This is a genomic window from Streptomyces diastatochromogenes, from assembly GCF_002242805.1.
GTDB lineage: Bacteria > Actinomycetota > Actinomycetes > Streptomycetales > Streptomycetaceae > Streptomyces > Streptomyces diastatochromogenes.
The window spans coordinates 248,069-363,411 of sequence record NZ_MCGQ01000010.1 but is presented as its reverse complement, the minus strand read 5'-3'; the positions used below and the strand labels follow the sequence as shown (position 1 = coordinate 363,411).

Annotated in this window: 89 protein-coding genes and 1 pseudogene (2 of these 90 running past the window's edge); 58 read left to right on the top strand and 32 right to left on the bottom strand. The window is 71.1% G+C overall.

Annotation, left to right across the window (positions count from 1 at the left end; translation table 11 throughout):
- Window positions 1–415: the 5' portion of a hypothetical protein gene (locus BEK98_RS12325; RefSeq protein WP_094216493.1), read on the bottom strand. The gene continues 329 nt to the left of window position 1, outside the view; 415 of the gene's 744 nt are visible here — the first part of the coding sequence; it begins with the start codon at window positions 413–415; the stop codon falls past the left edge of the window.
- 314 nt (window positions 416–729) lie between these two features.
- On the opposite strand from BEK98_RS12325, the gene recA reads away from it, so the two are divergent.
- The 3 genes from recA (at window position 730) to BEK98_RS12310 (ending at window position 5,314) form a co-directional block, all read left to right on the top strand.
- A complete protein-coding gene (gene recA, locus BEK98_RS12320; protein WP_094216492.1) occupies window positions 730–1,845 on the top strand; it encodes a recombinase RecA in 1,116 nt (371 codons plus the stop codon).
- Between the two features lie 3 nt (window positions 1,846–1,848).
- A complete protein-coding gene (recX, locus tag BEK98_RS12315; protein ID WP_094216491.1) occupies window positions 1,849–2,613 on the top strand; it encodes a recombination regulator RecX in 765 nt (254 codons plus the stop codon).
- 172 nt (window positions 2,614–2,785) lie between these two features.
- Window positions 2,786–5,314 (top strand): ABC transporter permease, encoded by a 2,529-nt coding sequence (locus BEK98_RS12310; protein ID WP_094216490.1) that lies wholly within the window; start codon window positions 2,786–2,788, stop codon window positions 5,312–5,314.
- Between the two features lie 41 nt (window positions 5,315–5,355).
- Here BEK98_RS12310 and BEK98_RS12305 read toward each other — a convergent pair whose 3' ends face one another.
- The 8 genes from BEK98_RS12305 to BEK98_RS12275 form a co-directional block, all read right to left on the bottom strand.
- Window positions 5,356–5,775, bottom strand: a complete 420-nt coding sequence (locus BEK98_RS12305) for a rhodanese-like domain-containing protein (protein WP_094216489.1) — start codon at window positions 5,773–5,775, stop codon at window positions 5,356–5,358.
- Window positions 5,766–6,311, bottom strand: coding sequence for a cupin domain-containing protein (locus BEK98_RS12300; protein ID WP_094216488.1), 546 nt, complete (start codon window positions 6,309–6,311; stop codon window positions 5,766–5,768). Before BEK98_RS12300 ends, BEK98_RS12305 begins: the two co-directional genes overlap by 10 nt.
- Before the next feature lie 72 nt (window positions 6,312–6,383).
- Window positions 6,384–6,455: a putative leader peptide gene (locus BEK98_RS51100; RefSeq protein WP_309544753.1), complete on the bottom strand. Its 72-nt coding sequence runs from the start codon at window positions 6,453–6,455 to the stop codon at window positions 6,384–6,386.
- Window positions 6,456–6,547: 92 nt separating this feature from the next.
- Window positions 6,548–8,173: an FAD-dependent monooxygenase gene (locus tag BEK98_RS12295; RefSeq protein WP_094216487.1), complete on the bottom strand. Its 1,626-nt coding sequence runs from the start codon at window positions 8,171–8,173 to the stop codon at window positions 6,548–6,550.
- Between the two features lie 177 nt (window positions 8,174–8,350).
- Window positions 8,351–9,244, bottom strand: coding sequence for an amino acid ABC transporter permease (locus tag BEK98_RS12290; RefSeq protein ID WP_094216486.1), 894 nt, complete (start codon window positions 9,242–9,244; stop codon window positions 8,351–8,353).
- On the bottom strand, window positions 9,241–9,906 hold the full coding sequence (locus BEK98_RS12285) for an amino acid ABC transporter permease (protein ID WP_094216485.1): 666 nt from the start codon (window positions 9,904–9,906) through the stop codon (window positions 9,241–9,243). The genes BEK98_RS12290 and BEK98_RS12285 overlap by 4 nt, the downstream gene beginning before the upstream one ends.
- A gap of 75 nt (window positions 9,907–9,981) precedes the next feature.
- Window positions 9,982–10,818, bottom strand: a complete 837-nt coding sequence (locus BEK98_RS12280) for a glutamate ABC transporter substrate-binding protein (protein ID WP_094216484.1) — start codon at window positions 10,816–10,818, stop codon at window positions 9,982–9,984.
- 82 nt (window positions 10,819–10,900) lie between these two features.
- Window positions 10,901–11,677, bottom strand: coding sequence for an amino acid ABC transporter ATP-binding protein (locus BEK98_RS12275; protein WP_094216483.1), 777 nt, complete (start codon window positions 11,675–11,677; stop codon window positions 10,901–10,903).
- Between the two features lie 295 nt (window positions 11,678–11,972).
- On the opposite strand from BEK98_RS12275, the gene BEK98_RS12270 reads away from it, so the two are divergent.
- Both BEK98_RS12270 and BEK98_RS12265 read left to right on the top strand, forming a co-directional pair.
- Entirely contained in the window at window positions 11,973–12,659 is a 687-nt protein-coding gene (locus tag BEK98_RS12270) for a response regulator transcription factor (protein ID WP_094216536.1), read from the top strand.
- Between the two features lie 9 nt (window positions 12,660–12,668).
- The gene (locus BEK98_RS12265) at window positions 12,669–14,078 is read left to right on the top strand and encodes a sensor histidine kinase (RefSeq protein WP_094216482.1); all 1,410 of its coding nucleotides are present in this window, start codon (window positions 12,669–12,671) and stop codon (window positions 14,076–14,078) included.
- 33 nt (window positions 14,079–14,111) lie between these two features.
- On the opposite strand, the gene BEK98_RS12260 is transcribed toward BEK98_RS12265, so the two are convergent.
- Complete coding sequence (locus BEK98_RS12260; protein WP_094216481.1) at window positions 14,112–15,110, bottom strand: TAXI family TRAP transporter solute-binding subunit; 999 nt, start codon at window positions 15,108–15,110, stop codon at window positions 14,112–14,114.
- A gap of 107 nt (window positions 15,111–15,217) precedes the next feature.
- On the opposite strand from BEK98_RS12260, the gene BEK98_RS12255 reads away from it, so the two are divergent.
- On the top strand, window positions 15,218–15,625 hold the full coding sequence (locus BEK98_RS12255; protein ID WP_094216480.1) for a pyrophosphohydrolase domain-containing protein: 408 nt from the start codon (window positions 15,218–15,220) through the stop codon (window positions 15,623–15,625).
- 3 nt (window positions 15,626–15,628) lie between these two features.
- Here BEK98_RS12255 and BEK98_RS12250 read toward each other — a convergent pair whose 3' ends face one another.
- The 3 genes from BEK98_RS12250 to BEK98_RS12240 all read right to left on the bottom strand — a co-directional run bounded on the left by BEK98_RS12250 (window position 15,629) and on the right by BEK98_RS12240 (window position 18,164).
- Entirely contained in the window at window positions 15,629–17,047 is a 1,419-nt protein-coding gene (locus tag BEK98_RS12250; protein ID WP_167444144.1) for a hypothetical protein, read from the bottom strand.
- Window positions 17,048–17,317: 270 nt separating this feature from the next.
- Window positions 17,318–17,758, bottom strand: coding sequence for a MarR family winged helix-turn-helix transcriptional regulator (locus tag BEK98_RS12245; protein ID WP_094216479.1), 441 nt, complete (start codon window positions 17,756–17,758; stop codon window positions 17,318–17,320).
- Between the two features lie 46 nt (window positions 17,759–17,804).
- Complete coding sequence (locus BEK98_RS12240; RefSeq protein WP_094216478.1) at window positions 17,805–18,164, bottom strand: DUF6204 family protein; 360 nt, start codon at window positions 18,162–18,164, stop codon at window positions 17,805–17,807.
- Between the two features lie 86 nt (window positions 18,165–18,250).
- Between BEK98_RS12240 and BEK98_RS12235 the strand changes: the two genes are divergently transcribed.
- From BEK98_RS12235 to BEK98_RS12210, 6 genes are all read left to right on the top strand, one after another.
- Window positions 18,251–19,000, top strand: a complete 750-nt coding sequence (locus BEK98_RS12235; protein WP_094216477.1) for a PP2C family protein-serine/threonine phosphatase — start codon at window positions 18,251–18,253, stop codon at window positions 18,998–19,000.
- Between the two features lie 141 nt (window positions 19,001–19,141).
- On the top strand, window positions 19,142–19,684 hold the full coding sequence (locus BEK98_RS12230) for a hypothetical protein (RefSeq protein ID WP_094216476.1): 543 nt from the start codon (window positions 19,142–19,144) through the stop codon (window positions 19,682–19,684).
- Window positions 19,685–19,782: 98 nt separating this feature from the next.
- Window positions 19,783–23,316, top strand: coding sequence for a CHAT domain-containing protein (locus BEK98_RS12225; protein WP_094216475.1), 3,534 nt, complete (start codon window positions 19,783–19,785; stop codon window positions 23,314–23,316).
- Complete coding sequence (locus BEK98_RS12220; protein ID WP_208643086.1) at window positions 23,313–24,086, top strand: hypothetical protein; 774 nt, start codon at window positions 23,313–23,315, stop codon at window positions 24,084–24,086. Before BEK98_RS12225 ends, BEK98_RS12220 begins: the two co-directional genes overlap by 4 nt.
- Complete coding sequence (locus BEK98_RS12215; RefSeq protein ID WP_094216474.1) at window positions 24,086–24,757, top strand: RES family NAD+ phosphorylase; 672 nt, start codon at window positions 24,086–24,088, stop codon at window positions 24,755–24,757. The genes BEK98_RS12220 and BEK98_RS12215 overlap by 1 nt, the downstream gene beginning before the upstream one ends.
- A gap of 58 nt (window positions 24,758–24,815) precedes the next feature.
- On the top strand, window positions 24,816–25,958 hold the full coding sequence (locus BEK98_RS12210; RefSeq protein ID WP_094216473.1) for a macro domain-containing protein: 1,143 nt from the start codon (window positions 24,816–24,818) through the stop codon (window positions 25,956–25,958).
- 81 nt (window positions 25,959–26,039) lie between these two features.
- On the opposite strand, the gene BEK98_RS12205 is transcribed toward BEK98_RS12210, so the two are convergent.
- Entirely contained in the window at window positions 26,040–26,666 is a 627-nt protein-coding gene (locus BEK98_RS12205; protein WP_094216472.1) for a TetR/AcrR family transcriptional regulator, read from the bottom strand.
- Between the two features lie 43 nt (window positions 26,667–26,709).
- Window positions 26,710–27,360 (bottom strand): TetR/AcrR family transcriptional regulator, encoded by a 651-nt coding sequence (locus BEK98_RS12200; RefSeq protein ID WP_094216471.1) that lies wholly within the window; start codon window positions 27,358–27,360, stop codon window positions 26,710–26,712.
- Between the two features lie 137 nt (window positions 27,361–27,497).
- Here BEK98_RS12200 and BEK98_RS12195 point away from each other — a divergent pair, with 137 nt between their 5' ends.
- Genes BEK98_RS12195 through BEK98_RS12180 form a run of 4 tightly spaced genes read left to right on the top strand, consistent with a single transcriptional unit; the run spans window position 27,498 to window position 33,154 of the window.
- Window positions 27,498–28,625, top strand: a complete 1,128-nt coding sequence (locus tag BEK98_RS12195; RefSeq protein ID WP_208643090.1) for a VOC family protein — start codon at window positions 27,498–27,500, stop codon at window positions 28,623–28,625.
- Complete coding sequence (locus tag BEK98_RS12190) at window positions 28,622–29,599, top strand: fumarylacetoacetate hydrolase family protein (protein ID WP_094216470.1); 978 nt, start codon at window positions 28,622–28,624, stop codon at window positions 29,597–29,599. Before BEK98_RS12195 ends, BEK98_RS12190 begins: the two co-directional genes overlap by 4 nt.
- The gene (locus BEK98_RS12185) at window positions 29,596–31,428 is read left to right on the top strand and encodes an acyl-CoA synthetase (protein WP_094216469.1); all 1,833 of its coding nucleotides are present in this window, start codon (window positions 29,596–29,598) and stop codon (window positions 31,426–31,428) included. The genes BEK98_RS12190 and BEK98_RS12185 overlap by 4 nt, the downstream gene beginning before the upstream one ends.
- Before the next feature lies 1 nt (window position 31,429).
- A complete protein-coding gene (locus tag BEK98_RS12180; protein ID WP_167444143.1) occupies window positions 31,430–33,154 on the top strand; it encodes an FAD-dependent monooxygenase in 1,725 nt (574 codons plus the stop codon).
- Window positions 33,155–33,220: 66 nt separating this feature from the next.
- On the opposite strand, the gene BEK98_RS48960 is transcribed toward BEK98_RS12180, so the two are convergent.
- On the bottom strand, window positions 33,221–39,379 hold the full coding sequence (locus BEK98_RS48960) for a LamG-like jellyroll fold domain-containing protein (protein WP_167444132.1): 6,159 nt from the start codon (window positions 39,377–39,379) through the stop codon (window positions 33,221–33,223).
- A 395-nt stretch (window positions 39,380–39,774) separates the two neighbouring features.
- On the opposite strand from BEK98_RS48960, the gene BEK98_RS12170 reads away from it, so the two are divergent.
- The gene (locus BEK98_RS12170) at window positions 39,775–46,392 is read left to right on the top strand and encodes an RHS repeat domain-containing protein (RefSeq protein ID WP_107428268.1); all 6,618 of its coding nucleotides are present in this window, start codon (window positions 39,775–39,777) and stop codon (window positions 46,390–46,392) included.
- 81 nt (window positions 46,393–46,473) lie between these two features.
- On the opposite strand, the gene BEK98_RS12165 is transcribed toward BEK98_RS12170, so the two are convergent.
- Window positions 46,474–47,010 carry a hypothetical protein gene (locus tag BEK98_RS12165; protein ID WP_094216466.1) on the bottom strand — a complete coding sequence of 179 codons (537 nt, stop codon included), beginning with the start codon at window positions 47,008–47,010 and terminating at the stop codon, window positions 46,474–46,476.
- A 501-nt stretch (window positions 47,011–47,511) separates the two neighbouring features.
- Between BEK98_RS12165 and BEK98_RS12160 the strand changes: the two genes are divergently transcribed.
- From BEK98_RS12160 to BEK98_RS12150, 5 genes and pseudogenes are all read left to right on the top strand, one after another.
- The gene (locus BEK98_RS12160) at window positions 47,512–48,366 is read left to right on the top strand and encodes a cytochrome P450 (RefSeq protein ID WP_244201842.1); all 855 of its coding nucleotides are present in this window, start codon (window positions 47,512–47,514) and stop codon (window positions 48,364–48,366) included.
- Window positions 48,321–48,542, top strand: a pseudogene (locus tag BEK98_RS51265) (hypothetical protein); the annotation flags it as partial. The gene BEK98_RS12160 and the pseudogene BEK98_RS51265, both read left to right, overlap by 46 nt.
- On the top strand, window positions 48,533–48,802 hold the full coding sequence (locus tag BEK98_RS51095) for a cytochrome P450 (RefSeq protein WP_341868964.1): 270 nt from the start codon (window positions 48,533–48,535) through the stop codon (window positions 48,800–48,802). The pseudogene BEK98_RS51265 and the gene BEK98_RS51095, both read left to right, overlap by 10 nt.
- 281 nt (window positions 48,803–49,083) lie before the next feature.
- A complete protein-coding gene (gene miaB, locus BEK98_RS12155) occupies window positions 49,084–50,610 on the top strand; it encodes a tRNA (N6-isopentenyl adenosine(37)-C2)-methylthiotransferase MiaB (protein WP_094216465.1) in 1,527 nt (508 codons plus the stop codon).
- A 36-nt stretch (window positions 50,611–50,646) separates the two neighbouring features.
- Window positions 50,647–51,360 (top strand): class III extradiol dioxygenase subunit B-like domain-containing protein, encoded by a 714-nt coding sequence (locus BEK98_RS12150; RefSeq protein WP_094216464.1) that lies wholly within the window; start codon window positions 50,647–50,649, stop codon window positions 51,358–51,360.
- An 81-nt stretch (window positions 51,361–51,441) separates the two neighbouring features.
- Here BEK98_RS12150 and BEK98_RS12145 read toward each other — a convergent pair whose 3' ends face one another.
- A complete protein-coding gene (locus BEK98_RS12145) occupies window positions 51,442–51,714 on the bottom strand; it encodes an antitoxin (protein WP_094216463.1) in 273 nt (90 codons plus the stop codon).
- A 25-nt stretch (window positions 51,715–51,739) separates the two neighbouring features.
- On the bottom strand, window positions 51,740–52,012 hold the full coding sequence (locus BEK98_RS48955) for a hypothetical protein (protein WP_167444142.1): 273 nt from the start codon (window positions 52,010–52,012) through the stop codon (window positions 51,740–51,742).
- Between the two features lie 178 nt (window positions 52,013–52,190).
- Here BEK98_RS48955 and miaA point away from each other — a divergent pair, with 178 nt between their 5' ends.
- From miaA to hflX, 6 genes are all read left to right on the top strand, one after another.
- On the top strand, window positions 52,191–53,129 hold the full coding sequence (gene miaA / locus BEK98_RS12135) for a tRNA (adenosine(37)-N6)-dimethylallyltransferase MiaA (protein ID WP_094216461.1): 939 nt from the start codon (window positions 52,191–52,193) through the stop codon (window positions 53,127–53,129).
- Between the two features lie 108 nt (window positions 53,130–53,237).
- The gene (locus tag BEK98_RS12130) at window positions 53,238–53,759 is read left to right on the top strand and encodes a hypothetical protein (RefSeq protein ID WP_094216460.1); all 522 of its coding nucleotides are present in this window, start codon (window positions 53,238–53,240) and stop codon (window positions 53,757–53,759) included.
- A gap of 113 nt (window positions 53,760–53,872) precedes the next feature.
- Window positions 53,873–54,772 carry a diaminopimelate epimerase gene (gene dapF, locus BEK98_RS12125; RefSeq protein WP_094216459.1) on the top strand — a complete coding sequence of 300 codons (900 nt, stop codon included), beginning with the start codon at window positions 53,873–53,875 and terminating at the stop codon, window positions 54,770–54,772.
- A 282-nt stretch (window positions 54,773–55,054) separates the two neighbouring features.
- The gene (locus BEK98_RS12120) at window positions 55,055–57,286 is read left to right on the top strand and encodes a RelA/SpoT family protein (RefSeq protein ID WP_094216458.1); all 2,232 of its coding nucleotides are present in this window, start codon (window positions 55,055–55,057) and stop codon (window positions 57,284–57,286) included.
- 104 nt (window positions 57,287–57,390) lie between these two features.
- The gene (locus tag BEK98_RS12115; protein WP_094216457.1) at window positions 57,391–58,938 is read left to right on the top strand and encodes a M1 family metallopeptidase; all 1,548 of its coding nucleotides are present in this window, start codon (window positions 57,391–57,393) and stop codon (window positions 58,936–58,938) included.
- A gap of 144 nt (window positions 58,939–59,082) precedes the next feature.
- Window positions 59,083–60,573: a GTPase HflX gene (gene hflX / locus BEK98_RS12110; protein ID WP_094216456.1), complete on the top strand. Its 1,491-nt coding sequence runs from the start codon at window positions 59,083–59,085 to the stop codon at window positions 60,571–60,573.
- A gap of 64 nt (window positions 60,574–60,637) precedes the next feature.
- Here the strand turns inward: hflX and BEK98_RS12105 are convergent, their stop codons facing one another.
- Together BEK98_RS12105 and BEK98_RS12100 are read right to left on the bottom strand one after the other, a co-directional pair.
- Window positions 60,638–61,837 carry a trypsin-like serine peptidase gene (locus tag BEK98_RS12105; protein WP_094216455.1) on the bottom strand — a complete coding sequence of 400 codons (1,200 nt, stop codon included), beginning with the start codon at window positions 61,835–61,837 and terminating at the stop codon, window positions 60,638–60,640.
- Window positions 61,838–61,972: 135 nt separating this feature from the next.
- The gene (locus tag BEK98_RS12100; RefSeq protein WP_094216454.1) at window positions 61,973–63,205 is read right to left on the bottom strand and encodes a trypsin-like serine peptidase; all 1,233 of its coding nucleotides are present in this window, start codon (window positions 63,203–63,205) and stop codon (window positions 61,973–61,975) included.
- A 290-nt stretch (window positions 63,206–63,495) separates the two neighbouring features.
- On the opposite strand from BEK98_RS12100, the gene BEK98_RS12095 reads away from it, so the two are divergent.
- From BEK98_RS12095 to BEK98_RS12080, 4 genes are all read left to right on the top strand, one after another.
- Window positions 63,496–64,968 carry a diaminobutyrate--2-oxoglutarate transaminase family protein gene (locus BEK98_RS12095; protein ID WP_208643084.1) on the top strand — a complete coding sequence of 491 codons (1,473 nt, stop codon included), beginning with the start codon at window positions 63,496–63,498 and terminating at the stop codon, window positions 64,966–64,968.
- Window positions 64,969–65,244: 276 nt separating this feature from the next.
- Window positions 65,245–67,191, top strand: a complete 1,947-nt coding sequence (locus tag BEK98_RS12090) for an IucA/IucC family protein (protein ID WP_094216452.1) — start codon at window positions 65,245–65,247, stop codon at window positions 67,189–67,191.
- 69 nt (window positions 67,192–67,260) lie between these two features.
- Window positions 67,261–67,953 (top strand): GNAT family N-acetyltransferase, encoded by a 693-nt coding sequence (locus tag BEK98_RS12085; RefSeq protein WP_094216451.1) that lies wholly within the window; start codon window positions 67,261–67,263, stop codon window positions 67,951–67,953.
- Between the two features lie 199 nt (window positions 67,954–68,152).
- Window positions 68,153–70,126 carry an ATP-dependent DNA helicase gene (locus BEK98_RS12080; RefSeq protein ID WP_094216450.1) on the top strand — a complete coding sequence of 658 codons (1,974 nt, stop codon included), beginning with the start codon at window positions 68,153–68,155 and terminating at the stop codon, window positions 70,124–70,126.
- A gap of 140 nt (window positions 70,127–70,266) precedes the next feature.
- On the opposite strand, the gene lexA is transcribed toward BEK98_RS12080, so the two are convergent.
- Window positions 70,267–71,046 carry a transcriptional repressor LexA gene (gene lexA, locus BEK98_RS12075; RefSeq protein WP_094216449.1) on the bottom strand — a complete coding sequence of 260 codons (780 nt, stop codon included), beginning with the start codon at window positions 71,044–71,046 and terminating at the stop codon, window positions 70,267–70,269.
- A gap of 564 nt (window positions 71,047–71,610) precedes the next feature.
- On the opposite strand from lexA, the gene nrdR reads away from it, so the two are divergent.
- From nrdR to BEK98_RS12060, 3 genes are all read left to right on the top strand, one after another.
- On the top strand, window positions 71,611–72,162 hold the full coding sequence (nrdR, locus tag BEK98_RS12070; protein WP_094216532.1) for a transcriptional regulator NrdR: 552 nt from the start codon (window positions 71,611–71,613) through the stop codon (window positions 72,160–72,162).
- A gap of 163 nt (window positions 72,163–72,325) precedes the next feature.
- Window positions 72,326–75,220 carry a vitamin B12-dependent ribonucleotide reductase gene (locus BEK98_RS12065; RefSeq protein ID WP_094216448.1) on the top strand — a complete coding sequence of 965 codons (2,895 nt, stop codon included), beginning with the start codon at window positions 72,326–72,328 and terminating at the stop codon, window positions 75,218–75,220.
- Window positions 75,221–75,366: 146 nt separating this feature from the next.
- Complete coding sequence (locus tag BEK98_RS12060; RefSeq protein ID WP_094216447.1) at window positions 75,367–76,155, top strand: DUF2785 domain-containing protein; 789 nt, start codon at window positions 75,367–75,369, stop codon at window positions 76,153–76,155.
- A gap of 3 nt (window positions 76,156–76,158) precedes the next feature.
- Here the strand turns inward: BEK98_RS12060 and BEK98_RS12055 are convergent, their stop codons facing one another.
- Complete coding sequence (locus BEK98_RS12055) at window positions 76,159–76,731, bottom strand: TerD family protein (protein WP_094216446.1); 573 nt, start codon at window positions 76,729–76,731, stop codon at window positions 76,159–76,161.
- A 114-nt stretch (window positions 76,732–76,845) separates the two neighbouring features.
- Here BEK98_RS12055 and BEK98_RS12050 point away from each other — a divergent pair, with 114 nt between their 5' ends.
- The 3 genes from BEK98_RS12050 (at window position 76,846) to BEK98_RS12040 (ending at window position 79,211) form a co-directional block, all read left to right on the top strand.
- A complete protein-coding gene (locus tag BEK98_RS12050; RefSeq protein ID WP_094216445.1) occupies window positions 76,846–77,451 on the top strand; it encodes a YdbC family protein in 606 nt (201 codons plus the stop codon).
- Between the two features lie 182 nt (window positions 77,452–77,633).
- The gene (locus BEK98_RS12045; protein ID WP_094216444.1) at window positions 77,634–78,293 is read left to right on the top strand and encodes a histidine phosphatase family protein; all 660 of its coding nucleotides are present in this window, start codon (window positions 77,634–77,636) and stop codon (window positions 78,291–78,293) included.
- Between the two features lie 12 nt (window positions 78,294–78,305).
- A complete protein-coding gene (locus tag BEK98_RS12040) occupies window positions 78,306–79,211 on the top strand; it encodes an ADP-ribosylglycohydrolase family protein (protein WP_094216443.1) in 906 nt (301 codons plus the stop codon).
- A 201-nt stretch (window positions 79,212–79,412) separates the two neighbouring features.
- Here the strand turns inward: BEK98_RS12040 and BEK98_RS12035 are convergent, their stop codons facing one another.
- The gene (locus BEK98_RS12035) at window positions 79,413–80,960 is read right to left on the bottom strand and encodes an MFS transporter (protein WP_094216442.1); all 1,548 of its coding nucleotides are present in this window, start codon (window positions 80,958–80,960) and stop codon (window positions 79,413–79,415) included.
- Between the two features lie 185 nt (window positions 80,961–81,145).
- Between BEK98_RS12035 and BEK98_RS12030 the strand changes: the two genes are divergently transcribed.
- From BEK98_RS12030 to BEK98_RS12020, 3 genes are all read left to right on the top strand, one after another.
- Complete coding sequence (locus BEK98_RS12030) at window positions 81,146–81,769, top strand: TetR/AcrR family transcriptional regulator (protein WP_094216441.1); 624 nt, start codon at window positions 81,146–81,148, stop codon at window positions 81,767–81,769.
- A gap of 82 nt (window positions 81,770–81,851) precedes the next feature.
- On the top strand, window positions 81,852–82,553 hold the full coding sequence (locus tag BEK98_RS12025; protein ID WP_094216440.1) for a ribonuclease HII: 702 nt from the start codon (window positions 81,852–81,854) through the stop codon (window positions 82,551–82,553).
- Window positions 82,554–82,621: 68 nt separating this feature from the next.
- Window positions 82,622–83,254, top strand: coding sequence for a hypothetical protein (locus BEK98_RS12020; protein WP_094216439.1), 633 nt, complete (start codon window positions 82,622–82,624; stop codon window positions 83,252–83,254).
- Window positions 83,255–83,498: 244 nt separating this feature from the next.
- Here BEK98_RS12020 and BEK98_RS12015 read toward each other — a convergent pair whose 3' ends face one another.
- Window positions 83,499–84,119: a hypothetical protein gene (locus BEK98_RS12015; protein ID WP_094216438.1), complete on the bottom strand. Its 621-nt coding sequence runs from the start codon at window positions 84,117–84,119 to the stop codon at window positions 83,499–83,501.
- Between the two features lie 284 nt (window positions 84,120–84,403).
- The gene (locus tag BEK98_RS12010; protein ID WP_094216437.1) at window positions 84,404–86,569 is read right to left on the bottom strand and encodes a RecQ family ATP-dependent DNA helicase; all 2,166 of its coding nucleotides are present in this window, start codon (window positions 86,567–86,569) and stop codon (window positions 84,404–84,406) included.
- Between the two features lie 176 nt (window positions 86,570–86,745).
- Between BEK98_RS12010 and BEK98_RS12005 the strand changes: the two genes are divergently transcribed.
- From BEK98_RS12005 to BEK98_RS11975, 7 genes are all read left to right on the top strand, one after another.
- Window positions 86,746–88,299, top strand: a complete 1,554-nt coding sequence (locus BEK98_RS12005; RefSeq protein ID WP_094216436.1) for a DUF4192 domain-containing protein — start codon at window positions 86,746–86,748, stop codon at window positions 88,297–88,299.
- Between the two features lie 248 nt (window positions 88,300–88,547).
- Entirely contained in the window at window positions 88,548–90,764 is a 2,217-nt protein-coding gene (locus tag BEK98_RS12000) for a glycogen debranching N-terminal domain-containing protein (RefSeq protein WP_244201839.1), read from the top strand.
- Between the two features lie 130 nt (window positions 90,765–90,894).
- Complete coding sequence (locus tag BEK98_RS11995; protein ID WP_094216435.1) at window positions 90,895–91,653, top strand: NUDIX hydrolase; 759 nt, start codon at window positions 90,895–90,897, stop codon at window positions 91,651–91,653.
- Window positions 91,654–91,782: 129 nt separating this feature from the next.
- On the top strand, window positions 91,783–94,254 hold the full coding sequence (locus BEK98_RS11990; protein ID WP_425276605.1) for an ATP-binding cassette domain-containing protein: 2,472 nt from the start codon (window positions 91,783–91,785) through the stop codon (window positions 94,252–94,254).
- A 162-nt stretch (window positions 94,255–94,416) separates the two neighbouring features.
- Window positions 94,417–95,304 (top strand): FadR/GntR family transcriptional regulator, encoded by an 888-nt coding sequence (locus tag BEK98_RS11985; protein WP_094216434.1) that lies wholly within the window; start codon window positions 94,417–94,419, stop codon window positions 95,302–95,304.
- A 435-nt stretch (window positions 95,305–95,739) separates the two neighbouring features.
- Window positions 95,740–97,284 carry an RNA polymerase sigma factor gene (locus tag BEK98_RS11980; protein ID WP_094216529.1) on the top strand — a complete coding sequence of 515 codons (1,545 nt, stop codon included), beginning with the start codon at window positions 95,740–95,742 and terminating at the stop codon, window positions 97,282–97,284.
- 122 nt (window positions 97,285–97,406) lie between these two features.
- On the top strand, window positions 97,407–98,267 hold the full coding sequence (locus BEK98_RS11975; RefSeq protein ID WP_094216433.1) for a serine protease: 861 nt from the start codon (window positions 97,407–97,409) through the stop codon (window positions 98,265–98,267).
- 98 nt (window positions 98,268–98,365) lie between these two features.
- Here BEK98_RS11975 and BEK98_RS11970 read toward each other — a convergent pair whose 3' ends face one another.
- On the bottom strand, window positions 98,366–98,596 hold the full coding sequence (locus BEK98_RS11970; RefSeq protein ID WP_094216432.1) for a DUF7455 domain-containing protein: 231 nt from the start codon (window positions 98,594–98,596) through the stop codon (window positions 98,366–98,368).
- A gap of 440 nt (window positions 98,597–99,036) precedes the next feature.
- On the opposite strand from BEK98_RS11970, the gene BEK98_RS11965 reads away from it, so the two are divergent.
- The 6 genes from BEK98_RS11965 to BEK98_RS11940 all read left to right on the top strand — a co-directional run bounded on the left by BEK98_RS11965 (window position 99,037) and on the right by BEK98_RS11940 (window position 106,026).
- On the top strand, window positions 99,037–101,160 hold the full coding sequence (locus tag BEK98_RS11965) for a DNA gyrase/topoisomerase IV subunit B (RefSeq protein WP_094216431.1): 2,124 nt from the start codon (window positions 99,037–99,039) through the stop codon (window positions 101,158–101,160).
- A 304-nt stretch (window positions 101,161–101,464) separates the two neighbouring features.
- On the top strand, window positions 101,465–101,986 hold the full coding sequence (locus tag BEK98_RS11960) for a DUF1453 family protein (RefSeq protein WP_094216430.1): 522 nt from the start codon (window positions 101,465–101,467) through the stop codon (window positions 101,984–101,986).
- On the top strand, window positions 101,983–103,134 hold the full coding sequence (locus tag BEK98_RS11955) for a sensor histidine kinase (protein ID WP_094216429.1): 1,152 nt from the start codon (window positions 101,983–101,985) through the stop codon (window positions 103,132–103,134). The genes BEK98_RS11960 and BEK98_RS11955 overlap by 4 nt, the downstream gene beginning before the upstream one ends.
- Window positions 103,131–103,820: a response regulator transcription factor gene (locus BEK98_RS11950; protein WP_094216428.1), complete on the top strand. Its 690-nt coding sequence runs from the start codon at window positions 103,131–103,133 to the stop codon at window positions 103,818–103,820. The genes BEK98_RS11955 and BEK98_RS11950 overlap by 4 nt, the downstream gene beginning before the upstream one ends.
- A 68-nt stretch (window positions 103,821–103,888) precedes the next feature.
- The gene (locus BEK98_RS11945) at window positions 103,889–104,437 is read left to right on the top strand and encodes a DUF485 domain-containing protein (protein ID WP_094216427.1); all 549 of its coding nucleotides are present in this window, start codon (window positions 103,889–103,891) and stop codon (window positions 104,435–104,437) included.
- Complete coding sequence (locus tag BEK98_RS11940; protein ID WP_094216426.1) at window positions 104,434–106,026, top strand: solute symporter family protein; 1,593 nt, start codon at window positions 104,434–104,436, stop codon at window positions 106,024–106,026. The genes BEK98_RS11945 and BEK98_RS11940 overlap by 4 nt, the downstream gene beginning before the upstream one ends.
- Window positions 106,027–106,075: 49 nt before the next feature.
- Here BEK98_RS11940 and BEK98_RS11935 read toward each other — a convergent pair whose 3' ends face one another.
- Complete coding sequence (locus BEK98_RS11935; RefSeq protein WP_094216425.1) at window positions 106,076–106,768, bottom strand: response regulator; 693 nt, start codon at window positions 106,766–106,768, stop codon at window positions 106,076–106,078.
- A gap of 159 nt (window positions 106,769–106,927) precedes the next feature.
- On the opposite strand from BEK98_RS11935, the gene BEK98_RS11930 reads away from it, so the two are divergent.
- The 3 genes from BEK98_RS11930 (at window position 106,928) to BEK98_RS11920 (ending at window position 109,749) form a co-directional block, all read left to right on the top strand.
- On the top strand, window positions 106,928–107,743 hold the full coding sequence (locus BEK98_RS11930) for an ABC transporter ATP-binding protein (RefSeq protein WP_094216424.1): 816 nt from the start codon (window positions 106,928–106,930) through the stop codon (window positions 107,741–107,743).
- A complete protein-coding gene (locus BEK98_RS11925) occupies window positions 107,733–108,611 on the top strand; it encodes an ABC transporter permease (protein ID WP_094216423.1) in 879 nt (292 codons plus the stop codon). Before BEK98_RS11930 ends, BEK98_RS11925 begins: the two co-directional genes overlap by 11 nt.
- Window positions 108,612–108,696: 85 nt before the next feature.
- On the top strand, window positions 108,697–109,749 hold the full coding sequence (locus tag BEK98_RS11920) for an ABC transporter substrate-binding protein (RefSeq protein ID WP_094216422.1): 1,053 nt from the start codon (window positions 108,697–108,699) through the stop codon (window positions 109,747–109,749).
- An 18-nt stretch (window positions 109,750–109,767) separates the two neighbouring features.
- On the opposite strand, the gene BEK98_RS11915 is transcribed toward BEK98_RS11920, so the two are convergent.
- From BEK98_RS11915 to BEK98_RS11900, 4 genes are all read right to left on the bottom strand, one after another.
- Window positions 109,768–110,448: a response regulator gene (locus BEK98_RS11915; RefSeq protein ID WP_094216421.1), complete on the bottom strand. Its 681-nt coding sequence runs from the start codon at window positions 110,446–110,448 to the stop codon at window positions 109,768–109,770.
- The gene (locus BEK98_RS11910) at window positions 110,445–112,124 is read right to left on the bottom strand and encodes an ATP-binding protein (RefSeq protein WP_094216420.1); all 1,680 of its coding nucleotides are present in this window, start codon (window positions 112,122–112,124) and stop codon (window positions 110,445–110,447) included. Before BEK98_RS11910 ends, BEK98_RS11915 begins: the two co-directional genes overlap by 4 nt.
- A 97-nt stretch (window positions 112,125–112,221) precedes the next feature.
- Window positions 112,222–113,163 carry a sucrase ferredoxin gene (locus tag BEK98_RS11905; RefSeq protein WP_094216419.1) on the bottom strand — a complete coding sequence of 314 codons (942 nt, stop codon included), beginning with the start codon at window positions 113,161–113,163 and terminating at the stop codon, window positions 112,222–112,224.
- A 55-nt stretch (window positions 113,164–113,218) separates the two neighbouring features.
- Window positions 113,219–114,475, bottom strand: coding sequence for a citrate synthase (locus BEK98_RS11900; RefSeq protein WP_208643083.1), 1,257 nt, complete (start codon window positions 114,473–114,475; stop codon window positions 113,219–113,221).
- Window positions 114,476–114,597: 122 nt separating this feature from the next.
- On the opposite strand from BEK98_RS11900, the gene BEK98_RS11895 reads away from it, so the two are divergent.
- Window positions 114,598–115,343 carry the 5' portion of a citrate synthase/methylcitrate synthase gene (locus tag BEK98_RS11895; protein ID WP_094216417.1) on the top strand. The gene runs 418 nt beyond the window's last position, so 746 of the gene's 1,164 nt are visible here — the first part of the coding sequence; the start codon lies at window positions 114,598–114,600; its stop codon lies off the right edge, out of view.

The window sequence follows — 115,343 nt, the reverse complement described above, 5'->3', positions numbered from 1 at the left end:
GGTGCCGGAAGGACGCGACGGCGAAGACGGTGAGCAGCACCACCAGGACACCACCGCCCACCGCGAGCGTCATGGACACCGCCGTGTCGAAGGGGGTCTCCATGTTCAGGTGCGAAGGCACCCGGCGCCACGCCTGAAGGGTGATGCCGCCGACCTCCACCACACAGTCCGCGGCGAAGACGACGAGCAGGACGGTGCGCAGCCGCGCCCCGACGCGCAGGTAGGACGTGACCCAGGTGATCGCGATCAGCGTCACCCCGAAGGAGAGCCCGAACGTGACGGGCTTGCGCCAGGAGACGGGTCCGTCCCAGGGGCCGCCGTCGACCGCGAACACCACCAGGTGGGCGAGACCGGAGAGGACGAGGAGCAGACCGGGCGCGTGACACAGGCGCTCGGCGGGGCGCGGACTCTTCATGGCCCCAGGCTCCCGGGAGCGCCCCGCCCGGTCGTCGTCCGGCCGAAGACACCCGCCGTACGACGCCGGGAGTAGCGGCGCGCGCCGCGACGCGGAAGAGGCTCCGGGTACCGCGTGGTGCCGCTTGACACGAAAATCGAACATCCATTCTTATGGAGGCTCGGGCAAGGCTCCAGACGGGGATTTCGACATGTTTCGTCATGAGATGTCCCCTCGTTATCCACAGGCCGGGCCGACGTCGGGGCGCATTGTCAGTGGCAGGCGTTAGCGTCTTTGACGTGAAGCGATCGACTCAAGCAAACCGGGTGGAACCCATGGCAGGAACCGACCGCGAGAAGGCGCTCGACGCCGCGCTCGCACAGATTGAACGGCAGTTCGGCAAGGGCGCGGTCATGCGCCTGGGCGAGCGGCCGAACGAGCCCATCGAGGTCATCCCCACCGGGTCGACCGCACTCGACGTCGCCCTCGGTGTCGGCGGTCTGCCGCGCGGCCGAGTGGTGGAGGTGTACGGCCCGGAGTCCTCCGGTAAGACGACCCTGACCCTGCACGCCGTGGCCAACGCCCAGAAGGCCGGCGGCCAGGTTGCCTTCGTGGACGCGGAGCACGCCCTCGACCCCGAGTACGCGCGCAAGCTCGGCGTCGACATCGACAACCTGATCCTCTCCCAGCCCGACAACGGCGAGCAGGCCCTGGAGATCGTGGACATGCTCGTCCGCTCCGGTGCCCTCGACCTCATCGTCATCGACTCCGTCGCCGCGCTCGTCCCGCGCGCGGAGATCGAGGGCGAGATGGGTGACAGCCACGTCGGTCTCCAGGCCCGGCTGATGAGCCAGGCCCTGCGGAAGATCACCAGTGCGCTCAACCAGTCCAAGACCACCGCGATCTTCATCAACCAGCTCCGCGAGAAGATCGGCGTGATGTTCGGCTCCCCGGAGACCACGACCGGTGGCCGGGCGCTGAAGTTCTACGCCTCGGTGCGTATCGACATCCGCCGCATCGAGACCCTGAAGGACGGCACGGAGGCGGTCGGCAACCGCACCCGCTGCAAGGTCGTGAAGAACAAGGTCGCCCCGCCCTTCAAGCAGGCCGAGTTCGACATCCTCTACGGCCAGGGCATCAGCCGCGAGGGCGGCCTGATCGACATGGGCGTGGAGCACGGCTTCGTCCGCAAGGCCGGCGCCTGGTACACGTACGAGGGCGACCAGCTCGGCCAGGGCAAGGAGAACGCGCGCAACTTCCTCAAGGACAACCCGGACCTGGCCAACGAGATCGAGAAGAAGATCAAGGAGAAGCTGGGCGTGGGTGTCCGGCCGGAGGAGCCCGCGGCCGAGCCGGGCGCGGACGCGGCGGTGACCACCGCGGCCGAGGACGACGCCAAGGCGGCGCCCGCCAAGGCCACCAAGCCCAAGGCCGCCACTGCCAAGAGCTGACCCGTGACACGACGAACCGACTGGGCCGAGTACGAGTACGCCACCCCCGGTACCCCACGGGGGAGGGGCACCGGCGGCGACTCGGGCTCCGCCACGGCCGGTGACGACGGGTACGGAGACGGGTCCGGGGACGGGGAGCACGGCGGGTCCGGGGCACGGCGCGCTCGGGGGCGCGGCCGTGACCGTCGGCGGGGCGGCTTCGGGGAGCCGCCCGGTGAGGACGAAGGCACCCCCACCTCGTCGAGGGCCGAGCGGGGGGAGTCTTCAGGGGACCCGGCTGAGCGGGCGCGGGCGATCTGTCTGCGCCTGCTCACCGGGACCCCGCGCACCCGCAAGCAACTCGCGGACGCCCTGCGCAAGCGGGAGATCCCCGAGGACGTGGCCGAGGAGGTGCTGTCCCGGTTCGAGGAGGTCGGGCTCATCGACGACAGCGCGTTCGCGGACGCCTGGGTGGAGTCCCGGCACCACGGCCGGGGGCTCGCCCGCCGCGCACTCGCCCGGGAACTGCGCACCAAGGGCGTCGACTCCGCGCTGATCGACGAGGCGGTCGGCCAGCTCGACTCCGAGCAGGAGGAGGCGACCGCCCGCGAGCTGGTCGCCCGCAAGCTGCGGGCCACCCGTGGCCTCGACCGCGACAAGCGGCTCCGGCGCCTCGCCGGCATGCTCGCCCGCAAGGGCTACCCCGAGGGCATGGCCCTTCGCGTCGTCCGCCAGGCCCTGGAGGAAGAGGGCGAGGACACGGAGTTCCTGGAGGGCGAGGCCTTCTGACAGCCGGGCGCCCGGCCGGGCGGTGGGGTTAACCCCCGCCCAAGACGCCGGGCCACCGCAGTGCTTGCGGACCCGTGCACGCGCGAGTGTGTATGCACGCCCCGGACCACGGCCCACGCCGAGGCCGGCGGCGCACGGACTCCGAGACGCACAACAGAAGAGAGCCCGCCCGATGATGCTGCGTTACGCCCTCCAGACCATCCGCGCCCGTAAGGCGGGCTTCCTCGGTGCCTTCCTCGCCCTGATGTGCGCGGCCGCTCTGATCACCGCCTGCGGCACCCTCCTCGACACCGGCCTGCGCGGCACGATCCGCACCGAGCGCTATGCCGCCGCTCCCGTCGTGGTCTCCGCCGACCAGTACGTCCACCAGACCACCGTGAAGCACAAGAAGGGCAAGACCAAGGTCAAGCACAAGGCGAAACCCGTCGCCGAACGCGCCTGGCTCTCCGCGGACCTGCGGGCCACCCTCGCCCGTACCCCCGGCGTCGCCCGGGTCGTCCCCGAACTGACCTTTCTCGCACAGCCGTTGATCCCCGTCGGCACCGGCGGCCGTACCGCCTACGGGCACGCCTGGGACTCCGCGGCGCTGACGCCGTACCGGCTGGCCTCGGGCAGCGCGCCCAAGGCCGACGGCGACCTCGTCATCGACGATGACCTCGCGGCACGCGCCCACCTCCGGACCGGCGACCGCCTCACCGTGCAGTCGACCCAGTCGCCGCGCAGCTACCGGATCACCGGCATCGCCACACCGGCGACCGCGGTGCGCCACCAGACGTCGCTGTTCTTCTCCACCGCGGAGGCCGAGCGGCTGGCCGCGCACCCCGGGCAGGTCACCGCGTTCGGTGTGCTCCCGGCCAAGGGCGCCGATCCGGAGGCGGTGCGGCAGGCTGTGGTGCGGGCGCTGCACGGCACCACCGCGCAGGTCAGCACCGGCGACGCCCGCGGGCCCGTCGAGTTCCTGGACGCGGCCACCGCCCGCACCCGGCTGGTCAGCATGGGCGGCGCGATGGGCGGCACCTCGCTGCTGGTGGCGGTGCTCGTGGTCGTCGGCACCTTCGCGCTCTCCGTCCAGCAGCGCCACCGCGAACTCGCCCTGCTCCGCGCCATCGCCGCCACCCCCGGCCAGATCCGCAGGCTGCTGGGCCGGGAGGCGCTGATCATCGGCGCGGTGGCGGGCAGCGCCGGCGCACTGCTCGGGCTGCCGCTGGGCGGCTGGCTGCACTCCCGGTTCGTCGCCCTGGGCGCCGTACCCGTCACGCTTCAGCACACCGTGAGCGTCTTCCCGCCGCTCGCCGCCCTTGCCGCGACCCTGCTCGGCGCCTGGGCGGCGGCCCGGATCGCCTCCCGCAGGATCGCCGGGATCCGCCCGGCGGAAGCCCTGGCGGAGGCCAGGACCGAGCGCACCCGCCCGGCCTGGGGGCGTATCGCCGCCGGTCTGCTGCTCCTCGCCGGCGGAGTCGTCCTCGTCGTCGTCCTCACCTCCCTGCGCACCGAGCCCGCCTCGACTCCCGTGACCTTCCTCGCCGTCGTCGTCCTGTCCACCTCCGTGGCCCTGCTCGGCCCGCTGCTGGTCAAGGCGGCCGCGCTGCTGCTCGCCGGTCCCCTGCGGCTCACCGGTCAGGGTGGCCGCCTCGCCACCGCCAACCTGCGCGGCAACGCCACCCGGATGGCCTCCGTCGTCACCCCCCTCACCCTGCTCATCGGCATGACCTGCACCGTCCTGTTCGTCCAGCCGACCCTCGGCGACGCCGCCCGGACCCAGGCGCGCGAGGGTGTCACCGCCGACTGGGTCGTCGCCGCCCAGGGGCCCGGAGTCCCCGGTGAGGCAGCACGGCGGCTGCGTGGGCAGCACGACACCGTCACCGAGGTGGTCCGCACGACCGTCCGCATCGGCCTCGACAAGTACCCGGCCCAGGGCGTCACGCCGACCGGTCTGACCCGCACCTGGGACCCGAAGGTCACCGCCGGCTCCCTTCGTGATCTCGCCCCCGGCACCGTCGCCGTCAGTGAACTGGCCGCGGACCAGCACCACTTGAAGCCCGGGAGCACTCTGAAGCTCACGCTCGGCGACGGCGCGCCCGCCACGCTCACTGTCGCCGCCGTCTACGCCCGGGGTCTCGGTTTCGGCGACCTCACCTTCGCCCGCGACCTCGTGGCCCGGCACATCGACAACCCGCTCGCCTCCTCCGTCCTCGTCAGCACGACCCGTACACAGACACAACTCGCGACTACGCTGCGTGAGTTCCCGGGTCTGCGGATTCTTTCGCCGGCCGCCGCGGACTCCCTCCAGGCCGACCGGCAGCAGGCGAACGCCGAGGTCAACTACCTGGCCATGGGGCTGGTGCTGGCCTTCACCGCCATCGCGGTCGTCAACACCCTCGCCATGTCGGTCGCTGAGCGTGTCCGGGAGTTCGCCCTGCTCCGCCTCGCCGGAGCGACCCGCCGTCAGGTGCTGCGCGTGCTGCGCACCGAAGCACTGTCCGTGCTGCTGCTCGCCACCGCGCTCGGCAGTGGCATCGCCCTCGCCGTACTCACCGCGTTCAGCCTCGGCATGACCGGCCGGGCGGCCCCCACGGTCACGCCCCTCCTCTACGTCGGCGTGGTCGCGATCGCCGCCCTGCTCGCGCTCGTGTCCAGTGCCCTTCCGGGACGGGCGGCGCTGCGGGTACCGGCGGTGACGGTGGCCACGGCGAAGGAGTAAGGGGAGGGACAGGCCGTGGCCGCCGCCCTGCTGAGCCTCCGTCAGCCGTTCACCGGCTCCACCGGCAGCCCCTGCGCCCGCCATGCCTGGAAGCCGCCGACCAGGTCCGTCGCGCGGTGCAGGCCCAGCTGGTGGAGGGAGGCGGCTGCCAGGCTGGAGGCGTAGCCCTCGTTGCAGATGACGACGATGTGCAGGTCGTGGCCGGTGGCCTCGGGGGTCCGGTGGCTGCCCTGCGGGTCGAGGCGCCACTCCAGTTCGTTGCGCTCGATGATCAGCGCGCCGGGGATCACGCCGTCCCGCTCGCGCAGGGCCGCGTACCGGATGTCGACCAGCAGGGCCTCACCGGTCCGCGCCGCCTCGTGCGCCTCCTGTGCCTCGACGCGCCGGTAGCCCGCGCGGACCCGCTCCAGCAGGTCGTCGATGCCCACGGGCTGTGTCTCCGTGCCGCCGCTCACTGCCAGTCCTCCGGGCGCTCGACCTGCTCCAGGCGCAGTACCTGACCCGTGCGACTGTAACGGCGGATCCGTGGCAGCGGCGGGTAGTAGGCGTGGACGGAGATCGCATGCCGGTCCGGGGACTCGTTCAGCACCTCGTGCACGTGGTGGCGGCCGAAGGAGCGGCCCTGTCCGGCGGGCAGCCGGCGCTCGCGGTCGACGCCCTCGGTGAGTTCCAGGGTCTTCCAGCCGTCGGTGGGCAGCCGGGCGGCCAGTGAGTACTCCTTGAGTTCACCCGCCGCGGTGAGGAAGGCGCCGACCGAGTCGGCGTGGTCGTGCCAGCCGGTGCCGGAGCCGGGCGGCCAGCCGATCAGCCAGGCCTCGCTGCCGCCGGGGCCCTCGAGCCGCACCCAGGTGCGGCCCTCCGGGTCGAGCGGCAGCGAGGCGACCAGCTCGGTGTCGGCAGCCGTGCGCCGCGCGAAGTCGAGGAGGTCCGCCTGGGTCGGCGCCGAGCCGGTGGCACCGGCGGTGGCAGCGGGGGAGACGGAGGGGGATACAGACACGTGCACCGTCCTGAAGAGGGTTCGCCGAACGGGCGCACAACGGCGCCCGGAGCAAGAAAGGGGGGAGCGAATTCAGCAGGACGGGCGACACACGCAGCCCGCATAGCGGACGAGGTCCATATGGACCCTCCGCCACAGGCGCACACAGGTGTCGGTCACGATCCGGAGTACAGCACGCTGCCGCACTCCGGTCAACTCACCGTCACCATGTGGACAGAGGGTGACCGGGCGCACGGTCAGCGCGCGCCGGAGCCGGCCTCCGCCCCCTCCTTCTCCTTTTCCTCCTTCGCCTGCACGGCACCGCCCAGCGTCGCCTCCGCCGCCGCGTACAGGTCGGCCGGACGCACTCCGCTCAGCGCGGTGACCAGGTGGCCGTCGGGGCGCACGAGCAGCACGCTGTGCGCCGGCGCACCCGGGTAGTCCTCGGCGACCAGCAGTTCGGCCGGGTGCGGAAGCGCCGTCACCGCGGCGGCGAGCCGGGGCATGACCCCGGCGGACACCCAGTGCTTGCGGTCCCACACGCCCGTGCCCGGTGCGATCAGCACGACGAGCAGTGCGCCACGGCCCAGCCGGTCGCGCAGCCGTACGAAGGAACCGTCCTCCGCGGTGACCCGCACATCGGTCACCGCTGAGCCGAACGGCGTGTCGACCGGGATCTCCGCCTCCAGGTGCCGGGGTGCGAGCGGCGAGTCGGCGTACGCCCCCGGCGCACCCACCGGGCCGCGCCCCAGGTGACCGTCCGTGAGCAGTGCGTCGTGACCCCGGGCCGCGCCCGGGACGTAGTGACGCAGCCCGCCCCCGCCGCGGAGCACCGGCAGCAACTGGTCGGCGGCGCGCAGCCGGGCGGCGACCACCGCGCGCCGCTCGGCCTGGTAGCTGTCGAGCAGCGCCTCGTGGTGCCCGTGGTGCCAGGCCGGGGCCAGCTTCCAGGCCAGGTTGTCGGCGTCCCTGAGGCCCTCGTCGAGCCCCTGGGTGCCGAGCGCGCCGAGCAGGTGGGCCGCGTCCCCGGCGAGGAAGACCCGGCCGGCGCGCCAGCGCCGGGCCAGCCGGTGGTGCACCGTGTGGACACCGGTGTCGAGGAGGTCGTACGCCGGTGTGGTGCCCTCCGTCCAGCCCGCGAGGGTCTCGCGGATCCGGGCCACCAGGATCTCGGGCGTGACCAGGTCCTTGCCCGGCGGCAGCAGCCAGTCCAGACGCCACACGCCGTCCGGGAGGGGGCGGGCGGTCACCTCCCCGGCCGAGGGCCCGGACGACCGCCACGGCGGCATCCGATGGAGAAACGCCTGGCCCTCCCAAGGAAGTTCCACGCGCAGGGCGGCCACCGCGTGCCGCTCCACCGCCGTACGGCCCGGGAAGCGGATGTCCTGCAGCTTGCGCACGGTCGAGCGGGGCCCGTCGCAGCCGACCAGGTAACTGCCGCGCCACCAGGTGCCCTTGGGGCCGCGGGTGTGGGCGGAGACGCCGGAACGCTCCTGCTCGATCGAGTCGAGCCGGCTGTCCACGGCGACCTCGACCAGCGGCTCGTGGGCGACGGCCGCGCGCAGGGCGCCCGTGAGGACGTGCTGGGCGAGGTGCAGCGGCGTGGCGGGATCGCCCTCGTCGAAGGTGATCTCGGTCATCACCTGCCTGCGCCTGACCGACCGCCATCCGGTCCATCTCGTGCCGTGATCACCGAGCGCGAATCCGGTCAGCCGCTCCAGCAGGGCGGCCGTGTCCTCGCGCAGCACGACAGTGCGCGCCGGGCGTGGTTCGTCCTTGCCGGGGCCCTCGTCCAGGACGACGGAGGGCACCTCCTGGCGGGCCAGCGCCAGGGCGAGCGTGAGCCCGACGGGCCCCGCTCCGACGATGATCACCGGGTCCACGGCGCGGCGCCCCCTGCCCGCAGCGGTGCCCTGACGGACATGGAGGAACAGGAAGGTGAAGCGGGGTGCACGATCACAGAACGTATGCAACCCATTGGCAGAGTTTGCGTCAAGTGACCAGAGGCAGTGGCGATCATGCCACTGCCTCTGGGTGACGCATTCGGGTTTGACCTGACGTCAGGCCGAGGTTCCCGTTCCCGCGTGGCCCGGGATGTTCACGGTGTCATCGACACCGAGGACCGCGCCGGTCGACTTCTTGCGCCGCCGCAGCCTCCCCTCCAGCCAGCTCGCGAACGAGGTCAGCGAGAAGTTGATGATCACGAAGATCACGGCCACGATGGTGAGGGAGGCGATGATGTTGGCGCCGTAGTAGCCGCTCATCGTGTTGGCCGAAGCGAGGAGTTCGGGGTAGGTGAGGACCGCGCCGCCGAGCGCGGTGTCCTTCACGATCACGACGAGCTGGCTGACGATCGCCGGGAGCATCGCGGTCACCGACTGGGGCAGCAGGATGAGCCGCATCACCTGGTTCTTGCGCAGACCGATCGCCATGGCCGCCTCGGACTGGCCCTTCGGCAGGGCGAGGATGCCCGCGCGGACGATCTCCGCCAGCACCGACGCGTTGTACAGCACCAGACCGGTCACGACTGCGTAGAACGGACGGTCGTCCGAACTGACGTCGGTGTACTGGGCGAACAGGGCGAGCCCGAAGATCATCAGGACCAGCACCGGGATCGCCCGGAAGAACTCGACGATCATCCCGACCGGGACGCGGATCCACAGGTGGTCCGAGAGGCGGGCGATGCCGAGGGTCGCACCCAGCGGCAGCGCGATGACCATCGCGAGCGCCGCGGCCTTCAGGGTGTTCTGCAGACCGGGCCAGATGTACGTCGAGTAGGCCTCGGTGCCGCTGAAGAACGGCTTCCACAGCACCCACTCCAGCTGGCCCTTGTCGTCCAGGGCCTGGAACACCCAAAACAGGACGGCCGCGAAGGCGACCAGGAAGACCGCCGTGTACAGGACGTTGCGCCGCTTGCCGCGGGGGCCCTGGGCGTCGTACAGGACCGAACTCATCGCTTCACCGCCACCTTCTTGCCCACCCAGCCGAGGATCAGACCGGTCGGCAGGGTCAGACAACAGAACCCGAAGGCGATGACCGCGGAGATCGCCAGCAGCTGCGCCTCGTTCTCCACCATCTCCTTCATCAGGAGCGCCGCTTCCGCCACGCCGATCGCGGCCGCCACGGTCGTGTTCTTCGTCAGCGCGATCAGTACGTTGGCCAGCGGCACGACGGCCGCGCGGAAGGCCTGCGGCAGCACGATCAGGCCGAGGACCTGCGTGAAGCTCAGGCCGATGGCCCGGGCCGCCTCCGCCTGGCCGACCGGAACCGTGTTGATGCCCGCGCGGATCGCCTCGCAGACGAAGGCCGACGTGTAGAGGATCAGACCGAGCACGGCCAGCCGGAAGTTGGTCGTGTCGACCTTGTCCGAGCCCAGGTTGACGCCCAGCGTCTGGTTCAGCCCGAGCGAGGCGAACAGGATGATCACCGTGAGCGGGATGTTCCGCACGATGTTCACGTAGGCGGTGCCGAAACCGCGCATCAGCGGCACCGGGCCCACCCGCATGGAGGCCAGCAGAGTGCCCCAGATCAGGGAGCCGGCGGCGGACAGCAGGGTGAGCTGCACCGTCGTCCAGAACGCTCCCAGCACGTCGTACTTGTCAAGAAAGTCGAACACGATCTCCCGCGCTTCCGCGTGTAGGGATGCCCGGGTGCGCCGCCCTCACGGACGGCGCACCCGCCGGGCGTTTCCTCAGCTCTTGATGTCGCCGATCTTCGGGGCGGGCTCGTTCTTGTAGCCGGCCGGGCCGAAGTTCTTGTCCACGGCCTTCTGCCAGGAACCGTCGGAGACCATCTCCTCCAGGGCCTTGTTGATCTTGGCCTTGAGGTCGCTGCCCTTCTTGATGCCGATGCCGTAGTTCTCGTTGGTCATCTTGAAGCCGCCGAGCTTGAACTTGCCCTTGAACTGGGACTGGGCGGCGTAACCGGCGAGGATCGAGTCGTCCGTGGTCAGCGCGTCGATCGCCTTGCTCTGCAGACCGGTCAGGCACGCCGAGTACGTCGGGTACTGCTGCAGCTGCGCCTTGGGGGCCAGCTTGTCCTTGACGTTCTGCGCCGACGTCGAGCCGGTCACCGAACACAGCTTCTTCTTGTTCAGGTCCGCCGGCGACTTGATGGTGTTGTCGTCCGCGCGGAGCAGCACGTCCTGGTGGGCCAGCAGGTACGGGCCGGCGAAGTCGACCTTCTGCTGACGTTCCGGGGTGATCGAGTAGGAGGCCGCGATGAAGTCGACGTCACCACGCTGCAGCATGGTCTCGCGGTCGGCGCTCTTCGACTCCCGCCACTCGATCTGGTTCGGCTTGTAACCGAGCTTGCCGGCGACGTAGGTGGCCACGTCGACGTCGAAGCCCGCGTAGCCCTGCGGGGTCTTCTGGCCGATGCCGGGCTGGTCGAACTTGATACCGATGGTGATCTTCTTGCCGCCGCCGGAGGAGCCGCCCTCGTCCTTCTTGTCGCCGCCGCACGCGGTGGCGGTCACGGTGAGGGCGAGTACGACGGCAGAGGCGGCGGTGACCTTGCGGAGCTTCATCGTGAACATCCTTTGAGTGGTGAGGAACGCGGTCCGTGAGGGACGGGTGGCCCCGGGTGTCCGGGGCCAGGGCTCTGTGCCGTCAGTGGTGCAGGATCTTCGACAGGAAGTCCTTGGCCCGGTCACTGCGCGGATTGCTGAAGAACTGGTCGGGCGCAGCCTGTTCGACGATGCGGCCGTCCGCCATGAAGACCACCCGGTTTGCAGCCGATCGTGCGAAACCCATCTCATGGGTGACGACGATCATCGTCATGCCCTCCCGGGCGAGCTGCTGCATGACTTCGAGGACCTCGTTGATCATCTCGGGGTCGAGGGCCGAGGTCGGCTCGTCGAAGAGCATGACCTTCGGGCCCATCGCCAGCGCCCGGGCGATGGCGACGCGCTGCTGCTGGCCGCCGGACAGCTGGGCCGGGTACTTGTCGGCCTGGGTGCCGACACCGACCCGGTCGAGCAGGGCACGGGCCTTCTCCTCGGCCTGCTTCTTGTCCGCCTTGCGGACCTTGACCTGCCCGAGCATCACGTTCTCGAGCACGGTCTTGTGCGCGAAGAGGTTGAAGGACTGGAAGACCATCCCGACGTCGGCGCGCAGCCGGGCCAGCTCCCTGCCCTCGTGGGGCAGCGGCTTGCCGTCGATCGCGATGGTGCCCGAGTCGATCGTCTCCAGGCGGTTGATGGTGCGGCACAGGGTCGACTTTCCGGACCCGGAGGGCCCGATGACCACGACGACCTCACCGCGGGCGATCGTCAGGTCGATGTCCTGGAGTACGTGCAACGCGCCGAAGTGCTTGTTGACGCTCTTCAGGACGACCAGATCGCCGGACGCGGCCACGTCTTCCTTGGCCACCGATACTTTGGTCATCGCTCTCAGGCTCCGTCCTCCTCGGTTTCGGTGGACAGTAGTGATGGCCGGTGACCAGCGTCATCACATCTGAGGGGAATCTGAGCATCACGATCCGATAGCAATCGGACACGTGTCGTAGCACTTGAGACCCGCGCGCGTATCGGGCGGGTAACGGAAGCGGCAGGCAACCGGAACCCTCTTGACGCCGTCCTTCTCCATCGGCGTGACTTCCATGGTGCACGCGCGCGTGCGCACGATCTACAAGCCGAACGAGAACCGTGACCGTATGACCGCTGAACCGGAGGGGGCCGGGATGAGACTGCTGCTCGTCGAGGACGACAACCATGTCGCAGCCGCGCTGTCGGCGGTCCTCGCGCGGCACGGCTTCGAGGTCACCCACGCGCGCAGCGGCGAGGAGGCCCTCCAGGCACTCGTCCCCGAGGGCGCCGGATTCGGCGTGGTCCTGCTCGACCTGGGCCTGCCCGACCAGGACGGCTACGAGGTCTGCGGCAAGATCCGCAAGCGCACCAGCACGCCGGTGATCATGGTCACCGCGCGCTCCGACGTCCGCTCCCGCATCCACGGGCTCAACCTGGGCGCCGACGACTACGTGGTGAAGCCGTACGACACCGGGGAGCTGCTCGCCCGGATCCACGCCGTCAGCCGGCGCACCGCCCACGAGGACGCCGCACCGGGCGCCGAGACCGCGCTGCGGCTGGGAGCCGTGCTCATCGAACTGCCCACCCGGCAGGTCAGCGTGGACGGTTCGGTGATCCAACTGACCCGCAAGGAGTTCGATCTGCTCGCGCTGCTCGCCCAGCGGCCCGGAGTCGTCTTCCGGCGGGAGCAGATCATCAGCGAGGTGTGGCGCACCAGCTGGGAGGGCACGGGCCGCACCCTGGAGGTGCACGTCGCCTCCCTGCGCGCCAAGCTGCGCATGCCCGCGCTGATCGAGACCGTACGCGGCGTCGGCTACCGGCTCGTCGCCCCGGCCGCCTAGCGGGGTCGGGTGCGCACACGGCTCCTGCCGCTGCTCATCGTCCTGATGGCGGCCGTACTCCTCGCCCTCGGCGTCCCGCTCGCCGTCAGCGTGGCTGCAGGCGAGCAGCAGCGGGTCGTCGTCGACCGGATCGACGACACCGCGCGCTTCGCGGCGCTCGCCCAGTTCGTCACCGACGGTCCCAGCGGATCCCGTCGTACCGCCCCGGACGAGCGCCAGGAGACGCTCCGCCGCGAACTGGACAGCTACTACGGCGTCTACGGCATCCGCGCGGGGGTCTTCTACCGCAACGGCTCGGCCGCCATGGCCAACGCCCCGGGCGACTGGTTCGTCCCCCGGACGGGGGAGGTCCGGGCGGCGTTCGCCGAGGCGCTGCTGAGCCGCCGCAGCCACGACCCCCGGCAGGTGTGGCCGTGGCAGCGCAGCAGTCTGGTCGTCGCCTCGCCGGTGATCCGGGACGGGGACGTCGTGGCGGTCGTCGTCACCGACTCGCCCACCGGGCAGATGCGTTCCCGGATCCTGCGCGGCTGGCTGGTCATCGGGGCCGGCGAGATCGCCGCGATGCTGCTCGCCGTCGGTGCCGCGCTGCGGCTGACCGGCTGGGTGCTCCGGCCGGTACGGATCCTGGACGCCACCACCCACGACATCGCCACCGGGCGCCTGAAGTCCCGGGTCGCGGTCGCCGGGGGGCCGCCGGAACTCCGGCGGCTGGCCCGGTCGTTCAACGAGATGGCGGACAACGTCGAGGACGTGCTGGAGCAGCAGCGCGCCTTCGTCGCGGACGCCTCGCACCAGCTGCGCAACCCGCTCTCGGCGCTGCTGCTGCGCATCGAACTGCTCGCCCTGGAACTCCCGCAGGGCAACGAGGAGATCGCCTCGGTCCGCACCGAGGGCAAGCGCCTCGCGCAGGTCCTGGACGACCTGCTCGATCTGGCGCTGGCCGAGCACGCCGCGGCCGACCTCATGCTGACCGACGTCGGAGCCATGGCCGAGGAGCGGGTGGCCGCCTGGTCACCGGCCGCCGGCGCCCAGGGGGTCCGGCTGGTCGGCGACTGCCCGCCCACCACCGCGTGGGCCGACCCGATCGCCCTGTCCAGCGCGCTGGACGCGGTGATCGACAACGCCGTGAAGTTCACCCCCGAGGGCGGCACGGTCGAGGTCGCCGTCTCCTCCAACGGCGACACCTCGACGGTCGTGGTCACCGACACCGGCCCCGGCCTCACCGACGAGGAACTCGCGCGCGTGGGCGACCGTTTCTGGCGCAGCGGCCGCCACCAGAACGTCAAGGGCTCGGGCCTGGGCCTGTCCATCACCCGCGCCCTGCTCGCGGCGGGCGGCGGCTCGATCACCTACGCGCACCACGAGCCGCGGGGACTCCAGGTGACGGTGACGGTGCCGAGGAACCCGGACAGCCTCTAGGGGTTCACCGAACCTCTCGGGCCTCACCGACCTCTAGGGCTTCACCGACCGGTAGTAGCGCCGGGCGCCCTCCTGGAGGGGCAGCGGGTCGGTGTAGATCGCGGTGCGCAGGTCGACCAGCTGGGCGGAGTGGACGTGGGCGCCGATGCCGTCGCGGCTCTTGATCACCGTGCGGGTCACCCACTCGGTCAGCCGGGGATCCATGTCCGTGCGGGTCATCAGCAGGTTGGACACCGAGATGGTCGGCACCGCGGTGCCGTGCTGCACGGACGGGTACGCCGACTCGGGCATGTTGGTGGCCCGGTAGTAGCGCGCGGTCTCCCCGCCGGCGTGCAGCCTGGTGACGAGGTCGCCGTCGATCGGTACGAACTTGAAGGCGTACTTCTTGGCCAGCTCGCCCAACCCCTTGGTGGGCAGCCCGCCCGACCAGAAGAAGGCGTCGATCTGGCCGTGCCGCAACCGGTCCGGCCCGGTGTCGATGCCCTCCGCCACCGGAGTGATGTCCTTCCGCGGGTCGATGCCCGCGGCCCTGAGCACCCGGTTGGCGATCAGCCGCACCCCGGAGTCGGGCAGCCCGATGGCCACCCGCTTGTGCCGCAGGTCCGCGACGCTGTTCACCTTGGAGTCGCGCGGCACGATCAGCTGCACGTAGTCGTCGTAGAGCCGGGCCACACCGCGCAACCGGTCCGCGCCGGCGCGGTGCTGCAGCTCGTACGTCGCCACGGCGTCGGCCGCCGCGACCGTGAAGTCGGCCTTCCCGGTCGCCAGCCGCTCGACGTTCTCCTGCGAGCCGGCGCTGTTGAGCAGCTTCACCTTCAGCCCCGGCATGTCCTTGGCCAGCTCGGTGCGCAGCCGCTCGCCGTACTCCTGGTAGACCCCGCGAGGCGTGCCCGTGCTGAAGACGATCGTCCCGCTCGGCGGGGTCTCGCCCAGCGGCAGCAGCCACCACAGCAGCAGCCCGAGGGCCACGACGCCGACGGTCGCGCCCTGGAGCGCACGGCGCATGCTGACACGGGGGAACACCTTGGACATGCGGGCGATCCTGCCAGGCCGTGCGCGGAGCTGACCAGCGCCGGGGTCGATCCCGGGCCCCAGGGAAGCGCGGTGGGACTGTCAGCGGCGGCCGTTAGAGTCGCCGTATGAGTTCCTCGCCCGCCCGTCTCGTCCGCGAATTCCACCACGCCTTCGGCCTCGACGCCCGCACCACGCCGACGGAGGTGGGCCCCGAGCTGGCCGCGCACCGCGGGCACCTGCTCGCCGAGGAGGCCGCGGAGGTCGCCGAGGTGTCCGTCGAGGGCCCGCTGAACCAGCTCGCGCACGAACTGGCGGACGTGGTGTACGTGGCGTACGGCACCGCGCTGGTCCACGGGATCGATCTGGACGAGGTGATCGCCGAGATCCACCGCGCCAACATGAGCAAGCTGGGCCCCGACGGCCAGGTCGCCCGCAGAGCCGACGGCAAGGTCCTCAAGGGCGAGCACTACCGGGCACCGGACGTGTCGGCCGTGCTGCGCCGCCAGGGCTGGACACCGGGCGGCGCAGCCTGACGCCTAGGACGTGAGCGAGCCGCCCGCCAGCTTCCACTCGCGGTGCAGGGAGCCCAGCGGAACGCTCCGCTGCAGCACCGGCGTGCCGAAGATGGACAGCTGGATCCGCAGGGTGCCCGACAGGTCGACACCGCCGTACACCCCCCAGGTGCCCTCGGCCTTCGCGCCGGGCGTGTCGGAGGAGGCGGTGACCGTCCCGGAGGCCTCGCCGCGCAGGTACGGCGCCAGGTCGGCGGTGACGCCGACGGTGCCGTAGAGGCCGACGGACGCCTCGGCGCCGAGGGCCGTCTTCAGGCTCCCGGCGGTGGTCAGGGAGGCCCGTACGGGCGTGCTCGTCATGTCCGCCGAGCTGACCGGCGTCCACCCCTTGCCCGCCCCGAAGGTGCCGCCCGCCTCGAAGGCGCCCTTGAGGCTCTGCTCGACGTCGACGGTGACGTGCCCGTCGCCGCTGATCTGGACGTAGCAGGTCAGGTCGAGGTTGACGACGACGGGGACCGGGCCGACCTGCAGCACGGGGTCGGCGTGCAGCTTGGCGAACGGGATCCGCAGCGGGGTGCCGGTACCCACGCCGGCCTGGCCCTTCACGGCCCACCCGGAGGTCCAGTCGCCGGAGACGCCGAGGTAGGCGGAGCCGGGCGCCGCGTCGGTCCCGGTGCCGCCGTAGCGGAAGTCGACCTGCGGGGCCACCTGCACGAACCCGGACACCGAGGCGGAGGCCGAGACCGGGGCGCCCTCGGGCGTGGGCACCTTGGCGCCGACGTCGAGCCGGAGGCTGCCGAGCGGCACGGTCGCGCCCTTGGGCCCGACGTGCACGTCGCCCGCCTTGGACCAGGAGACCTTGACGTCGGGCAGCAGCTTGTCGACGGCGAAGGCGGACGGGTCGACCGGCACGGTGCCCTTGGCCGTGTCGTCGCCCAGCAGCGCGTTGAGCGCCGCCGGTTCGGTCTGTACCTCGGTGCCCCGGTCGGTCTCGCCGATCACCTGGGTGACCTTGGCGAGCAGGCCGTGCGGGGCCCCGGGCGCCGGGGCACTGGCGATGACGTCACCGACGGCGGCCTTGTGCGGCGCCGCCGAGGAGGAGGGCGAGGGGGTCGCAGGGGGCTGCGAAGACCCGTTCCTCGCCGGTGCCTTGGCGATGACGGCGCGTCGGGTCCGGCCGTCGTACGAGCTGACGGTGAGCGTGGTCTTGTGCGCCCGCCGGTCTGTGCCGGACGTGCTTGCTGTGGCGGTCGCGGTGGCGGCGGGGGCCGCCGCCACGGTGAGGGAGTGGTCCGTGTCGCTGCTGGGGCCGTCGGTGGCCCGGACGTCCTGGCCCTGGCCTGCCGCCGGCGGTGCGGCGTGCGGCGCGGGCGAGGAGCAGCCGGCGGCGAGGAGGAGGGCGGTCACGGCGAAGGCGGGCAGGAGGGCACGCCGGTGCCTCATGCGTCTGCGCAAGGTTGGTCCCGGGATGGAGTGGGGGGTGGTGAGGAAGGCAGCACCGACGGCCCGGCTACCCATGGGTAGAACCGGTCGGTAACTCGATGGTGAGCCATGAGCATGCCATGGCTGCACGCACCGGCCCCTCACAATCCGCCCACATCTCAACGTGACCTGGCACACGGCGAGTTCAGGCCGCGCAATGGCTGGATCCGGGCCGCCGGGCGGGGCGGAGGGTCGCCGCTGCGGCGAGCCCCCGACCCACCCGGGCAGAGGTCAGCCCGCGAGCCCCGTGCCGCCGAGCCGGGTCAGCAGGCCGGACAGCAGCCCGATGTCCTCCCCGCTCCACCCGGGACCGGCGAAGATCTCGGCGGCGGTCTCCTCGGCCGTGGCCAGCATCTCCTTCAGCCGCTGCCGGCCGGTCCCGGTCAGCGACGCGTAGGCCACGCGCGCGTCACGGGCGTCCGACTCGCGGGTCACCAGCCCGATCCGCTCCAGGGGAGCCAACCCGCGGGTCACCCCGGAGGCGGTCAGCCCCAGCGCCTCGGCCAGATCGACCCGGCGCATCCGGCCGCCGGGCGCCTGCCCCAGGCGCAGCAGCATCGTGAAGTCGGCCAGGCTCACCCCGTGCAGCCCGCCCAGCCGGGCGTCGAAACGCCGCACGAGCGCGGTCTGGGCCCGCACCAGGCGCAGTGACGCGTCCAGGGCGTCACTCATCGCGCACCGCCGTCCTGTTGATTGCCATCTCCTTGACTACTCAAGTTTATGCGCCGCTCGTACGCGCGGCCCGCCGCTGCCGCTTCCCCAAGGGCGCCTGGGAGAGGTCCTCCGCGCTGGACCTGAGGTTCTTGAAGCCGTAGCCGCGCTCCGTCAGCCATGCCGTCGCCGCCTCCTCGGCCCGCTCGGTCGCCTCCAGGATGTCCTCCTCTTCCTCCCCGGTGTCCGAGAAGCGGAAGACGAAGGCCGGCCGGGCGGCGATGTCGTAACTGAGGTGTCCCTCGGGCGTGTAGGCGGCGTGCAGCACGTCGTGCCGGGCGGCGTCGGCGAGCAGTTCGGCCCGCTGGGCCTCGCTGAGCCCGTCGAAGGCGCCGCGGACGGTGATACGGAAGGTTCGGGTACTCATCCCGCGACCTTAGGCACGGCGGGCGGTGTGCCTCCACCGGGTTTCCGGCACGAAACTAGACTTTGAAGGGAAGGCGGTGGCGTTTTATGCCGTACGTGACTGTGACCGCGTTGAGCCATCCCGGGCTGCTCCGCGAACGGAACGAGGACAGTCTCGTCGTAGGGCCGTGGACCCTGTGCGCCACCGTGACCGAGAGCCCGCAGACCCTGTTCTTCCCGCTCGGGACGCCCCTGGTCGTCGCCGTCGCGGACGGACTCGGCGGGCATCCCGGGGGTGACGTGGCCAGCGCGCTGGTCGTCCGCCGGATGGCGTCGATCGGGTCCGGCCTGAGCAGCGAGGACGCCGTCCGCGACGCCCTGAGCGCCTGCAACCGCGCCGTGTACCTGGCCGCCGGCGGCGACGAGGGAAGCGAGCTGGCGGCCATGGGGACGACGGTCGCCGGCATCGTCGTACAGCCCGGCTCGCTGATGGTGTTCAACGTGGGCGACAGCCGGGTCCTCGCCGCCTCCGACGACGGGCTGCGCCAGCTGAGCGTCGACGACAGCCCACCCCTCGAACCCGGGCAGCGCACCACCTCCCTCGTCACCCAGTGCCTGGGCGGCAGCCCCGGCTACCGCCCGATCCGCCCCCATGTGGCGGCCGCGCCCCTGTCACCCGGCGACCGCTGGCTCATCTGCACCGACGGTCTGACCGATCCGGTACCGCCGGAGATGCTGGACGACGTGCTGCGGGAGCGCGAGGACAACCGGGCGGCCTTCGAGCTGTGGAAGGCCGCCATCGCGGCGGGCGGCCCCGACAACATCACGCTGGCGGTCGCGCGCGTCGTGGAGGAGTAGCCCGGTCGCGGCCCGGGCCGGGATGGCCCCGGTGGATGAAGGCGGTCCGGCAACTCCCTCACAACAACCGGATTTTGCCCAAGTGGTGCCCCGGATCGCGTGTCTCCTGGATGTAGTGACGGGACGACGGACGGAGGCGGCGTGGACGTCGGTGGTGCGACCGCGCTCGTGGTCGCGGTCGTCGGAGTCGTCGGGACGCTGCTGTCCGCGCTGCTGACCCAGCGCGCGGCCGACCGCAGTCGCCGACGCGAGCAGGAACACGCCGAGGAACTGCAGGAGCGGCGCAGACAGGCCCAGGAGCTGCGGTCGTGCTACGTCGCCCTGAACACCTCCGCCCGGCAGTATCTGGCCGCGCTCACCGACCAGGTGCACGCGCTGGGCCGCGACGAGGACCTGAGGGTCGTACGGCAGCGGCTCACCGAAGCCCGTGACCAGTACCGGGACGTGTACGCGGAGGCGCAGCTGCGGGTGCCCGAACGCGTGCTCGACCTCGCGGGCGACTTCAGCCATGACCTGGGCGTGGTCTACGGCATGGTCCGGCGCCTGGACGACGGCGCCCTGCGCGCGGGGGACTCGCAGGCCGCCGTACAGGAGAGCATCGACGCGCTGTGGAGCAGGCTGCGGCGGATACGGCGGGCGATGAGGGTCGAACTGGGCGCGTCCCGGGTGGATTTCGGGCGTTGAGCACCCGATGCGCGGGATCTTGTCGCCATCGCTCCGGTGGCTCGGCATAGTGGCGGTCAGTCCTAGGGCTGTCGAGGACCCGGAAAGGCAGGGCGCCGATGAGCGACGAGGAGAGCGGCGGCGTACGGGGGCTGCGCGCGTGGGCCGAGGACGCGGCGGAGCGGGTCAAGCGGTTGATCCCGGCCATGGGGGCCGGTGCGGTGGCGCCGCGGGCCTACGACGCGTCGGTCACCGAACTCGACCAGCTGGCAAGGCTGCTGGACCACGACCCCGCCCTGCGCAGCGCGGTCGGCGTATGGCTGGCGGGCGCGCTGGCCCAGCGGCACCTCGCCGGGGGTGGTGAGCCCGCGGACCGGGAGCGTGCGGAGGCGCTGCTGAGGGACGCGCGGGACCCCGGTACGGCGCTCGGGGCGACGGCGACCGAGGAGGACCGGCGGTGGGCTGCGTTGTTCCTGCTGCCGCTCATCTCGCCGATACAGCCGCAGCGGGGCGGGTTCGGGGCGGCGCCCGACCTCTCCGCCTTCCTCGAGTGGGTCACCCGGGTGGGGCCGGCCGGGATGGCGAGCGTCGCGGCGGAGATCGAGGAGCTGACCGCGGAGGTGGTGGAGCTGCCCCTGCCGCCGGAGTTCCTGGGGCAGCTGCGGCAGATGCAGACGCTCTTCACGACCTCGCCCGGGCCGGGGTACTTCGACCCGATCACGAACATGATGCCCGCCGGGGATCCTTATGCGGATCTGTTCCGGAAGACGATGGACGGGGTGTTCGGCACGACCGGAACCCCCACGGGCGGGCAGACGGACGCGACGGGAGCCGGCAGGACCGCGGACGCGGAGCCGGCTGCGGCCGCTGGTCCGGCTGCGGGGCCTGATGCGTCTGCGGCCCCGGGTCCGTCTGCGGCGCCTGAAGCGTCCACGGCTCCTGATCCGTCCACGGCGCCTGATCCGGCTACGGCCCCTGATCCGTCCACCGCCCCTGCTCCCTCCGCGGATTCCGATCCCCCATCGGATCCGAAGCCCACGCTCACCGCCGACGACATCCGTCGGCTCGCCGCCGCCATGGACGCGGTGAACGCCGCCACGGACGGCCTCGACGGTGCGCTGAAGAGTGACGATCCCGCCGGGGCGATCAACGAACTCCTCCGCAGGCTGTACTCCGTGCAGGACCTGCCGCCCCCGGGGCCGGACCCGACCTCCGCCATGGAGGCCATGAGGGCGCTGCTGCTCAACATCAGTTCCGGCGCCGGCGGCTCGCTCCAGGACCAGTCGGCCGGCCGTGCCCACATGGAGCGGATCGTCGGCCACTTCGAGAAGCTCGCGGGATCGTTGCCGCCGGGCATGGGGGATCCCGGAGTCTGGGGCCGGGCGTTCCTGCTGTACAGCCGGGTCAGGGACGCCGGGGAGGCGGAGGACGTCCAGGCGCTGCGTGACGTGGTGGACGAGGCCGAGGCGCTGGAGAAGTCCGTACCGGAAGGTCATTCGTTCCGTTTCGTGGTCCTCATGACCCTGGGGGCGGCCTACGGCAGGCTCGGTGCCCTCACCAGGGACGAGGAGCTGATGCTGCGGTCTTTGCCGTACCTCGAGAAGGGGATGTCCGGCATCAAGGAGAGCGGTCTCCCGTTCGCCGACGAGCTCCCCGTGCCGTACCTCCCGGACATCGACCTGCTGCGCGCGGCGCTCACCCGCGACACGGCGGCGGCGAAGGACCACGACCCCGTCCCCCCGCCTCCGGGCGCCTCCACGGAGGACCTGCACCGTTCCGCGCTCTCCGTAGCCCTCCGCTACAGCCTCACCCGCGATCGCGCGGACCTCGACAGGCTGATCGGCGAGCTGGAGCTGGTCCGTGACGGCGTCCGGGAGGGGAGGGCGCCGCGGATCGCCGCCGAGGCGTTGTGGCAGCTGGCGATGGCCTATCGCGAGCGCGGTGTCGGCAACGACGACGTGCGGGACATCGCCGCCCTGGAAGCCGCCAAGGAGGCGCTGACGGCGCTCGCCGCCGACGTCCTCCTCCAGGCCGGGGCGGAACACGGACTGCTGACGGCCCGTGCCGGGGCGAGCAGGGGTGTGCAGGCTGCCCTGTGGGCGGCCTCGCAGGGCCGGCTGCACGAGGCCGTGGCCGCGCTGGAACTGGGCCGGGCTCTGGTGCTGCACGCGGCGTCCACCTCGTCGGCCGTGCCGGAACTCCTGGACGCGGGCGGCCACCACGCACTCGCCGAGGCGTGGCGGGCGGTCGACGCGACCCGGGGCCCCGACGCCGCCGACGAGGGCGTACCCGACGAGCTGCCGAGCACGCTGCGTCGCCAGGCCCTCGAAGCCCTCGGCTACCGACGGGACGGCAGCCTGCTCAGCACGCCCACGCTGAGCGAACTCGCGGACGGGGTCGAGGAGAGCGGCGCCGACGCGCTCGTCTACCTGGTCCCCGGCGAGGGCGAGAACCCCGGCGTGGTGATCGCGGTGGGGCCGCAGCTCGGAGCCGGGGTGGGCGTACGGTCGCTCCTGTCCGGCGCCGAGAGCGGCCCGTTGGAGCACTACCTCGACGCCACCGCCGTACGCGACGGCAGCCGGAACGACCCGTCCGCCGAACAGGCCTGGGAAGAAGCCCTCTCGGCGCTCTGCGACTGGGCCTACGAGGTGCTCGCCCCCCTCCTCACCGATGTCGGCGAGCGGCTCACGGCCGACGGAGACCCGGGCGACCGGCCACTCAGACTCGTCCTCGTGCCCTGCGGGCGGCTCGGCATCGTCCCCTGGCACGCCGCGCGCCTCCCGGCCGAAGCGCCCCACGACCACCTCTGCCAGACCGCCGTGATCAGCTACGCGGCGTCCGGCAGCCAGTTCCTGCGGACACTGAAGCGCGCACCGCGCGAACCAGCCGCCGCACCCGTCCTGCTGGCCGACCCGACCATGGACCTGACGCACGCCGAGGTCGAGGTCATCGCCCTGCGCGACGCCTTCTACCGGCAGGCCCGGATGTGCGGGGGCCTCTTCCAGGTACCCGAGGAGGAGCTGGCCCCCGGCACACCCGAAGACGTCCTCGGGTTCCTCGCCGACGAGACCTCGCTGCTCCACGTGGCCTCGCACGGATCGGCGGGCACACGTCCCACGGTCTCGGCGCTGCATCTCGCCGCCCCCGAGGACACCGGGGGGACGTCGGCGGAAGAAGCGGGCCCGGGCCTGCTGACGGTCACCCGGCTCCTCGACCGGCCGGGCCAACAGGCCGCCGAGGACGGGCCGTTGGTCGTCCTCAGTGCCTGCCAGACCGATCTGAGCACCCGCGACCACGACGAGGCGCTGACCCTCACCACGGCGTTCGTCGCGGGTGGCGCACGGGATGTCGTCGGATCGCGGTGGACGACCCAGGACAGCGCGTCGGCGCTGCTGATGGCGGTGTTCCATCACCACCTGACCGTCGAGGGGCTCAGCCCCGTCGACGCGCTCAGGGCGGCACAGCTGTGGATGCTCGACCCGCACCGCACGAACCCGGGCTCGCTCGGCGGCGAACTGCTGCGGCAGCTGGAACGCACCGATCTCGACCGGATCGCGCTCTGGGCCGCCTTCATCCACCAGGGGCATCCGGGAGCGGCGAGGACCGGAACCAGCAGAGAGACGGATACAGCCACCGGAGGGGAGAACGCATGAACGGCGGCGGTACGAGCGACGGCCCCGGCGGTCTGATGGAGCAGCTGCTCGCCCTGATCGGCGAGCATCACGACACCATCCGCGAGACGCTCGACGACGAGGAGTACGCCACGCTGCTGACCCGGCTGGAGGCCCTCGCGGCCACGGACGCCGATGACGACAGGGCGGTGCGCAGGGCGTGCCAGGGTGTTCGCCTGGCCCTGCTGCGCCTGCCGCTGGACCATCCGGTGTACAGGGCACTGGACTCCCTACGGCAGGTCGCGGCGCCCCCCGAGCCGACGGCCGTGGTGGGGGCGCGCGAGCTGCTGGCCCTGCTGATGGCCCTGCCGCCCGCGCCCGAACCGGTGTACGGCACCGCACCCGACCCGGCGTCCGGCACCGCTCCCGAACCGGCCTACGACACCGCCCCCGAACCGGCCTACGGCCCCGCGCCCGAGGAGGACCGGCTGCTGCTCGGCGCGCCGGCCCTCTCGGCCGACGAGGCGCGGGTCCGCTGCGGCGGCGCGCCGCCCCCCGAGCTGATCAGACTGCGGGATCCCCGGGACGGCGACCGCTATCCGGAGTTCCAGTTCACCGAGGGCAGCGGCACCCCGCGCGAGGTCGTCCTCGAGGTCAACCGGCTGCTCCTCGCCGACATCGACCCCTGGGGAGCCGCGGCCTGGTGGCTCAGCGGCAACACCTGGCTGGGCGGGACGCCCGCGTCGCTGCTCGGCCGGCTGCCGGACCATCGGCTGGTCGGCGCGGCCACCGCACTGGTGGAGGGGGACTGATGAGCGACTTCTTCCCCATGATCGAGCTGGAGCTGCGCCCCAACCGGCTGGTGATCCCGGCCGGCACCGAGCTGTGGCGGGTGCACCAGTCCAAGTACGCGCCGGACCAGTTCAGCCCGAAGCTCGCGGACATCCACTTCGGCGGCGGCCGCTTCGAGGGCACGGTGCTGGATCCGTACCACAGCCTGTACGTGGCGGACACCCCGCTCACCGCCCTCGCGGAGAGCGTGCTGCGCTCCCGGCCCTTCGAACTGCCGGCCGGCACGCGGCGGATCCCGTACAGCGCGGTGTGGCGACGGTCGCTGAGCGGTCTGCGCACCCGGTGCGAGCTGACCCTGGTCTCCCTGGTCGACGGGAGGGATCTGGCCGCCGTCTGCCAGGACTCCACGCTCCTGGAGGACGAGAGCAACTACGCGACAGCGCGGCGCTGGTCGAGCGAGATCCGGGCGCAGGCACCCGATGCCATGGGACTGATCTGGGAGTCCCGGCGCAACCGGTCCCAGCGCGCCCTGGTGCTCTTCCACGATCGCTTCGCGCACTGCGACGGCGGGCCGCTGGAGGTGCTGCGGGACGGCGGGATCCCCGACCTCGGCTCCCAGGAGGGCATGAAGAAGGCCAACGAGATCCTCGAACCGCTGCGGGCGGTCATCTCGGAGCCCGTGTGGCAGTGATGTGGGGACCGTTCCGTCCCGCTTGTCGGTGGTCGAGGCGTGATGTCATCGTGGGCGCATGGCATCGTCCCTCCCTGACCATGCGTCACTTCTCCGTGAACTCAAGGAGGTCAGGCGCGCCGGACTGGTGAGGCTGCGCGGGCGGGAGCTGCCCGCCCTGGAGTCGGTGGCGCAGACGGTGACCGCGCCCGGCGCCCGGGCTCCCGGCGCGGCCGTCGAGACGCTGCTGCGGCTCGCCGTGACGCGCCTGGACGCCGGGACCCTGCGCACCGCAGCCGAGTACACCCTGGGGCTGGCCCAGGGCACCCGGGACTGGCCGGCGTCCTCCCGCCGGGCCAGGGCGGCCTCGGTGTACGGGGTGAGCGTCGAGCGGTTCCGCAAGGACCACGAGGTGATGGTCCTCGGACAGGTCGCCGAGCACGTGCTGCGGCTGGCGGCGGAGGCGGCCGCGGAACCCGGAGCCGTCGTGGCCGAGGAGGGCGTCGGCACGCACCGGACCGTGCGGGTCAGGGCCGGCGAGCGGCCGGTGACGCTCACGCTCCATGTGCATCCGGTGGACCTGCTGCGCGACGTGGACGTGGTCGTCTCCCCGTCCAACGTCCACTTCGCACTGCCCGAGCGGTACAAGTCGTCGGTCGCCGCCTCGTTGCGCCGGGCGGCCTCGGTGCGCGGTGTGACCGGTGACGTCCTGGACGACCCGGTCCACGACGAGCTGACCAAGTGGGCTTCCCGGCACGGCACTTCGGGGCGCGCCGTGCTGCCCGGCACGGTGGCCGCCACCGGTGCGGGGGCCCTGGCCGGACAGGGCGTACGGCGGATCTACCACGCGGCAGTCGCCGTCCCCCGGGCCGGGACCAACGACTACGACGTGCTGCCGTCCGACATCACCCGGGCCGCCTCCCGCGCTCTCGCGGTCCTGGCGGAGGAGCACGACCGCTTCGACCCGCCGCTGCGCTCGGTGTGCTTCCCGCTGCTCGGCTCGGGCCGCGGCGGACTGCCGTACGACGTCAGTCTGGCCGCCTTATGGGCCGCCGTGGAGGCGGAGTTGGCGCGTGGGGCCGGGTGGGACGTCCACTTCGTGGTGCGTACGCCCGCTGCGGCGGCGCTCGTGGAGCGCATACCCGCCGGGATCCGCCCGCCGCACGACCGGCGGACGCCCGGTCGACCCGATGGAATGGGAGAGGACCCGCGCTCCGCCTGAGCGGCGCGGGGGCCGGGCGGGCGGGTGCGAGGGGGGAACCCGCCCGCCCGAAGTTCCCTCGCTACGAGGACGGCAAGGTGATCAGGGCCTGGCCGCCAACCGCGCCGCCGCGTCGTACACCAGCCGCGCGTGCAGCTCGAACATCTCCACCAGGTCGCCGGCGTCCGCGTTGATCTCCTGGTGGACGAACAGTCCGTCGGCGCCGGCGATGGCGTAGGTGGTGAGCGTGCGTACGGCGTCCTCGTCCAGCTCGGGGAAGAGTGTCCTGAGCATGTCGCCGGTCCTCTGGTGGGCGATCCCGCGGACCTGGAGGAACACCGTCCGGCCCTGCGGTTCCTTGGGGCGCCGCTCCAGGGCGAGCATCAGCCCGAGGCGCAGGAACTCGGGGGTGGCGGCCAGCGACCGCGCCACGTTCGCCGCCATGGCGGTGACCCGCTCCAGCGGTGTACCCGCCTCGTCGCCGGGCAGCTCGACGGCCGCCAGCCAGGTCTCGAAGCTGCGCTCGATGACCGCGGCGATCAGGTCGTCCTTGTCCTTGAAGTGCCAGTAGATCGAGCTGGCCGGCAGCCCGCACTTGGCGCTGACCGCCGCGATGGACGTGCCCTCGTACCCGCGCTCGCCCGAGATCTCCACCGCGGCGTCCAGAATGCGGCGGCGGGACTCCACGCCGTTGGCACGCTGCTTCCGCTCCGGATTCCCCCTGGTCATGCCCCCACTCTAATGGGGCGGGGCGCGACGGCAGGGGGCCGGCTCAGCCCACCAGGGTGTCCACGGCATCGAGGTCCGGCAGGTCGAGCGAGCAGATCCGCTCGGCCTCGTCGGCGGGGATGCCGAACTGGCGCAGGAGGCCGCGGACGGCCAGGTCCGCGGACTTGCCGTCGTCGCGGTCGGGCTGCGAGTGCAGCAGCGCGCCCAGTGCCAGCGCGGCGCCCGCCGTCACCGCCAGCGCGAGGTCCAGGTCCTCCACCTCGAAGCGGCCCGCGTCCACCGCGGCACGGATGTCGTGGAACGCGCGCGGCGCCAACCCGCGCTCGGACCGGGCCAGTTCGAGTCCGTGGTTCAGCAGGATCCGGCTCAGCTCCGGGTGGCGGCGGTGCAGCCGGCCGGTCATGCGGAAGCTCTGGGCGTACGCGACCGCGGGGTCCTCGATGTCCGCGGTGAGGCGGTCCATCACCGAGCCCCACCACTCCAGCGCCTCCTCGACCGCGACCCGGAAGAGGTCTTCCTTGCTGTCGAAGTGGTTGTAGAACGACCCGACCCCGATGTCGGCGAGTTCGGTGATCTCGAGGATGGGGACGTCGGTCCGCCGCTCGGCCAGCAACCGCTGTGCCGCGCACACCAGCGCGGTGCGCGTCCGCGCCTTCCGCCGGTCGACGCGCCGCAGTGCGGTCTTCTCGGCCATCGCATCCTCCATCCCACCCGTACACGCTTCACCCGCACTCTAGTCGCTGTTCCCTGTTTCTTGAATATTTCTTCAGTTCTATTGACTGACGTCAGCTTCGAAAGTGAAGCTTTCTTCAGGAGGTGGTGACCGTGGCTGTGCACGGGACGCACAACGACCTGCACTCCGAGCAGGGCGCACTCCCCGGAGAGCATCCGGGCCGGGCCGCGAACCCGGTGATCAAGGTCCACGACATCGCGTGGCTGGAGTTCCTCAAGCCCGACCTGGACCGTGCCGAGGACTTCGCGCGGGCCTTCGGCTTCGTCACGTCGTACCGCGACACCCACGAGCTGCACCTGCGGGGCACCCAGGCCGGCGCGCCCTGCGTGATCATCCGCAGGGGCCGCAGGTCGCGGTTCCTCGGCCCGGCCTTCCGCGCCGCCGACACCCGTGACCTGCTGCGACTGGCCGACACCGTCGGCACCCGGGTCCATCCGCTGCCCCAGACCCTCGGCGGGTCCGTCGTCGACCTGACCGACCCGGGCGGACTGCGGGTCCGTGTCGTCGCCGACCAGGACGAGCTGGCCGCCCTGCCCGGGCAGTGGCCGCAGCGGCTCAATTTCGGCGGCGACCTCGACCGGATGAACGACACCCAGCGGCCGCCACGGGAACCGGCCGGCGTACGACGTCTGGGGCACGTGGTCCTCCAGAGCACCACCTACCTGCGCACCCTGAACTGGTACCTGGAGCACCTCGGCCTGATCGTCAGCGACTTCCTCTACTACGAGGGGCAGCGCGACCGCGGCCCGACCATGAGCTTCATCCGCTGTGACCGCGGCGGCACGCCGACCGACCACCACACCCTGGCCCTGACGCTGGGGCCCTCCGACCGGTACGTGCACTCGGCGTACGAGGTGACCGACCTCGACGCGATGGCCGCAGGCGGTGAGCACCTGCTGGACGAGGGCTACCGGCGCTCGTGGGGGATCGGCCGGCACATCCTCGGCAGCCAGATCTTCGACTACTGGCGCGACCCCGACGGCTTCCTGGTCGAGCACTTCGCCGACAGCGACATGTTCGACTCCACCCTGGAGCCCGGCTGGGCCCCCATGACGGCCTCCGGGCTCGCGCAGTGGGGGCCGCCGGCCACCAAGGACTTCCTGGGCGTGGCCCCCGGCCGCGAGTCGCTGGCCGAGCTGCGCTCGGTCATCTCCGCCCTCCGATCCGACGACAACGAGTTCGACCTCGAACGCCTGCGCGGCCTTTTGAAGGTGGCAACCTCATGAGCATCTCCGTCCTCCGTACGGCTGGGGGTCCCTCCCGCTCGAGCGAAGCCGAGAGTGGGGGAGCGTGGTGGGTCGCGCTCGACGAACACCGCGCCGTACGGGTCGAGACCCCCGCGACCAGCACCGCCGACCTGCTCGCCGACGTGGCCGCCGTCCACGCGGCCCGCACGTCGGCGGACGAGTCCCGCCCCATCGCGGAACTCGCGCTGGTCTCCCCGGTCACCGCGCCGTGCCGGGTGGTCGCGCAGATGACCAACTTCGTCTCCCATGTGCGGGATTCGGGGATGGACCCGGCCACCGTGCCGCTGACCTTCTTCCGCAAGACGTCCGGCTCGATCAGCGGCCCGTACGACGAGATCGTGCGGCCCGGCCACGTCCGCTTCCTCGACTACGAGATCGAGCTGGGCCTGGTCATCGGGCGCCCCCTGCCCGTCGGCACCCGAGTGACGGAGGCCAGCTGGAAGGACCACATCGCGGGCCTGGTCATCACCAACGACGTCTCCGCACGCGACGTACAACTGCCCAAGACCCAGTTCTACGAGGCCAAGTCCTACCCGACCTTCACCCCGGTCGGCCCCGCCCTGGTCCTGCTCGACGCCGACGAACTCGACCGCCTCGCCGACCTCAGGCTGGTCCTCAAGGTCAACGGCGAGGTCCGCCAGAACAGCGACCTGACCGACATGATCTACACCCCGCTGCAGGCCCTGCGGGAACTCTCCCGCTTCCAGGCCCTCGCCCCCGGCGACCTCGTCCTCACCGGCACGCCCGGCGGCACGGCCCTCAAGGCGCCCCCGAAACCGGTGGAGATCATCGCCGCACTCCTTCCTCCTGCGGTGAAGTGGAGGACGTTCTTCAACTCCCAGCAGAGGAACGAGAAGTACCTCCACGACGGTGACGTCCTCGAACTGTCCATCCGCACCGCCGACGGAGCCATCGACCTCGGCACCCAGCAGAACAAGGTGAGGTTCGCGTGACCACCGACCTGTGTGTGGGGTGGCCGCGCTACGACCACCCCGACGACCTGGCCGCCATCGAGGCCACACCGCTGGCCGAGCGCGGGCTGCCCGGGACCTCGTACGACCTGCTGCGGCGGGCGGCCGGGCAGTGGCCCGAGCGGACCGCGGTCACCGTCCTCCCGGACGCCGCGTCCTGGCGCTCGCCCACCTCCCGCACGTACGCGGACCTGCTCGCCGACGTGCACCGGATGGCCAACGCCCTCCACCGGCTCGGCGTCCGCCGCCATGACACCGTCGCCCTGCTCGCGCCCAACTGCGACGAGCTGATCACCGCGCTCCTGGCCGCCCAGCTCGCCGGCATCGTGACGCCCGTCAACCCGGCGCTCGCCCGGGACCACGTCACCGAGCTGATCCGCCGGGCCGGCGCCCGCGTGATCGTCACCGCCTCCAAGGAGCTGGACCCGGAGGCGTACGAGACCGGTGCCGAGCTGGCGCGGCAGGGTCTGGTGGACCATGTGCTGGTGCTCCGGCCCACCGGTGCCGTGGACCGGAACGACGCCCTGGCCGGCTGCCCGGACGACCGTTTCCTCGGCGAGCCGCCCACCAGCACCGACCTGGCCTCCTTCTTCCACACCGGCGGCACGACCGGGGCCCCGAAACTCGCGGCCCACACGCACGCGAATGAGATCACCGACGCCTGGATGATCGCGGCCAACTCCGTACTGGACCAGGACTCGGTCGTCTTCGCCGCGCTGCCCCTGTTCCACGTCAACGCGCTCGTCGTGACCCTGCTCGCGCCGCTGCTCCGTGGCCAACAGGTCGTCTGGGCGGGCCCGTTGGGCTACCGGGACCCCGCGCTCTACGGGGACTTCTGGCGCATCGTCGAGCACTACCGGATCGCCACGATGAGCGCCGTACCGACGGTGTACGCGGTGCTGGCCGCCTGTCCGGTCGACGGGGCGGACATCGGCTCGATGCGCTGTGCGATGGTCGGCGCGTCCGCGCTGCCCGACGGAGTGCGCACCGCCTTCGAGACGGCGACCGGGATTCCGCTGCTCGAAGGCTACGGGCTCACCGAGGCGACGTGCGCCAGCGCGCGAGGCTTCCTGGACGTCCGCCGGCCCGGCTCGGTCGGGCAGCGGCTGCCGTACCAGCACATCAGGATCGGGCACGGCCTGCCGCCCGGCGAGATCGGCCCCGTCCTCATCAGCGGTCCCGCCGTCTTCCCCGGGTACGTCGAGGGCAAGGGCGCCGACGGCTTCCGGATCAGCAGCCAGGGCAAGGTGACCGACGGCTGGCTGGACACCGGCGACCTCGGCTACCTCGACGAGGACGGCTTCCTCCACCTCACCGGACGGGCAAAGGACCTGATCATCCGCGGGGGCCACAACATCGACCCCCGGGTGATCGAGGACGCGCTGCTCGCGCACCCCGCCGTGACCGGGGCCCAGGCCGTCGGGCAGCCGGACCGGCGCGCGGGCGAGATCCCCGTGGCCTATGTGACCCTGGCCGACGGCACCGTCGGCGAGGACGAGCTGCGGGCCTGGGCCGCCGCCCACGTCAGCGAGGCGGCCGCCGCACCCAAGGCGGTCCGCGTCCTCGACGCGCTGCCCGTCACCGCGGTCGGCAAGCCGTACAAGCTCCCGCTGCGCGCGGACGCCACCCGCCGTGTGCTGGCCGAGGTCCTCGACGACCTCGCGGAGGTCGGCGCGGACGCCGGCTCGGGGACGGTGACGGTCACCGTGACGCTGCGCGCCGGGATCACCGACACGGCCGAAGTGCAGCGCAGGGTCGGCGAGTTCGCCGTACCGTGCCGCATCGTCACCCGGGACCGGGGAGATGACTGACATGCCCGCCACGGCAGAGACCGTGCCGGTGCTGGTCGTCGGCGCGGGGCCGGTCGGGCTGACGCTGGCCATGGAGCTGGAGCACCACGGTGTGGACGCCCTGGTCGTGGAGCGCAACACCGCCACCACCCGGCACCCCAAGATGGACGTCACCAACGGCCGCAGCATGGAGCTGTACCGCCGCCTCGGCGTCGCCGACGACCTGCGCAAGATCGCCGTCCCGGCCGACCACCGCACCAAGGTCACGTGGGCGACCAGCGCGGTGGGCTGGGAGCTGGCCTCCTTCGACTACCCCAGCGTCGACGAGATGCGCGAGACGATCCGCGACCGCGACGACGGCACCCTTCCCCTCGAACCCTGGATGCGGGTCTCACAGGTCATCCTCGAACCGGCGCTGCGTGACCTGCTGGAGGCCCGCGCCACCCACGTGAGGGTGCAGTACGGCTGGGCGCTGGAGAGCTTCGAGCAGGACACCGATGGCGTGACGGCCGAGTTGGTGTCGGCGGACGGGAGCCGACGGCGTACCGTCCGCGCCCGGTACCTCGCCGGCTGCGACGGCGCCGGCAGCCGCACCCGCAGACGGCTCGGCATCGGCCTGGACGAGATCGACCTGCGCCGGATGCTCGTCAGGGAACTGGGACTCGGACGTACGGCGGCGATGCTCGGGCGCGCCTTCACGGCGACCCGCGAACGTCCCATGGACGGCCGTATCCACCTCGTCCACTTCACCACACCGGACCGGGAGATCTTCCGGCGCTTCGGCGGTCACGTCTGGCACCTCCAGTCCCCGGAGGGCTGGACGCTGATCTCCCAGAACGACGGCGACACCTTCACGCTGCACGCCCCGCTGGGCATCGGCACCGACGCCGACCGCATCGACCCGCGGGAGTTCGTGTACGAGCGCCTCGGCCGCAGGTTCGAGATGAACGTCCTGGTGGCCAACGCCTGGACGCCGAGACTCACCGTCGCCGACGGGTACGGCCGCGGCCGGGTCTGGCTCGCCGGGGACGCCGTCCATCAGGTGCCGCCCACCGGCGGCTACGGCATGAACACCGGTGTCGGCGACGCGGTCGGCCTCGGCTGGGCGCTCGCGGCGGTGCTCCAGGGCTGGGGGACACCCGGGTTGCTGCGGGCCTACGCACAGGAGCGCCGGTCCGTGGCCCTGCGCAACCGTGAGGCCGCCGCCCGGCACAGTGTCGTACGGGGAGCGGTGAAGGCCGCCCACCGCACCGCCGTACGCAGCGAACGCTGGTTCGGAGCGCGCGCTCGCGCCCGGCTCGGCCGGGAGATCGCCGACCTGGGAAACCTGGAGAACGAGGCACTCGGCATCGAACTCGGCTACCGCTACGACACCTCACCCGTCGTCTGCCCCGACCCCGGCGGCCGGGCTCCACGCCAGACCATGGACGCGTACACGCCCAGCACCTGGCCGGGCGCCCGCCCACCGAGCCTGCACCTTTCGGACGGCCGCGCCCTGTTCGACCTCTTCCACCGCGGCTTCACCCTGCTGCGCTTCGCCGACCACGACGTCACGGCACTCACCGAGGCCGCCGCCGAGCGCGACGTCCCTCTCGGTGTCGTCGACGTCCGTGACACCCACGCCCGGGCCCTCTACGAGCGCGACCTCGTCCTCATCCGGCCCGACCAGCATGTCGCCTGGCGCGGGGACACCCCGCCCGCGGACCCGCACTACGTCATCGACCGCGTCCGGGGCGCTCACCACTGAGGCCGACAACAGCGGGCCCCCGCCGCTCCGGGCAGGAGCGACGGGGGCCCGTTTCGGCGGTGGGGGTCAGTGCAGTGCGCTGACCTCGGTCGCCGACAGCGTCCGGGGGTAGACGTGGACATCGGCCACGGAACCGGGGAACGCCAGGTACGGGGTCGTGGCGGAGGCGCTGTTGACGCAGCCGCCGATGGTCAGGGGCAGGGAGGAGTCGTACTGGGGGCTGAGGTTCTTGGCCGTCCCCATCAGGGTGCCGTTCTGGTAGAGGGCCATGGAGCCGGTGCTGGAGTCCCCGGCGACCGGTGCCCGGTAGGTGGCGACCAGGTGGGTCCAGGTGCCGACCGGACCGGTGTTGTTGTCTCCCTCGGCGGTCGGGAAGTCGGAGTTGCTGTCGTTGGTGGTCGTGGTCTGGAACATCCAGGCGGCACTGGGTTTGTCGTAGGAGAGGTAGAAGGACTGGTGTTGCGTGGTGCCCTGGCAGACCGCTGTGGTGCCGAGCGCCGAGTTGATCTTCACCCAGGCCGAGACGGTGTAGTCGCCGAGGGTGTTGACCGCGCTCTGCTTGCTCTTGAGGAAGCCGGTGCTGCCGTCGAAGGCCGCGCTTCCGGAGAGCCCGCTCGGCGCGTCGCTGCCGAAGGAGACGGTGCCGGACGGGGTCACCGGGTTCAGGGACGCGGTGTCGGTGCCGTCCCCGGAGAGCTTCCACTCGTCCTCGGGCATGCCCTTGTCCCAGCCGCTCGGCACGATCACGCTGCCGGCGTCGGCGTCGCCCGGGGCCATGGCGTACGGGTAGACCTGCACGTCCGAGACGGAACCGGGGAAGGCGTTGTACGGCGACGTCGTGTCGGGGCTGTTGACGCAGCCGCCGACGGTCAGGGGCATGGACGAGTCGTACTGCGGGGTGAGGTTGGTGGCGGTCCCCATCAGGGTGCCGTTCTGGTAGATCGACATCAGGCCGGTGCTGGAGTCACCGTCCACGGGGGCGGTGTAGGTGACCAGGAGGTGGGTCCAGGTGCCCAGGGCCCCGGTGCCGGTGTCTCCTTCCGCGGTCGGGAAGTCGGCGTTGTCGTCGTTGGTGGTCGTGGTCTGGAACATCCAGCCCTTGTTGCCCCTGTCGTACCCGATGTAGAACGCCTGGTGCTGACTGGTCCCCTCGCAGATCGCGGTGGCTGGATTGTCAGCCGAATCGAGCTTCACCCACGCGGAGACGGTGTAGTCGGCGAGGGTGTTGACGGCGGTGTGGTCGCTCTCCAGGAATCCGGTGCTGCCGTCGAACGAGGTGGCGGCGGCGGGCGCGTTGACCGCGTCCGGTCCGGCCCCGTTGAAGGTCGCCCCACCGACCGCGGTGAACGGGTTGTCCCCGCGCGCGTCGGTGCCGTCGGCGGACAGCTCCCACTCGTTGTCGGGGGTGTCGCTGCCGGTGGCCAGCGGGACGATCAGGTTCGGCGCGATGCTGACGACCTGGGTGTTGGTGTCGTTGAGGTACCGGCCGGCGAGGTCGGTGTAGTACGCGTTGGACGGGTTGCCGCTCGACAGGTCGGCCGTCTTCACGGTCGACGAGGTGGCCGTGCCGTCCGTGGAGACCGCCGCGGCGAAGTCGATGACCTGGGACGGGAAGTTGTCGAGCAGGTACTGGTTCACCTGCTCACGTGCGGTCTCCTGCGTCGCCGTGCCCGGGTGGGCGGCGGTGAACGGCGGGATCGTGGTGAGGTAGACGGTCATGTTGGAGTTCTGCGTGACCGGCTGCCCGTTGATGTAGGTCTGCCCGTCGTCGGTGTAGTACGAGCTGAGCTGGCTGTTGAGCGAGGCCAGTCCGTTCTCGACGTTGGTGGCGCAGGTGTTGGCGTCGCCGGTGCAGTTGAGCAGGTCGGTGGCGCCGGTCGAGACGAGCACGGTGCGTACGTTGCCCTGGGCCAGCACATTGCGGTCCAGCGGGTTGAGCGCGTTGGTCGGGCTGTCACTGTTGGTGATCTGCGGCAGCAGGTTGTTGCTCAGGCTGTTGCTGTTGGTGCCGGCGTTGAGCACGCCGTAGTCCACCGTGTCGTCGCCGTTGGGGTCGTTGACCAGGGCGCCGGTGATGGCGTCGCTGAGGTGGTGCTGGCCGTCGCCGCTCGCGGAGTCCCCGTTGACGCTCTGGTCGCCGTAGAGCACCAGCGAACCGGTGGGCGCGGAGGTGGGCGTGGTGACGTCGATGCCGGCCAGGTACGGCAGACCGGTGTACGTCGTCTGCGTGTACTTGGTCGCCGCGGTGTCACCGGTGCGGTTGGCCGCGTCGCTCACCCACACCGGTGTCTGGGCCGCGGCATGGCCGGCCATGGCCGACACCGAGCCGTGCACCTGCAGGCTGACCAGCACGGTGGCCTGCTGCGTGACCGCCAGTGTCACCGGGTCGCTGGTGACGTCGCCGCCCGCGGGGACGGTGACCGAGGTAGCGCCGCCGAAGGTCAGCGCCGTCGGTGCCGCGGCCGCCGTGGCCCCGCCCGCGGTGCCGTCCTGCAGCGCGACCGAGGCCGCGTCGAAGGTCACCGGCGCGCTGCCCATGGCGTTGGACAGGTGGATGCGGACACCGTTGCCGCTGTCGGCGCCGATGCTGACGTGCGCCGGGATGCGCAGCGTCTGCCCGTTGACGGTGGCGGTGGTGCCGCCGGACTGCTGCACCTTGGCGGTGTCCTGCACGGAGGACCAGGTGCCGACCCAGTGCTGGGCGCTGGATCCGCTGCCGGTGACGGTCAGCGGCCGCACGCCGAGACCGAGGATGTGCAGCGCGGGCTGGCCGGACTGGACGCCGTTGGTGAACAGGGGCAGGGAGACGCTGCTGATGACCGAGCCGGGGCAGGCCAGCGGGACGCTGACGGCGTAGATCTTCGGGCCGGGGCTGGGGCTGGTCTGGGTGTTGTTGCTGTGGTTCTGGTGGACGAGGGTCAGCGAGGCCGCCGAGGACGGGCCGCTGAGCCAGTCCGGCACGGTGTCCAGCGTGTACGACTGGTCGGCGGGGTTGCCGTCCGGGTCCAGGCAGTTGTTCTTGGCGTAGGTGATGGTGCCGGTGGCGCCCTTCGCCGCGCCGCCGGTGGCGAAGCCGAGGAAGACCACGGCGTCACCGGTGTTCACGACGCCGCTGCCCGGCACCGTGACGGTCTGGCCGGAGGCCAGCAGGTTGTCGTAGGTGCCGCTGCCGAACGTCGGCAGCTTGATGCCGGCGCCGTCGACGGTCACCGTCTTGCCGCTCTGCCATCCCGCCGTGCTCGTCAGGTCGGCGGAGTTGATGCTGTTGCCGGAGCCGTCGGCGTCGGCCGGGCTGGTCGTGGTGGTGAAGGTGCTGGTGGCGGTGTTGTTCAGGCAGCTGCTGGTGCTGTTGATGGCGCAGGTCAGCGCCGGCGCGAGCCGCAGCACGTCGAGGCCCGCCTGGTATCCGGTGGAACCGGTGTTCTTGCCGGTGAGGGTGAGGGTGAGGGTGTGCACGCCCTGCTTGAGGGTGAGCAGCTGGCCGTTCGCGTCCTTGGGTATCCCGAGGTTCACGAACCGGGTGGTGACGTAGGAGTTGTAGGCGTCGAAGTTGCTGAGCAGGGTGGACTCGGTGGGCTTGCCCGCGTCCAGGACCAGCTTGTAGATGCCGTAGTCCTTGGCCTTGGTCAGGTTGGCACCGAAGCCCCAGGGGCCGTCCTTGGGGATGTCGAAGCTGAACGTCGCGCTGTCACCGGCGACGACCTTGGTGGTGCTCTTGTTGGCGAGCATGGCCTGGTAGCCGTCGGCGAACTCGTAGCCGCTGCCGGCGGCCTGGCTGATCAGCTGACCACCGTTGGAGGTGGTGGTCGCCTTGGGCACGGCCGTGGTCGTGTTGTCCGCGTTGGTCGCCGTCCAGCCGCTGATCATCTTGTCGCCGTAGGCGTACGTCGGCGTGCTGGTGCCCGCGTAGAAGGCGTAGGCCGTCTGCGTGATGGACGTCGAACCGGCCTGGTCCACGGCCTTGGCGTACAGGGTGTGCGGTCCCGCCTTGGCGGGGGCGAAAGCGGGGGAGGCGCTGCCGTTGACGACCGCGGTGCCGGTGCCCGGGCCGTTGTCCGAAGTGGCGTAGTACACATGGGCCGGCAGGATCGTCGTGCTCGTGGTCCATTTGGTGACGCTGCTGCTGTAGACCGTGTTGCCGAGCGTGCCGTCCAGCGCGAACAGGTAACCGGTGATGTTGTTGGTGTGGTTGTTGCTGATCGTGAAGGTGCCCTTGTCGCCGAAGGCGGCACCGATCTGCTTCGCCGGGAACTGACTGGAGGTCACCGTGGGCGCGGGCGGCGCGCTGGTGTCCACCGTGAACGTCTGGGTCTTGGTCCAGACGCCGTTGCCGGTGCCGGCCCAGTAGCCCGCCGCGTTCTGTGCGGTGGCCTTCCAGGTGTAGGTGCCGTCCGGCAGGCTCGGGGTGGTCCAGTCACTGCCGTTGGTGTTGTACCGGGCGCGCTTCTTGGAGTCGAGGTTGGGGCCGAAGCCCTGTCCCACCTGGGTGCCCGAGGAGTTGTAGACGTGGTAGTCGACGCGCACCAGCTCGCTGCCGCCGGCCAGGTCGGGGTCGACCGCGCGCGCGGACAGCGTCGGGGTGTGGGTGGTGGTCATCGTCTTGCCCATGCTCACCGTGGACGGCTTGATGGCGGGAGTGCCGGTGCCGTTCTTGAGCTTGGGCCGGTAGCTGTAGGTGACCGACATGGTCGCGCCGCCGCCGTAGGCGAGCTGCTTCCACTGCGTGGCGTCGTTCATGTCGGGCGACTGGACCATCAGCGTCATGCTCTTCCAGCCGCCGGCCGCCGCGCTCTGCGCACGGGAGGTCACGTCGAACTCCAGCGAGGGCGGGCTGACCCAGGAGTGCGCACCGTCCGTGACCGGGCAGGTGCCCGCCTCGTGGCTCTTGGGGTTGGTGCCGAGGGAGCCGGTACGGCCCCCGGGCTCGTGACCCCAGTACAGCGAGGAGGAGCCCCAGCCCGCGGGGCGGTCGGTGCCGTAGACGGCGGCCGGGGTGTCCGCGCAGGAGGCGGCGGAGAGCTGCTTCACGTACAGGGAGGCGTGGCTGACCACGGCGCCCTTGATGCCGCTGGTGTTCATCTGGTAGTAGGTGCGGGCCCGCTCGCCGTTGCCGGGGTAGGAGTTGTCCCATCCTTCGCGGGCGTTGGTCTCACCGCTGGTGGACGTCGAGTTGTAGACGTTCCACCCGTTGTCGGAGATCCGCGCCCAGTCCAGCTGGGAGGGGCGCCCGCTCCACTCGGGGTCCACGTAGACCGGGTAGGTGGTGCTCTTGGCGGTGAGCAGCTTCCTGTCCAGGCCGAGCAGTTGCTTGCCGGCCTTGAGGCTCACGCGGACCTGGGCGCGGTGCTTGCCGACCCTGGCCGCCGCCTTGTGCTCGGCCCGGGCGGAGGAGGTGGTCGCGGTGTGGGCCAGGGGCGCGCCGGCCGCCTTCTGACCTGCGCTGTCCCACATCAGCGCGGTGTCGCTGTGGAACACCGTCTTGCCGGTGTGCTTGTCCGTGGCCTGTGCGCCACCGTCGTGCGTGGCGGCCAGCTTGAGGTTGGCCGAGGTGGTCCTGAGCGCGAGGCTCCGCAGGTGCGGATCGGCCGCGGCCTTGGGGGACTTGACCACGAGGATCGAGGAGTAGCCGGAGGCGTCCGCGGTCAGCTGGAGGTCGACCTGGGGCAGCACGTCGGGGTAGGTGGCGGTGTCACCGGAGATCACCGGCTTGGGCAGCTTGCCCTGCCAGGAGAAGCCCAGCCGGTCCTTGCCGCTGCGCAGCGTGACCAGCGCACCGGAGCCACCGTCGGAGAAGGCCACGTCCGTGACGGCGGCCTTGGGAGCCCAGGTTCCGTCCGCCTGCCGTACCAGCGTGGTGTCGATCGGCACCCACTTGCCGTGCTGCCGGGTGCGCTGCGGCATCGAGGAGTCGGTGCGGGTGAAGGTGCCGTTGGGGTTGGCCACCACCGTCGTGCCGGTGTCGGTGAGCTGGTCGATGGTCACCGGCTTGCCGGTCGCCTTCGCCCGGGCGGACGCCGACTCCGTGGGGTTGAAACGCCTGGCGGCGGACTGGGAACGCGTGCTGTGCGACTTCGCGTGGGACGACCGGGCGGGGGCGGCGGGTGCCGCGTGGGCCGACACCGTCGCGGTCAGCGACCCGGCCGCCAGGGCCGCGATGACGGCGGCGGCGAGGGGTCTGGAGGCGGGACGTCTGGACGCACGTAGGGGTGTGCGGAAGGCGGACATCGAGGTTGGGATCCTTAGCAGGTATCAGGCGGTCCCCCCGTGGGTCCGCGCCGCTGTGCATTCTGAGGTCCCGTGTGATCGGGGTCCATCGTCAACTGACCGAATGACGTCCGTAGTTAGTCCGCTTTTGACGTATGCGAGACGGCTTGGGTTTCAACTTGGAACATCCCTTGGGGTTTTCACAGGAAATCCTTTGCCTGTGGAGATCGCGTGAGGCCCTAGCGTGATCAACTGCGGGGGGTGTGAGTTTTGTGCACCCCTCTTTTGACGTGCACTCAGATGCCCGCGGGCGACCTGTGTGCTCTTGCCTCAGAGAGGAATCGCACACCATGGTGCGAACTACGGGGTGGCGAAAAGGGCGGTTGGCCTCACGCACCCGAAGACTTCGGCGGTCGGTGTTCGTCACGGTCGGCGCCGTGCTGGTGTCGGGCCTGCTGCCCGCGGGCACGGCCACGGCGGCCTCGCCGACGACGAAGCGGCACGTGTCGGCTCCGGCCGTTCCGCACGACAAGCGGATCCCGTTCACGCACGCCACTCCCCGGCACGTCCCCTCGCACAAGGGGTTCAAGCACTTCGATCCCGCTGCGCATGCCAAGTTCCCGGCGGCGGGCAGTGCCGTGGTGACCCTGCCGGTCGCGCCTGCGTCGGCGAGGCTGAGCGCCAAGGCGACCCAGGTGCGAGCCGGGAGCACGCCCGTCCTGCTCGGTGCCGCCGCGACCGCCCGGCCTCAGGGCGGTGCCGTGATCGGTTCGCAGCGTGTGCGGGTGAGCGTGCTGGGCCAGAAGGCGGCGCGTGCCGCCGGTGTCCACGGTGTGCTGTTCACCCTGCGGCGCACCGGCCCGGGCGGCGGCAAGGTCGCCCTGCGGGTGGACGACTCCTCCTTCCGCTATGCCTTCGGCGGTGACTTCGCCTCGCGTCTGCACCTGGTCCAGCTGCCCGCGTGCGCACTGACCACGCCGAAGCTGCGCAAGTGCCAGGTCCAGGCGCCGGTGCGCACTGCCCCTGGGTCGCCGCTGTCGGGACAGGTCGCCGTGCCGGGCGCGGCGACCGGCAGCACCTTCCACACGAGCAGGGCGACGGCGTCGTCCGGCGCCATGGTGGTCATGGCGGCGACCTCGGGCACGTCGGGTTCGTCGGGTGACTACTCGGCGACGAACCTGTCGCCCGCGGGGACGTGGTCGACCTCGGGCAACACCGGGTCGTTCACGTATACGTACCCCATCAACGTGCCCGCGGCCGTCGGCGGATCGGCGCCGAACGTGGACCTGTCGTACGACTCCTCCAGCCAGGACGCGCGCACCGAGGGGACCAACAACCAGTCCTCATGGCTGGGCGACGGCTGGACCACGCAGGACAACTACATCGAGCGCACCTACAAGTCCTGCAAGGACGACTCCTCCTCCGGCGCTCCCAAGGACGACGGGGACGAGTGCTGGGCGGGTCAGATCCTGACCCTTTCGCTGAACGGGAAGTCCACCGCCCTCGTCTACGACGACGCGACCAAGACGTTCCGCCCGGTCTCCGACGACTCGACCACCAAGATCCAGAACCTGACCGGGGCCACGAACGGCACCGACAACAAGGAGTACTTCAAGGTCACCCAGGGCGGGACGCAGTACTTCTTCGGCCTGAACCGGCTGCCGGGCTGGTCGTCGGGCAAGGACGAGACGAAGTCCGTGTGGACCGAGCCCGTCTACCACGCGCACGGCGGCGTCTCGGCCTGCCCGGACAGCACGACCTTCGCCGACACGTCCTGCACACTCGGCTACCGCTTCAACCTCGACTACGCCGTGGACCGGCACGGCAACGCCACTGCCTGGTACTACAGCCCGGAGACGGGCTACTACGGCGCGGACATGAAGGACACCGCGGTCTCCTACACCCGTGGTGGCACGCTCTCGCGCATCGACTACGGCATGACGTCGTCCACGATCTACTCGGACACCGCCCCGGAGCAGATCCTCTTCGACACTGCCGAGCGCTGCATTCCCGGCACCCCGTCGGGCAACACGTGCGCGGACAGCCAGTTCACCGCGGCCAACGCCGCCTACTGGCCGGACGTGCCCATCGACCTGAACTGCACCTCCGGATCGACGAGTTGCACCAACCACGGCCCGAGCTTCTGGTCCCGTAAGCGGCTGACGTCGATCACCACGCAGATCCGCAGCGGTGGGGCGACCAAGCAGGTCGACAAGTACACCTTCACCCAGTCCTTCCCCGACGGCGGCGACCACGCGCCCACGTTGTGGCTGGACTCGGTGCAGCGCACCGGCCTGGACACCCTGGGCGGCGCCTCCGGCAGCACCTCGACCCCGGCCATCAGCTTCGACCCGCCGCTGCAACTGCCCAACCGGGTCGGCACCATCCCGCAGATGCCGCTGATGTACCACGACCGCATCCAGACGGTCACCAGCGAGACCGGCGCCCAGACCACGGTCACCTACGACCGCCCGGACTGCTCCAGCGCCCCGGCCAGCGACCCGAACGATCCGACGGACGCGGCGGCGCAGTCCTTCGCCTCCACGAACACGTTGTCGTGTTTCCCGGTGTACTGGACTCCGACGGGTCAGCCGGCGCCGTGGATGGACTGGTTCTACAAATACAAGGTGAGCTCGGTCGTCACCACGGACGTGCACAACTCCTACCAGGACGGCACGCAGCCGGATCTGGAGACGGACTACACCTACAAGGGCAATCCGGGGTGGCACTACGACGACAACGAGGTCGTCAAGGCCAAGAACCGCACCTGGGGCCAGTTCCGGGGCTACCCGGAGGTGGACGTCACCACCGGTGACCCCAACGTCTTCCACAAGACCAACGGCACCGCCGTCCACGACCAGAAGACGCTGTCGAAGACGTACTACTTCCTGGGCATGAACGGCGACACGCTGCCCGGTGGCAAGACCCGCACGGTGCCCGACCTGACCAGCCAGGACGGTGCCACGTCCGTCGCCGACGACAACGCGCTGGCCGGACAGGTCTTCGAGACCGACACCTACACCGCCTCCGGCGGCAGCCTGGACAAGGCCGCCGTCACCGTACCGACGATCATCGGTCCCACCGCCAGCCGCAACCGCAGCGGGCTGCCCGACCTCACGGCGCAGATGGTGCGCACCGCCAGGACACTCACCCGGCAGGCCGTCTCCTACGGCTGGCGCAAGACGGAGACGGACACCTTCTACAACCGGACGCTGGGCAAGCCGACCACCGGGATGCAGGTTCAGGTGGACGACCGGGGTGAGACCGCCGACAGCGACAACGTCGCCAAGTGCACCTACACCCGCTACCTCACCGGCAGCGTGGACACCCTGGTGCTGCCGGCGGAGGTCATCACCACGGCCCAGGACTGCTCCAGCGCCGGTGCCACCCCAAGCGGCACGCTCGTCTCCGACCTCCGTACCTCCTACGACAACAAGGCCTTCGGTTACGACGGCGACGGCCGGTCGAACCCGGACCTGCCCACGACCGGTGACGCGACCCTGGTCCAGAAGGCGTCCGCCGCCTCCGGCGCCACCGCGACCACGTTCATGGACACGGCCATCACCAAGTACGACGACTACGGCCGTATCACCCAGGTGACGCGCACGCCCCACTCCACCGCTCCGGACGGTACGAGCCTGTCCCAGAGCGTGGTCACCGGCTACACCCCGGCCGCCGGTGAGCTTCCGACCGACGTGGTCACCGCCGTCCAGGTCACGCCCGGAGCCGCTTGCACGGTCAGCAGCACAAGTTCCAAGGACTGCCAGGTCGCCACCAGCACGTTGGACCCGGCTCGTGCCCTGCCGACCGCCAAGAAGGACGCGGGCGGCCTGCTGACCTCGCTGTCGTACGACGCGCTCGGCCGTCTGACGGCCGTGTGGCTGCCCAATGAGATCAAGGCCAACAGCGCGCCGGCCAGCATGACCTACTCCTACAACCTGGCCCAGTCGGCCCCCTCGACCGTTGCGACCAACACGCTGCTGGACAACGGCAGTTACAGCACGAGCGAGACGCTGTACGACGCGATGCTCCGTCCGCTTCAGGTCCAGGCGACAGCGGAGAACTCCAGCACCACGGTCTCCGACACCCAATACGACTCGCACGGCTGGGCGGTCGTCGCCAACAACGCCTACAACGTCTCGGGCAACCCCGGAAGCAAGCTGATCTCCGTCTCCCAGGTGTCCATCCCCGACACCACCGTCACCGACCACGACGGCATGGGCCGCGCCGACCTCGTCACCGAGGAGCACGACGGCGCCAAGACCTGGACGGCGACCACCGCCTTCACCGGGGACAAGACCACCGTGCTACCGCCCAAGGGCGGGGTCGCCACCACCACGGTCACCAACGCCCGTGGGCAGACCACCGAGCTGGACCAGTACACCGCCGCGCCCACGGTCTCCGGATCCGCGGCCACCGGCTTCACCACCACCGGCGGCACCACCTCAGCCACCACCTACGGCTACAACCCAGCCGGACAGCAGACCCGGGTCACCGGACCGGACAAAACGAATTGGACGTTCGACTACGACCTGCTGGGCCGCAAGAAGTCCCAGACCGATCCGGACGCGGGCGGCAGCAGCTACGGCTATGACGACGCAGGCAACCTGATCTCGACCACAGACGCCAAGAAGGTCGAACTCGACTACACCTACGACCTGCTCGGCCGCAAGCTCACCGGCACGGACAAGGCCAAGTCCGACTTCAAGTTCGCCGAGTGGACCTACGACACCCTTCGGATCGGCCTGCCGACCTCCTCCACCCGGTACGTGCAGGGGGTGAGCGGCGGCTACACGGTCGGCGTCACCGGCTACACCAGCCTCGGCAAGCCGACCGGCACGAAGATCACCCTGCCGGCGTCCGAGGCGCCGCTGCCGTCCACGTACACGACGACCTACACCTACAGCACCAACGACCAGCTGCTGAAAACCGAGTCCGCCCCGCGTACTCAGGGCCTGAACAGCGAGGTCATCACCTACGGCCGCGACGCGCTGGGCAACCCGACCACGACCGGCAGCAGCATCAACACCTACGTCGGTGCCTCCGTCTACACCAACTACGGGGAACCCTCGCGGCTGACGTTCGGCGCTTCGACCAACCCGGCCTGGGCGACGTACTCCTACGACGACCAGACCCGCCGGCTCACCGACCGCCTCATCGAGCGGACCCAGGCTCCCGGTCCGACGGTGGACGACACCAAGTACACCTACGACGCCGCAGGAAACCCCACCTCCACCACCGACCAGCAGTCGGAGACCGGCAACACCGTCACCGACCAGCAGTGCTACTCCTACGACACGCTCGACCGGCTCACCGACGCCTGGACCGCCAACGACAACTGCGCCGCCAACCCGCCCACCAGCAGCACCCTGACCACCTCGCCGGGCTCGTACTGGCAGTCCTTCGGCTACGACGCGATCGGCAACCGCAAGCAGAGCGTCGACCACGCCATCGGCGGCACCGGCACCACGGCCACCACCAACTACACCGACGGCTGCACCACCGGCTGCAACACCACCGGCACCCAGCCGCACACCCTGACCGCCACCACCGGAGGCACCAACCCCACCAACTTCGCCTACGACGAGAACGGCAACCTCCACACCCGCACCCCAGCCAGCGGCCCCGGCCAGACCCTGACCTGGGACGACGAGAACCACCTCGCCCAGATCGACACCACGGGTGCCGGCCCCACCACGACCAAGTACCTGTACGACGCCGACGGCAACCAGCTCATCCGTCGCGACCCCGGCCAGACCACCCTCTTCGCCGGCGACACAGAGATCATCGTCAACACCAGTGTGACCCCGAACGTTCTGCTCGGCGGGGTCCGCACCTACAGCCACGGCGGCGCGGGTGCCCCGGTGGCCGTCCGCTCCAGCCTCTCCGGCGGAGGACTGAAGTATCTCTTCAGTGACGCCCATGGGACCGCGACCCTGGCCATGGACGCCACCACCCAGCAGGTCGCACGCCGGCAGTACACCCCCTACGGCCAACCACGTTCCAGCGCCAACACCACCGCCTGGCCCGACCCCAGCCACTCCTTCCTCGGCAAACCGCAGGACACGACCACCGGCTACACCGATGTCGGCGCCCGCAAGTACGACCCTGCTCTCGGCGCCTTCATCAGCGTCGACCCCGTCTTCGAAGCCACCAGCCCCCAGGAACTCGGCGGCTACGCCTACGCCTCCGACAACCCGCTTTCCGGCTATGACCCCACCGGACTGGACAACTGGTGGGCCGACCCGACGATGAACAAGCCGCTCAAGGGCGGCACCCCCGTCTCGCAGCAACTCGCGAACGAGCAGGGCTTCGGCGACCTCTGCAACGCGAACAACTGTTCGCACTACAACCCCAAGCTGAAGCCCAGCTACCTCAACTCGGCTGCCGTGACGGCACTGGCGGCGGCTGCCGGATGGGGCAGGGACAAATACATCCTTTCGATCAGCGGCAAAAACACCGTGAGCGGTGCCATCGCCGTCGAGGATCAGAAGTGGGAGACGCAGGACTATCTCAATGCCTCGCGGCAGATCCGCTCCGCGGTGTACGCACGGCTCCAGGCGCTCGCTGACGAAGGCGAGTTGAGCAAGAACCAGCTCAACAGGTTCGCCACGATCACCGTTGCCTGGGACGAGAAGAAGAAGATGATCTACTGGGCGGCCTACAAGGCGGGCCGGAGAGGCCCCGGGGACTTCTGCGCCGAGGACCACTGCGACATGGAGGCCGCGGCGAACGGTTCGGAGAAGGAGGACCTGCAGTACACCGAGGCGGTGGGTGCCCGCGACGGGGCGGAAGTGAGCGTGTGTACCCGGTGCCAGCAGAGTCGCGAGCTGGAGCAGTTCGAGGCGTCGGGTGCCAAGATGCGCGAGGGCGGCCGGCTCTGGCTCCAGCAGATGGCCGAGAGCGGTGCGGACGCCGGCGGCGAGGCCGAGGCGGAAGCACAGGCAGAGGCACAGGCCGAGGCGCAAGCGGAGTCCATGGCCGAATCGGAGGCTCTGCTCGAGGGCTTCGAGATGGGCCTGGAGGACGAGTGACCGTGCGGACGGTCAGCCGTCCATCTCCGTAGCGCGTCGCGGGCGGCCCCCTCTCCACTCGGAGGGGCGCCGCCCGCGGCGTCACGGGTTCCGGACCCAGCGGTGCCCGTGGGGGAGGGGGGTACCTTTCGGGACGAAGGAACGGGGCCAGGGTTTACGGTCCAGCTCGATCATGGAACGGCTGACGATCTCCTCGAACCAGTCGGCGGCGATCCTGCCCAGTTCCTCGGGCGATCCGGTCGCCTCCAGCGGCTCGATGTCCGTGATCGGCTCGGGGTGGTACGTGCTGCTGTTCCGCTCGCTGCAGAAGAGGCGGTCACCGGCCACGGTCGCGCCCAGCGTCATGACGACCAGCTTCTGGTCCCGGTGCCTGAGGTCCACGATCAGCGTGAGCACCGCCTGCCCGGCGGCGAACGCCTCGTCCCATGCGGCATCGTAGGCGTCGCGAGGGGCGCGCGCGTCCTCTTCCTCCTCTTCGTCAGCGGGGAAGACGAGCACAGCAGTCGCGTCGGGCGGGCATTCGGGCCACGCGCGTGCGGAGTTGCGGACGATACTCACCAGGGTGGTGTGTGGGGGGCTCAGCTCGCCCTCGTCCACCTCGAACCAGTCGTCGTTCATGACCGAATATTACGGCGGTCACACCGGCTGTTATTACGGCGGTCACACCGGCTGTTATTACGGCGGTCACACCGGCTGTTATTGCGGCGGTCACATCGACTGTCGCTGTGTTCTCCAGCAGCCGCGTCAACCATGCCATCACCGACATCGCCGGCTGGTTCTGCTTCGGAGTGATTGTTGTGGGGATCCTTCTTCTGATCTTCTGGGGCGGCAGCGCCTGTTTCTCCGCCTGGCGTGCCCAGCGGTTGTGGAAGGACCCGGACTACCACCGCCGAGTCGTGAACCAAAGGATGTTCCGCTTCAGGGACGACGTCAGCCGCGGACTGGTTCGCGGCTGGGCCCCCTTCTCGGTCGGGCTGGTGGTCTTGCTGGCGGCGATGCTGATGTTCATCGCCGACGGCGTCGGCCAGCGCCCGCACGAGGGCCCCTCCACGGCGGGAAGAAGCCGGAGCGTGGGCGGAGCGACACCCCCGCAAGGTGCGCTGACCAGGAGACAGAAACATGGACGGCAAAACCGGTCCCGGCTCCCTTCCGGATGCTCCCGGGAGGTGGCGGCTGGTCCCCGAGGTCGAGCCCGCGCTCGTCGAGCGGTGGCGTTCGGACGGGGGCGAACTCGTCGACCTGCTGTCCCGCGTGCGCGCGCGGTCGGGCGGCGTCGCCGCCTTCCGCCTCGGACCGGACCCCACCGTTCTCGTCACCGACCCGCAGGCCGTCCAGCACCTCCTCGCCCGGCACCTGGAGCGCTACGTCAAGCGCTCCCACCGGGCGCGGCTGCTGATCGGCGACGGTGTCCTGGCCGCCACCGGCACCGCCTGGAAGCGGCAACGCCGACTGCTGCAGGCCCAGTTCACTGGTACCGGGATGCGCCGTTACGAAGGGCGGATCACCCCGGCCGCCCGGACCACCGCCGGACGCTGGGCCGGGTGCGCCCATACCGGGCAGACCTTCGACGTCGGGCAGGAGATGCGCCGCTTCGCGCTGGACGCCATCCGGCGCTCGCTCACCGGGCATCCCCTCGACGACGCGACGGAACGCGAACTGGCCGCCGTCGCCGCCGCCCTGCCGACGCTGCCCGCGGACCACACCGACGCGCAGAAGGCCGTAGTCGCCGATCTGGCCCGGATCGACGCGGTCGCCCGGCACGCCGCCGAGGCCGCCCGCAGCGGGGACAGCGGCCCCGACGGCCCGGGTCTGCTGCACGTCCTGCTCGACGCCGTCACCGAGCACCCCGAGTACACCGACCGGCTGATCCGCGACGAACTGGTCACGCTGCTCTTGGCTGGACACGAGACCACGGCCACCGCTCTGACCTGGCTGTACCTACTCCTCGACCGGCACCCCGCCGCCCGTCAGTAGCCCTCGCCGCCGGCCCCGACGGCTCACCGGGGCGCCGCCGGCCCTTCAGGCGCTGGTCCACGAGACCCTCCGGCTCTACCCCTCCGCCTGGCTCCTGCCCCGCCACGCCGCCGAGGGGGATCGACCTCCTGGTCTGCCCCTACCTCACCCACCGCGACCCCGCTCTGTGGCCGGACCCGGTCCGCTTCTCCCCCCGGCGCTTCCTCACCCCGGAGGGCCGCGCCAGCCACCCCAGGGCGCCTACTACCCCTTCGGTATCGGCCCCCGCGCCTGCCTCGGCATGCAGTTCGCACTCCGCGAGTCCACCACCCTGCTCGAACACCTGCTGCCCCTGCACACCCCCGTCTTCCGGTCCACCCCCACCAAGGCGGTCCACGGCATCACCGTCCGCCCCGACGGCCCTGCACCGGCGACCTTGGGAACGCCGCTCACCTGAGGCGCGCCATGCTGGACGGCTGGCCCCACCATCCGGTGACCACGACATCGTGGACCAGCGTGTCGTCCACGTGGCGATGCACGGAGAGGTCGACGATGCGGTCGTCGTCCGGCCGGTACGGCGACTCGGGTCGGGCATGCCGAGCAGCGGTCCCAGGGCGACGAGGTGGCGGACACGCATCAGGGGCGGTGCCAGGGTCCTCGATTGTGGACCACCGCCCCGGAATCCTCCCCTCCGCGGAGCGGGACGGGGCTCTCTCCGACAGCGCCTACCCTTGACCCATGACCAGCAGCAGCGACCGGAGCCCCGCAGTGGACGTGCCCGCACCCAAGAGCTACGAGATCCGCACGTACGGATGCCAGATGAACGTCCACGACTCGGAGCGACTGGCCGGCCTGCTGGAGGACGCCGGGTACGTAAGGGCCCCGGAGGGGTCGGACGGCGACGCCGACGTCGTCGTCTTCAACACCTGTGCGGTGCGCGAGAACGCCGACAACCGGCTCTACGGCAACCTCGGCCGCCTCGCGCCCAGGAAGGCGAGCCGCCCCGGTATGCAGATCGCGGTCGGCGGCTGTCTGGCGCAGAAGGACCGCGACACCATCGTGAAGAAGGCGCCCTGGGTGGACGTCGTCTTCGGCACGCACAACATCGGCAAGCTGCCCGTCCTGCTGGAGCGCGCCCGCGTCCAGGAAGAGGCGCAGGTCGAGATCGCCGAGTCCCTGGAGGCGTTCCCCTCCACGCTGCCGACCCGGCGCGAGAGCGCCTACGCGGCCTGGGTCTCCATCTCCGTCGGCTGCAACAACACCTGCACCTTCTGCATCGTCCCGGCCCTGCGCGGCAAGGAGAAGGACCGCCGCACCGGCGACATCCTCGCCGAGATCGAGGCACTGGTCGCCGAGGGCGTCTCCGAGATCACGCTGCTCGGGCAGAACGTCAACGCCTACGGCTCCGACATCGGCGACCGCGAGGCCTTCAGCAAGCTGCTGCGCGCCTGCGGCTCCATCGAGGGCCTGGAGCGGGTCCGCTTCACCTCCCCGCACCCGCGCGACTTCACCGACGACGTCATCGCCGCCATGGCCGAGACGCCGAACGTCATGCCGCAGCTGCACATGCCGCTCCAGTCCGGCTCGGACACCGTCCTGAAGGCGATGCGCCGCTCCTACCGGCAGGACCGCTACCTCGGGATCATCGAGAAGGTACGGGCCGCCATCCCGCACGCCGCGATCACCACCGACATCATCGTGGGCTTCCCGGGGGAGACGGAGGAGGACTTCGAGCAGACCCTCCACGTCGTCCGCGAGGCGCGCTTCACGCAGGCGTTCACCTTCCAGTACTCCAAGCGGCCCGGCACCCCCGCCGCCACCATGGACGACCAGATCCCCAAGGAGGTCGTCCAGGCGCGCTACGAGCGGCTCGTCGCCCTCCAGGAGGAGATCTCCTGGGACGAGAACAAGAAGCAGGTCGGCCGCACCCTGGAGCTGATGGTCGCCGAGGGCGAGGGCCGCAAGGACGGCGCCACCCACCGCCTCTCCGGCCGCGCCCCCGACAACCGCCTGGTCCACTTCACCAAGCCGGAGCAGGAGGTCCGCCCCGGCGACGTGGTCACCGTCGAGGTGACGTACGCCGCCCCGCACCACCTCCTCGCCGAGGGCCCCGTCCTCGCCGTGCGCCCTACGCGCGCGGGCGACGCGTGGGAGAAGCGGAACGCGGCTCAGGCCGCGAAGCCGGCCGGCGTGATGCTCGGGCTGCCGACGGTCGGGGTGCCGGCGCCGCTGCCGGCGGCCACGAGCGGCTGCGCGCTGGACTGAGCGCCCGCGCCACCCCCTGGCAGTAGGCTCCCGATCATGCTTGTCGCAGCCGCCGTCTGCCCCTGCCCGCCGCTCCTCGTGCCCGAGGTCGCCGCGGGGGCCGCTCCCGAACTGGACACCGCGCGCGCGGCGTGCACCGACGCGCTCGGCGTGCTCGCCGCCGCTCGCCCCGACCTGCTGGTGGTCGTCGGGCCCGCCGAGCAGAGCGGGCGCGGCACGTACCCGCAGGGCACGCCGGGTTCCTTCCGGGGCTTCGGCGTGGACGTGGACGTACGGCTGGGCGCGGGGGAGGCCCCTGTCTCCGGGCGGGTCCTTCCCCCCTCCCTCGCCGTCGCCGGATGGCTGCTGGAGCGCACCGGCTGGGCCGACGCCCCGATCGAGGGACTCGGCGTCGGGGAACCCCTCGCGCCCGAGCGCTGCATCGGGGTCGGACGGGACATCGCGACCCGGGCCGGACGGGTGGCGCTGCTGGTGATGGGCGACGCCAGCGCGTGCCGCACGCTCAAGGCTCCCGGCTACCTCGACGAGCGGGCGGCGCCCTTCGACGCCGAGGTCGCCCGTGCGCTGGGGGCGGCGGACGTGGCGGCCATCGAGGCACTGGACGCCGAGCTGGCGTACGAGCTGAAGGCCTCCGGCCGCGCGCCCTGGCAGGTCCTCGCCGGAGCGGCCGAGGGCGCGGGCCTGAGCGGGGCACTGCTCTACGACGACGCCCCGTACGGCGTCGGGTACCTGGTCGCCAGCTGGTCCTAGGCGTCGGCCGGGGGCGGAGACGACACGGCGGACGGCCGGGAGCGCTGGCGCTCCACGGCCGTCCGCCGATCCGTGTGCCGTTCAGGAAGCCGGTGGCGGGCCCTCCGGCCGGGTCGGGGTCGCGGCGTCGCCGGTCTCCGGACCCTCCTTGTGCGCCAGGCGGTCCATCGCGCCCTTCGCCTTGTCCGTACCGGCGTGGATCTTGTTGCTGTACTTGCCCTTGGTGTGGTCGTCCACGGCCTTGGCGGCCTTGTCGAGGCCGTGCTGGACCTTGTCGCCGTGCTGACGAGCGAGATCCGACACCTTGTCCTTGGCCGGGGCGAGCTTGGCCCTCACATTGTCCAAAAGACCCATGGTCCACCTTCCCTCACGGGGACAGTCATGTGCGGGCGCCCTCACCGGCCTCGCTGTCGGCGGCCTCGTCCGCGGACTGCTGCTTGGGGATCTCGGCGCCCTCGGCCGCGCCGGCCTCGGCGGCCTTCGACTCCGCCGCCTCGCCCTCGCGCCCGTCCTCGGCCGACCCCTTCGCCTCCGCCGCCCGCTCCGCTTCCTCCACCTCGGCCGCCTCCGGCTCGGTACCGGCCTGCGCCTCGGCGGCCGCCGCCTCCTGCGTCGCCTTCGACCTGCCGAGGAGCCGTGCAAAAACGCCCATATCCACTCCATACGTTACTCGTGCGGGCGAAATCCCGCGTCACACGGTGCGTCCATTTGCGCCACCCGGGTCACCGCGTCCAGCGACCGGCTGGCGGCACCTCGGTGCAACGACCCGGGATGCGTGTCGTCACGTAACTCGTTCGAGGCCTGCCCGTGAGGTTTGCGAGACTGGTGCGGTGAGCAGTGCACCCTCCGCCCCCCGCGTCATCGCCGTCGTCGGACCCACAGCGGCCGGAAAGTCCGATCTGGGCGTTTTCCTGGCCCAGCGACTCGACGGCGAGGTCGTCAACGCCGACTCCATGCAGCTCTACCGAGGGATGGACATCGGCACCGCCAAGCTGACGCCCGAGGAGCGCGGAGGCATCCCGCATCACCTGCTGGACATCTGGGATGTAACGGTCACCGCCTCCGTCGCCGAGTACCAGAAGCTGGCCCGCGCCCGGATCGACGCCCTGCTCGCCGAGGGCCGCTGGCCGATCCTGGTCGGCGGCTCCGGCCTGTACGTCCGCGGAGCCGTCGACAACCTGGAGTTCCCCGGCACCGACCCCGTGGTCAGGGCCCGCCTGGAGGAGGAGCTGGCACTGCGCGGCTCCGGGGCGCTGCACGCGCGCCTGGCCGCCGCCGACCCCGACGCCGCCCGCGCGATCCTGCCCAGCAACGGCCGCCGTATCGTCCGCGCCCTCGAAGTGATCGAGATCACCGGCCAGCCCTTCACGGCCAACCTCCCCGGCCACGACTCCGTCTACGACACCGTCCAGATCGGCGTCGACGTCGCCCGCCCCGAACTCGACGAGCGCATCGCGCGCCGCGTCGACCGGATGTGGGAGGCGGGCCTCGTCGACGAGGTGCGTGCCCTGGAGGCGCAGGGCCTGCGCGAGGGCATCACGGCCTCGCGCGCGCTGGGCTACCAGCAGGTGCTCGCGGCGCTCGCCGGGGAGTGCACCGAAGCGGAAGCGCGGGCCGAGACCGTACGCGCCACCAAGCGCTTCGCGCGCCGTCAGGATTCATGGTTCAGGCGGGATCCCCGGGTGCACTGGCTGAGTGGGGCCGTGGCGGACCGCGGGGAACTTCCGCGGCAGGCCCTGGCGTTGGTCGAACGACCGGTCACAGCCTGATCACGTCATGGCATCGGGATGCGCCGCCGGTCATCGGGGCCTGCGGTGCCGTGCCATCATCGTGCTTCGATCGACCAAGTGGAGTCCTAGTTGGGAGGGCGCGTGGCGATGGAGGCCGGCCCTCGCGACACCGCACAGAGTGCCGAGCACGTCACCACCGACGGTGACGCGCCGGACCAGCGCGAGGACCGTCTGAGCGAGCTGACCGACCTGACCGACGACGGGCCCGACGAGACCCCGGGCGGCGTGACCGCCGACGGGCCGGCGCCCGAGGAGATGTACGCGAGCGGTCCCGAGGTCGAGGTCGAGCTGCGCCCGCAGCGGCGGCTGCGCATCTGGCAGCTCGCACCCATCGTGGCCCTGGCCGCGGGCGGCTCCCTGATGTTCGCCTTCCCGCTCGCCTTCGACTTCGGCGACAGTGGCGCGGTGATCGCCATGCTCGGCCTGCTGATCTGCTCCTGCGCCGCAGGCTGGGGCATGATGGCCGCCCGCCGAGTGGGCTACACCTGGCCGGGCCTGCCGGCCCGGGGTTCGGGCCGCCGCCCGGACTGGCGGGTGGTGCTCGGGTACGTCCTGCTGGTGGCCGTGGTCGTGATTCTTGCCGTCTGGCGAGTAGCAAGGCTCCGCTGAAGCGCGCCCCTCAGGGACGCGGGGCTGTGTTCGATGTGCGGCTACCGCCGCGTGGGCGCGACCAGCCCCCACCGACCCGCAGCTCACCATGGACCTTCGCTTACGATCGAGGAATGAGCACGCGCACGCGGATCCCCTTCCTCAAGGGCCACGGCACCGAGAACGACTTCGTGATCGTCCCGGACCCCGAGAACACCCTCGACCTCACGCCGGAGGCCGTCGCCGCCCTGTGCGACCGCCGCGCCGGCATCGGCGGCGACGGGGTGCTGCACGTCGTACGGTCCGCCGCGCACCCGGAGGCCCGGGAGATGGCCGCCGAGGCGGAGTGGTTCATGGACTACCGCAACGGCGACGGCTCGATCGCGGAGATGTGCGGCAACGGCACCCGTGTGTTCGCCCGCTACCTCCAGCACGCCGGACATGTGACCGAAGGTGACCTCGCGATCGCCACGCGCGCGGGCGTCAAGAGCGTGCACATCGCCAAGACCGTGCCCGACAGCGGCTCCGCCGCGGGTGACGTCACCATCGGCATGGGCAGCGCCCGTCTCCCCGAAGGGGACGTCACGGTGAGCGTCGGCGAGCGCAGCTGGCCCGCACGCAACGTGAACATGGGCAACCCGCACGCCGTCGCCTTCGTCGAGGACCTCGCGCACGCCGGCACCCTGTACTCCCCGCCGCCCGTCAGCCCGGCCGCCGCCTACCCGGACGGGGTCAACGTCGAGTTCGTCGTCGACCGCGGCCCCCGCCACGTCGCGATGCGGGTGCACGAGCGCGGCTCCGGCGAGACCCGCTCCTGCGGCACGGGCGCGTGCGCGGTCGCCGTGGCCGCCGCCCGGCGCGACGGCGCCGACCCGGCCGTCACCGGCACGCCGGCGACGTACACCGTGGACGTGCCCGGCGGGCGCCTGGTCATCACCGAACGACCGGACGGCGAGATCGAGATGACCGGACCCGCCGTGATCGTCGCCGAGGGCGAGATCGACTCCGAGTGGCTGGAAAACGCGCTCCGCTGATCTGGGGAAACCGAGCAAAGAGCGGCTCCGGACGCCGGGTTCAGCGCTTTCCGGCGGCCGGGACCGTTCGAAACCGCGGCCGAGTGCAGGGCAGGTGGCGCAAACTCTAAACCTCCTCCGCGTCGCTCGATTGGGTGATCCGTTTCACGCTCGGCGAGAGGCGGTCAGTCGCACGTGGTGGGCTCGGTAGCATCAAGCACCGGCACGGACGGGGGAACGTCGCCATCCCTGAGCCGCGCATGCCCTGGGCTCCGTCCGCCGGTCGACGAGCCGGAGGTGCCCATGAGTGCGGAGGCCACGAACCCTGCGACCCCTGGCCCGGTAGCGCCCCCAGCGCCCGCAGTGGCCCGCAGGAAGTCCCGGGCCCGGATCGACCTGCGCAGGCTCGGCCGGGCCGCGCTGCTCGGCCCCGCCGCGCGCGGCAAGCTGCCCGACGCGATCAGCCACGTCGTCGAGGCGCACCGCGCCCACCACCCCGACGCGGACCTCGAACCCCTGCGCCGCGCCTACGTCCTGGCCGAGTCCTCGCACCGCGGCCAGATGCGCAAGAGCGGCGAGCCGTACATCACGCACCCGCTGGCCGTGACCCTGATCCTCGCCGAACTCGGCGCCGAGGCCACCACCTTGACGGCCTCTCTGCTCCACGACACCGTCGAGGACACCGATGTGACGCTGGACCAGGTACGGGAACAGTTCGGCGAGGAGGTGCGTTATCTGGTCGACGGCGTCACGAAGCTGGAGAAGGTCGACTACGGGGCGGCCGCCGAGCCCGAGACCTTCCGCAAGATGCTCGTGGCCACGGGCAGCGACGTGCGCGTGATGTCGATCAAACTCGCCGACCGCCTGCACAACATGCGCACCCTCGGCGTGATGCGCCCCGAGAAACAGGCGCGGATCGCCAAGGTCACCCGCGACGTCCTCATCCCGCTCGCCGAACGCCTCGGCGTGCAGGCCCTGAAGACCGAACTGGAAGACCTCGTCTTCGCCATCCTCCACCCCGAGGAGTACGAACACACCCGGGAACTCATCGCCGGGAACGCGGCCCGCCCCGACGACCCCCTCGCGGAGATCGCCGACGAGGTCCGCGGGGTGCTGCGCGAGGCCGACATCCCGGCCGAAGTCCTCATCCGCCCCCGCCACTTCGTCTCCGTCCACCGGGTGTCCCGCAAGCGCGGAGAACTGCGCGGCGCCGACTTCGGCCGCCTCCTGGTGCTCGTGAACGAGGACGCGGACTGTTACGGCGTCCTCGGCGAACTGCACACCTGTATGACGCCGGTCGTCTCGGAGTTCAAGGACTTCATCGCCGTACCGAAGTTCAACCTCTACCAGTCCCTGCACACCGCGGTCGCCCGCGCGGACGGCCAGGTCGCCGAAGTCCTCATCCGCACCCACCAGATGCACAAGGTCGCCGAGGCCGGCGTGGTCGCCCTCGGGAACCCGTACGCGCCCGGCTCCGAGGACCCGGCCGACGGCGAGCGTGCCGACCCCACCCGCCCCGGCTGGCTCTCCCGCCTCCTCGACTGGCAGGAGGCCGCGCCCGACCCGGACACCTTCTGGTCCACCCTGCGCGAGGACCTCGCCCAGGACCGCGAGATCACCGTCTTCCGGCCCGACGGCGGCACCCTGGGCCTGCCCGAGGGCGCGACCTGCGTGGACGCCGCCTACGCGCAGTACGGCGAGGACGCCCACGCCTGCATCGGCGCCCGCGTCAACGGCCGCCTGGCGACCCTCAGCACGGTCCTGAGGGACGGCGACACGGTCCAGCTCCTCATGGGCCAGGACCCGGCCTCCGAGCCCTCCCGCGAGTGGCTGGAGCACGCCCACACCCCGGCCGCCCGCATCGCCATCCAGCGCTGGCTGGCCACGCATCCGGCCGGGGGCGCGGAGAGCGGGACCGAGGGGGCGGACGGGACCACCGCGGCCGCGGCGAGCGGTGTGGAGGGCGAGACCGCCAGAGCCGGCGGGAGCACCGCGGGCACGGGAAGCGGCGCGGCCGCCCGATCCACCAGGACCGCTGGTGCCGATGGCGCCCCCGCGGTCCGCCCGCGCGGCGCCGACGTCCTGGTGGACCGCCCCGGGGCCGTGCCCGGCGCCGCCGTACGCCTCGCCGGATGCTGCACGCCCGTACCGCCCGACGAGATCACCGGCTTCGCCGTACGCGGGGGAGTGGTGACCGTGCACCGCGTGGGGTGCGCGGCGGTGGCGCACATGAAGAGCCGGGGGCGCGAGGAGATCGGCGTGCGCTGGGGGGACACCACCGCATGCCGGGTCACCCTGGTCGCTGAATCGTTCGGCCGCCCCCATCTGCTCGCCGACCTGACCGAGGCGATCGCCCTGCAGGGCGCCGAGATCGTCTCCGCGACCGTGGAACCGCCCAGCCAGCAGCGGGTGCGCCACACCTACACCCTCGAGCTGCCGGACGCGGCCCACCTCCCGGCCCTGATGCGCGCGATGCGCGACGTGCCCGGGGTGTACGACGTGAGCCGGGCCCAGCACCAGGCGCCGGCCACCTGAGCAGACGCCGGGCTTCCTGAAAAAGGCGGCCCGGACCAACCCGTTCGGGTGGGCCGGGCGCGCGTCGCCGCCGTGGAGCACGCGCGCGCTGGTAGCGGTGTTGCATGCCGCTCACCTCTCGCCCGCGCGTGAAACACCGGCCCCTCCGCCGCCGGAGGGCGGCCCTGCTCGCCGCCGCCGTCTCCGTCTGCCTCCTGGCCGCCGGCGCACCCGCCAAGCCCCTGGGCATCGGCGACCGCCTCTACCCGTACCTGGGCAACCCCGGATACGACGTGGCGTCGTACGACCTGTCCTTCACCTACCCCGGCACCAACGACAAGCCGCTGCAGGCCGTCACCACCATCGACGCCTGGACGACCAGCCGCCTGGACCGCGTCAACCTCGACTTCGCGCACGGCAAGGTCGAGTCCGTCGAGGTCGACGGTCACCCCGCCGGCTTCACCAGCGCGGGCGAGGACCTGGTCGTCACACCGGACAGCCCCCTGCACAAGGGGCGCTGGACCCGGATCACCGTCAAGCACACCAGTGATCCCGTCACCGGCAAGGACGAGGACGGCGGCTGGGTGCGCACCTCCGACGGCCTCGCCATGGCCAACCAGGCCGACGCCGCCCACCTGGTCTTCCCGTGCAACGACCACCCGTCCGACAAGGCCATGTTCACCTTCCACGTCACCGCCCCGAACGCCTACACCGCCGTGGCCAACGGCGCACCGGCCGGAGCGGACCGGGTCGGCGGCTCCACCACCTGGACCTACCGCACCCAGCACCCCATGGCCACCGAACTCGCCCAGGTGTCCATCGGCCGCTCCGCCGTCGCGCACCGCGAGGGACCGCACGGACTGCCCCTGCGGGACGTCGTGCCCAGCGCCGACCGCAAGGACCTCGAACCCTGGCTCGCGAAGACGCCCGACCAGATCGCCTGGATGGAGAGCAAGGTCGGCAAGTTCCCGTTCGAGACGTACGGCGTGCTCATGGCACAGGCCTCCACCGGGTTCGAGCTGGAGACGCAGACCCTCTCGCTCTTCGAGAAGAACCTGTTCACCGAGACCGCCTACCCCAAGTGGTACCTCGAGTCGATCATGGTGCACGAGCTGTCCCACCAGTGGTTCGGCGACAGCGTCAGCCCCCGCACCTGGTCCGACGTCTGGCTGAACGAGGGGCACGCCACCTGGTACGAGGCCCTCTACGCGGACGAGAAGGCGCACAAGCCCCTGGCGGACCGGATGAAGGCCGCCTACAGCGCCTCCGACCGCTGGCGCGACTCCGGCGGCCCGCCCGCCCGGCCCAAGCCGCCCGCGCCCGGCCAGAAGATCGGCATCTTCCGTCCCAACGTCTACGACGGCGCCGCGCTGGCGCTGTACGCCCTGCGCCAGGAGATCGGCGTGCGGGCCTTCGAGCGCCTGGAGAAGGCGTGGGTCAAGCAGTACCGGGACTCCAGCGCCTCCACCGCCGACTTCGTCCGCCTCGCCTCGACCGTCGCCGGCCGTGACCTGAGCGGCTTCCTCAAGGACTGGCTGTACGGCGAGAAGACCCCGCCGATGCCCGGCCACCCGGACTGGAAGACCATGAAGCCGGCCAAGGACGCCACGGACACCAAGAACGCCAAGAACACCGGGAACACCAGGAACACCAAGGGCCCGGCCCGGAAATAAGACGGTGACGAGACGTGCCGTGCCGTGCGACCATTTTCAGGTCGGCTTCAGGTCGGCGCGGCACGCCGCACGGGAATCTCCGGGAGTGCTCGCGCGTTCCCACTATGACCACCGAATCCGCATCCGCATCGACGTAAGGATCCAATGACCTCCTCTTCTTCCCCTTCCCAGGACACCAAGCGCCTCGCGCACGACTATCCCGAAGGTCTTCGGGCCGATGCCCTGATGGAAGAGGACGTCGCCTGGAGCCACGAGATCGACGGCGAGCGGGACGGCGACCAGTTCGACCGCACCGAGCGCGCGGCCCTGCGTCGCGTGGCGGGCCTCTCCACCGAGCTGGAGGACGTCACCGAGGTCGAGTACCGACAGCTCCGCCTGGAGCGGGTCGTGCTCGTCGGGGTGTGGACCACGGGCACCGCGCAGGACGCGGACAACTCCCTCGCGGAGCTGGCCGCCCTCGCCGAGACCGCGGGCGCGCTCGTGCTCGACGGCGTGATCCAGCGCCGCGACAAGCCCGACGCGGCCACCTACATCGGCTCCGGCAAGGCGCTGGAGCTGCGCGACATCGTCCTCGAAACGGGCGCTGACACCGTCATCTGCGACGGTGAGCTGAGCCCGGGCCAGCTGATCCAGCTGGAGGACGTCGTCAAGGTCAAGGTGATCGACCGTACGGCCCTGATCCTGGACATCTTCGCCCAGCACGCCAAGTCCCGAGAGGGCAAGGCGCAGGTCGCACTCGCGCAGATGCAGTACATGCTGCCGAGGCTCCGAGGCTGGGGTCAGTCGCTGTCGCGCCAGATGGGTGGCGGTCGCGGTGGCCTCGCCACCCGTGGCCCCGGTGAGACCAAGATCGAGACGGACCGGCGACGGATCCGCGAGAAGATGGCGAAGATGCGCCGGGAGATCGCGGAGATGAAGACCGGCCGCGAGATCAAGCGCCAGGAACGCCGGCGCCACAAGGTGCCGTCCGTCGCCATCGCGGGCTACACCAACGCCGGCAAGTCCTCCCTGCTCAACCGCCTCACGGGCGCGGGCGTCCTGGTCGAGAACGCCCTGTTCGCGACCCTGGACCCGACCGTCCGCCGCGCCGAGACCCCGAGCGGCCGCCTGTACACCCTGGCCGACACCGTGGGCTTCGTCCGGCACCTGCCGCACCACCTGGTCGAGGCGTTCCGCTCCACCATGGAGGAGGTCGGAGACTCCGACCTGATCCTGCACGTGGTCGACGGCTCGCACCCGGTGCCGGAGGAGCAGCTCGCCGCCGTGCGCGAGGTGATCCGGGACGTCGGCGCCACCGACGTGCCCGAGATCGTCGTGATCAACAAGGCCGACGCGGCCGACCCGCTGGTGCTCCAGCGGCTGCTGCGGAACGAGAAGCGCTCCATCGCGGTCTCGGCCCGCACCGGCCAGGGCATCGAGGAACTGCTCACCCTGATCGACACCGATCTGCCGCGGCCGTCCGTCGAGGTCGAGGCGCTCGTGCCGTACACGCACGGCAAGCTCGTCGCCCGCGCCCACACCGAGGGCGAGGTGATCTCCGAGGAGCACACCGCGGAGGGCACCCTGCTCAAGGTCCGGGTGCACGAGGAACTCGCCGCGGACCTCGCTCCGTACGTCCCGGCGCAGCTCGCCTGAGCCGCCTGGAACAGCCCGAAGGCCCGCCCCTTTCGCGAGGGGCGGGCCTTCGGTTTGCCGCGGGTCACCGACCGCCGTACGTCTTGCTCATGTTCTGGTAGAGCGCCTGCGCCTCCTGGCCCAGCTGCGGGCCGGCCAGCCAGGTGTTGTTCGTCGGGCCGATCGACGTGTTCGAGACCAGCTCCGTCTTGCCGTTCACCACGCGGAACCAGCCGCCGCCGGAGGAGCCGCCGGTCATCGTGCAGCCGATCCGGTACATCGTCGGCAGCGACGAGCTGAGCGACAGCCGGCCGGGCCGGTCGAGGCACTTGAACATCTTCAGCCCGTTGAACGGCGGCGCCGCCGGGTAGCCCCAGGCGCCCATGGTCGCCACCTCGGTCGCGGACGGCGCCGAGAAGTCGACGTCGAGGGCCGCCCCGACCGTCTCCTCCAGCGACTTCGCCCCGGACTCGGGCTTCACATGCAGCACCGCGTAGTCGTACGCCGCCCCCGCACCGCCCGTCTCCGAGCCGCCCTGGATCCACTCGTTCGAGGTCGAGGCCCAGTTCGCCCACCAGGTGCCGTACGGGGCGACCTCCGAGGTCGTCGCGTTCGCCAGCTCCGACTCCGGCTTGCCGAGGTCGTTGTACGACGGCACGAAGGCGATGTTGCGGTACCAGCCGCCGTTCTTGCCGGCGTGCACACAGTGGCCCGCCGTCCACACCAGGTTGGACTTGCCCGGGTGGTTGACGTCCTTGATCACCGTGCCGGAGCAGACCATCGCACCCTCGGGCGAGTCGAAGAAGACCTTGCCCACGGGGGCCGCGTTCCGGTGGTACGGCGTCTTCTCTGCCACGGCCCGCACCGGCTGCGGCTCCGGATCGCTGACGCCCTGGTCGGCGGCGGCGTCCTTGGTGGACAGCGTCTTGTTGGCCTCCTTGGCGGACTTCATCCGCTCCGGCTTCCACAGACCCTGGATCACCGGGTTGACGAAGTCCTTGGCCTCACTGAGCCACTTGTCCTTGTCCCAGTCCTTCCAGCCGCCGTTCTGCCACTTGTCGACATCGATGCCGTGCTCCTTGAGCTTGTCGGCGATGTCGTCCGGGATGTGGATCTTGCCGCCGTCGTCGGCGGCCTGGGAAGCGCCGGCGCCGGCCTGGCCGCTCGCCTTGCCGTCGTCGGAGCCGTTGCAGGCTGTGGCGGTGAGCGCCAGGACGGCGACGAGGCCGGTCGCGGCGAGAACGGTACGGCGACGGCCCACCGAGGACCTTCGTGCGGAACGCATGAGTGCGTAACCCCCCGTTGAAGCATGTGATGACATCCCACTATGCCCGTGGGACTGGGGACGGACGGCGGCGAGACGGTGAAGGTTCCTGTGAGAGGCCTCGCCGCCGCCCATGCCCGGGCTGTGCCCGCGGGCCTACTGCCCCGCGAACTTCTTGCTGACCGAGTCGTACACGCCCTTGGCCACCTCACCCAGCCGGGGACCCGCCAGCCAGCCCGAAGTCACCGGGCCGATGGACGTGTTGGACACCAGCGCCGGCTTGCCGTCCGCGCCCGTCTCCACCCAGCCGCCGCCGGAGGAGCCACCGGTCATCGTGCAGCCGATGCGGTACATCGTCGGGTCCGACTTGTTGATCGACAGCCGGCCCGGCTTGTCCTGGCACTGGTACGCCAGCTGACCGTCGTACGGAGCCGCTGCCGGGTAGCCGGTCGCCGTGATGCTGTTGACCTTCGGCACGGCCGGGGCGTTGAAGTTCACCGGAAGCGCGCCGCCGACCGTCTCCTCCAGTGACTTGCCGGCATTGCCCTGCTCCGGCGTCACATGGATCACGGAGAAGTCGTAGGAGGCACCGTTGCCGCCGGTCTCGCCGCCCTGGTCGATCCACTGCTGGGACGTCTTCGCCGCATCGGCCCACCAGACGCCGTACGGCGCGACCTGCTCCCGGGTGGCGTTCTGCAGCTGGTCGGCCGACTTGCCCGCGTTGTTGTACGACGGCACGAAGGCGATGTTGCGGTACCAGCCGCCGTTCTTGCCGGCGTGCACGCAGTGGCCCGCCGTCCAGATGAGGTTGGACTTGCCCGGGTGCGCCGGGTCCTCGACGACCGTCGCCGAGCAGACCATGGTGCCCTCGGGGGAGTCGAAGAACACCTTGCCCGACGTGGCCGCGTTGGTGTGGTACGGCGGCCTGACCGCCTGTGCCTTCACCGGCGCCGGCGTCGGGTCCGTCACGCCCTGGTCACCGGAGATGTCGTTGTCGTCGACACCCTTGTCCGGGTCGTTGGCGTCCCGCATCCGGTCCGGGTCCCACAGGCCCTTGATGATCGGGTTGATGAAGTCGTTGGCCTCGCGCAGCCAGTCGTCCCTGTTCCAGTTCTTCCAGGCGCCGTTCTTCCACTTGTCGATGTCGATCCCGTGCTTCTTGAGCTTGTCCTTGATGTCGTCCGGGATCTGGATCTTTCCGTCGCCGGCCCCGTTCGCCGTCGCACTGACGGTCGGCTTGCCGTCGGCGTGGTCGTCACCGTCGCCGTTGCAGGCGGTGGCGGTCAGCGCCAGCGCCGAAGCGAGGGCGACCGTCGCCAGCACGGGGGAGGTTCTGCGGGACGCGCCCCTCCCTCGGCGAACGGTGAACGACGGCCGTATGGATCGCATGCTCTTGACTCCCCCTGCTGTAAAGGAACTCGGCGCTTCGGCCCCGACACCGGCCAGGAACTCATGGGGAGTTCACGCCGGTCTCACGGCCCTCTGGGAACGGGACCACACACTATGCGCTCGCTGTGGGGGACTTCCGACGGAAGCGCAACAGTTCCGTCACGGCAAGGATCTTGAGGCAACCCGTAACCCGCAGGCCGGTGAGCTGTTGGTAGCGGTGGGGATCCTGCTGCCTGTGCCCGGTCCCCGTGGATCAACTCGCCTCTGGACAGCGGGGAGGACAGCGAGCCGTGGCCGTGACCGAGTCGGTGGCTGAAGGCGCTCACGGGGGAGCGCGTGCCGTGCACGAGGGGATCCTCAGGCGCCAGTCGGCGCGTGAATCCGCGGCGCGCACCTACGCACGGGCCCTGCCCATCGTGCCCGTGCGGGCCCGGGGGCTGACCATCGAGGGCGCCGACGGCCGCCGCTACCTGGACTGCCTCTCCGGCGCCGGAACCCTCGCCCTCGGTCACAACCACCCGGTCGTGCTGGAAGCCATCCGCCGCGTCCTCGAATCCGGCGCCCCGCTCTCCGTCCTCGACCTGGCGACCCCCGTCAAGGACGCCTTCATCACCGAGCTGTTCCGCACCCTGCCGCCCGGGCTCGCCGACCGCGCCCGCGTCCAGTTCTGCGGACCGGCCGGCACCGACGCGGTCGAGGCCGCCTTCAAACTGGTCCGGGCCGCGACCGGGCGCACCGGCATGCTCGCCTTCACCGGCGCCTACCACGGCATGACGTCCGGCGCCCTGGCCGCCTCCGGCGGCGCCGGCGACGTACGGGTCGCCCGCCTGCCGTACCCGCAGGACTACCGCTGTCCGTTCGGTGTCGGCGGCCCGCCCGGCGCCGAACTCGCCGCCCGCTGGACCGAGTCCCTCCTCGACGACCCCAAGTCGGGCGTGCCCCTGCCCGCCGGGATGATCCTCGAACCCGTCCAGGGCGAGGGCGGGGTGATCCCGGCACCGGACGACTGGCTGCGCCGCATCCGGCAGATCACGGCCGACCGGTCCGTCCCGCTGATCGCCGACGAGATCCAGACCGGTGTCGGCCGGACCGGCGCCTTCTGGGGCGTCGGGCACAGCGGTGTCACGCCCGACGTCATGGTGCTGTCCAAGGCCATCGGCGGCAGCCTCCCGCTGGCCGTGGTCGTCTACCGCGACGACCTCGACGTCTGGCAACCCGGCGCCCACGCGGGCACCTTCCGCGGCAACCAGCTCGCCATGGCCGCGGGCACCGCCACCCTGGCCCACGTCCGGAAGAACGGCCTCGCCGAGCGAGCCGCCGCCCTCGGCACCCGGATGCTGTCCCAACTGCGGCAACTCCAGTCGGAATTCCCCTGCGTGGGCGACGTCCGCGGCCGCGGCCTGATGATCGGGGTCGAGCTGGTGGACCCCGAGGGCGATGGGACCGGGCCGGGCCGCAGCCCCTCCGCCGGCGACCACCGCAGGGCACTGAGCGGGCTGGAACCCACCCGCACGCCTCGCCCCGCCGACCCCGAACTCGCCCAGGCCGTCCAGCGGGAGTGCCTCCACCGCGGCCTCATCGTGGAGCTGGGCGGCCGCCACGACAGTGTCGTACGGCTCCTTCCGCCGCTGACCATCAGCGACGAACAGGCGGCAGCCGTGCTGGACCGCCTGACCGACGCCGTCGCCGCGGCGGCCCGCCATCAGCAGGACCGCGGCCGCCGTCAGCGACAGCAGGACGGCCCGGCCCAGGGCACCGGCTAGAAACCGCACAGCGGAGGCCACACCGCCGAAGCCGGAGAGCCCACCACGGCCTGCACCACACCCCCTCACCACCGCACCTCCGTCCAGCCCGTCCCGTCCCGCACCGTCATCCCCCTCACCACCCGACAGACACCCCGACCACGCCCGCACGCCCCGCCCCGCACGGCCCCGTCAGCGCCACCAGGACGCCCCCACCGACCACGGCACGACGACCGAGCGGACCCGACCGAACAAGAACCACCCCGCACCACCCCAGATCAGCCCCGAGGAGCCGTCTTGAACGCCACCCCCACACCCGACGGCTGGTCCGGCAGCCCCGACGACCAGGGGGACTCCGGCGCCCAGCCCTCTCCCGTGCCACTCGCCGAGTCGGTTCCCCCGCAGAAGCGGCGCACCCCGGACGCCACGCGGGCAGGAGAGCCCGGCGCCGATCCGCTGGACGATCCCGACCCCCGCACCGCAGCCCAGGCCGCCGCCGTGGAGAGCCTCCTGCGCTGCTGGGTACGGGAGACGAACCTCGCCGCCCCCGCCACCAACACCCTGCGCATCCCGCTGCCCGCCAGCGGCACCGCCCTGACGGCAGCGATCCGCCACTGGTCCCCGACGGGCTGGCACCGCTTCGGACCACCCCGTCTCGCCGGCGCCCCCGAAACGGCCCCACCCGTCGACGCGGTCACCCTCGCGGCCCTGCTCGCCAGGGAGACACCCGGGGACATGGAGGGCAACAGCACCTCGAAGCCCACGGCTGCCGACGGGGGCGCCGACCTGGTCGCCAGGGTGGCCGACTCGCTGCGCCGCACCGCGGTCTTCGTCCGCGACCGCCGCGCACGCCCGGCGGACGGCCCCGACCTGTTCCTCAGCGCCGAGCAGGCCCTTCTCCTCGGACACCCCCTGCACCCGACCCCGAAGAGCCGGGAGGGCCTGACCGAGGCCGAAGCCCGGCTGTACTCACCGGAACTGCGCGGCTCCTTCCCCCTGCACTGGATGGCTGTCGCCCCCTCTCTGCTCGCGACCGACTCGGCCTGGACCGAGCGCGGCCGACCCGTCCCCGCCGACCACCTCGCGGAACGACTCGCCGGGACCGCCCTGCCCCTGCCCGACGGCTACTCCGCCCTCCCCCTGCACCCCTGGCAGGCACGGGAGATCCGGCACCGTGAGCCGGTCGCTGCCCTGCTCGACTCCGGCGCCCTGCGCGACCTCGGTCCGCTCGGCTCGCCCTGGCACCCCACCTCCTCCGTACGCACCGTCCACCGGTCCGGCGCCCCCGCGATGCTCAAGCTGTCGCTGGGCCTGCGCATCACCAACTCCCGTCGTGAGAACCTGCGCAAGGAACTCCACCGCGGAGTCGAGGTGCACCGGCTGCTGCGCAGTGGCCTGTCCAAGCAGTGGCAGGCCGTGCACCCCGGCTTCGACATCGTCCGTGACCCGGCCTGGCTCGCCGTCGACGACCCGGACGGCCGCCCCGTGCCCGGACTCGACGTCGTGATCAGGCACAACCCGTTCGCCCCGGCCGACGACGTCGGTTGCGTCGCCGGTCTCGTCTCGCCCCGGCCCCTCGCCGAACCCGGCACCGACGCCTCGCCGACGCACGGCGCCTGGCCCCAACGGTCCCGCCTGGCCCAGCTCGTCGCACGGCTGTCCGCACGCACCGGCCGGCCCGTCGGAGCCGTCGCCGCGGAGTGGTTCCTGCGCTACCTCGAGCAGGTCGTCCGGCCCGTGCTGTGGCTGGACAGCGAGGCCGGCATCGCCCTGGAGGCCCACCAGCAGAACACGCTCCTCCTGCTCGACCGCCACGGCTGGCCCGCCGGCGGCCGCTACCGCGACAACCAGGGCTACTACTTCCGCGAGTCCCGGCGAGCCGACCTCGATGCCCGGCTGCCCGGCATCGGCGAGTGCAGCGACACGTTCGTCTCCGACGAGGTCACCGACGAACGCTTCGCGTACTACCTCGCCATCAACAACGTGCTCGGTCTGATCGGCGCGCTCGGCTCCCAGCGCCTCGCCGACGAGCGACTGCTCCTCGCGGCGTTCCGCCGCTTCCTCACCGACGTCGCCTCGGGCCCCGTCGCCCCGCGCTCCACGCTGCCCGGCCTCCTGCTCGACTCACCCGTCCTGCGCTGCAAGGCCAACCTGCTGACCAGGCTGCACGGCCTCGACGAACTCGTCGGCCCGGTCGACACCCAGTCCGTCTACGTCACCATCGCCAACCCCCTTCACTCCTGAACGAACCGCACTGTCTTCCGTCATCTCCGAGGACCATGACTCCCTTCGTCTCCTGAGAGGAGCGCAACCGTGCTTCCCACCGACGCGAGCACCGGCACCCCCTTCGGGGACGGCGAGGACACGCTGGACCTGCGCCTGCCCGAAGAGTTCGTCGCCCAGTTCGCGGGGGCGCGCCTCGCCGAGGCCCTGGACGACCTGCTCGACCATGTCTCCACCTGGGGGCCGATCCCCACCCCCGTGGGCAGGTTCCAGCTGGTGCCGGTACGCGTCGAGCACGACCTGCCGCTCATCCAGCGCTGGATGAACGACCCCGTCGTCGCCCCGTTCTGGGAGCTGGCCGGGCCCCACAACGAGACGGAGAGCCATCTGCGCGCCCAACTCGACGGGGACGGACGCAGCACGCCGTGTCTGGGAGTGCTGGACGGCACGCCCATGAGCTACTGGGAGATCTACCGGGCGGACCTGGATCCACTGGCCCGCCACTACCCGGCCCGTCCGCACGACACCGGGCTCCACCTCCTCATCGGCAGCGCCGCCGACCGAGGGCGCGGACTGGGATCCGCCCTCCTCAGAGCCGTAGCCGATCTGGTCCTCGACCGCCGCCCCGCCTGCGCTCGTGTCATCGCGGAGCCCGATCTTCGCAACACCCCCTCCGTGGCCGCCTTCCTGAGCGCCGGCTTTCGGTACGCGGCCGAGGTCGACCTGCCCGGCAAGCGGGCCGCCCTCATGATCCGGGACCGAGTCCTGCGCGGTCTCATGTAACGCGATGTGACGACGCGTTCACATGTTGTACGTCCGGCGGGCTGCGGACGTTCCCGCTCGCCGGAACGAATTTCGGAGCCCGTCCCGTCCCCGTCCCGTCCCCGTCCCATCCCGTCCCAGGAGTCCCGGCAGTGATCCCACCCCTCGCACCAGCCTTGACCGTCCGTTTGTCAGTGCCGGGCCGTAGGGTGGTCGGGCTATGACGAAGCCCTCACTCCCCGAACTCCTGCATGCCGCTGTCGCAGCCGTCGGCGGTACGGAGCGCCCCGGCCAGGTGACCATGGCCGAAGCGGTCGCCGAGGCGATCGACGACGGATCCCATCTGCTGGTCCAGGCCGGCACCGGCACCGGAAAGTCGCTGGGCTATCTCGTGCCCGCGCTCGCGCACGGGGAGCGTGTGGTCGTCGCCACGGCCACACTCGCGCTGCAGCGCCAGCTCGTGGAACGCGACCTGCCCCGCACCGTCGACGCCCTGCACCCGCTGCTGCGCCGTCGCCCGGAGTTCGCCATGCTCAAGGGCAGGTCGAACTACCTCTGCCTGCACCGCCTGCACGAGGGCGTGCCGCAGGACGAGGAGGACGGGCTCTTCGACCAGTTCGAGGCCGCCGCGCCCACCAGCAAGCTGGGCCAGGACCTGCTGCGCCTGCGGGACTGGGCCGACGAGACCGAGACCGGCGACCGGGACGACCTCACGCCGGGCGTCTCCGACCGTGCCTGGGCCCAGGTGTCGGTGTCTTCACGGGAGTGCCTCGGCGCGTCGAAGTGCGCCTACGGGGCCGAGTGCTTCGCGGAGATGGCCCGCGAGCGTGCCAAGCTCGCCGAGGTCGTCGTCACGAACCACGCGCTTCTGGCCATCGACGCCATCGAGGGTGCTCCGGTTCTGCCGCAGCACGAGGTGCTGATCGTGGACGAGGCGCACGAACTGGTCTCCCGTGTCACCGGCGTCGCCACCGGCGAGCTCACGCCCGGCCAGGTCAACCGTGCCGTGCGCCGAGCCGCCAAGCTCGTCAACGAGAAGGCCGCCGACCAGCTCCAGACCGCCGCCGAGGGCTTCGAGCGGGTCATGGAGCTGGCCCTGCCGGGCCGTCTGGAGGAGACCCCGGAAGACCTCGGCTATGCCCTGATGGCGCTGCGGGACGCGGCCCGTACGGTCATCTCCGCGATCGGCGCGACCCGCGACAAGTCCGTCCAGGACGAGGACGCGGTCCGCAAGCAGGCGCTGGCGTCGGTGGAGACGGTGCACGACGTGGCGGAGCGGGTCCTGAACGGCTCCGAGTGGGACGTCGTCTGGTACGAGCGCCACGACCGCTTCGGCGCCTCCCTGTGTGTCGCCCCCATGTCGGTCTCCGGGCTGCTCCGGGAGAAGCTCTTCGCGGACCGCAGTGTCGTCCTCGCCTCGGCGACCCTCAAGCTGGGTGGCGACTTCAACGGCGTCGGCGCCTCCCTGGGGCTGGGGCCCGAGGGCGTGGACGGCGAGGATCTCCCGGCCTGGAAGGGCATCGACGTCGGCTCGCCCTTCGACTACCCGAAGCAGGGCATCCTCTACGTCGCCAAGCACCTCGCCCGCCCCGCACGGGACGGCGAGCGCACCGACATGCTCGACGAACTGACCGAGCTGATCAAGGCGGCCGGCGGACGCACCCTTGGACTGTTCTCGTCGATGCGGGCCGCCCAGCTCGCCGCCGAGGAGCTGCGCTCCCGGATCCCCGAGTTCCCGATCCTGCTCCAGGGCGAGGAGACCCTCGGTGAGCTGATCAAGAACTTCGCAGCGGATCCCAAGACCTGTCTTTTCGGCACGCTGTCGCTGTGGCAGGGCGTCGATGTCCCGGGCCCCAGCTGTCAGCTGGTCGTCATGGACAAGATCCCGTTCCCGCGCCCCGACGACCCGCTGATGAGCGCCCGCCAGAAGGCGGTGGAGGACGCGGGTGGCAACGGCTTCATGGCGGTGGCCGCGACGCATGCGGCCCTGCTCATGGCCCAGGGGGCCGGCCGTCTCGTACGGGCCTCCGGGGACCGTGGTGTGGTCGCCGTGCTCGACCAGCGGCTGGCCACCGCGCGGTACGGCGGCTACCTCAAGGCGTCACTGCCCGACTTCTGGTCCACCACGGACCGTAATCAGGTCCGCAAGTCACTCGCGGCGATCGACGCGGCCGCGAAGCAGACGGAAGCCTGAGAGAGGTCTCCCACCTGGGCAGCCAGGCCCAGGTGGGCTGGACGGCGGCTCTGGGCCGAACGCACAGGGCCCCGGAACCGGCGCAGGGGTTCCGGGGCCCGGTCAGGGAGCGGGCCCGCCCGGCCCGCCCGCCGCAGCCGTCACACGCGCCGCAGCACGGCGACGACCTTGCCGAGGATGGTCGCGTCGTCGCCAGGGATCGGCTCGTAGGCCGAGTTGTGCGGGAGGAGCCAGACGTGGCCGTCCTCGCGCTTGAAGCGCTTGACGGTGGCTTCGCCCTCGAGCATGGCCGCCACGATGTCGCCGTTCTCGGCGACCGGCTGGCGGCGGACGGTGACCCAGTCGCCGTCACAGATCGCCGCCTCGATCATGGAGTCGCCGACGACCTTGAGGACGAACAGTTCGCCGTCACCGACGAGCTGCCGGGGGAGGGGGAACACGTCCTCGACCGACTCCTCCGCGAGGATCGGGCCACCGGCGGCGATACGGCCGACCAGCGGGACGTACGACGCGGCGGGCTTGCCCGCGGTGTCCGTGGGCTGCACGGTCACGGCCTGGTCGGAGCCGCGCACCTCGTACGCGCGCGGGCGGTGCGGGTCACGGCGCAGGAAGCCCTTGCGCTCCAGCGCCATCAGCTGGTGCGCGACCGAGGACGTGCTGGAGAGCCCGACGGCCTGGCCGATCTCGCGCATCGACGGCGGGTAACCGCGCCGCTGCACGGAGTCCCTGATGACCTCGATCACCCGGCGCTGCCGGTCGGTGAGTCCGGAGCTGTCCGCCCGGATGCCTGGAGGTCGGCCCGGCAGGGAGCGCTTGTGTCCCTCAGGATTCGTGGCTTCGTTCATCGCATGTACCGGCTCGACTCGGCCCTGGGAGCGGTCCTGGGCAGTGATGGTGGCACTGTCTGCGGTGGTGGTCACGTCGGCCCCTCTCGATGGTCTCCCTGCTGGACAACGGTAGTTGCTTTCGAAAGGTTGCGCCAAACACACGTTCGAGTGAAAAAGTGCGATTCGCCTGACGCGATCATGTGTCCGGGTGTATGGCCAACGCGACCTCTGGCAGACAAAAGCGCCCATTGTTGTACGCTTCACCGCCGGGGTGGATCACCTCGTGGGTTGCTTCCCCAGTCTGCCACCCGGAGCCCCGTCAACCGGGATCCGGGTCCCATCTGCGCCGGAGTCCTACGCGTCCTCCGTGCGGCGCCCACGCTATCTCCGTAAGTGTCCCGGCGGCACGTCCGTGCGCGCGTGTTTTCACAGGTGGCGGGGTGACTCCGCCGTACAGACGTGTACGCGTGCGACACGCGCGAGCTGTCGATGTATCAGCCAATCCCCACATCTAGTGGTTGGATTGCTACAGCAGCCCACAAGTTGTGGTCCCCCGGGTCTGAGAGGGCTCCGCGATCGCCTATGCTTGGGGCTGCTTCGAGAGGCCCCTGAGGCCTCTGGGGGCTGTTTAGTCTGCTGTGAGGAGGGTTGGAGATCATGCACTGCCCCTTCTGCAGGCACCCCGACAGCCGTGTGGTCGACAGTCGTACGACCGACGACGGCACGTCGATCCGCAGGCGCCGCCAGTGCCCTGACTGCTCCCGTCGTTTCACGACCGTGGAGACGTGCTCGCTCATGGTGGTCAAGCGGTCCGGAGTCACCGAGCCATTCAGCCGTATCAAGGTCATCAACGGCGTGCGCAAGGCATGCCAGGGGAGGCCTGTCACCGAGGACGCACTCGCCCAGCTGGGTCAGCGGGTCGAGGAGGCGGTGCGGGCCACCGGAAGCGCCGAGCTGACCACCCACGACGTGGGTCTGGCCATACTCGGCCCGTTGCAGGAGCTCGACCTCGTCGCCTATCTGCGATTCGCCTCCGTCTACCGGGCGTTCGACTCGCTCGAGGACTTCGAGGCCGCCATTGCGGAGCTGAGGGAGGCGACGCGAGGCCCCGCCGCGGACGACGAAGACGCGGGAGCGGGGAGCCAGGAAGACGATCGCGGGCCCGGAGGGACCACTCAGGTCCCCGTGCCCGCCCACGCCGCCGACTGACCGGCAGGCCGGGAACCGGACGGAGGCCCGGGTTCCGGCCGGGAGGCGGCGACCGAAGACCTGTTGCGGGCGGAGCTGAGGGTGCCCGCAACACAAGACAGAACACCGTGCCACGGGAACATCGTGGCACTTCAGGGCGTTTTAGCCCGTAGAGGGAGGCGGCATGACAGAGACGGCGAGCGGTCCGGCACGAGGTTCCCGAGCCAAGGGCACCAAGGCCAGCAAGGGGCTGCGTATCGAGCGCATCCACACCACCCCCGGCGTGCACCCGTACGACGAGGTGGAGTGGGCGCGCCGTGACGTCGTCATGACCAACTGGCGCGACGGCTCGGTCAACTTCGAGCAGCGTGGCGTCGAGTTCCCCGACTTCTGGTCGGTGAACGCGGTCAACATCGTCACCAGCAAGTACTTCCGGGGTGCCGTCGGCACCCCGCAGCGCGAGGTCAGCCTCAAGCAGCTGATCGACCGCATCGTGAAGACGTACCGGAAGGCCGGCGAGGACTACAAGTACTTCGCCTCGCCCGCCGACGCCGAGATCTTCGAGCACGAGCTGGCGTACGCCCTCCTGCACCAGATCTTCAGCTTCAACAGCCCCGTCTGGTTCAACGTGGGCACCCCGCAGCCCCAGCAGGTCTCCGCCTGCTTCATCCTGTCCGTCGACGACTCCATGGAGTCGATCCTCGACTGGTACAAGGAAGAGGGCATGATCTTCAAGGGCGGCTCCGGTGCCGGCCTGAACCTCTCCCGCATCCGCTCCTCCAAGGAGCTGCTGTCCTCCGGCGGCAACGCCTCCGGCCCGGTCTCCTTCATGCGCGGCGCCGACGCCTCCGCCGGAACCATCAAGTCCGGTGGCGCCACCCGCCGGGCCGCCAAGATGGTCATCCTGGACGTCGACCACCCCGACGTCGAGGACTTCATCGAGACCAAGGTCAAGGAAGAGGAGAAGATCCGCGCCCTGCGTGACGCGGGCTTCGACATGGACCTCGGTGGCGACGACATCACCTCCGTCCAGTACCAGAACGCCAACAACTCGGTCCGCGTGAACGACGAGTTCATGAAGGCGGTCGAGCAGGGCGGCAAGTTCGGCCTGCGTGCGCGCATGACCGGCGAGGTCATCGAGGAGGTCGACGCCAAGTCTCTGTTCCGCAAGATGGCCGAGGCCGCCTGGGCCTGCGCCGACCCGGGCATCCAGTACGACGACACCATCAACCACTGGCACACGTGCCCGGAGTCCGGCCGTATCAACGGCTCGAACCCCTGCAGCGAGTACATGCACCTGGACAACACGTCCTGCAACCTCGCCTCGCTGAACCTGATGAAGTTCCTGAAGGACGACGGCAAGGGCAGCCAGTCCTTCGACGCCGAGCGCTTCCAGAAGGTCGTCGAGCTGGTCATCACCGCGATGGACATCTCGATCTGCTTCGCGGACTTCCCGACCCAGAAGATCGGCGAGAACACGCGCGCGTTCCGCCAGCTCGGCATCGGCTACGCCAACCTCGGCGCCCTGCTGATGGCGACCGGCCACGCGTACGACTCCAACGGCGGCCGCGCCCTGGCCGGCGCCATCACCTCCCTGATGACGGGTACGGCCTACCGCCGCTCCGCCGAGCTGGCCGCGGTCGTGGGTCCGTACGACGGCTACGCCCGCAACGCCGACGCCCACAAGCGCGTCATGAAGCAGCACGCCGACGCCAACGGCACGGCCGTCCGCATGGACGACCTGGACACCCCGGTGTGGGCCGCCGCCACGGAGGCCTGGCAGGACGTCCAGCGCCTCGGTGAGCAGAACGGTTTCCGTAACTCCCAGGCGTCCGTCCTCGCCCCGACCGGCACCATCGGCCTCGCGATGTCCTGCGACACCACCGGTGTCGAGCCCGACCTCGCGCTGGTGAAGTTCAAGAAGCTGGTCGGCGGCGGCTCGATGCAGATCGTCAACGGCACCGTCCCGCAGGCCCTGCGCCGCCTGGGTTACCAGGAGGAGCAGATCGAGGCGATCGTCGCCCACATCGGCGAGCACGGCAACGTGATCGACGCCCCCGGCCTCAAGCACGAGCACTACGAGGTCTTCGACTGCGCCATGGGCGAGCGCGCCATCTCCCCGATGGGCCACGTCCGCATGATGGCCGCGATCCAGCCCTGGATCTCCGGCGCCATCTCCAAGACGGTCAACATGCCGGAGACGGCGACCGTCGAGGAGGTCGAGGAGATCTACTACGAGGCCTGGAAGCTCGGCGTCAAGGCGCTCGCGATCTACCGCGACAACTGCAAGGTTGGCCAGCCGCTCTCCGCCAAGAAGAAGGAGGACGAGAAGGCCGAGGTCACCGCGAAGGCCGAGGAGACGATCCGTACCGCGGTCGAGAAGGTGGTCGAGTACCGCCCGGTCCGCAAGCGCCTCCCCAAGGGTCGCCCGGGGATCACCACGTCCTTCACGGTCGGCGGCGCCGAGGGCTACATGACCGCCAACTCCTACCCGGACGACGGTCTCGGTGAGGTCTTCCTGAAGATGTCCAAGCAGGGCTCGACTCTCGCGGGCATGATGGACGCCTTCTCCATCGCGGTCTCCGTCGGCCTCCAGTACGGCGTTCCGCTGGAGACGTACGTCTCGAAGTTCACGAACATGCGCTTCGAGCCGGCCGGTATGACGGACGACCCGGACGTGCGGATGGCTCAGTCGATCGTCGACTACATCTTCCGCCGCCTGGCGCTGGACTTCCTGCCCTTCGAGACGCGCTCCGCGCTCGGCATCCACTCCGCCGAGGAGCGCCAGCGTCACCTGGAGACCGGCTCCTACGAGCCGACCGAGGACGAGGTCGACGTCGAGGGCCTGGCCCAGTCGGCGCCGCGCGCCCAGGAGCTGAAGGCCGTCGCCGCCCCGAGGGCCGAGGCCGAGGTGGTCAAGCCCGCCCCGAAGCAGGCGCACACCAGCGCCGAGCTGGTGGAGATGCAGCTGGGCATCCAGGCCGACGCTCCGCTGTGCTTCTCCTGCGGTACGAAGATGCAGCGGGCCGGCTCCTGCTACATCTGCGAGGGCTGCGGCTCGACCAGCGGCTGCAGCTGATGACACAGGGTTGCTGAGGTAAGGGGCGCCGGCCATGGGTCGGCGCCCCTTACCTTTCCGGGGCGACGCGCTTCCGGGGGCGACCGCTTCCTTCGGGCGTCCGCGGAGTCGGTACACGGGTCGTGCGGACGCCGTAGCCTCCGCTCATGAACACGAAACAGCCGTACGACGCCGACATCCGCGCCCTCCCGGAGGAGGACCGGGCCATGGCCCTCGACACCTTGGCCGAGGACCTTCGTTCACCCGATCCCGTGGTGCGCGACGACGGCGCCTACCTCGCGGCTGTCCGCTGGATACCCGCACTCCGCCCCGGGGAGCGCGGCCGGCTCGGCGACCGTATGACCGTTCATCTGAAGGACCCGGCCGTGCAGGCCCGCAGCTTCGCGCCGCTCGTCCTCGCCCGGATCGTGGAGGCCGGCGACTGGCGGCCGCAGTGGTGGGACGCCTTCGCGGACTGGTACCCCGCGGAAACGGATCTGCGCGGCCATGACCCAGACCTGGGCTGGGTACACGCCGTCGCCCACGGAGCGGATCTCCTGGCGGTGCTGGCCCGGCACCCCGGCCAGCGCCCCGAGCCGCTCGCCGAGTTGGCCACGGCCCGGTTGCTGTCGCCCACGGATCACCTCTTCGACGCGCAGGAGGACGACCGCCTCGCCTACGCGCTCGCGCAGATCCTCGGCCACCCCGCCCTCTGCGAGGCCGACTCGGTGCGCTGGCTGGCCCCGGTCGCGGCGGCCTTCCGGACCGGCGAACCCGGCCCGGTGCCCGCCTGGGCCTCCAACGCCATGCGCACGCTGCGGATGCTCTACGTCCTGGCCGACCGGGGGCTGAGCAGGCGCAACACGGACGAGCCGCCGCGCTCGCTCACCCACCGCGAGGCCGTCCTGGAGGAACTGGCCCGGACGCTCGCGATCGTGGCCCCCTACACGGCCTGAACGTCAGGGCCGGTTCGCCCTGCCCATGACCCGGGTGAAGGTCGCCGGATCCTCGTCGAAGCCGTGGACACCGGCGCGGAAGGTCCAGTCGCCGGACGCGTCCCGCACGAACTCGGCGATCGTGGCCGCCGTGGCGCCGAGGACCGAGCCGAAGTCGTCCTCGGCGAGCACGGTGTAGCCCTCGCGCACGCGCATGGCCGGATTGAGTACGTCGACGAACGTCCTGCGGCCGGGCTGCTGTTGGATGACGGCACCGACCACCACGCGCGCGTACCGGCTGTCGAGCCGGTCCAGTTCGAGCATCATGACCTCGTCCCAGCCGAACCCCCTGCCGTCCGTGCTGTCCCGGTTGAGGAAGATCGTGCCGTCCGGCGAGCGGCTGTCGAAGTGCACCAGATAGGCCGGAGTTCCGTACGGGTCACCGGACACGAAGGTCGCGGCGACGATGTCGAGGTCGGTGGGCGGCTGACCCGCCGGACTCGGGTCCCACTTGAGGGCGACCTCGATCTTGCGGTTTCCCTTGCTGAAGCCGGTCACCGGGCTTCCCCTTCCCCCCTGAAGATCCCTCTTCCCCAACTTGCCTGAAGTCGGGGCTCCTTGTTCATCGTGCCACGCGCGCGGGGGCGCATGCGCGGCCGATCTCCGCCGGAGCGTGACCGACGCCACGCCCGGTGGCCTTACGATGGCGCGGTGCTGGTCAAGTGGATTCGCTGCACCGTGGTGGACCGCCGCGGCTTCGAGCGGGGGCAGCGGAAATGGGCGGGGCTTCTGGGGGAGCCGGGTTTTCGGGGACAGGGTGGAGGCTGGAGCCGGCAGCGGCCCGGAGTGGCGCACATCTTCGCCTTCTGGGAGAGCCGTGCCTTCTACGACTCCTTCATGGCCCGTTCCCACGACCGTCTGGCGGCCGCCCAGTCCGGCTCGTTCAAGGACGCCCAGGTCAAGCTGTTCGAGTACCGCTTCGACGTGAAGACCGGCTTCGAGCCCCGGTTCACCGACTCGGACCTGATCCGGGTGGCCCTCTGCCGGGTGCACGAGGAGCGCGTCGAACACTTCACCCTCATGCAGGAGAAGGTCTGGAACCCCGCGATGGCCGGCTCGCCCGGCATGATCCGGGGCATGTTCGCCGAGGCGCCTGAGAACGAGTTCCTGGTCCTGTCCATGTGGCGGTCGGCGGCCGAGCACGGCAAGTACCGCACCGAGCGGGTGGAGCGCCTCGCCCTGCGCGCCCAGACGGAGGCGGACATCGCCGCTCTCTCCGGTGACATCGTGGAGCTGGAGCCGTCCTGGACGGTCTGAGGCGGGCGTCCTTCAAGGCGGGTGCCTCCAAGATCGGGCGGTACGTCGCCAAGGTAGGTTTGAAAATCAAATGCTTGAATTGTGTGCCCGGGAGCGGTTCCATACGCGAGATTCGTGTGACCTACGCCGTATGGGGCCCGTACGAGTGCTCGACCGCCCCTCGCACGATCTAGGGTTTTGGCATGGCACGACCACGGCGCATCGTCCTTGTCCGGCACGGCGAGTCAACGGGCAATGTTGATGACTCCGTGTACGAGCGGGAGCCCGACCACGCTCTCGCGCTGACCGAACGCGGCTGGCGGCAGGCCGAGGAGACCGGCAAGACGCTCCGGGAGCTCTTCGGCCGAGAACGCGTGAGCGTGTACGTCTCCCCGTACCGCCGCACCCACGAGACTCTGCGCGCCTTCCACCTGGACCCCGACCTCATACGGGTGCGGGAGGAACCCAGGCTGCGCGAGCAGGACTGGGGCAACTGGCAGGACCGCGACGACGTGCGCCTGCAGAAGGCGTACCGGGACGCGTACGGCCACTTCTTCTTCCGCTTCCCGCAGGGGGAGTCCGGCGCCGACGTGTACGACCGGGTCGGCGGCTTCCTGGAGAGCCTGTTCCGCAGCTTCGAGGCCCCCGACCATCCGCCGAACGTGCTCCTGGTGACGCACGGACTCGCGATGCGGCTGTTCTGCATGCGCTGGTTCCACTGGACGGTCGCGGAATTCGAGTCGCTGTCGAACCCCGGGAACGCCGAGATGCGGATGCTCGTTCTCGGGGATGATGACAAGTACACACTCAACCGGCCCTTCGAGCGCTGGCGGGATCCGGTTCCGCACTGGGTCAGCGGATAGAGTGGCAGAGCGATGACCGCTGACTCCTCTTCTCTCCGGCGCCTGGAGCGCGCCCTGGCCAGCCTGCGGGGACTGGCGGTGGGGGACGCGCTGGGCTCTCAGTTCTTCGTCCCGGTGAACTACCCCCTGCTCAAGCGCCGCGAGCTGCCCGCGGGCCCCTGGCAGTGGACGGACGACACGGAGATGGCCTGCTCCGTGGTGGCCGTCATGGCTGCCCACCAGCGTCTCGACCAGGACGCGCTGGCCCGCTCCTTCGCCGAGCACCACGACTTCGACCGGGGCTACGGCCCTGCCGTCAACCGGCTGCTCCGCCTCGTCCGGGAGGGCGAGGACTGGCGTGAGCTGGCCGCAGGACTCTTCAGCGGACAGGGCTCCTGGGGCAACGGCGCCGCGATGCGTATCGCGCCCCTGGGTGCCTGGTACGCGGACGATCCGGAGCAGGCGACCCACCAGGCGGAGATCTCGGCGTACCCCACGCACCAGCACCGTGAGGCCGTGGTGGGTGCGATGGCCGTCGCCGCGGCCGCCTCGCTGGCCGCCTCGCCGGACGGCCCGCCCAGCCCGGAGGCGCTCCTCGACGGCGTCATCGCCCTCGTGCCCAAGAGCGCCGTCGGCGCCGGACTGCGCCGCGCCCGGGACATGCTCGACTACGGCGACGCGGGCACGGTCGCGGCCGTCCTGGGGTGCGGACGCCGTACGAGCGCCCATGACACCGTCCCCTTCGCGCTCTGGTCCGCGGCGCGGTCCCTCGCCGACTTCGAGACGGCGTTCTGGACGACCGCCCAGGTGGGCGGGGATGTGGACACGACCTGCGCGATCGTGGGCGGCGTCCTTGCGTCCGGGAAGGCGGGGGCGCCGCCCACGGAGTGGGTGGAGCGGGTCGAGGCGCTGCCGGACTGGGTGCCCTCCGGTCTCTGAGAACCGTTCGTCTCTCTGCGTCTCTCTGCGTCTCTCTGCGCCTCCCTGCGACTCTCCGTGCGCACCGGGAACTCTGCGTGACTGCCACCCGTTTTCCCGGTATCCGCCGCCGGCCCGAGCCGAACGAGGGCTCGGCCGGGGCAGGCGGCAGACGAGGAGTTCAGGGGGGTGTGGGCAGTGCCGGTCGCCGTTGCGCTGGGGTCAGCCGATTCCCGGGCCCGCCGTTCCGGCGAGGGCTTCGAGGTCGCTCTTGCGGACCTTGATCGCCATCCAGGCGGTGAGGAACGCGAGTCCGGCCATCGCCACGGCCGGGATGAAGGCGATCGAGATGCCGTGGGCGAGCACCTCGCTTCCCCAGGGCGCCGGCAGCTGGTGAGTCTTGGCGAATTGCGCCTTCTGTTCAGGCGTGCCCTGCGCGAGGAACTTCGGCAGCTGCTTCTTCGCCTCGTCCGTGCTCGCCGAGCCGAAGACGGTGGTCAGGATGGACAGGCCCAGCGAGCCGCCGACCTGTTGCGTGGCGTTGAGCAGCCCGGAGGCCGCACCCGCCTCGTGCTGGGCGACACCGGAGACCGCCGTGACGGTGACCGTCACGAAGTTCAGGCCCATGCCGAAGCCGAAGACCAGCATCGGGCCCAGGACCCCGCCGACGTAGGAGCTGTCAGGGTTGATGAAGGTCTGCCAGAACAGCCCGATCGCCACGAGCGCCGAGCCGGTCATCATGAACGGCTTGGGGCCGAGCGTGGGCAGGAACCGCTGCGACAGACCCGCGCCGACCGCGATGGCGACTGTCACGGGGAGGAAGGCCAGACCGGCCTTGATCGGGCTGTAGCCGAGCACGTTCTGGACGAACAGCACGATGTAGAAGAACATGCCGAACATCGCCGCTGCCAGGCTCAGCATGACCACGTAGGTGCCCGAGCGGTTGCGGTCGCGGAACATCTTGAGCGGGGTGATCGGTTCCTTCGCCCGAAGCTCGGTGAAGACGAAGGCCAGCAGCAGCACCACCGCCGCGGCGAACGAGCCGAGGGTGAGCCCGTCCCGCCAGCCGTCCTCCGAGGCGCGGATGAACCCGTACACCAGCGAGGCCATGCCCGCTGTCGAGGTCAGCGCACCCGCGATGTCGAACCGCCCGGGGTGGCGCTGGGACTCGTTGATGTACAGCGGCGCGAGTGCGGCGATCAGCACGCCGATGGGCACGTTGACGAAGAGCACCCACCGCCAGTCGAGCCAGTCGGTCAGCATGCCGCCCGCGAGCAGACCGATGGCACCGCCGCCCGCCGACACCGCGGCGAACACGCCGAACGCCCGGTTGCGCTCGGGGCCTTCGGGGAAAGTGGTGGTGATCAACGCGAGCGACGTGGGCGATGCGATGGCGCCTCCCACACCCTGAAGGGCGCGTGCGGCCAGCAGCTGCCAGGGTTCCTGGGCCAGGCCACCCAGCAGCGAGGCGAAGGTGAACAGCAGGATGCCGGTCATGAACACCCGGCGCCGGCCGAGGATGTCACCGGCCCGCGCGCCGAGGAGCAGCAGACCGCCGAAGGTGAGCGTGTAGGCACTGACCACCCAAGTGAGGTCCGTGGTGCTGAACTTGAGCGCGTCTTGAATGTGCGGGAGTGCGATGTTCACAATCGTCGCGTCGAGCACCACCATGAGTTGGCAGGCCGCGATGACGGTGAGCGCTATGCCGGGATGCCCCTCCCGGCGGGCCGCGCCTGGTTTCTGTTCCTGGATGAGCTGAGAGGTTGTCACTATGGGTCCCCCACAAAGGTGTTAGTGAACGCTCGCGTTCACTGTCGCGTCAACGGTAGTGAGTCCCCAACAGTGAACGCAAGCGTTCACTTAATCCTGTGTCGCGTATCGCGTCCCCCTTGCTGCGACGCGACGCAGCCCCGCCCCGGAACCCCCGCTTCCCCTTGCACGCTGGAGAAACTCAGATGGTTACCTCGCGCTGGACGGCCGCCCCTGCTCAGACGGCTTCCCCTCGTCGGCGCGGTGCCGTGCTCGAGCGCGCGATCCTGGACGCCGCTCTGGAGCAGCTCAGCACGGTCGGCTGGAACGGCCTGACGATGGAGGGTGTCGCGGCCGGCGCCCAGACCGGCAAGGCCGCGGTCTACCGTCGCTGGCCCTCCAAGGAAGACCTGGTCGCCGATGCGCTCGAGGCCGGACTGCCCCGCTTCGAGGAGGTGCCCGACCTCGGCAGTGTGCGCGAAGACCTGTTGGCCCTGTGTCGGCGGGCGCGGGACGCCATGTTCTCGCGCCCCGGTTTCGCGTTGCGCGCAGTGATTCACGAGTGCGATCCGGCGCAGGCCGAGCGCTTCCATGGCGTGATCTTCGACGGAGTGGTCGAGCCGACCCTCAAACTGCTGCGCGAGGTCATCACCCGTGGAATAGGGCGGGGGGAGGTGCGGTCCGACGCGGCCAACGGTTACGTCTTCGACGCCATTCCGGCGATGATGATGTACCGATCAAAGATGTGCGGCAGTGAATGGAACGATCAGGATCTGGAAGGGATGATCGACCAGCTGATGCTTCCGCTGCTGCGGCCGCACGGCGCCTGATCCCGACGGCCGGCGACCTCGGCGCGACCGGGGGGACCTGGGGTGTCGCGCGAGGATCCCGGCGGCGTACGCTAAGGGCGCCATGCCGTACGAACCACCCACTCATACCGTCGAGCGCTCCCTGCGCGCCACGACCGGAGCGAAGGTCATTGCCGGTGTCGACGAGGTGGGGCGGGGTGCCTGGGCAGGGCCCGTCACCGTCTGCGCGGCGATCACCGGACTCCGTCGGCCGCCTGAGGGTCTGACCGACTCCAAGCTCCTGACCGTCAAGCGGCGTACGGAACTGGCCGGGATACTGCAGTCGTGGGTGACGGCCTATGCCCTGGGGCACTCTTCTCCTGAGGAGATCGACGACCTGGGGATGACCGCCGCACTGCGGCTCGCCGCCGTCCGTGCCCTGGACGCGCTGCCGGTCCGCCCCGACGCCGTGATCCTCGACGGGAAGCACGACTACCTCGGTGCCCCGTGGAAGGTGCGCACGGTGATCAAGGGCGATCGGTCGTGCGTGGCCGTTGCGGCGGCGTCGGTGATCGCCAAGGTTCAGCGCGACAAAATGATGGCCGAACTGGGTATCGACCATGCAGACTTCGGGTTTGCGGACAACGCCGGGTATCCGTCGCCCGTGCACAAGGCCGCACTGGAGGTGCGGGGACCCACCCCGTACCACCGCTTGTCGTGGGCGTATCTTGATGCGCTGCCCCAGTGGCGGCACCTCAAGAAGGTCCGCAGCTGGGCGGACGGAAGCGCTCCGGAAATCGAGGGTCAGCTCGGCTTCGATTTCTGACGATTCCGCTCGCACTGATGTGCCACCCGGTCACCCGCGCCGCACCAACGTTTGATAAATATCAGCTCATGCCTCTCATTCCCGAGGAGCCTCAGATTCACGAGAGTGCCCAGGGTCCCCGCGCCACGCCGTCCAGCGGCCGTACCGCGCCGACCCCCCGCCCCGTACCCGGCCCCCGCCCCGCGGCTCCGTCGCGCCCCGGTCGTCCCGGCCCTCTGCGGCCTACGCCGCCGGTGCAGCGGACCCAGCGTGACGTGGCTCCGGCCAAGCCAGGCCCGTCGGGCCCGGCCACTCCCGCCGCCCCGGCGGCGACCCCGCAGATCCAGCTGATCCCGGCCTCGGCCGAGGGTGCGCTCGACGCAGCCGACGAGGCGGTGGACCTGCTCCTGGACTCGGGCCGTGCCCCCGGAGACGTGCTGGTGATCACCACGGGTGCCCAGCACCCGTGGGCCGAGCACGAGCTGTCCTTCGGCGAAGCCTCCTACTGGGCGCAGCATGACTCCGGTGACGACGTCTTCTACACGGACGCCGCCATCGCCTCCCGTGCCGCGTCCCGCCCCGTGGTCGTCGTGGCCGTCAACGGCGGTTCCGCCGCCGCTGCCGCCACCGCCCTCCCGCTGGCCCACTCCCGGGCCGGTGCACTGCTGATCGTCTGCGGGGACCCGCAGCAGATCAACTCGGTGCTGGGCGCGGGCGTCTGAGTCCCGTCCGGCACCGCCGGGTGCCGAGGCGACGAAGGCGGCTCCGAAGGCATCCGCACGGTGCGGCTTTCGGCATGCCCGGATGACTGGCAGTGGCCGTTCCTCCTCGGAGGACGGCCGCCTGTCGGGACGTCCGGGCGTCCGTGTGCAGGCGGTGCGTCCGGGTGCCGTGCGGATCGTGCCGCACCGCGTACGAGCCTCGGTGCCGTGTGACTCGTACGCGGCCGAACCCTGAGCCGGGCCTTCAGCGAGCAGCCGCGCGGCGCAGGACCTCGGAGACCGGGCCGCCGGTGCGAGGTGGCAGGGGCGGGGCTTCCGACATGGCGAAGGGCTCCGGCTGCGAGTGGGTGTTCGGCCGGCGTCCGCCGCGCCCCTCGCCGAGCACCTGCCAGCCGTCACCGGTCAGCGTGATGTACGCCCCGCAGCGCAGCCCGTGCAGGGTGCAGGCGTCGCGCAGCCCCCACATCCAGGCGCCGTCCTCCTCGGTCCAACGTGCGTCGCCCTCGCGGCAGTAGAGCAGCACGGCGGTGCGCACCGGGGTTCGGCGGCGCAGGTCGTGCGGAATGACCCGGCGCAGCTGTGCGAGCAGTGCGTTGCGGAACATCCAGCCGTCGGCCGGTGCCGGACGACGCAGGAACGAGGCGCTGGCGCACAGCCGTTCCTCGGGATCCAGCACGGCCACGATCGCCATGGACGGCTTGGGGCGATGGCGGGCGTGCAGCCCGCTGACGACCTCACGGGGGTTGCGCAGCAGGGGGATTCCGGCGGCTGCCCACTCCGCGGGCTCGAGCAGGCGACTGGCGGAGGCGGCGGACGCGGACGTCGACAACGAGGCCGCCGAGGACGAGGCGAATCCGAAGGTCACGTTCCTCCCTTCGGCTACGCGCCCACACTGCGGGCGAGGTCGGATTCGGGGGACCGCGCGCCGCAGCAGAGCCCAACCGGATCACGGACGACCGTGCGGGGAGCGGACTTCAATTCTTCCTGTCGAACTTGGATGCGGCAACGAGCAATTGGGGCCACCGGCTGTTATCTGGTGGTGCGTGGCTTATATCCCTACCCACGAGAGCCCCTGATGACCCCTGTGGCGTTCGATCACGGCACGTGCGTGCGTCGGGCCGGGCGCCGACGCACCACGGGCCACGGTGGTCAGCCCTGGACGGCCAGCACCAGGGGCAACACCCCGTCGGCCCCGGCCCTTCTGAGCAGACGTGCCGCGACCGCAAGGGTCCAGCCGGTCTCCGTGAAGTCGTCCACCAGCAGGACCGGACCGCGGCCCTGCGCGAGCGCGGAGGCGAGGGCGGATGGCACCGTCAGCGAGCCGTCGAGGGCCTTCAGACGCTGGGCACTGTTGCTGCGCGGCACCCGTGACGCGTCACCGGCGTACTCCACGGAGCCGAGCAGGGGCAGCCTGCCGATCTCGGCGATGCGGGCGCCCAGGGAGTGGATCAGCGTCGGCCGGGTGCGTGAGGCGACGGTGACCACACCCACGGGCCGGGGCTGGTCGCCGGCCGCACCGGAGGCCCAGCCGCCGGGGCCCTTCGCCCAGTCGGCCAGCACCTCCACCACGGCTCGCGCCACGTCGTCCGGCACGGGCGCGTCCGACGCCTGGGGAGCGAACAGGGGCCGCAGCCGGTTGCCCCAGCCGATGTCCGACAACCGACCCAGAGCCCGCCCGGACGAGGCCTGTTCACCGACCGGAATACGTCCCTTGAGGTCGATGCCGATCGCCGGGAGGCCGGTCGGCCACATGCGGCGGGGCTCTACCTCGACCCCGGCACGGCCCAGGTCGACGCGCGCGGCGTCCAGGGCCACCGTGGACGTGTCGACGGTGTAGCGCGGCCCCGCGCAGTTGTCGCAGCGACCGCAGGGCTTGGCGCCCTCGTCGTCCAGCTGGCGCTGGAGGAACTCCATCCGGCAGTCCGTGGTGGACGCGTATTCGCGCATCGCCTGCTGCTCTGCCTTGCGTTGCCGTGCCACCCAGTCGTAACGGTCGGCGTCGTACGACCATGGGTGCCCGGTCGCGGTCCAGCCGCCTTTGACGCGGTTGACCGCTCCGTCCACGTCGAGGACCTTCAACATCGTCTCCAGCCGGGAACGACGCAGTTCCACCAGGGGTTCCAGCGCCGGCAGCGACAGGGGCCGGTCCGCCCGGGCGAGGACGTCCAGAGTGCGGCGCACCAGATCCTCGGAGGGGAAGGCGAGCGAAGTGAAGTACTCCCAGATCGCCTCGTCCTCGCGACCCGGCAGCAGCAGCACCTCGGCGTGCTCCACGCCACGGCCCGCGCGGCCGACCTGCTGGTAGTAGGCGATGGGGGAGGACGGCGAGCCGAGGTGCACGACGAATCCGAGGTCCGGTTTGTCGAAGCCCATGCCGAGCGCGGAGGTGGCGACCAGCGCCTTGACCCGGTTGGCGAGCAGATCCTCCTCGGCCTGCTGCCGGTCGGCGTTCTCCGTCCTGCCCGTGTACGAGGCGACGGCGTGCCCGCGCTGCCGCAGGAAGGCGGTGACCTCCTCGGCGGCGGCCACGGTGAGGGTGTAGACGATGCCGGACCCCGGCAGGTCGTCGAGGTGATCGGCGAGCCAGGCCATCCGGTGCGCGGCGTCGGGCAACCGCAGCACACCGAGACTCAGGCTCTCCCGGTCCAGCGGCCCGCGCAGCACCAGGGCGTCCGAGGCGCCGCCGGTGCCGAGCTGCTCGGCGACGTCGGCGGTCACGCGCGCGTTGGCCGTGGCGGTGGTGGCCAGCACCGGGACACCGGGCGGGAGGTCGCCGAGCATGGTGCGCAGTCGGCGGTAGTCCGGGCGGAAGTCGTGGCCCCAGTCGGAGATGCAGTGGGCCTCGTCCACGACGAGCAGACCGGTCGCCGCGGAGAGCTTGGGCAGGACCTGGTCGCGGAAGTCGGGGTTGTTCAGGCGCTCCGGGCTGACGAGCAGCACGTCGACCTCGCCGGCCTCGATCTCGGCCTGGACGGCCTCCCACTCCTCGGTGTTGGAGGAGTTGATGGTCCGGGCGTGGATGCCGGCGCGGGCCGCGGCATCCACCTGGTTGCGCATGAGCGCGAGCAGCGGGGAGACGATCACCGTGGGTCCGCCGCCTCTGGCCCGCAGCAGCGAGGTCGCCACGAAGTACACCGCGGACTTGCCCCACCCCGTGCGCTGTACGACCAGGGCCCGGCGCCGGTCGGCGACCAGCGCCTCGATCGCCCGCCACTGGTCCTCGCGCAGCCGGGCCGTGCCCGTGGCGTCCCCGACGAGCCGGGCGAGGACGGTGTCGGCCTGTGCCCGGAGGTCCGCGTTGCTCGTGTGCTCCATGCGTCCCATACAACAGGACGGGACTGACAATCGGGCGGGCGCCGGTCGCGAACGGACGACCGCGACGGTCCGGCTGTGGACGGGGCGGCGACGGCCGGGGCCGGCCTTGTCGTGTCCCTGATTCGAGTTATCCACAGGCTCAAGCGGAATCTCGGGATCCGCGAGATCGTCTGCGCATGACGAATCACAGCGAAACGACCGGACCCTTCGAAAACGGCGACATCGCGGGACGAGAGCCGCTGGACGAGCCGTCCGCGCACGACACCCAGGTCACCCTGCGCACGCCGGCCGAGTTGGCCGACGCCCTGCCCTACCTGCTCGGGTACCGACCCGAGGACAGCATCGTGCTGGTCGCCCTGCACGACCGGGGAGGCCGCGGCAGGTTCGGCGGCCGGGCCCGGCTGGGCATCCCCGCAGGCGCGGACGACTGGAAGGAGGCCGTACAGCAGCTGGTCCGGGGCCTGGTGACCAGCAGCGAGCGACGCGGTAAGCGGCCCGAGCAGATGGTCGCCTACGTCTGCCGGGAACCGGGCCGGGGCGAGACGGGCCGGGACGTGATGCTCCGCCTCAAGCCGCTCGTCGAACTGCTGCGCACCGAGTGCGGTGACCTCGACGCGCCGGTGGTCGAGGCACTGTGCATCTCGGACGGCCGGTTCTGGTCGTACAGCTGCGCGGTCGAGGGATGCTGCCCCGACGACGGAACGCCGATGGGCCTGCCCGGCACCTCGGTGCTGGCCGCCGCGGCCACCTACGCGGGGATCCAGGTCCGGGGCACGCTCCGCGAGTTGCGGGTCAGGCTGCTGCCCTGGGAGACCAGTGCCGCCCTGGAGCAGGAGATCGCCCTGGACGCGGCCGGCATGTCCCTGGTGCCCCGCATCCTGGACGACGCGGCCCGGCAGAGTGTGGCGGAGGAGACCCTCGACCTGGCCGAGCGGATCATTCACAGGTTCGCCGCGGCGGCGCCGGTGTCCGGCACGCACCCGGCGGACCTCCGCGACGACGAACTGCTCAACCACGACGAGGCGGCGACACTGATCCTCGGGCTCCAGGACCGCACGACCCGCGACCAGGCGGCCGCGTGGATGGAGGGCGACGAGGCCGGTCCGGCTCTGCGGCTCTGGCGCGCACTGGCCCGCCGCTGCGTCGGACCGTACGGCGAGCACGCTGCCGCCCCGCTGACCCTGGCGGGCTGGGTCGCCTGGTCGACCGGAGACGAGCTGGAGGCCCGGGAGGCCCTCGCGATGGCACTGGGCGCGGACCCCGACTACCTCTTCGCCCGCCTGCTGCACCAGGCCTGCAACGAAGGACTCGACCCCGAGTCGGTCCGCCGCTGCCTGCGTGCGGAACGCGCGGGGCGCGCCCGGACCGAGCGCGCGGAGCAGACGGATCAGGCAGAGGAAGCAGCCCCGGGTACGCCTTCGGACGCGGTCGTCGCAGACCCTGGAGCAGCCGCTCCGGCAGACGGTCGCGATGGTGACCGTGCCTCGCGGACCGGTGGTCCTCGGCGCCGTCGCCGAACGAGGGCCGCGGAAGGCGGCGACGGCAGGTCTCGGTCGTCGCGAGCAGAGGACGCACGGCGGCGGTCGGGCGGCTCCCACCCTCAATCGCCGGCCGGCGGACCTTCACGTCCGGGCAGCGCCAAGCCGGACGGCATGCGCGCCCGTGCCGGTGAGGCCAGCCGCGACATCGCGGCGGCGGCCGGTCCACGGGAGACCGAAGGGGACGGATGAGCGCCGGGACGAAGCGACGCAGGATGAGCCCCTTCTTCCGCACAGGTGCCTCCGCGGGATCCCTCCCACCACGCCGTCGTCGGGCCGGCTTGCCCGATGTGAGGCGTGACCAGGAAGAGTCCCTCCCCGTTCACCTGAGTGGCGGAACGCCTGGTCGGGCCGTGCCGCCGTACGACCCTTGTCCCTACGGGTGCCCCACCCCGCGCCCAGAACGTCCGAGGCGCACCGAGCGGAGAAGAAGCCACCGCATGCATCAGCAGCCGACTCGGCCCTCAGCCGCCGACGACAACCGCCCGCCCGGGGCCCGGCGCAGCCTCTTCCCACGGTCCGGCGCCGGGAACACCGCACCGGTCATCCGGGACCCCAAGCCACCATCGCCCCCGGGTACGTCTCCGATCTCGCCGGCCGTCGACGGCCGGCCCCAGGTCTCGGCGCAACTCACGAGCCGGCCGCGCCGCCCCACCACCGCATCGGCTCCCGGTGCTTCCCCGCGTACGCCGCACCCGACACCCCGGCCGGCTCCCGACCTGCCGCCCACACACACCGCCCTGATCTGCGTCGCCCTGCCGGGCCTCGCCATCTCCGGCGAGCAGGGACAACTGACCGGCCGGGGGCTGGAGGGGTTCTACCGGGGCGGCCGGCGCCTGCTCTCGCGGTGCCAGATCCGCATCGCCGGGCGCGAACCGCTCGCGGTGCAGGCCAGGATGACCGGGGCCGACCAGGCTCGCTTCGTCGGGACCCTGCGTGTCTCCCCGGGGGCGGGTCCGGATCCCGACGTCGTCGTCGAGCGGACCCGCAACGCCGACGGAACCGAACGCATCACGCTCCACAACGCCGGCCCACGCCCCCTCCGCCTCCCGCTCGAGGTCTCCCTCGGCACGGACCTGGCGGACCTCGGCGCCGTCGCCTCCGGCAGGGCAGGCCCCGAACTTCCGGCCAGCGTCCACGACTCGGGCCTGCGCTGGTCCTCGGCCGGCGGCGCCAGCGTCACCGCGCACCCTCCGCCCGCCGACGCACTGGCCTCCGCCGGACTGCTGCGCTGGGAACTGGAACTGCCTCCGGGCGGAACGGCAGGCGTGGAGCTACGGGTTCGCCCGGACGGGGCCGGACCGCTGCGCGCCGTGGGCCAGGCCGCGACGAGCCCCTTCGCGCCTGCCCAGGCCGCAGGCGACGACCCGCGGCTGGCCGCCCTGCTGCGGGCCGCCGTCGACGACCTCCAGGCCCTGCTGCTGCGCGACCCCGCGCACCCCTCCGACACCTATCTGGCGGCGGGCGCACCATGGCGCTGCGGCATGGCACCGGCCGAGGCGCTTGCCGCGGCCCGGATGGCGCTGCCCCTCGGCACCCGGCTCGCCGCGGGCACGCTGCGCACCCTTGCCCGCTCACAGCAGCCGGGCCCGGGCCCACAGGCCGGCCTGATCCCCGGTCCGCTACGCGACGCCGGCGCGCTCCTCCCGCCGGCGTGCACAGGCACCGAGGCCACGCTTCTCTTCCCCGTCCTGCTCGCCGAGGCCCGCCGCTGGGGGCTCCCCGAGCAGGAGACACAGGAACTGCTGCCCGCCGCCGAGCGCTGCCTGACCTGGCTGCGGACCACTGTCGGCGACGGAACCCACCTCCCCGACCCGCAGCCGGGAGGCCCGGTCCGCTGCGAGACGCAGGCCCACGCCCACCGCGCCGCTCTGCTCGGGGCCGATCTCCTCGACGCGTACGGCAGGCCAGGGGGCTCGGAGTTAAGACAGTGGGCCCAGGCCGCGCGCAACGCGTTCCGCACGGGCTTCTGGGTCGAGGACCGCGGCGGCGGACGCCCGGCTGCGGCCCTGGCGCCGGACGGCCGGCCCCTTCCGCACCTCGGCTCCGCCGCCGTGCACCTTCTCGACACCGGCCTGCTCGGCGCCGGCCGGCTCGCCCCCGGCCTGCTCGACAAGGTGCAGACCGAACAGCTCGCCCGGCTGCTCGGCGGCCCGGCGATGGACGCGGGCTGGGGGCTGCGCGGCCTCGGCACCAAGGAGGCCGGACACAATCCGTTCGGCCACCGGACCGGAGCCGTGCGGGTCCACGAGACCGCGCTCGCCGTCGCCGGACTGGCCGCCGCCGGTTACGACAAGGAGGCGAGCGGCCTGCTGAGGGGGCTGCTGGCGGCAGCGGAGCACTTCGGCCACCGGCTGCCGGAGATGTTCGCGGGGGAGCAGCGCTCTGCCGGGAGAGCTCCCCTCCCGCACCCGGCGGCGTGCCGCCCGGCGGCCACCGCCGCGGCCTCCGCGGTCCTGGTCCTCACCACGCTCGCGGGCATCCGCCCCGACGCCCCGGCCCGCACCGTCACTCTGCGCCCGGTGCGGAGCGCTCCGCTCGGCGAGATCGGGCTGACGGGGTTGCGCGTCGCGGGCGCTCCCTTCGCCGTGCGGGTCAGCCGACTGGGACTCGCCATGGTCGAGGAGGCGGCGAACGGCCTGCAACTTGGAGTGTGACCTCGTACGACGCCACAGGATCGACGCCTGGGAGCCCACCCTGCACCCCATACCGGAACGAAGCGGATCCGCCACCTGTGCGGTCGACGAAGGGAGTGTTTATCGTCAGGCAGACGACTATGATCGCCGCATGCCCTACGACCCGTCAGCCTTTCCGCCCTTCGCCGTCACCGTGGACCTGGTCGTGCTGACCGTGCGCCGCCATGCCCTGTGCGCGTTGGCGGTACGCAGGGGCGAGCCGCCGTTCCAGGGGCGCTGGGCGCTGCCCGGCGGCTTCGTACGGGCCGACGAGGACCTGTCCCAGGCGGCAGCGCGTGAGCTGGCCGAGGAGACCGGGCTGCGCGCCCACGATCCCTCGGCCCCGGCTCAGGACAACGGCGCCCACCTGGAACAGCTCGCCACCTACGGCGACCCGAAGCGGGACCCCCGGATGCGGGTCGTCAGCGTCGCGCACCTCGCCCTCGCCCCGGACCTGCCCGCGCCCCGGGCCGGCGGTGACGCGAGCAACGCGCGCTGGGCACCGGTCGAGGAGCTGCTCCAGCAGGGCGGATACGGCCGCGACGGCGAACCCGTGGCACCGCTCGCCTTCGACCACGCCCAGATCCTCGCCGACGGGGTCGAGCGGGCCCGCTCCAAGATCGAGTACTCGTCGCTGGCCACCGCGTTCTGTACGCCCGAGTTCACCGTCGGCGAGCTGCGCCGGGTCTACGAGGCCGTGTGGGGCGTGGCCCTCGATCCGCGCAACTTCCACCGCAAGGTCACCGGAACGCCGGGATTCCTGGTTCCGACGGGCGGTACGACGACCCGCCAGGGCGGGCGGCCGGCTCAGCTCTTCCGGGCCGGTGGCGCCACCTTGCTCAACCCTCCGATGCTCCGTCCCGAGGTCTGATCCACCGAATCCACCGAATCCACCGAATCCATCCAATCCATCGAATGGGGGACAAAAATCCCCTTCGACTTGCGCGCCACCTAGGAACAGATCAGGCGATACCCGAAAAACCAGACATCCCGCGCTATCTTGCTGCAGGTGATCCAGGCTTTCGGACTGACCAGCAACCCCCGCAAGGGTCACCCGCCCGCCGTCGACGACGTCTCCTTCGAGGCGCACGCCGGCCGTGTCACCGTGCTCCTCGGGGCGGAGGGCGCGGGCAAGACGGCGGCGCTCAGACTGATGCTCGAACTCCAACAGGGCCGCGGCATCACCTACTTCAGGGGTCGGCCCCTGCATCAGATCGCCCACCCGTCGCGGGAAGTCGGCGTGCTCCTCGGCGACGTACCCGGTCATCCGGCCCGCTCGGTCCGCGGGCATCTGCGCATGCTGTGCGCGGCGGCGGGAGTTCCCGTCCGGCGCGCCGACGAAGTCCTCGAGGTCGTGGGTCTCGTCAGCCTCCGCGAGGAACGCCTCGGCACCCTGTCGCGCGGCATGGACCGCAGACTCGGACTGGCCTGCGCCCTCCTGCCCGACCCGCACACGCTCGTGCTGGACGACCCCGCCGACGGCCTCTCCGCCCGCGAGGCGCGCTGGCTGTACGGCATGCTGCGCGCGCACGCGACCCAGGGCGGCACGGTGCTGTTCACGACTGCCGACTCCAAGGAGGCCGCACGCGAGGCCGACCGGGTCGTCACTCTCGACGGCGGCAGGATCGTCGCCGACCAGGAGGCAAGAGCGTTCGCCCGCACCCGGCTGCGTCCGCGCGTGGCCGTCCGCAGTCCCCACGCCGCCCGTCTCGCGGCCGCGCTCACCAAGGAGGCCCGTACCGACCAGCGGTCCGTCGAGGTCGTGCGGGAGGGCGGCAACCACCTCTCCGTGTACGGCAGTACGACCGCCGACATCGGCGAGACCGCGTTCCGGCACGGCATTCTCGTCCACCAACTCGCCGACGAGGTCGGGGACATGGGGCCGAGTGCGGAATCGGGAGCCGGGGGCGTGGTGAGAGCTGCCGGTGAGGAGGTGGCGGCCGGGCCGGAACAGGACGTGGCGGAACGCTTGCCGGAGGGCGGGGCAGAAGCCGCGTCCGGCTCGTCGTCGGAGGAGCGGGCTGCTCCGCCTGCGCGGGCGGCGTCCGGTCTCGCGTCACTGGAGCAGGAGCGGGTGGTGTCCAGCGTCTCGACGTCGGAGCCGGAGCCGGAGTCGGAGGAGGGCGTCGGCGACGAGTGGTCGTCGCTCGGGGGAGTTCACGCCCGCAGCTCCTTGCCGGGCCGCACGAGGATCGCCCACGGCACCCCGGCCGAGGGGCTGGCGCAAGCCGACACCGTCTCCGGAACCGGCCGTACGTCCCTTGGCGCTGCTCCTGGAGCCGACCCCACGTCCCCGGGTGCGGCCTCCGCCGCTGCGGACGGGGTGGGCGGCGGTGCCGAGGCGGCCGCTCCTGCCGGCGCGCCTGCGATCGCCGCCGAGACCCGCCCCCTCGCGGCCGCACTCGAGGTCGACTCCTCGGAGGCATCCACGGACCCGGGGGCAGAAGCCGACACCGAGAGCACCGCCGCGCTCGGCACGCTGGCGGTCGGCGCGACTGTCCCCGGCGCTCGGAATCCAGACGCTCGGAATCCAGAAGTCCGGAGCCCGGACGCCCGGCATTCAGACGACCGGCATTCCGGCAGTCCCCAGCCCCGGGCCGGGCAGGCCGGGCATGGCGGGCACCCGGCACGCTCGCATGCCGACTCCGTCCCCGCTCGCGACGCTTTGTCCTCCCTCCCGCCCCCCATCTCCGTCCGACCCGCCCGCAGCCCCCTACGCCCCCTGCGTTACGAACTCCGGCGCGCCACCGGAATCGGCACCGGATTCCTCACCTGCGGGGCCGTGCTGGTGGTGTCCGCGCTCACCGCCGTACTCCTGGCGCGGCTCGGCCACACCCCGCAGGCGCGACTGTTCGCGGCGTGGCCGCGGGAACTGCCGCTGCCGCCCACGGCGCTCGCGGCGGGACTGCTCGGTGCGCTGGCCTTCGGAGACGAGTTCCGTCACCCCGCACTGGCGGCGGACCGTGGGACCGTGCCCCGCCGGCTGGGGCTGCTCACCGCGAAACTCCTCGTCTCCGGAGCCACCGCCCTGATGCTGGCCTTCCTCACCGTGGGCTGCAACGCCGAAGTGCTCTATCTCGCCTACGGACGGGAGCTGACGCAAGTTCCCTCGGACTGGCTCTCGCTGAGTGCGAGTTGGCTCGGACTGGTCATCGGCTGCGCATGGGCCGGTGTTCTGGCGGCCGGCGTCTTCCGGTCCACCACGGCGGGCCTCGCCGCGGTCCTCGCCGTACCCGTCCTCGTCGTCCCCGCCGTGCACAAGGCGCTGCAGGGTCGAGCCGTGCGGATGGCGGCCGGCTTCCCGGTGCGGATGCGGGAGGTCTTCCTGCTGGACTGGCCCTTCGGAGGGGAGCGGTATCTGCTCGCGATGGCCCGGCTTCTCGCCCAACCCGTGGGTGGTGCACTGACGTTGTCGCTGGCCGCACTGCTCTGCGCGTATCTGGTCACGACGCTGCGCGCCAGGGCCCGATGACCACCGTCCGTACGCTTGCGGTCCTGCTGTGCCCACAACTCCCCGGAGAAAGCACGTTTCTTTCCGATAAGGCGTCAATTGCGACGGGGTGAGCGATCACCCTTTCGTGTGCTTTTCACCAAAGACCTCAAGGGAGTTGGAGGCGGCGCCGACAAAGGATCCGTGAGTACCCTTGCGCACACCATGATGACCGCCGCCCGCTCCGCAGACTCTGGTCTGACCGGCCCGGGCGATCTCGACCGCTACCCCTACACCGAGGCCCCGGTGGCCGACCGTGTCGGAGCGCCCGCCTGGGACGGAGCCGACCCCGAGCTGGGCCGCGTCGGCCGACGCGCCACGGGCAGCCGCGGACGCGGACTGCACGGCCAACTCGTCCAGCAGCTGGGTCAGATGATCGTCTCCGGGGACCTGGGGGCGGACCGCCCGCTGGTGCCCGAGGAGATCGGCCAGCGCTTCGAGGTCTCCCGTACCGTCGTCCGCGAGTCCCTCCGCGTCCTGGAGGCCAAGGGCCTCGTCAGCGCCCGCCCGAACGTCGGCACACGCGTGCGTCCCGTCAGCGACTGGAACCTCCTCGACCCGGACATCATCGAGTGGCGGGCCTTCGGGCCGCAGCGCGACGACCAGCGCCGCGAGCTGAGCGAGCTGCGCTGGACGATCGAGCCGCTCGCCGCCCGCCTCGCCGCCGGGCACGGGCGCGAGGAGGTGCAGCAGCGCCTGTCGGACATGGTCGAGATCATGAGCCACGCCATGGCGCAGGGCGACGCGCTGACGTTCTCGCGCGCCGACACGGAGTTCCACGGGCTGCTCATCCAGATCGCGGGCAACCGCATGCTGGAGCACCTCTCAGGGATCGTCTCGGCCGCCCTCCAGGTCTCCGGCGGACCGGTCACGGGCTGTGACCGGCCGAACGAGGCATCCCTCGCGCTGCACGCGCGGATCGTCGACGCGCTCGGCACCGGCGACGGCGCGGCGGCGGAGGCGGCCATGCGTCAACTGCTCACCGTCCACCCTGAGGTGGAGCGCGTGGTTCCCGCCCCGCGCGAGCACTGACCCGTACCGAAGGCGGTGCGGTCGCCAGTGTGCCGCGTTCTCGTGGTTCTCGTGGCGGCGCCGGGCCTGGGAACCGGCCGTCGCCGGACCCCGCCGGATCCTTGGAGGTCCGGCGGGGCCCGGCGGCGCGGCGGGCCGCCCATGTCGGCAAAGTGGTTCCGGTCGACACATCAGCGATCCCCTCTGTCCATATCTGACCGTTTTTGACCGCTTACGGGGTGTGACTCGGGCCACGCAGATTGGGCGTAACGCTTGTGGGAGCAGCGCGATGACCTAAGAGGTGACAGCCGCGGAGGGAATACGGACGCCATCACAGGCGCTGTGCATCTTCCCGGCCCCCGCCCGCTCCGTCGGCCCATCCCCAGGCCGGTGGTCGGCTCCTGTCCACTGTGGACGGGGCCGGAAGCCGTTTTCCAACGTTCCGAGAGGTTGTTCGTGTCGGCCAGCACATCCCGTACGCTCCCGCCGGAGATCGCCGAGTCCATCTCTGTCATGGCGCTCATTGAGCGGGGAAAGGCTGAGGGGCAGATCGCCGGCGACGATGTGCGTCGGGCCTTCGAAGCTGACCAGATTCCGGCCACTCAGTGGAAGAACGTACTGCGCAGCCTCAACCAGATCCTTGAGGAAGAGGGTGTGACGCTGATGGTCAGTGCAGCAGAGCCCAAGCGCACCCGAAAGAGCGTCGCAGCGAAGAGCCCGGCGAAGCGCACCGCCACCAAGACGGTCGCGGCGAAGACGGTGACCACCAGGAAGGCCACCGCCACCACGGCCGCTCCGGCCGTGCCCGCCGCCCCGGCAGTCGACGATCCCGCCGAGGAAGTCGCACCCGCCAAGAAGGCAGCAGCAGCCAAGAAGACGACCGCCAAGAAGACGGTCGCGAAGAAGACCGTCGCCAAGAAGACGGCCGCCAAGAAGACCGCGGCCAAGTCGGACGACGTCGAGCTGTCCGAGGACGAGGTCCTCGAGGACACCAAGGTCGCCGACGAGCCCGAGGGCACCGAGAGCGCCGGCTTCGTACTCTCCGACGAGGACGAGGACGACGCTCCCGCCCAGCAGGTCGCCGCGGCCGGTGCCACCGCCGACCCGGTCAAGGACTACCTCAAGCAGATCGGCAAGGTCCCCCTGCTCAACGCCGAGCAGGAGGTCGAGCTGGCCAAGCGCATCGAGGCGGGTCTGTTCGCCGAGGACAAGCTGGCGAACGCCGACAAGCTCGCCCCGAAGCTGAAGCGCGAGCTGGAGATCATCGCCGAGGACGGCCGCCGCGCCAAGAACCACCTCCTGGAGGCCAACCTCCGTCTGGTGGTCTCCCTGGCCAAGCGGTACACCGGCCGCGGCATGCTCTTCCTGGACCTCATCCAGGAGGGCAACCTCGGTCTGATCCGCGCGGTGGAGAAGTTCGACTACACCAAGGGCTACAAGTTCTCCACGTACGCCACCTGGTGGATCCGTCAGGCGATCACCCGCGCCATGGCCGACCAGGCCCGCACCATCCGCATCCCGGTGCACATGGTCGAGGTCATCAACAAGCTCGCGCGTGTGCAGCGCCAGATGCTCCAGGACCTGGGCCGCGAGCCCACCCCGGAGGAGCTGGCCAAGGAACTCGACATGACCCCGGAGAAGGTCATCGAGGTCCAGAAGTACGGCCGCGAGCCCATCTCGCTCCACACCCCGCTGGGTGAGGACGGTGACAGCGAGTTCGGTGACCTCATCGAGGACTCCGAGGCCGTCGTCCCCGCCGACGCCGTCAGCTTCACGCTTCTGCAGGAGCAGCTGCACTCCGTTCTGGACACCCTGTCCGAGCGCGAGGCCGGCGTCGTCTCCATGCGTTTCGGTCTCACCGACGGTCAGCCGAAGACCCTCGACGAGATCGGCAAGGTGTACGGCGTGACGCGTGAGCGCATCCGTCAGATCGAGTCCAAGACCATGTCGAAGCTGCGCCACCCGTCGCGTTCGCAGGTGCTGCGCGACTACCTCGACTAGGTCCCGGTCGTACGACGACGAAGGCCCGGCTCCCCTCGTGGGAGCCGGGCCTTCGTGCTGCGCGCAGCCGTGCCGTGCATGACTCTGGGTGTCCCAGTACCACCCCAGAGTGAGGAGCAGGCATGCGCCGTTCCATTGCCCGGGCACTGATCCGGCCCCTGGCCCTGGCGGCCACCATGACCGCCATACCCCTGATGGGAGCGGCCCCGGTGGCCGCCGACAGCGTGGTCGTAGGGGGTTTTCCGATAGAGATTTCCCAGGCCCCGTGGACCGTGGCGCTGTCCAGCCGTGACCGGTTCGGGGGTACGCGCGCCGGGCAGTTCTGCGGCGGGGTGGCGGTCAGCCGGACCACCGTGCTCACCGCGGCCCACTGCGTGGCCGAGGAGGTCCTGGGGGCGCCTGCGAACCAGATGCGCGACCTCAAGGTCATCGCGGGCCGTACGGACCTGCTGTCGGGTGAGGGCGAGGAGATCGCCCTGAAGGACGCCCGGGTGAATCCGCACTACGACGCCGTGACCAACTCCGGCGACTTCGCCGTGCTCACGCTCGCCGCGCCGCTGCCGCAGAGCGCCGTCGTGGCCATGGCGCCGGCCGGCGACCCGGCGTACACGGCGGGGACGCAGGCCATGGTCTCCGGATGGGGCGACACGACGGGCGGCGGCACCTATGCGCACCGGCTGCACGCCGCACGCGTGCGCGTGCTCGCGGACGATCTCTGCGCTCGCGCCTATCCGGGCGGCCTGGACGGCGTCTACCGGGCCGACTCCATGCTCTGTGCCGGAGAGGTCGCGGGCGGGCCGGACGCCTGTCAGGGCGACAGCGGCGGTCCTCTGGTGGCCTCAGGGCGGCTGATCGGGCTCGTGTCCTGGGGGAGCGGCTGTGGGCGCCCCGGCAGCCCCGGTGTCTACACGCGCGTGTCCGACGTCCTGCGCACGCTGAAACCGGCCGCCGCTGGTCCGCAGCGGCCCCACAAGGGGTCCTGAGGGACTGCACGGGCCCACGAGCACGGGCGGCCGCTCCTGGTGGGAGCGGCCGCCCGTGCGCTGGCCTGTGCCAGGGCTGGCTCGTCGTGGTGCGAGATTCAGCGCTCTTCTTCGGAAGCGGTGCCAGGAGCGGTCGTCAGCCGCTCCGTCTCGTCCTGTATCTCAGCGGCGATCTTCTTGAGTTCCGGCTCGAACTTGCGCCCGTGGTGGGCACAGAAGAGCAGTTCTCCGCCGCTGAGCAGCACAACGCGCAGGTATGCCTGGGCGCCGCAGCGGTCGCAGCGATCGGCGGCCGTCAGCGGGCTCGCGGGGGTCAGAACAGTAGTCACGTCGCCTCTTCTCTAGCTCGACGAGCTGTCGTACCAGGGTCAACATCCAACCAGCCCGAAAACGTTCCCGCTCGTGGCTTTTCCTCGAAAAAATCTTCCGGGGCGGCTGTCTGCTGCCGGTTGGCGGCGAATGTGCCGTAGTGCGTGTCTTATGTGCTTTACGGTTTCGCGCTGTCTTGGGTTCACGTCCTGCCGGCCGGGTTGCCGGTTGTTCATGAGGACGTGCCCGGAGCCTAAATGGTTCATGCCTCCAAGGGAACGTGATATGTACTTCACTCCATCGAGGGATCGAACATGCATGCGAGCCTGGACTAGGCTGAGTTCCCGACGAGGGTGGCGTTACAACGGCTCTACCAGGCCTCGGTACCCTCTGAGCGGCAACCGAAGCCACCCCCTTACCCAGAAGGGGGTCACCTGAAATTCAGCGAGGAGCGAACCGCGTGACCGCCGATACGTCCGTGCCGTCCACAGCGCTGCTGGCAGGAGCAGACCGGGACGGTTCCAACTACACCGCGCGGCACCTGCTCGTCCTTGAGGGACTCGAGGCCGTGCGCAAGCGCCCGGGCATGTACATCGGCTCGACCGACAGCCGCGGTCTGATGCACTGCCTGTGGGAGATCATCGACAACTCCGTGGACGAGGCCCTCGGTGGCTACTGCGATCACATCGACGTGATCCTCCACGACGACGGCTCCGTGGAGGTGCGGGACAACGGCCGTGGCATCCCCGTGGACGTGGAGCCCAAGACCGGCCTGTCCGGCGTCGAGGTCGTCATGACCAAGCTCCACGCCGGCGGCAAGTTCGGCGGCGGCTCCTATGCCGCCTCCGGTGGCCTGCACGGCGTCGGCGCCTCCGTGGTCAACGCGCTCTCCGCCCGACTCGACGTCGAGGTGGACCGCAGCGGCCACACCCACGCCATCAGCTTCCGCCGTGGTGTGCCGGGGGCCTTCGGGGGAGACGGTCCGGACGCGAAGTTCGAGTCCAAGAGCGGTCTGGCCAAGGCCAAGAAGATCCCCAGGACCCGTACCGGCACGCGCGTGCGGTACTGGGCCGACCGGCAGATCTTCCTGAAGGACGCCAAGCTCTCCCTGGAGACGCTGCACCAGCGCGCCCGGCAGACCGCCTTCCTGGTACCGGGCCTGACCATCGTCGTCCGCGACGAGTTCGGACTCGGCGAGGGCGGCAGCAAGGGCGAGGAGTCCTTCCGCTTCGACGGTGGCATCAGCGAGTTCTGCGAGTACCTGGCCAACGACAAGCCGGTGTGCGACATCCTCCGCTTCTCGGGCCAGGGCACCTTCAAGGAGACCGTCCCGGTCCTGGACGAGCACGGCCAGATGACCCCCACCGAGGTCAAGCGCGAGCTGGGCGTGGATGTGGCGTTGCGTTGGGGCACGGGCTACGACACCACCCTGAGGTCCTTCGTCAACATCATCGCCACCCCCAAGGGCGGCACCCACGTGACCGGCTTCGAGCAGGCCATCACCCAGACGCTGAACGACGTCCTGCGCGCCAAGAAGATGCTGCGTGTGGCCGAGGACAACATCGTCAAGGACGACGCTCTCGAGGGCCTCACCGCCGTCGTCACCGTGCGCCTGGCCGAGCCGCAGTTCGAGGGGCAGACCAAGGAGGTCCTCGGCACGTCGGCGGCCCGGCGCATCGTGAACAACGTGGTCACCAATGAGCTGAAGGCGTTCCTGACCGCCACCAAGCGTGACGCCGCCGCTCAGGCCCGGGTCGTCCTGGAGAAGGCGGTGGCCGCCGCCCGTACGCGCGTCGCTGCGCGCCAGCACAAGGACGCCCAGCGGCGGAAGACCGCTCTGGAGTCCTCGTCCCTGCCGGCCAAGCTCGCCGACTGCCGCAGCGACGACGTCGACCGCAGCGAGCTGTTCATCGTCGAGGGCGACTCCGCGCTCGGCACGGCGAAGCTGGCCCGGAACTCCGAGTTCCAGGCGCTGCTGCCGATCCGGGGCAAGATCCTCAACGTGCAGCGGTCGTCGGTGACCGACATGCTCAAGAACGCCGAGTGCGGCGCGATCATCCAGGTCATAGGAGCCGGCTCGGGCCGTACCTTCGACATCGACGCGGCCCGCTACGGCAAGATCATCATGATGACCGACGCCGATGTGGACGGCTCTCACATCCGGTGCCTGCTGCTGACGCTGTTCCAGCGCTACATGCGGCCGATGGTCGAGGCGGGCCGGGTCTTCGCCGCGGTGCCGCCGCTGCACCGCATCGAGCTGATCCAGCCGAAGAAGGGCCAGGACAAGTACGTCTACACGTACTCGGACCGTGAGCTGCGCGACAAGCTCATGGAGTTCCAGAGCAAGGGCATCCGGTACAAGGACTCCATCCAGCGCTACAAGGGTCTGGGCGAGATGGACGCCGACCAGCTGGCCGAGACCACGATGGACCCGCGTCACCGCACCCTGCGCCGGATCAACCTCTCCGACCTGGAGGCCGCCGAACAGGTCTTCGACCTGCTCATGGGCAATGACGTGGCGCCCCGCAAGGAATTCATCTCCAGCTCGGCGGCGACACTGGACCGGTCGCGGATCGACGCGTAACCGCTGAGTCGGGATTCGGCCGACCGGGCTGCTCACGGGGAGCGGGCCGGTCGGCCGGTGTGCGGGGCCGCTCCGCGGAGTGGCTCATTGGACTCGGCCGGCCATACCGACCTCGAGATCACCGCGTCCCTCGAGATCACCGGCTCGTCGCAGGTCTCTCCACCCGGGGGTGGAGGCGGGCCGGTCGCCGGATTCCACCCGCGATCCACCCCTGCTCCGATCTCCTGACCTGCGCATTTCCGTAACTTCGAAGGCGTCGGCAGCGCTCGCTTCCGGCACCACCTTCTCGCTTACGGAGGCTGCGATGTCCGGGCTCGTCAACGCATCGGTGACCGTGGCTGTGGTCGCCATCGTGATCGTGCGACAGTTCCGCGCCCGTGCGATCGACACCGACCGGCGCTGGTGGCTGCTGCCCGTGATCCTCGCGGTCGTCGCGCTGCGCCATCCCGGCATACTCGACGCCCATCACCGGACCGAGTCCGCCGTGCTGCTCGCCGTGGAGGTGTTCATCGGCCTGGCCACGGGCGCCGGCTGGGCCTGGACCACCCGGGTCTGGACCGCGTCGGACGGTGTCGTGTGGACCAAGAGCACCAAGGCCAGCGCCATCGTGTGGCTCGTCGGCATAGCCCTCCGGGTCGGCGTCTTCGCCCTCGGCGCCGCGTTCGGCGTGCACCAGGACAGCTCGGCACTGATGCTCGGCCTCGCCGGCACCCTGCTCGTCCGTGCCGGGATCCTGGCCTGGCGGGCTCAGTCCCTCGGCTCCGCGAGCGACCCGGCGCCCGCGTACGGTGACGACATGCGGTCGGCGTGGAAGGAACGCGTGTGAAGGACAACGCCTGGACGCGCTGGCCGTCGCGAGAGGCGCTCGGCCGGGCGGGAATCAGCCGGCCCCGGCGCATGCTGGCCTGGGCCGTCAGGGTGCTCGTGATCGCCCTGCTCCTGTGGAGTGCGTTCAGTCAGAAGCACGTCGGCATCTGGGGCGCGCTCGCGGCCGCGGCGGGCGTCGTGCTCACCGCTCTCCTCTCCTGGGCCTTCTTCCGCACCACGTACCAGCACCGGCTGGTGCCCTCCATGGTGCTCATCGGACTGATCCTGGGCATCGCGGTCGCCGCCCAGGCCACCGGGTTCAGAGGACCGGCCCTGCTGATCTGGTGCGGCTGCGGTATCGCCGCTCTGGAGCGGATGCCTCTCGGGGCCGCCCTGCCCGTGACGTCGGTGGCGCTGGCCTCGTACTCCGCGTTCAACAACGACGTGTGGCTGACCACGGCCGCCACGGTGGCGGGCATGGCCCTCGCCGGCTACGTCCTGCGGCTGGACGCGGAGGCCCGGGGCAGCGCGCAGCGGCTGCTCGCCCAGGAGCGGGCCGCGAGGGCCGCCGAGGCGGAGTCGGCGGCGCTGGCCGAGCGGGCGAGGATCGCCCGGGAGATCCACGACGTGCTGGCCCACAGCCTCTCCGCGCAGTTGGTGCACCTCGAGGCGGCGCGGCTGCTGATCGAGCGCGGTGCCGACCGGGAGAAGATCCTGGAGCGCGTGGTGGCTGCCCGGGGCATGGCCCGCGACGGCCTCGCCGAGACCCGGCAGGCACTGTCCGCGCTGCGCGGCGAGCTGACCCCGCTGGAGGACTTCCTGACCGAACTCGTCAGCGGGGCCGACGGCGCCGAGGTCACTGTCACGGGTGAGCGCAGACCCCTGCCGGCCGAGGCGTCCCAGGCCGTGCGCCGGGTGGCGCAGGAGGCGTTGACGAACGTCCGCAAGCACGCCCACGGCGCCCAGGTGCACCTGCGGCTCGACTACGGCCCGCACGAAGTGACGCTGGGTGTACGGGACTCGGGCGGCCGGCCGGGCGAACTCACCGGGTCCGGCGGCGGGTACGGTCTGCTGGGGATGCGGGAGCGCGCCGAACTGCTGGGCGGCTCGCTCGACGCGGGGCCGGACGAGGAGGGGTTCGTGGTGACGTTGAAGGTGCCGGTATGACGGAGACGGAGGGGGAGAAGAAGCCGGCGCGGGTGGTCGTCGCGGACGACCAGACCGTGGTCAGGGAAGGCATCGTGATGCTGCTCGGGCTGCTGCCCGGTGTGGAGGTCGTCGGTTCCGCGGGGGACGGCGAAGAGGCGGTGCGACTGGTCGGGGAACTCGCCCCTGACGTGGTCCTGATGGACCTGCGGATGCCCCGCTGCGACGGCGTGGAGGCCACGCGGCGGATCCGGGCCCAGTACCCGGGGACCCAGGTCGTGGTGCTCACCACGTACGCGGACGACGAGTCGCTGTTCCCCGCGTTGCACGCGGGAGCCCGGGGCTATCTCACCAAGGACGCGGGGGGCGACGAGATCGTGCGCGCCGTGGAGAGCGTCCTGTCGGGGGACGCGGGACTGTCGCCGAGCGTCCAGCGTCGGCTGCTGGAACGGCTGTCGGAGCCCCGGCCCGAGCCCAAGCCGGCCTCGGCCGAGGCGCCCGACGGGCTGACCGCGCGGGAGACCGAGGTCCTGGTGCTGATCGCCGAGGGACTGAGTAACCAGGAGATCGCCCGCAAGCTGCATGTCTCCACCGCGACCGTGAAGACGCACATCAACAACCTCTTCGCCAAGACAGGTCTCAGGGACCGGGCGCAGGCGGTGCGTTACGCGTACGGGAAGGGGCTGGTCCGGCCACGCGCGGAGTGAATCACCTGATGGGGTGAAGAGCCGAGGGAAGAAGAGTCAGGATCTTCCCGATCTGTCCATCCTTGGGCATGCAGTCAAGCAACGGTCGTGCCCGTGGAGACGGGGACGGTTCCGGGGACTCGGCCGAGAGCCAGGAAGACCCCGGCGCGGTGTCCCGCGACGCGAGGTACGAGGACCCTTGGTACGACGCGCTGGCCACCGGCTGGGGCGAGCTGGACGGCACCGGCATACCGGCGCGGGCCGTACCGGCTGCGCGCCGGGAGCATGACGCGGCAGATGTTCGCGCTCGTGACGTGTACCTCGAGGTGCAGCGCAGCGAGGCCTTCCAGGAGGTGCGCAGCGGGTACCGGAGGTTCGTGGTGCCGGGAGTCGCCGCCTTCCTCACGTGGTACGTGGCATACGTGGTCGCCGCGACGACGGCACCCGGGCTCATGGCCCGTCCCGTGGTGGGGGCGGTGAACGTGGCGATGCTGGCGGGGCTCGGGCAGTTCCTCACCACGTTCCTGTTCACCTGGGCCTACGCGCGGCATGCGCGGCTGCGCCGGGACCGGGCGGCGCTGGAGCTGCGCTGGGACACCCAGGAGTTGACGCGCGGAGCCCAGGGAGGCGCCTCGTGACCGGCGATCACCAGATGCTGGCGCTACTGCTGTTCAGCGGCTTTGTGGCCGTCACCCTGGGGATCACGACGTGGGTGAGCCGCAGGCGGCAGGGTTCCGCGGAGGAGTTCTACGCCGGCGGGCGGCTCTTCTCCTCGATGGAGAATGGTTTTGCCATCGCGGGTGACTACATGTCGGCCGCCTCCTTCCTGGGGGTCACCGGTCTCATCGCGCTGTTCGGCTACGACGGGCTGCTGTATGTGGTGGGCTTCCTCGTCGCCTGGCTGGTCGTGCTGTTCCTGGTGGCGGAACTGGTGCGCAACTGCGGGCGGTTCACCCTGGCCGACGTGGTGGCCGCGCGGATGAGCGAGCGGCCGGTGCGGATCGCCGTGGGAACCTCCTCGGTCACGGTGTCCGTTCTGTATTTGGTGGCGCAAATGGTGGGCGCGGGCAGCCTGGTGGCGCTGCTGCTGGGGCGGACGAGCGGGGCGGCCCAGGCCTGGACGGTCATCGGGGTGGGCGCTCTGATGGTGATCTATGTGTCGCTGGGAGGCATGCGGGCCACCACCTGGATCCAGATCGTGAAGGCGGTCCTGCTGCTCAGCGGGACGGTCGCGCTGACCGTGCTGGTACTGGTGCGGTTCCACGGCGACTTCGACCGACTGCTGGTCACGGCCGCGGAGCGCAGCGGACACGGGAGTGCGTTTCTGGCGCCGGGGTTGAAGTACGGCGGGAGCTGGACCGCCCGTCTCGACTTCATCAGCCTGGGGATCGCGCTGGTGCTGGGCACTGCAGGGCTGCCGCACATCCTGTCCCGCTTCTACACCGTGCCCACCGCGCGGGCGGCCCGCCGCTCGGCGGTGTGGTCCATCGGGCTGATCGGTGGCTTCTACCTGATGACGATCGTCCTCGGCTTCGGGGCCGCCGCCGTGGTGGGGCCGGACGTCGTCAGCCGCTCGAACGCCGCCGGGAACACGGCGGTACCCCTGCTCGCGCTCGATCTGGGCGGCGGCGCCGGTTCCACCGGCGGAACGGTTCTGTTCGCGGTCGTCGCAGCCGTCGCCTTCGCGACGATCCTCGCCGTGGTCGCCGGGATCACGCTCGCCTCCTCGGCGTCCGTGGCGCACGATCTGTACGCGTCGCTGCGGCGGCGGCACGTCAAGGCGCGCAGCGAGGTGGCGGTGGCGCGCATCGCGGCGGTCGGTATCGGTGTCGTGGCGATCGCCCTGGGCCTGCTGGCCCGCGACCTCAACGTCGCCTTCCTGGTCGGCCTGGCGTTCGCCGTGGCCGCGTCGGCGAATCTGCCCGCGCTGCTCTATTCGCTGTTCTGGCGCGCCTTCACCACGCGCGGCGCGGTGTGGGCCGTGTACGGCGGGCTGATTCCCGCGCTCGGTCTGGTGCTGCTGTCCCCGGTGGTGTCCGGCAGCCCGGACTCGCTCTTCCCGGACGTCGACTTCCAGTACTTCCCCCTGCAGAACCCGGGCATCGTCTCCATCCCGCTCGGCTTCCTCGCCGGCTGGCTGGGCACGGTCACCTCGGACGAGGCCGCGGACGAGGCCAAGTACGCGGAGACCGAGGTGCGATCGCTGACGGGGGCGGGTGCGGCTTAGCCGGGAGCTTCCGCACGGTCGTGTCCCGGCAGACGGCCATCCGGCCGCGCTACGGCGCCACCCACGCGTACCGGTGTTCCGGTCGGCCGGTGTCGCCGTACTTCAGGGAGAGGCGGAGGCGGCCCGCCTGTTCCAGGTGGCGGAGGTAGCGCTGGGCCGTGGAGCGGCTCAGGCCGGTTCTGGCGGCGACCTCGTGGGCCGACAGCGGCTGGTCCGCTCGGTGCAGGACGCCACAGATGAGGTCGGTCGTGGGTTCCGAGTGACCGCTGGGCAGGCCCGGTGCGGACGGCGCGGGGGACGTACGCAGGGCGCCGAAGATCCGGTCGACCTGCTCCTGGCCCGTCAGACCCCGGCCGCCCACCCGGTCGACGGTGCGGCGCAGGGCCGCGTAGGAGTCCAGGCGGGTGCGCAGGGCGGCGAAGGTGAAGGGTTTGACCAGATAGTGCAGGGCGCCCAGACGCATCGCCTGCTGCACGGTCGTCACATCGCTGGCCGCCGTGATCATGATGACGTCGCTGCCATGGCCCTGCTCCCGCATGCGGTGGACGAGTTCGAGGCCGGTCTGGTCCGGCAGATAGTGGTCGAGCAGGACCAGGTCGATGGGACCGCGCTCGACGGCGGCCAGAGCCTGGGCGGCACTGTGCGCGCGGGCGGTCACCCGGAAGCCGGGAACCTTTCCCACGTACTTGGCGTTTATCTCAGCGACGCGGAAGTCGTCGTCCACCACCAGGACGTCAATCATCAGGCCTCTCCTTCAAGGCCGGCGAGCGTTAAGCCCGTGTTACGTGCTCCGCAGTTGTAGCGCGCGCAAAATGAGCACAACAGGCTCTTGCGAGCAAAAGAACGGCTTGTGCTCACAAGACTGCAGCTGTGGCCGGGGCCACACCTACCGTCCCGGCCCATGAGCGCAGACACCAGCCCCGCCATCGAGCTACGGGGCGCGAGCAAGACCTTCAGGACCCCGTCGGGGGGTCTGCACACCGCTGTCCGGGATCTGGACCTCACCGTCGGGCGCGGTGAGTTCGTGGCCGTCGTCGGTCCGACCGGTTGCGGCAAGTCCACCACGCTGACGCTGGTCAGCGGCCTGGAGGAGCCCACCGAGGGCGAGGTGCTGGTGGCCGGGGAGCCGGTCGACGGCGTCGGCGACAAGGTCGGCTTCGTCTTCCAGCAGGACGCCACCTTCCCCTGGCGGACGGTCCTGTCCAACGTCATGGCCGGCCCCCGCTTCCGGGGCGTGCCCAAGGCGGAGGCCAAGCAGAAGGCCCGCGAGTGGCTGGCCCGCGTCGGGCTCGCCGCCTTCGAGGACCGCTATCCGCACCAGCTCTCCGGTGGCCAGCGCAAGCGCGTCGCCCTCGCCGCCACCTTCGTCAACGACCCCGAGATCCTGCTCATGGACGAGCCGTTCTCGGCGCTCGACGTGCAGACCCGCGCGCTGATGTCGGACGAGCTGCTGGAGCTGTGGGAGGGCACCGGCGCCTCCGTCGTCTTCGTCACCCACGACCTGGAGGAGTCCATCGCGCTGGCCGACAAGGTCGTCGTGATGACCGCCGGGCCCGCGACCGTGAAGCAGGTCTTCGACATCGACCTGCCCCGGCCGCGCAAGGTCGAGAAGGTGCGCCTGGAGCCGCGGTTCATCGAGATCTACCGCGAGATCTGGGAGTCCCTCGGCGAAGAGGTCCGCATCACCCGCGAGAGGGGTGCCGCCCATGTCGCCTGACGTCATGCCCGAGGCCCAGGTCGCGCTCACCATGACCGAGCCCGGCAACAAGACGGACCGCGCGCAGTCACGCGCGCGTGCCGCCCGCAGACGCAAGATCGTCGTCATGGGCGCCCGCGTATTGCTCCTGGTCGCCGTCCTCGGCCTGTGGGAGGTGCTCTCCCGGGCCAAGGCCATCGATCCGTTCAACTTCTCGATGCCCTCGAAGATCTGGGACCAGATCTGGACCTGGGTGATGCACGGGACCGCCCAGGGCTCCCTCGGTGAGCAGATCTGGGCCACGCTCTACGAGGCACTGCTCGGCTGGGTGCTCGGTGTGGTCGCCGGTGTCGTGTTCGGTATCGCCCTCGGGCGGATCACCTTCCTCGCCGACGTCCTTGGTCCATACATCAAGGTGCTCAACTCGATACCCAGGATCGTCCTTGCCCCGATCTTCGTGATCTGGTTCGGACTCGGCCCTGCTTCCAAGGTCGCGTCGGCCGTCGTGCTGGTGTTCTTCCCGGTGTTCTTCAACGCCTTCCAGGGCGCCCGCGAAGTCGACCGCAACCTGGTCTCCAACGCCCGGATCCTCGGCGCGAGCGACCGCAGGGTGACGCTCCAGGTCGTCATCCCGTCGGCCACCTCGTGGATCTTCACCAGCCTCCACGTCAGCTTCGGCTTCGCCCTCATCGGCGCCATCGTCGGCGAGTACATCGGAGCGACCGAGGGCATCGGCCTGCTCGTCGCGCAGTCGCAGGGCACCTTCAACGCGGCCGGTGTGTACGCCTCGATGGTCATCCTCGCCGTCGTCGCGCTCGTCGCCGAGGGGTTGCTCACCTTTGCCGAGCGCCGCATCTTCCGCTGGAAGCCGGCCGGCTCCGACAGCTGAACGCCCCCGAGCCACCCCCCTTCGAACACTTCTCCGAGCCACCCCCCTTTCCCCGCACCGCCCTCTCACAAGGACGTGAACCGCCATGCGCAAGTCCGCCAGATACACCACCCTGGCCGCCGCCGGCCTGCTCGCCCTCTCCTCGCTCACCGCCTGTGCCAACGACGCGGCCAGCACCGCCGCCGGCAGCAAGGGCGACGGTAAGGGCACCAAGGTCAAGATCATGGTCGGCGGCCTGGACAAGGTCATCTACCTGCCCGCGATGCTCACCCAGCGGCTCGGCTACTTCGACGCCGAGGGCCTCGACGTGGAGCTGCTGAGCGAGCCCGCCGGCGTCCAGGCCGAGACCGCGCTCGTCTCCGGCCAGGTGCAGGGAGCGGTCGGCTTCTACGACCACACCCTCGACCTCCAGGTGAAGGGCAAGTCGGTGGAGTCCGTGGTGCAGTTCTCGCACGCGCCGGGCGAGGTGGAGGTCGTCTCCGACAAGGCGGCGGGCGACATCGCTTCGCCCAAGGACTTCAAGGGGAAGAAGCTCGGCGTCACCGGTCTCGGCTCCTCGACCGACTTCCTCACCAAGTACCTCGCCGTCAAGAACGGCGTGAAGGTCAGCGAGTTCACGCCGGTCGCCGTCGGCGCCGGACCGACCTTCATCTCCGCACTCCAGCAGGGCGCGATCGACGGCGGCATGACGACCGACCCGACCGTCGCCACGATCCTGGACAAGAAGGCCGGCAAGGTCCTCATCGACATGCGCACCCCCGAGGGCTCGCAGGCGGCGCTGGGCGGGCCGTACCCCTCGTCAAGCCTGTACATGCAGACGGACTGGGTCAACAGTCACAAGGACACCGTCCAGAAGTTGGCCAATGCATTCGTCAAGACACTCAAGTGGATGTCCACCCACAGCGCGGACGAGATCGCGGCCAAGATGCCCGCCGACTACTCCCAGGGCGACAAGGCGCTCTACGCCCAGGCGATCAAGAGCACGCTGCCGATGTTCACCAAGGACGGCGTGATGCCCGCGAACGGCCCCGAGACCGTCGAGAAGGTCCTCAAGTCGTTCAACCCCACCATCAAGAACGCCAAGGTGGACCTGAGCAAGACGTTCACGACCGAGTTCGTCGAGAAGGCCGCCAAGTGACCGCTCGCTGAAGCCCGCTCAGGCGCGGGTCGCCCACACGTAACGGTGTTCCGGGCGGCCCGCGTCGCCGTATTTGAGGGTCAGCCGGGCCCGTCCGGTGCGCTCCAGGAGCTTGAGGTAGCGCTGGGCGGTCTGGCGGCTCACCCCGGTCCGCTCGGCGATCTCCTGGGCGGACAGCGGCCCCTCGGCGCTCATCAGGGACTGGCGCACCAGCTCGGCCGTGGTGGGGGAGTGCCCCTTGGGCAGCTCCGGCTCCGACGGCGCCGACAGGGCGCCGAAGATGCGGTCCACCTCGGCCTGTTCGGCCTCGCCGCCGCCGTCCAGCGTGCGGCGCAGCTGGGCGTACGCCTCCAGCTTCGCCCGCAGCCCGGCGAAGGCGAACGGCTTCACCAGGTACTGCAGGGCGCCGTGCCGCATGGCCGCCTGGACGGTCGACACGTCCCGCGCGGCCGTCACCATGATCACGTCGGTCTGGTGGCCGCGCCGGCGCATCTCCTGGACGACCGCGAGCCCGGTGTCGTCGGGCAGGTAGTGGTCCATGAGGACCAGGTCGAGCCGCGGCAGCGCCTCCAACTGGCTCAGCGCCTCGGCCGCGTTGTGCGCCTCGCCGGCCACATGGAAGCCGGGCACCTTCTCGACGTAGGCGGCGTTGACCCGGGCGACCCGCACGTCGTCGTCCACGACCAGGACCTCGATCATCGCGCCTCCTCCTCGACGACAGCGGCGGTCCGAAGGGACTCCGCGAGCACCGCCGGCTCCAGCTCCGGCTCGGTCAGCGCCTCGGGCAGGACGACGGTGAACTCGGCGCCCCCGCCGTCCGCCGCGCCCACCGTCGCGCTCCCGCCCTGCCGTTCGGCGAGCCGGTGCACCAGCGAAAGCCCGAGGCCCCGCTTGCCGTGCGCGGGCGGCTTCTTGGTGGACCACCCGTCCGTGAAGACCAACTCCCGCTGGCCCTCCGGGATGCCGGGCCCGGTGTCGCGTACGCGAAGGACGACCGTACGTCTCTCGGCGCGCAACTCGACCTCCACGCGCGCGTGCGGGGTGCCCGCGACCGCGTCGAGTGCGTTGTCCACGAGGTTGCCCACGACGGTGACCAGACCCCGGGGGTCGATCAGCCGGTCCGGGAGCCGGGTGCGTTCCGACACCCACAGGGCGACGCCTCGTTCGGCCGCCACGGTCGCCTTGCCGACCAGCAGGGCGGCGAGCAGCGGGTCCTGGATCTTCTCGGTGACCTGCTCGGCGGTGACCCGGTGGTCCCCGACGACCTCGCCGACGAACTCCACGGCGTCGTCGTACATCTCCAGCTCCAGCAGGCCGAGCAGGGTGTGCATGCGGTTGGCGTGCTCGTGGTCCTGGGCGCGCAGGGCGTCGATCAGGCCGCGCGTGGAGTCGAGTTCGCGGCCCAGCTGCTCCAGCTCGGTGCGGTCGCGCAGGGTGGCCACGGCGCCGCCGTCGTCCGTGGGCATGCGGTTGGCGACCAGGACACGCTGGCCGCGCACGGTCAGCAGGTCGGTGCCGGTCACCCGCCCGGCCAGGACGTCCGCCGTACGACCCTCGCCCAGCGCCTCGTCCAGGGACTTGCCGACGGCCTCGTCGCCGATGCCCAGCAGCCGCCGTGCCTCGTCGTTGAGCAGCCGGATGCGACCGCCGCGGCCGAGGGCGACCACGCCCTCCCGGATGCCGTGCAGCATCGCCTCGCGCTCGGCGAGCAGCGCCGAGATGTCGGAGAAGGCCAGGTCCCGGGTCTGCCGCTGCACCCGCCGGGAGATCAGCCAGGCGGCCAGCGCGCCCACCGCGAGAGCACCGCCGGCGTAGGCGAACAGCCCCGGGATCGCGCTGATCAGCCGGGCGCGCACGCTGTCGTACGCGATGCCGACCGAGACCGCCCCGATGATCCGGTGGTCGGCGTCGTACAGGGGCACCTTGCCGCGCGCGGAGCGGCCCAGGGTGCCCTTGTCGATCTCCATGACCTGCTTGCCGGCCAGGGCGTCGCGGGGGTCGGTGGAGACCGGGCGGCCGATCTCGCTGGGCGTGGGGTGCGACCAGCGGATCCAGTGCCGGTCCAGCACCACGATGTACTCGGCGTGTGTGGCCTTCCGGATCCGCTCGGCCTCCTCCTGCACCGGGCCGTTCCTGGTCGGCGGGGTGTGCTGGACGCCCTCGGCGATCTGCGGGTCCTGCGCCGTGGTCTGGGCGATGGCCAGGGCGCGGCGCATCGCCTCCTGGTCCAGCTGTTTGCTCAGCGGGGCCAGGAAGAGCCCGGTCGCGAGCACCGCCACTCCCGCGGCGATCGCCACCTGCATCAGCAGCACCTGCGAGAAGACCCGCCGCGGCAGACCGAGGCGCAGGCGGCGTGCGGGGGGAGTGGGGCTCATACCCACGACGGTACGTGGGGGGACGGTGGTCGCCGTAGGGGTTGTGGCGTGGATCTCTTGACCATTTCTTGAAGAAGTGGGTCGGGGGTGGCCCTGATCAGCTCGCCAGCGCCGTCGTCCGCAACTCGCGTACGGCCACCATGTCCATCCGCGCCGGCGCCCCGAGCACCGCCGCGTCGCAGCTCTCCGGGCGCGGTGGCAGGGACGCTCCCTGGGCCACCGTGACGAGCCAGTGGCGGCCGTCGGTGTGGGCGACCATGACCTCCCAGCGCGGTGCCCTGCCCTCGGTCCGTACGACGCTCAGCGTGCCGGCCGCGTACTCGCCCGCCGCGGAGCGCACGGCCAGCTCGGCCGCCTGCCCGGGCCGGTCCCAGGCGGAGCACCCGCGGCATCCCTCGACCACCACGCGCCCCTCCTGGACCCCGTGCAGGGCCTCCTTGATGGTGTGCGCCTCCGCGCGGCCGTACGCGTAGCCGTACGGCAGGACGAGCACCGTGGGCGAGAAGCGATGACCACCCAGATGGGTGACCTCCCAGACGCCCCGCACACCGGAAGAGGCCAGCTCGGCGGCGAGGGGACGGCCCAGGAGGGCGCAGCAGCGGTCGCGCTTGCCGTTGGTGCACACGAGCGCGAGCGGGTCGCCCGTGTGCGGCCGGCCGCCCAGCGCCGCGCCGAAGGAACGGGGGTCGCCCGCGCCCAGAGCGGCGAAGTCGAGGCCGAGCAGCCGGTACGGATCGCGGGTGGTGGCGCTGTGCAGCCAGACGTTCCCGGGGACGGTGTGGGCCACGTACACCTGCCGGAGCGCCTGCGTGCCGGGGTCCGCGTGGCGGCCGGGGCGCCGGATGAGCGCGACGCGGACGCCGGTTCCCTCGGCGGCGGCCTCCAGGGCGCGGCCCAGCGCGGGGTCGAGGTGGCTCGAAGTGAGCGCTTTGACACCCCACGGGCCGGGCTGTTCCAGCAGTAGCCACGTCGTCGCCGTGGCAGCCGTGCCGGCAACGGGCTCGTCGAGGCTCCGGGAGACGGTCGCACACCTACTCACAGAGGTGAGCCTAACCTGACTTCCCCCGGGGCGACTTCCGGCCGTGGCCGTTGCCCTACTCCGGGAGGGGCTGCGGAGGGCGCGGACCGACGTAGTGACCGCTGGGGCGCATGCGCAGCGGGCGCTCGCCGTACTCCTCGAGGGCATGGGCGATCCAGCCCGCCGTCCGGGCGACGGCGAAGATGGTCTCGCCGGCCGTGGCGGGCATGCCGCAGGAGACGGTGAACACGGCCAGGGCCAGGTCGACGTTGGCGTGCAGCGGAGTGTGGCGGGCGGTCGTGGCGACGATGTCGCGGGCCGCGAGCAGGGCGGGTTCCGCTCGCGGGAGCTGCTCCAGGAGGCCGAACAGCGCCCGCGCGCGCGGGTCTTCGCCGGGGTAGAGCCGGTGACCGAGTCCGGGGATACGGCGCCCCGCGCGCAGCTCGTCCGCGATCACCGGGACCGCGGTGCCCTGGTCGAGCACGTCGAGCAGCATCCGGTGGGCCAGGCCGCTGGCGGCGCCGTGCAGCGGCCCCTCCAGGACGCCGAGCCCGGCCGAGACGGCCGCGTAGGCGTGGGCGCGGGCCGAGGCGGCGACCCGGACGGCGAGCGTGGAGGCGGCCAGGTCGTGGTCGACGAGCAGGGCGAGGGCGGTGTCCAGGACGCGCAGTGCCGCCTCGTCGGCGGGGCTGCCGGTCAGCCGCCCCCACAGGCGGTGGGCCAGCGGGCCGTCGTCCTCGGGGGCGTACAGGACCGGCGGCAGCGCGGCGACGAGCGTGGGGATGAGGGTGCGCGCCGTGCCCAGCACGGCCTCCTCGGACAGGTCGAAGCGCAGCGGGTCCTCGGCCGCCGCGGCGATCGCCGCCACCCGCAGCCGGTCGGTGGGGGAGGTGTGCTCCGGCAGCGCCCGCACGACGTGCCGGGCGACCTCGACGGTCTCCTCGGGCGCGGTGAAGGTCACGCCCCGGGTCATCCGGCCCGTCCACAGCCACTCCGCGACCTCCTCGTAGGAGTGGCGGGCGGCCAGCTCCGTGGCGTCGACGCCACGGAAGTAGTACCGGTCCTTGTCGATGAAGGTGATCCGGGTCCGGACGGACAGGTCCCCGCCGGAGCCCGGACTCCCCGCGGCCTCCCGCCGGTTGCGCCGGGCGAGGGCCTCGACCTCCCGCGCCTCGAAGGTGCTGGCGCGGCCCCCGGGTTCGCGCCTGCTGCTGAGCAGGCCGCGGCTCACGTAGGCGTACACCGTCTCGGGCTTCACGCCGAGCAGTTCGGCGGTCTCCTTGGTGGTCAGCCTTCGCCCGGGACGGTCGGGAGCGGGTTCGTGATCGCGCATGGAAGTCACCGTAGCCGCCTCTGCACATCTTGATGGCCGTGCTTGATGAACATTGATTAGATCAATGTTGACAGGAAAGTCGTCAAGCATAGACAGTCGGATCAAGTCCAGGGAGGAACATCATGTCCATCAACAGGACCGCACCCCGTGTCGACGTACCGCGCGGCCTTGCGGGAGTCGTCGTCACCGACACCGAGATCGGAGACGTACGGGGGCTCGAGGGCTTCTACCACTACCGCCAGTACTCGGCCGTCGAACTCGCGCGGACCCGCGGCTTCGAAGACGTCTGGCACCTCCTCGTCCACGGCGCGCTCCCGGATGCGGAACGCCGTGCCGCCTTCACCGCCGAGGCCGCGCGACTGCGCCGGCTGCCCGAGGAGGTCCGCGCGGCCCTGCCCGCCATAGCGGCGGCGAGCGGTCTCTCCGGTCCGCTGGCCGGGCTGCGCTCGGCACTGTCGCTGCTGGGTGCGGCGCAGGGGTTCCGGCCGGTGTACGACATCGACGCCGACCGGCGCCGCGCGGACACCGTCGCCGTCTGTGCGGCCGTACCGACCCTGCTGACCGCGCTGTACCGAATCGGGCAGGGCCTGGACGCGGTGGAGCCGCGCGAGGACCTGTCGTACGCGGCCAACTACCTCTACATGCTCACGGGTGAGGAACCGGACCCACGGCGGGCCCGTGCGGTCGAGCAATACCTGATCTCAACCATTGATCACGGATTCAATGCATCAACCTTCACCGCGCGGGTCATCGCGTCCACCGGTGCCGACGTGGCGGCCTGCCTGGTCGGGGCCGTGGGCGCGCTGTCCGGACCGCTGCACGGTGGGGCGCCCAGCCGTGCCCTCGACACCCTGGACGCGATCGGAAC

What these genes read in the sequence shown, in the direction of transcription:
- BEK98_RS12100 (WP_094216454.1), bottom strand. Translation starts at nt 63,205, where the DNA reads ATGCGATCCATACGGCCGTCGTTCACCGTTCGCCGAGGGAGGGGCGCG.
- BEK98_RS12270 (WP_094216536.1), top strand. Translation starts at nt 11,973, where the DNA reads ATGAGACTGCTGCTCGTCGAGGACGACAACCATGTCGCAGCCGCGCTG.
- BEK98_RS12120 (WP_094216458.1), top strand. Translation starts at nt 55,055, where the DNA reads ATGAGTGCGGAGGCCACGAACCCTGCGACCCCTGGCCCGGTAGCGCCC.
- BEK98_RS48955 (WP_167444142.1), bottom strand. Translation starts at nt 52,012, where the DNA reads ATGGGCGTTTTTGCACGGCTCCTCGGCAGGTCGAAGGCGACGCAGGAG.
- BEK98_RS11950 (WP_094216428.1), top strand. Translation starts at nt 103,131, where the DNA reads ATGACGGAGACGGAGGGGGAGAAGAAGCCGGCGCGGGTGGTCGTCGCG.
- BEK98_RS11935 (WP_094216425.1), bottom strand. Translation starts at nt 106,768, where the DNA reads ATGATTGACGTCCTGGTGGTGGACGACGACTTCCGCGTCGCTGAGATA.
- BEK98_RS11995 (WP_094216435.1), top strand. Translation starts at nt 90,895, where the DNA reads ATGCCCTACGACCCGTCAGCCTTTCCGCCCTTCGCCGTCACCGTGGAC.
- BEK98_RS12240 (WP_094216478.1), bottom strand. Translation starts at nt 18,164, where the DNA reads ATGAGTACCCGAACCTTCCGTATCACCGTCCGCGGCGCCTTCGACGGG.
- BEK98_RS12005 (WP_094216436.1), top strand. Translation starts at nt 86,746, where the DNA reads ATGACGAATCACAGCGAAACGACCGGACCCTTCGAAAACGGCGACATC.
- BEK98_RS12280 (WP_094216484.1), bottom strand. Translation starts at nt 10,818, where the DNA reads ATGAAGCTCCGCAAGGTCACCGCCGCCTCTGCCGTCGTACTCGCCCTC.
- BEK98_RS12000 (WP_244201839.1), top strand. Translation starts at nt 88,548, where the DNA reads ATGCATCAGCAGCCGACTCGGCCCTCAGCCGCCGACGACAACCGCCCG.
- BEK98_RS12010 (WP_094216437.1), bottom strand. Translation starts at nt 86,569, where the DNA reads ATGGAGCACACGAGCAACGCGGACCTCCGGGCACAGGCCGACACCGTC.
- BEK98_RS12045 (WP_094216444.1), top strand. Translation starts at nt 77,634, where the DNA reads ATGGCACGACCACGGCGCATCGTCCTTGTCCGGCACGGCGAGTCAACG.
- BEK98_RS12060 (WP_094216447.1), top strand. Translation starts at nt 75,367, where the DNA reads ATGAACACGAAACAGCCGTACGACGCCGACATCCGCGCCCTCCCGGAG.
- BEK98_RS12025 (WP_094216440.1), top strand. Translation starts at nt 81,852, where the DNA reads ATGCCGTACGAACCACCCACTCATACCGTCGAGCGCTCCCTGCGCGCC.
- BEK98_RS12150 (WP_094216464.1), top strand. Translation starts at nt 50,647, where the DNA reads ATGCTTGTCGCAGCCGCCGTCTGCCCCTGCCCGCCGCTCCTCGTGCCC.
- BEK98_RS11930 (WP_094216424.1), top strand. Translation starts at nt 106,928, where the DNA reads ATGAGCGCAGACACCAGCCCCGCCATCGAGCTACGGGGCGCGAGCAAG.
- BEK98_RS12105 (WP_094216455.1), bottom strand. Translation starts at nt 61,837, where the DNA reads ATGCGTTCCGCACGAAGGTCCTCGGTGGGCCGTCGCCGTACCGTTCTC.
- BEK98_RS12225 (WP_094216475.1), top strand. Translation starts at nt 19,783, where the DNA reads ATGAGCGACGAGGAGAGCGGCGGCGTACGGGGGCTGCGCGCGTGGGCC.
- BEK98_RS12180 (WP_167444143.1), top strand. Translation starts at nt 31,430, where the DNA reads ATGCCCGCCACGGCAGAGACCGTGCCGGTGCTGGTCGTCGGCGCGGGG.
- BEK98_RS12130 (WP_094216460.1), top strand. Translation starts at nt 53,238, where the DNA reads ATGGAGGCCGGCCCTCGCGACACCGCACAGAGTGCCGAGCACGTCACC.
- BEK98_RS11910 (WP_094216420.1), bottom strand. Translation starts at nt 112,124, where the DNA reads ATGAGCCCCACTCCCCCCGCACGCCGCCTGCGCCTCGGTCTGCCGCGG.
- BEK98_RS11915 (WP_094216421.1), bottom strand. Translation starts at nt 110,448, where the DNA reads ATGATCGAGGTCCTGGTCGTGGACGACGACGTGCGGGTCGCCCGGGTC.
- BEK98_RS12215 (WP_094216474.1), top strand. Translation starts at nt 24,086, where the DNA reads ATGAGCGACTTCTTCCCCATGATCGAGCTGGAGCTGCGCCCCAACCGG.
- hflX (WP_094216456.1), top strand. Translation starts at nt 59,083, where the DNA reads ATGACCTCCTCTTCTTCCCCTTCCCAGGACACCAAGCGCCTCGCGCAC.
- BEK98_RS12290 (WP_094216486.1), bottom strand. Translation starts at nt 9,244, where the DNA reads ATGAGTTCGGTCCTGTACGACGCCCAGGGCCCCCGCGGCAAGCGGCGC.
- BEK98_RS12165 (WP_094216466.1), bottom strand. Translation starts at nt 47,010, where the DNA reads ATGAACGACGACTGGTTCGAGGTGGACGAGGGCGAGCTGAGCCCCCCA.
- BEK98_RS12115 (WP_094216457.1), top strand. Translation starts at nt 57,391, where the DNA reads ATGCCGCTCACCTCTCGCCCGCGCGTGAAACACCGGCCCCTCCGCCGC.
- BEK98_RS48960 (WP_167444132.1), bottom strand. Translation starts at nt 39,379, where the DNA reads ATGTCCGCCTTCCGCACACCCCTACGTGCGTCCAGACGTCCCGCCTCC.
- BEK98_RS12030 (WP_094216441.1), top strand. Translation starts at nt 81,146, where the DNA reads ATGGTTACCTCGCGCTGGACGGCCGCCCCTGCTCAGACGGCTTCCCCT.
- BEK98_RS12255 (WP_094216480.1), top strand. Translation starts at nt 15,218, where the DNA reads ATGAGTTCCTCGCCCGCCCGTCTCGTCCGCGAATTCCACCACGCCTTC.
- BEK98_RS11900 (WP_208643083.1), bottom strand. Translation starts at nt 114,475, where the DNA reads ATGCGCGATCACGAACCCGCTCCCGACCGTCCCGGGCGAAGGCTGACC.
- BEK98_RS12310 (WP_094216490.1), top strand. Translation starts at nt 2,786, where the DNA reads ATGATGCTGCGTTACGCCCTCCAGACCATCCGCGCCCGTAAGGCGGGC.
- BEK98_RS12160 (WP_244201842.1), top strand. Translation starts at nt 47,512, where the DNA reads ATGGACGGCAAAACCGGTCCCGGCTCCCTTCCGGATGCTCCCGGGAGG.
- dapF (WP_094216459.1), top strand. Translation starts at nt 53,873, where the DNA reads ATGAGCACGCGCACGCGGATCCCCTTCCTCAAGGGCCACGGCACCGAG.
- BEK98_RS11945 (WP_094216427.1), top strand. Translation starts at nt 103,889, where the DNA reads ATGCAGTCAAGCAACGGTCGTGCCCGTGGAGACGGGGACGGTTCCGGG.
- BEK98_RS11925 (WP_094216423.1), top strand. Translation starts at nt 107,733, where the DNA reads ATGTCGCCTGACGTCATGCCCGAGGCCCAGGTCGCGCTCACCATGACC.
- BEK98_RS12200 (WP_094216471.1), bottom strand. Translation starts at nt 27,360, where the DNA reads ATGGCCGAGAAGACCGCACTGCGGCGCGTCGACCGGCGGAAGGCGCGG.
- BEK98_RS11960 (WP_094216430.1), top strand. Translation starts at nt 101,465, where the DNA reads ATGTCCGGGCTCGTCAACGCATCGGTGACCGTGGCTGTGGTCGCCATC.
- miaB (WP_094216465.1), top strand. Translation starts at nt 49,084, where the DNA reads ATGACCAGCAGCAGCGACCGGAGCCCCGCAGTGGACGTGCCCGCACCC.
- BEK98_RS11975 (WP_094216433.1), top strand. Translation starts at nt 97,407, where the DNA reads ATGCGCCGTTCCATTGCCCGGGCACTGATCCGGCCCCTGGCCCTGGCG.
- BEK98_RS12020 (WP_094216439.1), top strand. Translation starts at nt 82,622, where the DNA reads ATGCCTCTCATTCCCGAGGAGCCTCAGATTCACGAGAGTGCCCAGGGT.
- BEK98_RS12145 (WP_094216463.1), bottom strand. Translation starts at nt 51,714, where the DNA reads ATGGGTCTTTTGGACAATGTGAGGGCCAAGCTCGCCCCGGCCAAGGAC.
- BEK98_RS12235 (WP_094216477.1), top strand. Translation starts at nt 18,251, where the DNA reads ATGCCGTACGTGACTGTGACCGCGTTGAGCCATCCCGGGCTGCTCCGC.
- BEK98_RS12190 (WP_094216470.1), top strand. Translation starts at nt 28,622, where the DNA reads ATGAGCATCTCCGTCCTCCGTACGGCTGGGGGTCCCTCCCGCTCGAGC.
- BEK98_RS12080 (WP_094216450.1), top strand. Translation starts at nt 68,153, where the DNA reads ATGACGAAGCCCTCACTCCCCGAACTCCTGCATGCCGCTGTCGCAGCC.
- BEK98_RS12065 (WP_094216448.1), top strand. Translation starts at nt 72,326, where the DNA reads ATGACAGAGACGGCGAGCGGTCCGGCACGAGGTTCCCGAGCCAAGGGC.
- BEK98_RS12250 (WP_167444144.1), bottom strand. Translation starts at nt 17,047, where the DNA reads ATGAGGCACCGGCGTGCCCTCCTGCCCGCCTTCGCCGTGACCGCCCTC.
- BEK98_RS12260 (WP_094216481.1), bottom strand. Translation starts at nt 15,110, where the DNA reads ATGTCCAAGGTGTTCCCCCGTGTCAGCATGCGCCGTGCGCTCCAGGGC.
- nrdR (WP_094216532.1), top strand. Translation starts at nt 71,611, where the DNA reads ATGCACTGCCCCTTCTGCAGGCACCCCGACAGCCGTGTGGTCGACAGT.
- BEK98_RS12040 (WP_094216443.1), top strand. Translation starts at nt 78,306, where the DNA reads ATGACCGCTGACTCCTCTTCTCTCCGGCGCCTGGAGCGCGCCCTGGCC.
- BEK98_RS12220 (WP_208643086.1), top strand. Translation starts at nt 23,313, where the DNA reads ATGAACGGCGGCGGTACGAGCGACGGCCCCGGCGGTCTGATGGAGCAG.
- BEK98_RS12245 (WP_094216479.1), bottom strand. Translation starts at nt 17,758, where the DNA reads ATGAGTGACGCCCTGGACGCGTCACTGCGCCTGGTGCGGGCCCAGACC.
- BEK98_RS11920 (WP_094216422.1), top strand. Translation starts at nt 108,697, where the DNA reads ATGCGCAAGTCCGCCAGATACACCACCCTGGCCGCCGCCGGCCTGCTC.
- BEK98_RS12210 (WP_094216473.1), top strand. Translation starts at nt 24,816, where the DNA reads ATGGCATCGTCCCTCCCTGACCATGCGTCACTTCTCCGTGAACTCAAG.
- BEK98_RS12275 (WP_094216483.1), bottom strand. Translation starts at nt 11,677, where the DNA reads ATGACCAAAGTATCGGTGGCCAAGGAAGACGTGGCCGCGTCCGGCGAT.
- recA (WP_094216492.1), top strand. Translation starts at nt 730, where the DNA reads ATGGCAGGAACCGACCGCGAGAAGGCGCTCGACGCCGCGCTCGCACAG.
- BEK98_RS12205 (WP_094216472.1), bottom strand. Translation starts at nt 26,666, where the DNA reads ATGACCAGGGGGAATCCGGAGCGGAAGCAGCGTGCCAACGGCGTGGAG.